Consider the following 110,872-nt stretch of genomic DNA (forward strand, 5'->3'; position numbering starts at 1 on the left):
CGTAGAGCGCGCGGCGGGACAGTCCTGCGGCCTGGGCGATCGTGTCCAGCGAGGCGTGCGGATCGCGGGCGAGCACGGTCTGCGCCGCGGCGATCAGTGCGCTCCGGTTCGCCGTCGCATCGCGTCGGCGCGGAGTGGCGGGGGTGGCGTGCGCGGCGGGTGCGGTTGTCACGGTCTCTGGTCCTCCTCGGGAATGGGTGCGGCGTGAGGCGGGTCACATGAGCTTGGTCGACTCCATGGCCTCGACCAGACCGCGGTTGAAGGAGATGAGCGGTCGGCGCAGCACGAGACCGAGGAGGAGGATCGGCGCGACGAAGGCGGCGAGAAGACCCAGCGACGCCCAGAAGTCGCCCCCGTAGGTCCCGGCGATCGCGGACCGCAGCGCGTCGATGGCGTGCGTCGCGGGGAGGAACGGGCTGATGCTCTGGAACCAGGGCGGCAGGAGCTGCAGCGGGTAGGCGCCGCCGGAGCCGGAGATCTGGATGACCAGCAGCAGCACGGCGAGCGCCTTGCCCGCGTTCCCGAAGGCGACGACGAATGTGTAGATGAGGAGGGTGAACACGAGCGAGATCACCCATCCCGCGACGATCAGCAGCAGCGGGTGCGCGGGCTCGATCCGGACGAACAGGATGAGGCCGATCGTCACGAGCGTGCTCTGCGCGAGCCCGGTCAGCGCGAACACGCCGTAGCGGCCGAGGTACTTCTGCGTGGGGGACAGCTCGGGTTCGCCCGGGAGGGTGTCGCGGCCGACATCCACGCGGATCGCGACCGTCATGAGAAGCGCCCCCACCCACAGGGCGAGCACGATGTACAGCGGCGCCATTCCCGCGCCGAAGCTCACGACGGGGAACACCGCGATCCGGTCGACCCGCACGGGCTCGGCGAGCGAGGTCGCGAGCACGCTCGGGTCGGAGCCGATGATCTCGCTGATCCCCTCGAGATCCCCGGTCTGGGCGGCGCGGACGAGCGCCTGCTGCACGCCGTCGAGCTTGCTCGCCGACTCCCCGAGCGCGGCGCTCAGGCTCTGACTCATCGCCTGCGCGGATCGCAGGGCCCCGACCGCCGAGTCGGAGGCTCCGGAGAGGCCCGCGGATGCCTCGGACAGGTCGCCGCGCACCGCGGCGACGTCGCCGTCGATCACCGCGAGCGTCGCGGCGAGCTGGTCGAGCTGGGGCTTGAGGGTTCCGGTGTAGGAGTCCTGCGCCGCCTGGATCGCCTGCTTCGCCTGCGCGATCAGGTCCGACACCTTCTGGTGGGAGGCCTGGGCCGCATCGTTGCCGGCCGTGATGTCCGTCGCGGCCTGCGTAAGCTGGTCGCGCACGGACTCCTGGCGGTCGATCGCCCGGTCGAGCTGAGCCACGACGTCATCGAGCAGCTGCTGCGCGGCCGGCGGCAGCCCGGGGCGCACCTCGTCGACGAGCGTCGTCCGCAACGCGGTGGCGGCGTCGATCTGGGTCTGCACGCGGCCGGCCAGGTCGGTGAGGACGGCGGCCTGGCTCGACGAGACGTTCCCCGCCTGGTCGTAGAGCGCGTCCACGCTCGCGCCGACGGCGTCGTAGCCGCGCAGGGTGTCACCGAGCGCGTCGGAGATGGCGCGGGTCGAGGACTGGAGCGCATCGGCGAGCTGGCCGGCCGCCGCCGCTCCGCTGCCCGCGGCATCCCCGGCATCGTCGAAGGATGCCCCGGCGCCGGAGACGAGTGCGGCCGCGCTGTCCGCGAGGGGGATGGTGCCGGCCACGAGCGCGGCGAACATGTCGGCTGTCTGCGCTCCGGCGCGCAGCTGCGCGGCGGCCGATCCGACCCGTGCCTCCAGGCGCGTGAGGGCGGCCTGCGTGTCGGGGCCGGTGAGGTAGTCCGAAAGCGAGGAGAGGAGGCTCAGCGCGACGTCGCTGAGCGTCTGGGTGAACACCTCGCTGATCTGCGCCGAGACGCCCTCCGCACCCTGCCCGGTGATCTTCGGCGCGAGCGCGTTCTTCTTCTCGTTCGTGTAGTACGCGAGCTCGGTGCGCTTCGCGCCGTCGGCGTAGAAGGTCAGCATGTCGGCGCTGAAGGAGGGCGGGAGCACGATCGCCGCGTAGTAGCGGCCCGCCTTCGCGCCGTCGATCGCGTCATCCTCGGAGGTGACGACCCAGTCGAGCTGGTCGTTCGCGCGCAGCTGCGAGAGCACCTGCTCGCCGACGTTGATGCGGATCGGGACGAGCTCGCTCTGGTACCCCTCGTCGGCGCTCGCGACGGCGACGGTGAGGTTCTTCGTGCTTGCGAACGGGTCCCAGCTGGCCAGCACGTTGAACCACGTGAACAGCGAGGGGATGACGACGAGGCCGAACATCACGATGATCGCCATGACGCCTCTGACCGCGTGCCGCAGATCGCGCCGGATGAGGTGCAGGATGCCGCTCATGCGCCCTCACCCCCCTCGCGCTGCTCGGGGGAGCCGGGGGTCTGATCCTCCGGCGCTGCCGTCTCGGTGCCGCCCGGCTCCGTCGGCACCTGCGGGTCGGCGGTCTCGGCGGCCTCGGCGGCGGCGGAGTCGGGCTCCGACGCCGCGTCCTCCGCGGTCATCGCGTGGGGGAGGGTCGCGGCATCCCCGAACAGCGTCGTGAACGGATCGTCGACGGGCACCTGCTCGACCAGGACGACCGTCGGCGCCGCCGCCGTCACCGCCACGGGCTCCGTCGCGGGCGTCTCGGGCGCGGGTGCCCACCGGGCGCCCCACGCGGAGTCGGCTCCCGCCATCGCCCGGCGCAGATCGTCCTCGCCCATGGCGGAGAGCTCCCCGGCGACCGCGAAGCTGTGCTTCACGTACTCGAGGACGACGAGGAACGCGATGACGAGCAGGATCCAGAGCATCCAGAGGAAGAGGAGGGTCGCGCTCTGCTCGCGCACGAGCCACGCGATGACGCCGAGGACCACCATGCCGCCGAGCCCGACGAGCAGGGTGACGCGGAGGATGTCGGGGTAGCGGTGTGCGAACGGCCGCGCGCGGCGGTCGAGCTCGCTCTGGAAGCGGCCGCGGTCGGAGAGGGCGTGGATCACGTCGGTCAGGCGGTAGCCGCGCCCGGTCACCTGCACGTCCTCGCCGATGAGGAGGTCGGTCGCGGCGATCTCGCGGTTGAACAGCCGGTTCAGGTTCGCGAGCCGACGGCGCAGGACGAGCCCGAGGCCCCAGGAGAGCAGCACGAACAGGGCGAGCACGCCCATGAACCGCCACCAGTGCGCGCCGTAGAACCCGGCGATCGTCTCGCGCATCGCGTCGATCCCGTACGTGAACGGGAGGAAGGGGTAGATGTTGCGGAAGAAGCTCGGCATCAGCTCGATCGGGTAGAGACCGGATGCCCCGGGGATCTGCATGATCACGAGGAGGATGCACAGGCCGCGCCCCACATGCCCGAACGAGACGCACAGCGCGTAGATGATGCTGACGTAGGCCAGAGAGATGAGCACACTCGTCCCGACGAACGCGAACGCGTTCACGGTCTGCACCCCGATGACGAGGTTGCCGACGCTCACGACGACGGCCTGGAGGACGGCGAGGGTGCCGAACAGGAGGAAGCGCCCGACGTAGGCCTGTCGCACCGTGATCGGCGCCACCCCCTCGGTGTCGACCTCGACCTTGAAGATCACCATCAGGACGAACGCCCCGATCCACAGCGAGAGGTTCGTGAACAGCGCCGCCATCGCCGAGCCGTAGGTCGCCACCGGGAAGAGGGTGTGCGTGGCGATGTCGACCGGGGTCGCCACGAACTGAGCGATCTGCTGCGGTTCGAGACCGGTGACCGTGCTCAGGGTGCGCCAGGACGAGGCCGACCCGAGGGCCAGAACGTCGGTGCGCGCGCCGTCGAGCCCGGTCTGGATGCCGGCGAGGTTGCCGTCCAGGCTGTCGAGGGCGCTCGAGGTCGCGACGAACTGTCCGTCCAGCCCGTCCAGGAGCGCGGCGGCCTGCGTGAGCTGGGCGCGTTGCGCGGTGAGCGCGGCCGAGAACCCGCCGGCGCTGGAGGACAGCGCGGACATGGCGCTCGTGAGCGCCGGGATGGACTGGCTGAGAGCGTCCCGCAGTCCGGATGCGGAGGTCTGCGCGCCCTGGACGGCGGTGTTGAGGGCGTCCGCGGCATCCTGCACGGCCTGCACGGTGGACCCCGAGTTCGCGCTCAGCGAGGTGAGGTCGGCGAGGAGCTGCTGGTCCGCCGTGTTCTGCGCCTGCAGCGCGCTCACCACCTCCTGGAGCTGGGCGGCGACGGCGGGGTCGAGCTGACCGCCGTCGATGAGCTGCTGGAGCTGGGCGATCGCGGCGGCGTTCGCGTCGACGACGGCGGTCACGTCCGTGAGGGCGGTGTCGATCCGCGTGCCCGCCTGCCCGAGCGCCTGGGTCACGTGGGAGATCGACACGTTCGCCTGGGCGGAGGCGTCGGCGAGGAGGGTCGTCCCCTGCACGTAGGCGGAGGTCGCGGCGTCGGTGAAGTTCAGGACGTCCTTCTGGGCCTGCGCGAGGATCGTCTGCGCCTGCCCGATCGCGGTCTGGACATCGCCGAGCGTCGTGTCCACGTCGCCGAGCGTCGCCTTCGCGTTGCTGAGCGATGCGCGCGAGTTCTCGAGATCCGAGCGCATCTGGACGATCCCCGCCCGTGCGGCGCCGACGGTCGCGCCGGCCGAATCGAACGCGTTGAGGCTGTCGTTCTTCGCGTTCAGGAGCTTCAGCACGGCCGAGTCGCCGGCATCCTTCAGCGCCGTGGTCGCGGCATCGGCGACCTGTTCGATGAAGGCGCTGCTGATCTTGCCGTCGATCCCTGCGGCGCCCACGTCGGTGATCTTCGGCGCGATCGCGCTCGACTTCTCGTTGACGTAGTACTGCAGGGCCGGCTGGGTGAAGGTGCCCGTGGTGATGCTGAGGAGGTCGGCGCTGAAATCCGCCGGGATGACGATGGTGGCGTAGACATCGCCGCTGCGCACCGCCTGCTGAGCGGCGTCCTCGTCCATGAACTGCCAGCCGAGCTGGTGGTCCGCCTTCAGCTGGTCGACGACCTGGGCGCCGATGTCGACCGGGCCGGTCAGGTCGGACCGCGCCCCCTCGTCGAGGTCGACCACCGCGACGCGGATGTTCGCGGTCTCGCTGTACGGGTCCCAGAACGCGGTGATGTTGAACCACGCGTAGAGGGCGGGGGTGAGGAGGACGCCGAGGACGATGACCCACGTTCGGGGCGCGCGGAAGATCCGCGTGACATCACGCCGGAAGACGCGCAGGCTCTTTCGCACAGCATCATGGTACACCCAAAGTGCACACCGGTGTGCACTTTATGACCGCTCCGATGGGTGGTCAGTCGGCGCCGAAGTCGAACGAGGCCGACTCGCCGGCCTCGTCGAATGCCTCCGCGAGGGCCTCGCCGTCAGCATCCCGCGGGGTCGCGCGCCCGGTGATCTCGCCGGACTCGCCCGCCGTGACCCGTCCGACGAGTTCGCCCGTCGCGCCGCCGATGAGACCCATCCCGGCGTACTGCTCGAGCCGCGCACGCGAATCGGCGATGTCGAGGTTGCGCATCGTGAGCTGGCCGATGCGGTCGATGGGGCCGAAGGCGGCGTCCCCGACGCGCTCCATCGAGAGCTTCTCGGGGGCGTAGGAGAGGTTCGGAGCGGTCGTGTCGAGGATCGTCCAGTCGTCACCGCGGCGCAGGCGCACGGTCACGGTTCCCGTGATGGTCGAGCCGACCCACTTCTGGATCGACTCGCGCAGCATGAGCGACTGCGGCTCGAGCCAGCGGCCCTCGTACATGAGGCGACCGAGCCGACGGCCCTGCTCGTGGTAGGTCGCGAGGGTGTCCTCGTTCAGGATGCCGTTGACGAGGCGTTCGTAGGTGATGAACAGCAGCGCCATGCCGGGCGCCTCGTAGATGCCGCGCGACTTCGCCTCGATGATGCGGTTCTCGATCTGGTCGCTCATGCCAAGGCCGTGGCGGCCGCCGATGCGGTTCGCCTCGAAGACGAGCTCGACCGGGTCGTCGAACCGGACGCCGTTCAGGGCGACGGGGCGCCCACCCTCGAACTCGACGGTGACGTCCTCGGTCGCGATCTCGACGGTCGGGTCCCAGTACTTCACGCCCATGATGGGGTCGACGGTCTCGAGCGAGACGTCGAGGTGCTCGAGGGTCTTCGCCTCGTGCGTCGCGCCCCAGATGTTCGCGTCGGTCGAGTACGCCTTCTCGGCGGAGTCGCGGTAGGGGAAGCCGTGCTCGACGAGCCACTCGCTCATCTCCTGGCGGCCGCCGAGTTCGGTGACGAAGTCGGCATCCAGCCATGGCTTGTAGATGCGCAGCGCGGGGTTCGCGAGCAGCCCGTAGCGGTAGAAGCGCTCGATGTCGTTGCCCTTGTAGGTCGACCCGTCGCCCCAGATGTCGACGCCGTCCTCCTTCATCGCGCGAACGAGCAGCGTCCCCGTGACGGCGCGACCGAGGGGGGTCGTGTTGAAGTAGGTCTTGCCGCCCGAGCGGATGTGGAAGGCGCCGCACTGGAGGGCGACGAAGCCCTCTTCGACGAGCGCGGTCTTGCAGTCGACGATCCGGGCGATCTCAGCCCCGTACTCGAGCGCGCGGTCCGGGATCGCGGCGATGTCGGTCTCGTCGGGCTGACCGAGGTCGCCCGTGTACGTGCAGGGGACGGCGCCCTTGTCGCGCATCCAGGCGACCGCCACGGAGGTGTCGAGACCCCCGGAGAAGGCGATGCCGACGCGCTGACCGATCGGGAGGGACTGCAGGACCTTGGACATGGTCACCAAGTGTATCGAGCCCGGGCCGGGGCGCCCGTTGCGGGCGGGCAGGGGCTTCTCACAGATATATCGAGACGCCGAAATACTGATACATGGAGGCCGACGAGCCATTGTGCACCGCACGCGCCCCGTCGCGTCCGGTCCAGGGCGAACGGGATCTTGGGCGACGATGGCGAGTCGCGCGTCGACATCCAGAAGTACATCGCCGAACCTGCCGAACGCACCCTCTCGTTGGACCCGGGTGAGGAATTCACCTACACGATCACGGTGGCCTGCTCGGGCCAGCTGGGCTTCTGTCTGGACGCGCGGGGGCAGGACGCCGTACCGGCTCCCCGCACGATCTAAGCGACCGTCCACACCGGCACGGTGCGCTGCACGTGCGGCGCACCCGGTGACATCGCTCAGAGCGTGCGTCGCTGCTCAGAGCTCGTGCTGGCGGCGAAAGGCGGCCTCGGCGCGATCCGCGTCGCGCGCGAGGAGCGCGGCTCGCATCTCGCGGTACCCGTCGTCTCGCTGCTCTTGCGTTCTCCGTGTGGGTCGGCGACTGCGAAGGTTCCGCAACACCATGACGCCCGTCTCCCGCATCACACCGTTGAAGACCACGTTGCCCGAGAGCGAGGTGGTGTACCGGACGAACTCTCGGGCGGTGTCGAAGATCGCGCCCTCGTCTCCAGCCGCGTTCGCGGCGATGACGGCGTCGATGCGCTCGACCGCCCCGGCGAGCTGCAGGTCGTCCATCCTGGCGATCGACATCCGGAGCGCGATGCCCGCCTGGTAGCCGGAGTACTCGAGCGTGTCGATGATCCGCTGGTCGTCGACTTCGGTCACCCGGGTGTACCGGCTCGCGACGACCTCGACCATGCCGAGCTGGGTGAGCCGCCGAAGCGCCTCGCGCACGGGTGTCCGCGATACCCCGAGACCTCGCGCCAGCTCCCCATCCCGCAGCACCTCGCCCGGGGCGAGCTCCTCCGTGATGATCGCAACACTGAGCCGCTCGAACACGTCGTCTGCCAGCGTGCGAGTCGTTGCCGAGACGGGGGGGCCATCAAGTAGGGGCACAGAATCCTCCGACCTGAATCTACCGGACTGCTCAAAGGAAATGTGCCGGGGGTGGCGGATGAGGAGCGCAGGCGGTAGCGGGCGCTCGGCGAGGCGGCGACAGAGCATCCGCTGCAAAGTATCGATATATTGACCGCGTGAGTGTTCGTTGGGCTCCTGACCCCCTCAGGCTGCTCGAGGGTGATCAGGCGTCGGGCCGGCATCGCGACGCCATCGTGGCTCGAATCGTCGATGCGGGCATCCGGGCAGTCTTCGCCGAGCGCGACGTGCTGTCCGCCGGCACGGTCGCGCGATGGCTGGCGGTGGATGTCCCGAAAGCGACGTCTTCGCTCGGAGTGCTCACGGACGCCGGCGTCCTCGAGGCGGTGGGCACGGATGAGTACCGAATCGCGAACGGGCGCGCCGAGCTCGCCGCTCTGGTCGAGTACGTGGGGCACGAGGTCTGCATGGCGGCCACCGTTTCGACCAACCTGATGTCGGACGCAGAACTGCGCGGGGCGTCCGCGTTCGCGCAGCAGATCGTCGTCGGCATCGAGGAGGAGCGACCGGACTCGGCCCGGATTGCGAACGCCGCTCTCACCCGCCACCTCGTCGCGTGCTCACGCCAGCGGGTCATTCGGCTCGCGTTCTCGCGCGGCGAACTGTGCAGCGACCTGCCCGATGTGTCGAAGGATGCCCTCGAGACGTATCGCGCGCTGCGCGATGCCCTGCTGCAGGGCGACGCCGAGTACGTCGGATCTCTGCTGAGACACGTGCGCTCGCTGAGCTAGCGATCGGTCGACGATCGGCTGCCGCGTCGCCGGTTCCACGCGACGACCATCGTCGCAATGGCACAGAGTGTCACGGCGATGCCGAGGCAGTACCCGACGACACCGCCCCAGCCGCCCGGCACCAGGTGAGGGTTCAGGAACGGGTACGGGTACCACCACCCCTCTCCGGTCACAGGGTTGGTGGTGCGTTCGCCGCGGAGGAGGGTGTAGCCGATCCACACGAGGGGGAAGATCGCAACGATGCCGACCGTCGACCACGCCGGCCGACGGCGGCGCACGGCCAGAATCAGATCAGCGAGCAGGAACAGTGGGCCGATCAAGTGCAGCACCTCGTTCGACCAGGGCACCGTCGTGCCCTGCGGCAGGGGGACGTTACGCAGCAGCAGGTTGTAGACGATGCCCGTGACGAGCATGTACGTCGTCGCGCAGACGAGCAGCGTTCCGACCGGCCGAGATTCGATGGGCGACCGGTTGCGCGCGGACTCGATGGCGCACCACGTCAGAGCGACGACGGCCGAGACGTTCGAGAGGATCGTGAAGAAGCTGAAGTAGTTCACGACGGTCGTCGGCAGGTCTCGGCCGCCATCGACGGCACCGGATGTCGTCACCGCGAGTTGGGCGATGATCGCCGCCGTGATGAGGGCTGCAATAGTCGCGCGAGCCAGTGTCCAGAGGATCGCGAGCGGCGAGGTGTTCACGCGAAGACCCTACCGGGCGTCGCATGCGAACCGATATGCCGATATATTCGCACGTGAGTTGCGAGAGGATGCTGAGATGACGACTCCGCACGAGGGCGCCGATCCGGCCGTGAGCACCGCGCCGGGACGGAAGCTGCGCCGACCCCGCGGCGGTCTGAGCATCCAGTCCAAGCTACTCATCATGCTGCTCGCCGTGAGTTTGGTCTCCTCGGTGATCGTGGGGATCATCGGCTACGTCAATGGACGCGAATCGCTGCGCGAAGCGGCGACCGATCAGCTCACCACGATCCGCGAGCTGCGCACCGATGCGATCCGGACATTCATCACGCGCGCGGAGCAGGGGGTGGTTCTGGACTCTCGGAATCTCAGCGCTCAGCAGGCATCCGCCGCCTTCAACGCGGGCTGGGATGAACTGCAGCAGCAGCCGGTCAGTGCCGAGAACGACGCCACGCTCGAGTCGTACTACCGGGACGTGTTCATCCCGCAGTACGAGCAGCGCAGTCAGAAGGAGCAGTCCGACTCCGCCCTCATCCCGACATCGAACGCGGGCAGGTATCTGCAGTCGCAGTACACGGCTCGCTTCGACGACTTCGATGCGGCGCTCGCCTTCACCGATGCGGGTGACGGCAGCGCGTGGTCGGCCGCACACGCCACATATCACGACTACTTCCAGCGGCTCATCGAACAAGTGGGGTACGAGGATCTTCTCGTCCTGAACACGACGGGAGATGTCGTCTACTCGGCGTACAAAGGCATCGATCTGGGGATCAGTGTCGAAGAGGGCGCGTACGCGCAGTCGTCGTTGGCCGACGCCTACCGTGCGGCCATGGCCAGCAACGACGTGAACGCGGTCGAGATCAGAGACCTGGAGAACTGGGCGCCGTCGCTGGGAAAGCACGCTCTCTGGGTGGTCTCGCCGATCGGCTCGGACGCCGGGGTGACCGGGGTGCTGGCGGCTCAGATCTCGCTCGATCAGGTCAACGCGGTGATGACAGGGAACCGTCAGTGGGCGGAGCAGGGTCTGGGCAAGACCGGTGAGGTGTACCTCGCCGGACGCGACCACCTCATGCGCAGCCTGGCGCGAGGAATCGTGGAGGACCGCGACTCCTACGCCGATCAGGTCATCGCGAACGGCACTCCACCCGACCGCGCAGCGCGCATGGCTTTCGTCGGAGGAACCGTCGGCCTACAGCCCGTCAACACCTTCGCGGTCGATCAGGCCTTGCTCGGGAAGAAGGGCACCGGTATCGCTCACGAGTACATCGGCAGCGAGAGCCTCGTCGCCTACGCCCCCGTGGACATCGATGGATTGGATTGGGTGATCGTCGCCCGCAAGGAGTCGTCGGAAGCATTCGCACCCGTCACCGACTTCACGCGTAACCTCCTCCTGTCGATGCTGGGCATCATGCTCGCCGTCAGCGTGCTCTCGCTCCTGCTCGCGCAGGTCTTCACGCGGCCCATCCGCCGACTCGTCGATGCGGTGCGGCGCGTCGGGGCGGGCGACCTCGCCGTTCAGGTGCCGACGGACTCTCGCGATGAGTTCGGCGACCTGGGACGCGCCTTCAACGACATGGCGTCGGGACTGCGCGTCAGACAGGACCTCATCAACGAGCAGCAGGCGGAGAATCGCCGTCTCATGCTCACCCTGATGCCCGAGTCGGTCGCGGATCGGTACAAGGCGGGCGAGCAGACGATCGCCGAACAGCACGAGAACGTCTCCGTCGTATATGCGGAGCTCGTCGGCTTCGATGACTATGCCGCGAGCCTGGACGATGGGCAGGAGGTCACCCAGCTCAACACGCTCATGCGGGGCTTCGACGAGGCCGCCGTCAAGGCGGGCATCGAGAAGGTACGCACCCTCCGTGGGGGCTACCTCGCCTCGTCTGGCCTCGGGGTCCCAAGGGTTGACAACGTCCGCCGCGCGGTCGACTTCGCCCTGCTCATGCGCGATGTCATCGAACGCTTCAACGCGCAGAACAACGCGTCGATCGGACTGCGTGCGGGCGTCGACACCGGCTCGGTCACGAGCGGCCTCGTTGCGCGGACCAACCTCGCGTACGACCTGTGGGGCGACGCTGTGAGCCTGGCGTATCGCGCGCGCAAGGTCACCCCCGAGCCCGGTGTCTACGTGAGCGACGCGGTGCGCGACCGACTGCAGGACACGGTGGCGTTCGCCAAGGCGGGCACCGTGGAGAGTCGTGGAAGGACCCAGACCGTGTGGCGGGTGGAGGCATGAGCCTCGACGGCGGCTGGATCTGGGGAGCGGTGGCTCTCGCCGTCGGGGTGCCCATCCTGCTCGTCGTCCTCACGGAGATCCTCTCCGCCCTGCAGCGCCGTGGGAGTCCTGCGGCCGGGCCGGTGCGCCTCCTGCGCAACTGGATCGTGCCCGTCGGCGCACTGTTCGGTCTTCTCGCCTTCGCCCTCCGTTCCGACGCCGAGCACGTATGGACTCGGGTCGTTGCGACGGTGCTCGGCTTCCTCGTCATCCTCCTGATCCTGTCGGCGTTCAACGTCGCGTTGTTCGGGTCCGCGAAGGAAGGGTCGTGGCAGCAGCGGATCCCGACCATCTTCATCGAGATCGTGCGCCTGCTGCTGGTCGTGGTGGGCCTCGCCCTTCTGTTCTCGTGGGTGTGGAACGCGGATGTCGGCGGCCTGATCGCGGCGCTGGGCGTCACCTCCATCGTGATCGGCCTTGCGCTGCAGAACGCGGTGGGCGGTGTCATCTCGGGGCTGCTGCTGCTGTTCGAGCAGCCCTTCAAGATCGGTGACTGGCTCGACGTGGGCAGCTGCGAGGGGCGCGTCATCGAGGTGAACTGGCGAGCCGTGCACATCGACACGGGCTCGGGCATCCAGATCGTGCCGAACTCGACCCTCTCCGGAGCATCGTTCACGAACAAGTCCCAACCCGAGGGCGCTTACTGGGTGAGCGCGGACGCGAAGTTCACCACCGACGACCCGCCCCAGGAGGTCATGGCACTCCTGGTCGATATCGCGCGCGGACTGCCCGATCGCGTTCGCACGCTCGAGGCCTCGGCGAGCTATCGAGGCGCGGGAGCCTACTCCGTGTCGATCCCCGTGACCGCGCCGGCGGTCGCGGGCGACGCGCTCTCGACTTACCTGTCGTGGCTGTGGTACGCCGCGCGCCGGCGCGGCTTCGCTCTCGACGGTGACGCGACCGATCCCATCGCCGAGCCGCAGCGCCTCGACGAGGCGATCACAGCGCTCGCTCCGTCGCTGCACCTGCGACCCGAGGACGCCGAACAGCTGAGGAGCGCATCGCGACTTGAGCGCTATGGGCGGGGAGAGGTGATCATCCCCGCGGGGGTCGTGCCCGACGAGCTGGGATTCGTCGTCTCCGGCGCGGCGGTGCTGAGAGTGACCGTCGATGACGCCGTGGTCGACGTCGGCTCGGTCGCGCCTGGGGAGGTCGTCGGGCAGACAGCCCTCACGCGCGAGCGCACCCAGGCCGCGGCTGTGGCCGCCGACGTCGTGACCCTGTTGGTCGTCCCGCTCACGACGCTCGACGGCCTGGTGCGCCGCCGCCCGCGCCTGGCGGCGGAGATCGGCGACTCGCTCGACCTCAAGCGCAAGGCGTCGGCCGAGGCGCTGGCCGCCGCAGGCATCGATTCCGCGCGGCTGTTCGAGCGCTGACGCACCGCCGAGACTGGTCTGGCGGGGCCTCCGCTGCGACCAACTTCGACTCCCGGTCCACGGTGGCGACGAGCGACGCGGGCCTCACCCGTCGAGAGGGAGGGGCCCTGTTTTCTGTGAGGCGGGTGTGATTGTCAGCTACACGCTTACCGTCACGTGCAACTCGATCACGACCGGGTGCAACGGAGCGACCCTGTCCGACGTCGTGCCCGATCAGCTGATCGTGGACTCCGCGGCGGTGGGAGCGGGACTCACCGGCGCCGTCACGGTGGACGGTCAGAGCGTCAGCGTCGACGTCACCATGCCGACCGCCAGCGGCGGCACGGGCCTGCCGGGCGGGACGACCGGCGTCGTCACCATCGAGGTGACCGCGCGCGACCCGCTGCCGTACGCGCTGAACGGAACGACGCTCACGAACGTCGCGACGACCGATGCCGACACGCAGACCTCCGGCCTCCTCTCGGACGATGCCGACGTCACGATCGTCGTTCCGCTCGACCTCGCTGTCCAGACCTCCAAGTCCATGGATCCCGCCAGTGCCGTCGCACAGCCCGGCCTGCCCGTCACGGCGAACCTCGCCGCGAAGAACACATCCAATGCGAACGTCGACACGATCACCCTCACCGATCCCGCGGACCCGACGGCGGGCCCGACCCGTCCGCCGGAGGGTTCAGCGATGCGATGCAGTTCGCCGGGTTCTCCGGCCCCGTCGCCTACCCGGATGCCGCGACCGGGGCGACCATCACCTACTACAACGCCGACGGCACCACGGAGGGTCCGACTTCGTTCGCGGACGGCGCCACATCCCCGGCCACGTGACGGCGTGGCGGCCCCGATAGAATCGGTGCGGTTCGCCCTCTGCGGCGCAGACCGTCCGACAACGGGGGAGAGACCCATGCCAGGAATCGTGATCGTCGGCGTCCAGTGGGGCGACGAGGGCAAGGGCAAGGCGACCGACCTGCTCGGCGAGCGCACCGACTGGGTGGTGAAGTTCAACGGGGGCAACAACGCCGGCCACACGGTCGTGATCGGCGATGAGAAGTACGCCCTGCACCTCCTGCCCTCCGGCATCCTCTCGCCGGGCGTCAACGCCGTCATCGGCAACGGCGTCGTCGTCGACCTGGAGGTGCTCTTCGGCGAGCTCGAAGCGCTTCGCGCGCGGGGCCTCGACACCTCGCGGCTGAAGATCAGCGCCAACGCGCACGTCATCACGCAGTACCACCGCACGCTCGACAAGGTCACCGAGCGCTTCCTCGGCAAGCGCATGATCGGCACGACCGGGCGCGGCATCGGGCCGAGCTACGCCGACAAGATCAACCGCGTCGGCATCCGCATTCAGGACCTCTTCGACGAGAACATCCTGCGCCAGAAGGTGGAGGGTGCCCTCGACCAGAAGAACCAGCTGCTGGTGAAGGTCTTCAACCGCCGCGCCATCGCCGTCGACGAGATCGTGGAGGACCTCCTCTCCTACGTCGAGCGCCTGCGGCCGATGGTGTGCGACACCGGGCTGCTGCTGAACGACGCGCTCGCCGCGGGCGACGTCGTCGTCTTCGAAGGTGGGCAGGCGACGATGCTGGATGTCGACCACGGCACCTACCCGTTCGTGACCTCGTCCTCCGCGACGGCGGGCGGCGCATCGACGGGCTCGGGAGTCGGGCCGAACCGCCTGGACCGGATCGTCGGCATCGTCAAGGCCTACACGACGCGCGTCGGCTCGGGGCCCTTCCCCACCGAGCTGTTCGACGAGCAGGGCGAGTGGCTGCGCAAGCGCGGCTTCGAGTTCGGCACGACCACGGGGCGGCCCCGCCGGGTCGGCTGGTACGACGCGCCCATCACCCGGTACGCGACCCGCGTCAACGGCATCACCGACCTGGTGCTGACCAAGCTCGACATCCTCACCGGGCTCGAGCAGATCCCCGTCTGCGTCGCGTACGACGTCGACGGCGAGCGCTTCGACGAGGTCCCCGTCAACCAGAGCGACTTCCACCATGCGACGCCGGTCCTGGAGTACTTCCCCGGCTGGCAGCAGGACATCTCGGGCGCCCGCTCCTTCGAGGACCTTCCCCTCGAGGCGCAGGATTACGTCCTCGCGCTCGAGGCGATGAGCGGCACGCGCATCTCGGTCATCGGCGTCGGCGCGGCGCGCGATGCCGTGATCGTCCGACACGACCTCGTCGACTGATGAGGCTCGAGGACCGCGAGCAATGAGGTTCTGGGTCGGCGGGTACACGGCGGACGCCGGGGGCGCGGCCTCGGGGATCGGGGTGGTGCACGCCGGGTCGCCGGATTCCCCCCTCGCCGGTGGCGACCTCGCGTTCACCGGCGTGGCGACGCCCGCGGCGTCCCCGTCGTGGATCGTCGCACACCCCACCCTCGACATCCTCTACGCCGCGCAGGAGAGCGCCGGCGCGGTGGGAGCGTTCGCGCGCACCGGGCCGGAGTCCTTCGCGCCGCTCGGCACCGCCGTGACGGCGGGTGACGCTCCCTGCCATCTCGCCGTCGCACCGGACGGCGGCTCGCTCGTCGCGTCGTGCTACGGCGATGGCCGGGTCGTGAGCTTCCCGCTGGATGCCACCGGCCGGGTCGGCGCCGCGCGGATCGCGTCCGCGGCGCAGGACCCGTACGCCGATGCGGCGATGCAGGGCCGCCTGGCAGAGCTGTCCGCGCTCCAGGGGATGACGGGTTTCTCCGGTCTCGGCGATCTTCCGATCCTGGGCTCGGAGGCCGAGGCGGAAGCGGCGTTCGCCGCCGAGGAGGAGGGCGGGCACATCGCCCGGAGCTCGCGCGCCCACCAGGCGCGCTTCCTTCCCGGGGGCGTCATCGCCACGACCGACCTGGGACTGGATCTCGTGCGGTTCTGGACGCTCCAGAACGGCGAACTGCGCGAGACGCAGAGCCTCGCGCTGCCGCGCGGCAGCGGACCGCGCCACACCGTGTGGCATCCGAGCGGCCACCTGTACGTCGTCACGGAGCTCTCACTCGAGCTGTTCGTGGTGGCTGCCGATCCTTCCGCCCCTGCGTCCGAGCGCTGGAGCGTCGTCGGCGGCGCGCCGCTCGCGCCCGCCGCGCGCAGCGGTGAGGACTTCGCTGCCGAGATCGCCCTCGCCCGCGACGCGCAGCACGTCGTCGTCGGCATCCGCGGGAGCAACACCCTCGCGAGTCTGCGGGTGCGCGACGGCGGCCGTGGGGTGACGCCGGTCGCACTGGCCGAGTCCGGTGTCGATTGGCCGCGACACCACGTCATCGAACGCGACACGGTCCTCGTCGCCGGGCAGCTGTCGAACGAGATCGCGTCGCTGTCCCTCGACGAACGGACGGGTGCCGTCGGACGCGTGCGCCGCCGGGTCGAGGCGCCGTCGCCGACGCGGCTGCTCGCCGATCACGGCTGAATCGGCCCGCGATCAGGCCGGATCCCGAGGCGGATCCCGGGCTCGCGCGGCGGCGGATCGGTCGTGAGGAAACCGTGACAACTTCCTCTTCCCTTATCGCCATGCATACGTATACCCTACGGATATGTCTACCACCAAGAAACGAGCTCTTGCTCTCGTCGCCGCCACCGTCGTCGGCGTGCTCGCATTCGCCGGCTGCAGCGCGGGCAGCCGCACCGGCAATGCGAACGCCACCAAGGTGACCTGCGACTACACCGCTCCCGAATCGGCGACCACGGTCAACGTGCTCGCCTACAACTCCTCCGCCATCGACCCGTACACCAACACGATGGTGTCCAGCTGCACCAAGGGCAACGTGACGGTCAAGCACGACCCGATCGACTTCGGCGGCCAGGTCACCAAGACGCAGGCGACGCTCGGTGGCGACACCGGCACGTACGACATCGTCGAGACCTACGGGTTCGTCATCCCGGGCCTCGCGACCGACAAGAAGCTGACGCCGCTCGACGACCTGTACAAGGAGTACTCCGAGAAGTACGGGCTCGACCAGATCAGCGAGTCGATGCGCGCGGGCATGTCCTACGACGGAAAGCTCTACGCGCTGCCGATGCAGGCGCAGATGTTCGTCATGGCCTACCGGGCCGACGTCTTCAAGGACCTCGGCATCACACCGCCGAAGACCTTCGACGAGATGATCGACGCGGCCAAGAAGATCCAGGCGGCTGGGACGATCAAGTACCCGATCGCCCTCCCGTGGCTCGCGACGAGCGACGTGGCGACCAGCTACGAGGGCATGCTCAACTCCCTCGGCGCGGACTTCGCCACGGCGGACGGCAAGGTCACGCTCGACACCGCCGAGTCGAAGAAGGCCCTCGAGACGATGCTCTCGCTGATGCCCTACATGGACCCGCAGGTCACGACCTTCGACCAGCCCAAGGTGCAGCAGCAGATGTACAACGGCACCGCCGCGATGTCGATCATGTTCTCGGGCCGCATGTACGACCTGACGCTCGACAGCAACAGCAAGCTCGCCTCCGACTTCGCGTTCGCCGCGCCGCCGAAGGTGTCCAGCGATGCCGCCTACCTCTACGACCGTCTCTCCATCGACGGCTGGTCGATCCCCTTCAACACGAAGCTCGACCACGACATGCTCTTCCAGATGATGGCATCCGCCGTCAGCGAGGACGCGTCCAAGGCCTCGGTCCCCGCTGCCTACCCGGCGCGCGAGGGCATGGTCACGGCGGACAACTCTCCCTACGGCGAGGCCGCCAACGACTCCATCGCCGGCGCCATGCCGCCCGTGGTGAGCCCCGCCCTGGCGACGATCGCGACGGAGATCCGTCCGATCCTCGTCAAGATCCTCACCGGTGACGTCTCCGTCGAGGACGGGATGGCGCAGATGCAGGCCGCGGCCGAGAAGGCCGTCGGCTGATCCACCCCCCGGGTCTCATCGAGCTGATTCGATGACGGTGGCCTGGGCTTGCTCCCAGGCCACCGTCGTTCGAGAGGAGAACTGTTGTGAAGGCACGTGAATTCTGGGTGCTGTTCCTCCCCAGTCTGGTGGTGATGGCGGGTCTGCTCGTCGTCCCGCTCATCCGCACCATCCAGTGGAGCTTCGAGGACGTCCACTACGGGACGCCGGGCAGCTTCGTCGGGCTGGACAACTTCGCCGCGGCGCTCACCGACGCGCGTTTCGGCAGCGCCGTGCTGTTCACCGTGACGGTGACGATCATCACGACGATCATCCTGCTGGTGCTCGGCTACCTCGTGGCCACCGGCATGAACCGCCTCACGGTGTCGCGGCCGCTCGTCCTCGGCATCATGCTCGTGTCCTACGTCCTCCCGAACCTCGTCGGCGCCGTCGCCTACTCGTGGCTGTTCGACGACAACTTCGGCGGCGTCGTCAACCATCTGATCGGCTTCTTCGGCGGCTCGGAAGTGCTCTGGTTCACCGACAAGGTGCCCAATGCCATCCTCGTGATCTCGAACACGGTCTGGCACATGCTGCCGTTCGCGATGCTGATCATCCTCGCCGGGCTCCAGGGCGTTCCGGTGGAACTGCGCGAGGCGGCGACGATCGACGGCGCCAATGCGTTCCAGACCCACCTCAGCGTCATCATCCCCACGATCCGCGGCGTCCTCGGCTTCGTGACCCTCATCACGATCATGGACGTGCTGCGCATGTTCGACAATCTGATCCCGCTCTCACCGCAGGCCGCCGCGATCGGCAACGAGTCGATCATGCTCTACGTCTATTCGGTGGCGTTCGCGGACGGCGCGGAGAAGCTGGGCCTCGGCAGCGCGATCAACGTGCTCACCATTCTCATCATCCTCGTCATGCTCATTCCGTTCATCCGGGGGATCTTCAAGGAAGCGAGGCTCGCGCGATGACCTTCACCGCGGACGAACTGTCCACCCGTGCCATCACGACGCGGGACATCTCCGGAAAGCGCCGTCGCTCGCCTCGCAGCGGACGCCCGCCCGTCGTCACCGGCATCCTGCTGGGCCTCCTGTGCGTCGTGGTGCTGAGTCCCTTCGTGTGGATGGCGCTCACCGTCACCAAGCCGACCGACGTCGCCTTCTCCAACCCGCCCGTGCTGTGGGGGTATGAGCCGACCCTCAAGGCGTTCGTCGACCTCTGGGAGACGACGTACTTCTCCGACTACCTCATCAACACGATCGTGGTCGCCGTCATCTCGACCATCGTCGCCCTCGTCATCGGCATCCCCGCCGCCTACGCGCTGTCGCGCTTCCCCAGCTACGTCTCCGCACTGCTGCTCGTGCTCGCCCTCATCTTCCGCGCGCTGCCGCGCTTCGCGGTCGTGCTGCCCATGTACGACGTGAGTCGCGCGCTGGGCATCTACGACACGACGTTCGCTTTGGCGATCGCCCTCGTCGCGATCAACCAGCCGTTCACGATCTGGCTGCTGCGCAACTTCTTCGCCGAGATCCCGCGCGAGCTCGATGAGGCCGCGATGATCGACGGATGCACGCGGATCAGCATGCTGCGGCGGATCATGATCCCGCTCATGGGCCCCGGCATCCTCACCGCGGGGATCTTCGTGTTCCTCTTCGCGTTCCAGGAGTACCTCACGGCGCTCGTCCTCACGGACACCTCCTCCAAGACGGTGCCGGTGTTCATCGCCACGCAGCTCGGGCAGACGCTCCCGATGCTGCAGCAGGCGGGGGCCGCATCGATGCTGCTGACCATCCCGGTCGTCGTGATCGCCTTCATCGCGCAGAAGTACCTCGTCGCCGGACTGAGCGACGGCGCCGTCAAGGGCTGACGTGGCGCCGCTGGTCCTGCTGGCCGGGATGAACTGCACGGCGGACCTGTGGACGGGGTGCGGGCTGGACGACGCCCGCACCCCGATCCTGACCTCCGCGTCGATGGATGCCCAGGTCGCGCGCCTGCTCGACGAGCTGCCGGAGCGGTTCGTGCTCGGCGGGCTTTCGCTGGGGGCGATCGTCGGGATGGCGCTGGCCGTGCGGGCACCCGAGCGCCTCGCCGGACTGATCCTCATCTCGACCAACGCGAAAGCGCCGACGGCCGCTCAGCAGGAGGGGTGGCAGGAGTGGCGTGCGCGGCTCGACGAGGGGGCGACCCCGCTCGAGCTGCAGGCGGGCATCGCCGCGGCCCTGCTGTCGCCGCCGGCATTCGAGGATGCCGGCCTCCGCGAGCGCGCGCTCGCGATGGGAGCGGACACGCCGCCGGCGGTCCTGCGCGCGCAGCTCGCGATGCAGTCGACTCGCGCCGACCTGCGACCCGGACTCCGCGGGCTCACCGTCCCGACGCTGATCGTCTCGGGGCAGGACGACGGCATCTGCCCGCCCGTCTTCCACCGCGAGATCGCCGCGGCGATCGCCGGGTCGGAGCTGGCGACCATCCCGGGCGGCCACCTGCTGCCGATGGAGCAGCCGGCCGCGTTCGGCCAGCTCGTGCGCACCTGGCGGCGGGGACTCTGAACCACCGCCGCCGGACGTTCCTCCGTCAGGCGCGGGGCGCGACGAGCCCGCGCAGGTGCCCCATGAGGGAGTGCGCCAGGTTGTAGACGACCAGGTGGGCGCCGTCGGCGAAGGCGGAGGCTGCGGCATCCGCCGTGCCGACGATGTCCATCCGCAGCTTTCCTTCGTCGGCCAGAGCGGCGGCCACCCGGGCCCTCCCCTCCGCGACGGACGGATCGCCGGGCGCCGAGCTCGCGGCGAGATCGGCGGGACCGACCATGATTCCGTCGAGGCCCGGCGCCGCGGCGATCCCGGCGGCGTTCGCGACGCCGGTGGGGGATTCGATCATCCCCAGCACGAGCGTGTTCTCCAGGTACCAGTCACGGTGGGCGGCGGGATCGGTGAGCCCGAAGCGGCCGGCCCGACTATAGGTGGCGAAACCGCGGGTGCCCCGCGGCGGGTAGTGGCTCGCGGCGACGAGCGCGGCGGCGTCGGCCGCGGTGTCCAGGTGTGGCGCGAGGATGCCCTGGGCGCCCTGATCGAGCACGCGCAGGATCATTCCGGGGTCGTTCTCTCCGACGCGCACGATCACGGGCACGTCGTGGAGGGCGGCGACGGCGATGTGCTGACGCAGGGCGCCGACGTCCGCGGGTCCGTGCTCGCAGTCGACGAGGACGAAGTCGAAACCGGCGACGGCCGACATCTCGACGAGCTCCTCGCTCGGCATCCGCAGCAGCACGCCGATCAGGCGCTCCCCGTGGAGCGCCCGCCGGCGCAGCGACGGGCCCGTCACGCGATCATCCCCGCGGACAGGTCGATGTCGGCTCCGCAGAGACCGGGCATCGCCAGCATCGCGATGACGGCGCGGGCCACCTCGTCCTCGGTCACCATGCGCCCGAGCGCGGCGCGGGAGACGAAGTCGCGCTGCGCGTCGCCGACCGTTCCGCCGGAACGCTCCGCCTCCAGCCGGAAGTTGCGCTCCATCCGCGGCCCGTCCACGGGACCGGGGGAGAGCGTGTTGACGCTGACCCCCGCCGGGCCGACCTCGAAGGCGAGCGTCGAGGTGAGTCCGATGACCGCCATCTTCGACGCGCAGTACGGGGTGCGGTGGGCCAGCGGACGCTTGCCGGAGACGGATGCCACGTTGATCACGTCGCCCGCGCCGCGGGCGACCATGGCCGGGAGGAACGCCCGGCAGATGAGGAACGTCCCGCGGACGTTGACCGCGAACACCTCGTCCCAGTCGTCGACGTCGATGTCGGTCAGCGCCGCGACCGGTCCGGGGATCCCGGCGTTGTTGACCACGATCGACACCTCGGTGCCGGCCAGCGCATCGCGAAGGGCGTCGACGGATGCCGGATCTGCGACATCGCACACGAGCCCCCGCGCGCGCTCGCCGAGACGGGATGCGACCGCGTCGAGCTTCGCCGCGTCGCGCCCGACCACGACGACGTCGGCACCGGCCCCGTGCAGCGCGGTCGCGATGGCGGCCCCCAGGCCGCTGCCGCCGCCGGTGACGACGGCGGTGCGGCCCGTCAGGTCGCTCATCGTGCGCCGGCTCCCGCCGACAGCGCCTCATCGATCCAGCCGAACGACCGGGCGCCGTGACGCCAGGCGCGGGCATCGCCCGAGCGGGCGTGTCCCTCGAAGAGCTCCACGCGCGCGGCCCGACCGCACACCTCGCCGAGCTGAGCGGAGGATGCCGGCTCCACGATCTCCTGGTAGGTCACCGTGCGCAGGTACTTCCCGACCCAGAGGCCGCCGGTGTACCGCGCGGCGCCGAGCGTCGGCAGCACGTGATTGGTCCCGATGACCTTGTCGCCGTAGGACACGCACGTGTTCTCGCCGAGGAAGAGCGCGCCGTAGTCGTGCATCTTCTCCAGGGCCTCGCGCGGGTTCTCGGTGAAGACCTGCACGTGCTCGAACGCGAAGCTGTCGGCGAGCGCGTAGGCCTCGTCGAGGTCGTCGACGACGATGACCTGTCCCCAGTCGCGCCACGCCGGCTCGGCGTAGTCCTTCGTGGACATCCCCGGCAGGAGCGCCTCGATGTGGGCGATGACCTGCTCGCCGAGATCGCGCGACGTCGTGATGAGCACGGCGGGCGACTCGGGCCCGTGCTCGGCCTGCGACAGCAGATCCACGGCGGTGAAGAACGGGTCGGCATTCTCGTCCGCCACGATGAGGATCTCGGTGGGCCCGGCGAACAGATCGATGCCTACCTCGCCGAACAGCTGCCGCTTGGCTTCGGCGACGTACGCGTTCCCGGGGCCGGCGATCATGTTCACCGGGGCGATCGTCTCCGTGCCGACCGCCATCGCGGTGACGGCCTGGATCCCGCCCAGGATGTAGATCTCGTCCGCACCGGCGAGTTTCATCGCCGCGACGGTCGCCGCGGGGATCTCCCCGCGGATCGGGGGTGTGCAGGCGACGACGCGCGGCACGCCCGCCACCTTCGCGGTGATGATCGTCATGTGCGCCGAGGCGGTCAGCGGGTATTTTCCGCCCGGGATGTACGCGCCGGCCGCCTGCACCGGAACGTGCTTCTGACCGAGGAAGACTCCCGGGAGGGTCTCGACCTCGATGTCGGTGAGGGAGTCGCGCTGCGCCTGGGCGAACCGTCGCACCTGGGACTGGACGAAGACGATGTCCTCGATGACCTGCGGGTCCAGGCCCGCCATGATCTGTTCGATCTCCTCGTCGCTGAGGCGGAAGGAGTCCGGGGTCCACCTGTCGAACTTCTCCGCGTAGCGGCGGACGGCCTCATCGCCGTTCGCGCGGATGTCGGCGATGACGGAGCGGACGCTGTCGGCGACGTCGGCCTGGGCCGTGTCGGTGAACGACTTCGTCGGGGCGGACTTCAGATGCAGGGCCATGGGCCGTCCTTTCATGCATACGTATGCTGACAGTATGACTCCGTATGCAAAACGCGTCAAGAGTCGAATAGACTCGGGTCTACCGACGCGCGGAAGGTGGTGCAGGGGTGGCTGTCACGAGCCATGATGTCGCTCGCCTGGCCGGCGTGTCCCAGCCCACCGTCTCGCGTGCCCTCCGCGACGACCCGCGGGTATCGGCCGAGACCAAGCGGCGCGTGCGCGACGCCGCGAATCTGCTGGGCTACGTGCCGAGTGACGCCGGCCGCGCGCTCTCGTCGGGTCGCACCCGTCGTATCGGGCTGCTGCTGACCGACCTCAGCAACCACTTCTACTCGCACATCATCTCGCCGATCCACCGAGAGCTGGAGTCGCAGGGCTATCAGCTGATGCTCCACGCGGAGGACGCCGACACCGAGCTCGTCGCAGAGCGCCTCATCGGCAACGGGCTGGACGGCGTCATCCTGGCGACGACCACCGTGGACTCGGTCGTGCCGCTGCGGCTGCGCGACCGTCGGCTCCCGTTCATCTACTTCAACCGCACGGCATCCGTCGTGGATGCCGACGCCACCGTCGTCTCTGCGACCCGCGGCTTCGAGGAGGCCGTCCGCCGCGCGGCGGATCTCGGCCACCGTCGGATCGGCGCCGTCCTCGGACCCGAGAATACGAGCACGGCCGCCAGTCGCGAGGTCGCACTGCGGGCAGCGCTCGCCGGACACGGACTCGCTCTGGTGCCCGAACTCGTGCGCCGCGGCCCCTTCGACACGGCCGCGGGCGATGCGGCCACGACCTCGCTGCTGTCGCTGGCGGAGCCGCCGACGGCCATCTTCTGCGGAAACGACGTCATCGCCTACGGCACGCTGAACGCGGCACGGCGCCTCGGTGTCGAGGTTCCCGGCGACCTCTCCGTGATCGGATTCGACGGCCTCCCCGCCGCCGGGTGGGAGATCATCGACCTCTCGACGATCGCCTACGACCTCGCGGAGATGGCGGCGGAGGCGGCCCGGCTGATCGTCCACCGTGTCGAGAATCAGGATGCGCCGCTGGTGCGCACCGAGTTCGACACCCGCTTCGTCCAGCGGCACACGCTCGCCGCGCCGCGCTGACGCGGCGCGGTCGACGCGCGAACCGTCCTCTGCGGCGTCCCGCGGAGGTTTGCGATCGCCCCTTGTGCACCTCCTGTGCATACGCATACACTGCCGGTAATCGATCCAGTCCGGCGATGTCGGACGAAGAACTGTAAGGAGCAACACCGTGTCTCTCGATCCGGTCGCCTACCAGCCGTACGCAGACCCCGACGACTTCATCCGCGAGGTGACCGACCTGATCTGGGTCGACCGCTCGATCAGCTTCATCCGAGAGAACTACGAGCCGGACTCGATCGTGCACGGCGCTCTGGGGACCTCGATCGACCGCGACGAGGTCATCGAGGGCACGCTCATGCGCATCTCGTCGACGCCGGACCGCGTCGGCCAGGCGGAGGACGTCATCTGGGAGGCGCGCGGCGACGACGCGTTCCTCAGCTCGCACCTCGTGCTGTCGGGGCACCTCCTCACCGGCGCGCACAGCCGCACCATCGCGAACTGCCTGTACCGGCGCGGCCGCATGGTGGAGGAGTGGGTCGTCCGCGACACGCTCGCGGGGGCCCTGGAAAGCGGCATCGATCCCGATGAGGCCGCTCAGGCGTACACCTTCCGCGGGTACTCGGGATCGTGGACGCAGCCGGCGCCCGCCGACCCGATCGTGGAGGGCGACTCGGGCCCGCGGCCCGACGAGCACCGCGCCGAGGTGGAGAAGGTGATCGACATGATCACGACGGTGTGGAACGAGCGCGACCTGCAGAAGGTCGAGACGTACTTCGAGCGTGACCTCGTGCTGCACACGGTGGGCAACCAGGTCATCATCCGCCCCGAGGGCTACCGTCGGGCGCTGCTGCGCTTCCTCGAGTCGTTCCCGGGCGGGCAGTTCGAGATCCGCGACATCCAGACCAACTACGACGTGCGCTACGCCGGACTCCGCGTCGCGGTGGTTTGGAAGTTCGTCGGCACCTACAACGGAAAGCCCAACTACGGACCGATCACGGGCAAGCCCGTCGACGTGCTGGGCATCTCCCAGTTCACGTTCCACCAGGGCGCGCTCGTCAAGGAGGTCCGCCTCTGGGACGACATCGCCCTGCGGGCCCAGATCGCCGGCATGCGCGATGACCAGCCGGTCGGCCCCGCGAACATCTACTGATCCATTGACGGACACACGAGAAGGAACCAGAACAATGAGTGACACGATCGTCGACCAGACGGAGATCGAGCGGCGCACGATCCGCAAGAGCGACTGGGTGGCCTGCAACTCGGCCTTCATCGACTGCCGCACCCCCGGTTCGGACAAGAAGGAGAACTACGCGTTCATCGGCGGGGGCGTCTCCCAGAACGCGGAGCAGTTCATCAACCTCACCGAGGAGCACGGCTTCAACACCGGCGCGGCCGGCATGCCCAACGGCATCTCGAACAACCTGCACCTCCACTTCACTGCCGAGACCTTCATCAACCTGGGCGGCGAGTTCCGCCTGCGCTGGGGAGTGGACGGGAAGCAGGGCGAGTACGTCAGCACCGACGGCGACATCGTCACCGTCCCGACCTGGATCTTCCGCGGGTTCACCAACGAGGGCCCGGACGAAGGCATCCTCTACACCGTCCTGGGTCGCGACAACACGGGCGGGATCATCTGGGGCCCCTCGGTCCTGCGCGAGGCGGAGGGCTACGGCCTCCACCTCACGGCCGACAATCGCCTGATCGACACCGTCGCCGGCGACGTCGTGCCGGACGACGTCGCGCTGATCACGCCGATGAAGCAGCACTACATCGACGAGCTCACCACCTACACGGTCGAGGACATGCGCAAGCGCGTCATCCAACCCGGCGACCGCGTCTACAGCGATCACGCCCTGCTGTGCAACGCCCTCCCCGGCGGTGGAGCCCAGCTCAGCCTCGCGATCGGCTACGGCATGAGCGAGGACCGTCGTCAGGTGCCCAACGTGCACGAGCCGCACTCGTTCAACCTCGCGTGGGTGCGCGCCGCCGAAGACGAGGGCATCCTCCGCCACCGTCACGACAAGCCGCAGGAGCTCCTCATCAAGTCCGGCCGCTGGGAGCTCACGCTCAACGGCGACCCGTCCTCGACGATCGAGCTCGGCCCCTCGGATGCCTTCTCGGTGCCCGCCGGCGCCTGGCGCGCCATCCGCTGCGTCGAGGCCGGAGCCTCCGGCACGGGCGAGCTGCTCGTCATCAACGCCGGTGACGATCGGGTCTACCTCGAGTGGGCTCCCGAGGTCGTCGACGCGGCGCGTGACGCCGACTGGATGATCGACCCGAACGGCTACCTCGCGCCCGTGGGCGTCATGGTGACCGCGACCGAAGACGACTGAGCGGGAGCATCCGCTCCTCTCGCGAAGGCAGGGCACAACGTCATGAGATCGCTGCGCGCCGCGGCCGCGTCGCCCGCCGTCCGGCTGGGTGACGTCGACGGCAACCTCGACCGCATCCGGGATGCCGTGCGAAATGCCGCCGCTCGGGGAGCACGCCTGATCGTGCTCCCCGAGCTGGCGACGTCCGGCTACGTCTTCGCCGACGTCGACGAGGCGATGCGCGCCTCCCTCATGCGGGACGACCCGCGGTGGGAGGACGTGTCATCCGTCCTGCCCGACGGGGCCGTCGCCGTCGTGGGGTATGCCGAGCGCGACGGCGATCGCCTTTTCAACACCGCCGCCGTGCTGACGCGCGAGCGCCGACTCGGCGACTACCGCAAGGCCCACCTGTGGGGTGGTGAGCGCGCGATCTTCGGTGTCGGCGATGCCGCGGGCGCCGTCTTCGACACCCCCGTCGGGCGGGTCGGCGTGGCGATCTGCTACGACAGCGAGTTCCCCGAGGTGCCGCGACGACTCGCACTGGCCGGCGCCGAGGTGCTCGCCCTTCCGGTGAACTGGCCGCAGATCCGGCGGCCGGACGGAGAGCATCCGCCCGAGACCATCCAGACGATGGCCGCCGCACGATCTTCGCGCCTGGCCACCGTCATCGCGGACCGTCAGGGCGCCGAGCGCGGGGTCGCCTGGACGGGCGGGACCGCGATCATCGACGAGGACGGCTGGATCATGGCCGTCCCCGACGCCGACGGCCTCGCGTGGGCGGAGCTGAGTCTGCGCCCGCCCGGCGACAAGTCCCTGCCGCCGCACAACGACCTGTTCGCCGACCGCCGTCCGGACCTGTACGGCGCGATCTGACCGCCCCGCTCAGTCCGCCCTGCTGCGGCCCGCGTGATCGCCGACCTTCGCGAGCAGCGTCTCGCGGGCAAGGCCCGCGATGCGACGGGTCGCGGGCGAGAGGTACGCGCCCTCGCGGTGCACGAGGGCGATCGTGTCGTAGATCGGCTCGGCGAACGGGAACACGTCGATCCCGGGCGGGAAGGACGGCGACTCGGCGATCGTGCGTGAGACGATCGTGTCACCCGCTCCCGTCGCGACCAGACTCAGCGCCGTCTCGACGTGTTCGACCTCGATCACCGGATCGATCGAGAGTCCCTGCAGCTGCGCGCGCTCGAGCAGCTGCCGCCGCGTCGGATCCTTCCACCCGGCGTGCGCGTCGTAGAGGACGAGTGTCGCCGCCGCGACATCCTCGATCGACACCGGGCCGTCCGCGGCCAGGCGCCGGGTGGACGCGTACAGCACCTCGTCGCGGAAGAGCGGGGTGATCGTCAGACCGGACTCCTCGATCGGCAGCACGAGCAGCCCCGCCTCGACCTCGCCGCGGGCGATCGCCTCCGCGACGACGGCGGAGTTGAGGCCCACGAGCCGTACCTTGACCCGCGGATGCCGGCGGTGGAACCGCTGCACGAGGTCGGCGAGGTCGTAGTACGCCGCATTGCGGAGCACGCCGAACGTGCACGTCCCGCCGTCGAGCGCGTTGAGCGCGCGGACCGTCTCGATGCCGCTCTCCACCGCGCCCACCGCCTGCTCGGCGTGCGGCCGCAGAGCCTGCGCCGCAGCCGTCGGCACCAGCCGCCGCGCGCCGCGGGTGAACAGTCGGGCGCCGAGTTCGCGTTCCAGCCGGGCGACGAGTTCCGACACGGAGGCCTGCGTCGTGTCCAGGTGGACGGCGGCCGCGGTGAAGGACCCCGTCTCGAGCGCGGCGAGGAACGCCTCGAGTTGGACGATCGTCATGAAGCAATGGTAAACCCGATGGATTGCATCGGTAACAATCGGGTTGTGCCAGGTTCAGCACGCCTTTAGCGTGACAGCATGCGATACACGCCCGCCCTGCTCCAGTCCTTCGACGGTTCCTACCGATTCCTCAAGACGCCGCTGATCGACGCGCCCGCCGCACAGCGCGACCCCGCGGTCATCGAGACCGTCACCCGCATGCTCGCCGACATCCAGGCCCGCGGCATGGACGCCGTCCTCGACTATGCGCGCAGTCTCGACAACTACCAGGGCACCGACATCGAGCTCACGGCCGGGCAGATCGCGACGAGCGGCGACCGGCTCCCCGCCGACCTGCGCGCGGCGATCGAACTCGGCTCCGAGCGGACGAAGGCGTTCGCCGCCGCCCAGCGGGCCCACCTCGAGGACTTCGAGGTGGAACTCGTGCCCGGCCTCGTCACAGGCGCCCGGTACATCCCCGTATCGCGCGTCGGCGCGTACCTCCCCGCCGGACGCTTCCCGCTGACGGCGAGTGCCTTCATGACGGTCGGGGTCGCCAAGGCCGCGGGCGTGCCGACCGTGATCGCCTGCACGCCCCCGCAGCCCGACGGCGGCGCGAACGACGCGGTCGTCTACGCGGCGCACCTGTCCGGTGTCGACCGCGTCTTCGTGCTGGGCGGGGTCCAGGCGCTCGCCGCCATGGCCTACGGGCTGCTGGGCGATCTGCCCGTGGACATGCTCGTCGGCGCCGGCAACGCCTTCGTCGCCGAGGCCAAGCGCCAGCTCTTCGGCACGGTCGCGATCGACCTCCTCGCCGGGCCGTCGGAGGTGGCCGTGCTCTCCGACGAGACCGCAGACCCCGAGATCGTCGCCGCCGATCTGCTCGGGCAGGCCGAGCACGGGCCGAACTCGCCCGCCGCGCTCGTCACGACCTCGGAGGAGCACGGACGCGCGGTCATCGAGGCGATCGAGCGTCAGCTCGGCGAGCTGGCCACCGAGCCGATCGCGGGGCCGGCCTGGCGCGACTACGGATCGGTCACCGTCGCGAAGGATCGGGAGACCGCGGCGGCGCTCATGGACGACCTCGCCCCCGAGCACCTCGAGGTGATCACCGCGGATGACGCCTGGTACCACGACCGGCTCCGCAACTACGGGTCGATCTTCCTCGGCGCGTGGAGCACCGTCGCCTACTCCGACAAGGGCATGGCGGGCACCAACCACGTGCTGCCCACCGCGGGGGGCGCCAAGCACAGCGCGGGCCTCTCCGTCTCGCGCTTCCTCAAGCCCCTCACCTATCAGCGCATCGCCCGCGCGACCACGCCGGAGCTCGCGGACGCCGTGCAGGTGATCTCGGACTCGGAGGGGATGGCCGCGCACAGCGCCACCGCCACGCGGCGACGGGACATCTTCCGCGAGGACTGAGGGGTTCGGCCGCGCGCCCGCGCGATAGCGGAAAGGGTCCTCGACGGCGAATTTGCGCCGACCGCGAGCGCGTGAAAACGTGGTGAAGGCCTCAGGTGAGGCCCTTCCGACCCAGTCCGCGGCTGCCGGTGACGCTGAGCGTCAGACCGGCGGGCGTACGGTCGGTGGCCTGTGCGACGGACCCGATGTCCTGACGCCGTGACACCCCGATGCGCGAGGGGGTGCGCGTGGCCGCCACCCGGGCGTGACCGAAGCTGCCGTGGTACGGGCAGTCGAGGTGAACTGTGTCCGATTCCATTACCGCGGAGCCCGTGCGCCCCGCGCTCGAGGCGAAGAATCTGTACAAGGTCTTCGGCCGGAACCCGAAGGATGCCGTGGCGCGGCTGCGCTCCGGCGCGTCCCGCGCCGAGGTGTCCGACGCGGGCACGGCCGCCGTCATCGATGCGAGCTTCACCGTCGCCCCGGGTGAGATCTTCGTGATCATGGGACTGTCCGGCTCGGGCAAGTCGACGATCATCCGCATGCTGAACGGACTGCTCGCCCCGACGGCGGGGGACGTGCTGATCGGAGGCCGGAACGTCACGACGGCGTCGCCCGGCGAGCTGCGCACCATCCGGCGCGAGTCGGTGTCGATGGTGTTCCAGCACTTCGCCCTGCTGCCTCACCTGACCGTGCTCGACAATGCGGCGTACGCGCTCGAGATCCAGGGTGTCGGGAAGACCGAGCGCCGCGAGCGCGCCCGTGAGATCCTCGAGCGGGTCGGCCTCGGCGACCGCGCGCACGCGATGCCCGACGAGCTCTCCGGCGGCATGCGTCAGCGCGTCGGGATCGCCCGGGCCCTCACGGCCGGCAGCGACATCCTCCTGATGGACGAGGCGTTCTCGGCGCTCGACCCCCTCATCCGCCGTGAGATGCAGGAGCAGCTCGTCGAGCTGCAGCGCGAGCTCGGCCGGACCATCGTGTTCATCACCCACGATCTCAACGAGGCGATGTTCCTCGGCGACCGGATCGCGGTCATGCGCGATGGGCGCATCGTGCAGAACGGCACCCCTGAGGAGATCCTCACCGATCCGGCCAACGACTACGTCGCCCAGTTCGTGCAGGATGTCGACCGGGCGCGCGTGCTCACCGCATCCGCCGTCATGGAGCCTCCGCACGCGACGACGCCGCTCAGCGCCGGCGTCCGCGGCGCTCTGCGCACCATGCGATCCCAGCAGACCGGAGCGCTGTTCGCGGTCGAGAACCGGCGCCTGGTCGGCGTCGTCACCGATCGCGCCGTAATCCGCGCCGTCAAGTCGGGGGAGACCGACCTCCGCAACATCGTGGACTCCCGGCCGGGCGCCGTTCCGACGGTCGGGCCGGACGATCTGCTGACCGACATCGTCGAGACGGCCGTCGAGGCCACGGTCCCGCTCGCCGTGATCGACGAGAACCGCCGTCTCCTCGGCGTCATCCCCCGCGTCACGCTGCTCGCGGCCCTCGGGAATGTCCCCGCCACCACTCGCGAGATGCCGATCATCCAGACCCCTATCGACCTCGTCGCGGAGTTCACGCCGCTCGTCGACCAGGCCGCCGGGGTGCCGGAGCCCGCCGCGCCGGTCGCGGCCGCGACGGAAGGGAGCGTGCGCTCGTGAACGGATTCCGGATTCCTCTCGGCGAGTGGGCCGAAGCGGTCGTCGACTTCCTCGGGTCCGCCCTCGGCGGCCTGTTCGATCTCATCTCCACGGTTCTGAAGAGCGTCTACGGCGGTCTCGAGTGGGTCCTGAGCGCGCCGCCCTTCTGGATCATCATCGTCGTGTTCGCGGCCGTCGCCTTCGCCGTGCGCGGGTGGAGACTCGCCCTCGGCACGGCCCTCGGCCTTCTCGTCATCGTCGGGGTCGGTCAGTGGGGCAACGCGATGGACACGCTCGCCCTCGTCCTCGTCGCCGCGGCGGCCGCCGTCGTCATCGCGATCCCGATCGGGATCTGGGCGGCCCGCAACGACCACGTCTCGCGCATCGTGCGCCCCGTCCTCGATTTCCTCCAGACGATGCCCGCGTTCGTCTATCTGATCCCCGCGATCATCTTCTTCGGAGTCGGGGCCGTCCCCGGAATGATCGCCACCATCATGTTCGCCGTGGCGCCCGGCGTGCGCCTGACCGAGCTGGGCATCCGCGGCGTGGACGCGGAGATCGTCGAGGCCGGACAGGCCTTCGGCGCGACCCCCGGCCGCATCCTGCGCCAGATCCAGATCCCGTTGGCGCTGCCCAGCATCATGGCCGGCATCAACCAGGTCATCATGCTCAGCCTGTCGATGGTCGTCATCGCCGGGATGGTCGGCGCCGGCGGTCTCGGCGGCGAGATCGTGAAGGCCATCGGCCGCATCAACGTCGGCCTCGGATTCGAGGCGGGTGTCTCGGTCGTGATCATCGCGATGATCCTCGACCGCATCACCTCCGCGCTCGGCCGCGGCGATCGCCCCCGCAGCATCCGTCGCACCGCCCGCGCCGATCAGGCGGACGCGACCCCCACAGACCAGGCGAGCCCATCACTCGCCGGAGACGCGGAGACTCCGCGTCTGACAAACAACGACCAGTCCGCGAACAGCACGCGGATGGAGAGGACGTCACGATGACCAAGAGAAACAGCTTCCTCGGCGCGCTCGCCCTGGCGGGCGCCGCCAGTCTCGCGCTCGCCGGCTGCTCCGGAGACGGGAACGCGAGCTCCGACGGGCCCGCCGACCGGCCGATCGAGATCGCCGTGTTCAACGGCTGGGACGAGGGCATCGCCGCGTCCCACCTGTGGCAGGAGATCCTGGAGGAGAAGGGGTACGACGTCAACCTCACGTACGCCGACGTCGCCCCCGTCTACCAGGGTCTCGCCGGCGGTGACTTCGACCTCGTCCTGGACACCTGGCTGCCGACCACCCACGCGGACTACATGGATCGCTACGGCGACGACGTGGAGGACCTCGGCGCCTGGAACGACGAGGCGAAGCTGACCATCGCGGTCAACGAGGACGCCCCGATCGACTCCCTCGACGAGCTCGCCGCGGCCGCGGGGACGTTCGGCGATCGCATCATCGGGATCGAGCCCGGCTCCGGGCTCATGCGCATCACCGGTGACGACGTCGTGCCCGGATACGGGCTCGACAAGCTGCAGCTCGTCGAGTCGTCCACCCCGGCCATGCTGGCCGAGCTGAAGAAGGCGACCGATGCCGGTGAGAACATCGCCGTCACGCTGTGGCGCCCGCACTGGGCCTACAACGCCTTCCCGGTCAAGGACCTCGCGGACCCGAAGGGACTCCTCGGCGATGCCGAGAGCATCCACTCCGTCGCGGCGACGTCCTTCCAGACCGACTTCCCCGAGGTGCACGCCTGGATCTCGGGCTTCCAGATGCCGAGCGAGACTCTGTACTCGCTCGAGGACGCGATGTTCAACCAGGCCTCCGGCGACGACTACGGTCCCGTCGTGAAGAAGTGGATCGCGGAGAACCAGGAGTGGGTCGACGCGCTGACCGCGTGATCTCCCACCCCGAGCCGGATGCCGCGGCTGAGCCTTCGCGAAGGCTCAGACCGCGGCATCCTGCCGGGGGATGAACACCTTCTGGATGATCAGGAGGATCGAGGCGGTGACCGGGATCGCGACGAGCGCGCCGAGCAGGCCCATCAGGGTGCCGCCGACGAGCGCGCCGATGACCACGAGCGACCCCGGGACGGAGATCGCCTTGTTCATGACCTTGGGGGTCAGGACGTAGGCCTCGAGCTGCATGTACACGAGGTAGGCGATCGCGAAGATGAGCGCTCCCACCGGCGACGAGATCAGCGCGACGAGGGATCCGATGCCCCAGAACACCACGCTGCCGACGAGCGGGATGAGCGTGATCGAGAAGGCGACGACCGCCATCAGCGCCGGGAACGGCAGGTTCAGGAACAGGTACAGCAGGAACGCCACGAGCGCGTTGAAGAAGGCGAGCACGACCATGCCGCCGAGGTATCCGCCCACGGAGGACGTGATCTGCTCCGTCAGCTCGGCCGTGATGGCGCGCGCCCGTGCGGGCCACAGCCGGTAGAACGCCTTCTTGATCTGCGGGAGCGACGCCAGGAAGTACAGGCTCAGCACGATGATGATGATGACGCCCGAGATCGACGAGCCGATCGTCACGCCGATCGAGAGCACTCCGCCGCCGATGGCGGCGAGGTTCGCCGGGTCGGTGAGGAAGCGCTGCACCTCGGCGAGCAGATCCGGGACCTGATCGCCGAACTGCGCCGACAGCCATGCGAACAGGTCCGAGCGCTGGAATGCGGTCACCATTCCCGGCAGGTCGCGGATGAACTGGGCGATCTGCGTGACCACCGTCGGCACGATGAGCCAGATGATCGCGATGAGCACCAGCGCGAAGACGAAGTACACGACGGTGATGGCCCACGCGCGCGCCATCCCGCGGTCCTGCAGACGATGGACGAGCGGGTCCAGACCGAGGGCGGCGAACATCGCGAACGCGACGTAGATCCAGACGGTGACAAGGCTCGAGGCCGCCGCTCCCAGCGCGAACGCGACGAGGCCGCCGAGGGTGAGGAAGAAGCCCACCACGAACGGGTGGTTGAGATTCGCGAGCACGCGCCGGCCGGCGTCCTCGGGTTCGGGCAGGGATGCCGGGGCGCCCGTGGCGGGGGAGGGCTTCGGGGCCGCGGCCCGCGTGGAGCGACGTGAGGTCATGGGACACACTTTAGGGCGCGGTAGGGTCGATGCCATGACCGACGCCGCCGATCCGACCGTGACGCTGCGCCGCCTGCGCGGCTCGATCGACAACATCGACGCCGCCCTCATCCACCTCCTCGCGGAGCGGTTCAAGGCGACTCAGCAGGTGGGGGTGTTGAAGGCGGAGCACGGGATGCCTCCTTCCGACCCGGCCCGTGAGGAGCAGCAGATCGCGCGCCTGCGCCGCCTGGCATCCGACGCCGACCTCGACCCCGAGTTCGCCGAGAAGTGGTTCAACTTCGTGGTGGCCGAGGTCATCCGCCACCACACCGCGGCGGCCGAGGGCGCCTGACCCCCGCCGGCGCGCCCGCCGGCCGCGCATGCCGAGTGTCCAAAACACGCGGACCCCGCACCTTGCGCCTCGGCGTGTTCTGGACGCTCGGCAGACGGCAGACGGCAGACGGCAGACGGCAGACGGCAGACGGCAGGCGGCAGGCGCCAGGCGGCAGACGGGCGCGGGCGGGGGATGCGGGGCGTCAGGGGGTGGCGCGGCGCAGCGTCGCGAAGGCGATGCCGCCCACGGCGACCGTCGCGACCAGCATGCCGACGATGAGTGCGGGCACGCTCAGCCCGGCCATCCACTCGCCGACCCGGGTCCAGGCGTCAGCGCGCCCGATGAGCCAGATCGCGGCGACGAGGAGCAGCCCGGTTCCCACGAGGACCACGGTCAGACCGAGGGCGCCGGCCCGTTTGTAGATCGTCGAGCCCAGGAAGCCGATGACGAACAGCAGCAGCGCGCAGACCGCGTAGAAGGCGCCGGCGGCGAGGGCGCCCGCGCGCCACACCCACTCGAGGTAGAAGAAGTATCCGTTGATGCCCCACCCGCCCGTCGCCTGCTCGAGCGCGCCGCCGACGACGAACACGGCGCCGAGGATCAGGGCCGTGCCGACGGCGGCGAGCATCGTGCCGAGGAAGAACTCGCGTCGCGTGATGCTCAGCGCCTGCGAGAACGGGAACGTGTAGCTCAGCGACATGATGCCGACCGCGAAGAAGTACCAGATGGGCGCCTGGGTGCCTCCGCCGATCTTCACGCCGTCGTAGGGGATGAGCGCGAAGATCATGAGCGAGAGGGCGAAGGAGCCGCCGAGGATGATGAGCGGCAGCCAGACGAAGGTGTACCTGTTCACGAACTGCAGCCGCGTGACGGTCAGTGTCCGGTTCATCGCAGTGCTCCTTCCTCGCGGGCGTCCTCGGACGCGTTCTGGGTGGTGCGGACGATCAGCTGCTGCAGCGAGACGGGGCCGACCTCGACGCCGTCCCGGGCGAGCGCGACCCGCTCGTCGGCGCTGATCGGGCCGAGGACCGTGACCGCGGCGACCCGGCCGAGGCTCTCGCGGTGGAGGATCTCGCGCCCGACCGTGAAGGGCTCCACGGCGCTCGCGTCGCCGGTCAGGATCGACGCCCGACCCCGGACCGCGTCGGTCTCCTCGTCCATGACGATGCGTCCGCTGTCGACGACGATGACGCGCTCCAGCAGGTTCGCGACCTCGTCGATCAGGTGACTGGAGAGGATGACGGTGCGCGGGTGCTCTACGTAGTCCTCGAGGAGCCGGTCGTAGAAGATCTGGCGCGCCACGGCATCCAGCCCGAGGTACGGCTCGTCGAAGAAGGTGATCTCGGCGCGGGACGCGAGACCGATGATCACCCCCACTGCCGACAGCTGGCCCCGCGAGAGCTTCTTGATCCGCCGCTTCATCGGGAGGCGGAATTCGGCGACGAGCCGATCGGCGAGTCCCTGATCCCACCGGGGGAAGAACATCGCCGCCATCCGCAGCGCGTGGGTGGCGTTCGCGTCGTCGGGGTAGCGCTGGCTCTCCCGCACGAAGCAGATGCGGCTGAGGACCCGCGCGTTCTCGTAGGGATGCTCGCCGAACACGCGGACCTCACCGCTGGTCGCGAAGTTCTGCGCCGTGAGGATCGACATGATGGTCGTCTTGCCCGCGCCGTTGCGTCCGAGCAGGCCGTAGATGGTGTTCTCCTCGATGGAGAAGCTGATGTCGTCCAGCGCGAGGGCGTCGCGATAGCGCTTGGTGAGGTGCTGCACCTCGATCACGGAGGTCATCGTGCGTTCCCTTCGGTGTGGTCTGCCGCCGCGCGCTCGTGCACAAGGCGGGCGAGGTCGTCGGGGCCGAGTCCCAGGGTGCGGGCCTCGGCGATCAGGGGCTGGATGTAGCGATCGGCGAAGGCGGAGCGGCGTTCGGCCAAGAGCGCGTCCCGTGCTCCGGGGGCGACGAACATGCCGATGCCGCGCCGCTTGACGAGCACACCCTTGTCCGTGAGCATGTTCACTCCCTTCGCCGCCGTAGCGGGGTTGATGCGGTGGAAGGCGGCGAGCTCGTTCGTCGAGGGCGCGCGAGAATCCTCCGGCAGCGAGCCGTCGAGGATCGCGTCCTCGACACTCTCCGAGATCTGCAGGAAGAGCGGCTTCCCCTCGTCGATCACCCGATCTCCCGTCGTGTCTGTTGGTTAGTTACTTGACTAAGTAACCACAGAACCGGCGGTGGTGTCAACCGTGGCCGCCGCCCGCCGAGCCCGGGGCGTCGGCGTCATCGCCGAGTGTCCAGAACACGCGGATGGTGGGCGGCCCGTGTTCGCGTGTCTTGGACACTCGGCGGGCAGGCGCGCGGGGGAGGGCGACGGACCCGGGGGGTGCCGCGCGGACGGACCGGGTGGGGTCAGTCGGCGGTGGGGCGGGATGCCCCGGCATCCAGCGGCAACGCGACCTTCTCCTCGAGGACGACGATCGCCTCGTCGGAGACCACGATGAGGCCGTCGAGCTCCTCGCGCACGCGTTTGTAGGCGACCTGGCGTTCGGCGGGCGTGGCCGCGCTGTCGACGGCGACGGCGAGAAGGCGCTGCGCGGTCTGGAGGCGCTTGCGCTCGGTGTCGGTGAAGTCCGAGTCCTTCAGCCGCCGGGCTTCGCGCTCAGCGACGTCGAACGCGACTTCGTAGTCGGTGACGGCACCGGAGTAGGCGGCGAGCTCCTGATCGGTGAGCTGCGCCTTGGGGGATGCGGGGCGGAGCCGGTCGGCAGTCTTCTTGGCCCGCAGGAACGCAGCGGTGAGCGGCTGACGGCCGTCGCTGATGGTGGGGTAGGCGATGAGCTTCGCGACGTCGAGCTCGTAGTCGAGCCAACGGGCGGTCACCGCGTCGTGCTCGGAGAAGAGCTTCTCCAACTGCGGCTGGATCGGCGATGGCTTGGTGATCGGCTTCGGCTCGGTCGCGTGCGCGACCTGCTTGGGCGGCGTCGCGGCCTTCAGCGCCGCCTTCGCCTGCAGGATCTCCAGTCGCCGCTTATGGCGGGAGCGGGCCCCCAACTCCCATCGGCGCGCGAATCCACCCGCGATCGCCATGAGGGGGAACGCGGCCCACCAATAGTGCTGCGCGAAGGCCCAGAACTCGTCCACGCGGTCAGCCTACGCGCGGTCGCCGCGCTCATCGCGCGCGCGGCCATCGGTGGAGCGGGTCGGGCCGTCGGCGGACGGAGGATACGGAGGGGGCGACGGCTCCGGTGAAGGTCGGTGCGATGGCCGCGGCGCCGTCGCACGCGCGAGGGCCTCCGCGCCGCGGGCGAGGACGGTCTGGGTGAGGTTCTGGGCGAACTCCTGTGCGGCGATCATCCAGTCGGCGGGCTGCGGTGAGTCCGGTCCAGGGCCGGGCGGGGCGGATCCGTCTGCGCGGGCGCGACGCCAGGCCTCCGCCTCGGCGACGTCGAAGCCATGGTGCACGCGCGCGACGGCGTCACGGTAAGCGCCGAACTGCGCGGGCGTGATCCGTGCGCTCGGGGAGGACGGGCGCAGGGCTCGAGCGGTGCGATGCGCGGCGAGGAACGCGGCCGTCTGCGGAACACGCGCGTCGCTCATCGCGGGGAAGGAGAGCTGGCGCGCGGCATCCGTCTCGTACTCCATCCATCGAGCGGTGACGGCGTCGTCCGCCGCCATCAGGCGAGCCAGCGGGAGGTGCGCGGGATCTGTGGAGCGCACAGCCAGTGCGGCGCGGTCGGCCGACAGGTTGGCGCGGCGCGCGCGCAGCGTCGCGGCGGCGGCGCGCGTCTCGCGTTGCGCTGAGTCGAGCGCGCGTCGCGCGGCGCCCACCTCCTCGGGCCCGGCGTAGCCGGCCGTGCGCGCCGCCTGGGCCCTGGCGAGTTCCGCCCGCGCGATCCGGACGCCGTGGCGTGCGGCAAGCGCATCCTGATGCGCCGCCCGCAGCGCCTCGCGCGAGGCGTCGTAGGCGAGTCGGCGCGCTTTGGAGCTCTGCCCGCTGCGCAGGCCGAGCAGACCGAGGGCGCCCGCGCCGATCATCGTCGGCCCGATCCACCAGAACTCGGCGAACACCGCGAGGAACGGTTCCACCTCTTCATGCTATCCAGCATGGCTGAAAGCCTCGCGGGAGTCTGCCGCCCCCTCGGGTCCTCCCCGGGTCCGCGATCCCTGCCCGCGATCCCTGCCCGCGATCCCGCCCCGCGATCCCCGCCCGCGAGTGTCCAAGACACGCGGATGCGAGAGGGGCCGCGCCCGCGTGTTCTGGACACTCGGCAGAGGAGGCGGCGGCAGAGGTGGCGGCGCGGGAGGCCGGTGGCGGGGCGAGCGCGGGCCGACGCGTCAGCCGAAGATCAGCGCGAGGACGGTCGCGCCGCCGCCGACGAGGATGAGCGAGCCGATCACGACCCACGCGACGATCCGCGTGCGCCGCGTGCGCGCCTCGTTCATTCCGGTGTACTCGTCCTGATCGGTCATGGCGTTCAGCCTACGGCTCCGGCGGCCGGCTCAGGCGACCGGCTCGGCGATCACGGGGCCGAAAGCCGCCGGGAGCGTGCCGTGCGAGACGGTGCGCAGCTCGGGGACGGTCAGGGTGAAGACGTCCTGGATCTCGAGCGCCGGCTCGTCGCCGTCCGCCGCCGGATCCGTCACGCCGATGCGGAGCACGGGGTACCCGCGGCCCTCGCACAGGCCGCGGAACTTCACGTCCTCCTCGCGCGGCACCGACACGATGACGCGTCCGGTCGACTCGCTGAACAGCGCGGTCGCGGCATCCACGCCGTCGCGCTCCATGATCTCGCGCAGCCACACGCGGGCGCCGACGCCGAAGCGCATGACGGCCTCGGCGAGGGCCTGCGCGAGTCCGCCTGCGGACAGGTCGTGCGCCGACGAGACGAGCTCCTGCTGGGATGCCGCCTGGATGAGCTCCGCGAGGCGACGCTCGGCCGCCAGGTCGACCGCCGGCGGGCGTCCGCCGAGGTGGCCGTGGACGGTGCCCGCCCACTGCGAGCCGCTGAGCTCCGTCGCGGTGACGCCGAGGAGGTAGATGTTCTCGCCGGCATCCTGCCACCCGCTCGGGATGCGGCGGGCGACGTCGTCGATGATCCCGAGCACGCCGACGACCGGGGTCGGGAAGATCGGGGTGTCGCCGGTCTGGTTGTAGAAGCTCACGTTGCCGCCCGTGACCGGGACGCCGAGCTCGAGGCACGCGTCGGCGAGGCCGTCGACGGCGCGGCCGAACTGCCACATGACCTCGGGGTTCTCCGGGCTGCCGAAGTTCAGGCAGTCGGTCACCGCGGTCGGGATCGCGCCGGTGACGGCGACGTTGCGGTACGCCTCGGCGAGGGCGAGCTGCGCGCCCGCGTAGGGGTCGAGCTGGCAGTAGCGGCCGTTGCAGTCGGTCGCGATCGCGAAGCCGAGACCCGACTCCTCGTCGACGCGGATCATGCCGGCGTCATCGGGGAACGAGAGCGCGGTGTTGCCCATCACGTAGTAGTCGTACTGGTTGGTCACCCAGCTCGTGTCGGCGAGGTTCGGGCTGCCGAGCAGCTGCAGGAACTGCTCCTTGAGCGTCTCGGGGTCGGCGCTCCGGGGCAGGGCGGCGGCCGAGTCGAGCTGCAGGGCGTCGATCCAGGCGGGGTAGGCGACGGGGCGCTCGTAGACCGGGCCGTCGACCGCGACGGTCGAGGGGTCGACGTCGACGATCTGCTCGCCGTGCCAGAAGATCTGCAGGCGGCCGTCGCCGGTCACCTCGCCGAGGACCGACGTCTCGACATCCCACTTGGAGGTCACCGCGAGGAAGGCATCCAGCTTCTCGGGGGCGACGATCGCCATCATCCGCTCCTGCGATTCGCTCATGAGGATCTCCTCGGGAGTGAGCGTGGGGTCGCGCAGCAGGACCTTCTCGAGGTCGACGCGCATGCCGGAGCCGCCGTTGGCGGCCAGCTCGCTCGTCGCGCACGAGATGCCGGCGGCGCCGAGATCCTGGATGGCCTCGACGAGCTCATCCTTGTAGAGCTCGAGGCAGCACTCGATGAGCACCTTCTCGGCGAACGGGTCGCCGACCTGAACGGCGGGGCGCTTGGTGGGGCCGCCGTCGGCGAAGGTGTCGGATGCCAGGATCGACGCGCCGCCGATGCCGTCGCCGCCCGTGCGTGCGCCGAAGAGGACGACCTGGTTGCCGGCTCCGGTGGCGTTCGCGAGCTTGATGTCCTCGTGGCGCATGACGCCGACCGCGAGCGCGTTGACGAGCGGGTTGCCCTGGTAGACCGCGTCGAACACGGTCTCGCCACCGATGTTCGGCAGGCCCAGGCAGTTGGCGTAGGCGCTGATGCCCGAGACGACGCCGTGGACGACGCGCGCCGTGTCGGGGTGGTCGATCGCGCCGAAGCGCAGCTGGTCCATCACGGCGACCGGGCGCGCACCCATCGAGATGATGTCGCGGACGATGCCGCCGACACCTGTCGCGGCGCCCTGGAAGGGCTCGATGTAGCTCGGGTGGTTGTGCGACTCGACCTTGAAGGTGACCGCCCAGCCCTCGCCGACGTCGACGACGCCCGCGTTCTGCCCCATGCCGACCATGAGGCGGGACTTCATCTCCTCGGAGACCTTGTCGCCGAACCGGCGCAGGTAGATCTTCGACGACTTGTACGAGCAGTGCTCGCTCCACATGACGGAGTACATCGCCAGCTCGCCCGACGTGGGGCGGCGACCGAGGATGACCTTGATCTGCTCGTACTCGTCGGGCTTGAGGCCGAGCGCCGCGTACGGCTGCTCCTTTTCGGGCGTCGCGAGAGCGTTCTCGACGGTGTCGGCGACCTTGTTTTCGGATGCAGCTGGGGTGCTCACGCGGCGGGACTCCAAGACTCGGGATGCCGGCGGGGGATGCCCCAAGTCTAGAGGCCCGTCTCGAGCCCCGCGTCGGCGTGCGTCGCGGGGCGGGTGATCACGCGTCGTCGACGCCGAGCACTCCGATTCCGGTCGCCTCGTGGCTGGGCTCGTCCCCGTCGGGAGACGGCGCCGCGGCTTCGTCCGAGGCAGGAGCTTCAGGCTCCTCGCCCGGCTCCTTCTCCGTGCTCGGCTCGGCGAGCTGATCGGCCGACGGCTCGTCGGCGCCGGGCTGATCGACGCCGGGCTGGTTCGTCGAGTGCGGGTCGGCGGCGGTGCCGGCGGCTCCCGCGGCGGCCTCGGTCGTCGCGTCGGCGGGGGCGGTGGAGTTCGGGTCGGACATGGTCTCTCCTTCGGTCGTGATGCGAGTCTGCGCCTCGGCCGGCCGCGCCGCAGGGGCCTTGACAGGCGGCTCGCCCGGGGTGCGATGAGGGCCCGGGCGGGGTGTGGTGGATGTCCGGGGCCGGACGTAGAGTCGGCCCATGACCGGACTCACCCCGTATCTGCACTTCGCCGGCGATGCGCGCGAGGCCCTGGGCTTCTACCGCGACGTGTTCGGGGGCGTGCTCGTGCTGAACTCCTTCGGCGACTTCGGACGGACCGATGGTCCGGCGGATGCCGTCGCGCACGGCATGCTCCAGGGCTCCGTCGAGCTGTTCGCCTCCGATGTCGCCGGCGGCGAGGAGCCGCTGGTGCTCCGCGGCATCCTGTTCTCCCTGCTCGGCACGGCGGAGCCGGCGGAGCTCGAGCGATGGTTCGCGGCGCTCGGGGAGGGCGGCGAGGTCCTCGATCCGCTCGCCCTCAAGCCGTGGGGAGACCACGACGGTCAGGTGCGCGACCGGTTCGGGGTCACGTGGCTGATCGGGTACCAGGGGTGACGGGCCCGCTCCCCGCGCTGCGCGCGCGCGCGGCGGAGCTCGATGCCCTGCTCGCGCGACTCGAGGCCGACGAGGGGAGCGTGCGCGCCGACCGCGCCGACGCGACGGCCGACGACGAGCACGACCCCGAGGGCTCGACCCTCTCCGGGGAATGGCAGCGGATCGAGGCCATCCGTCGCGCGGCCGCGAGCGAGCGCGCAGAGGTGGATGCCGCGCTCGCGCGGGTGGACGCCGGAACCTATGGGATCTGCGTCGTCTGCGGCGAGTCGATCGCCCCGGCACGCCTGGAAGCCCGTCCCTTCGCGACGACCTGCATCGTCTGCGCCGCGTGAGCGCCGCGCCGCGGCATCCCCCGGGCGCTCAGACGACGACGCTGTTCGCGGTCGGGATGCGCTCGTCGGCGCCGCGGACGACGAACGCCACGCCGATCAGGGCGAGGACGATCGCAGCGATCTCGACGATTCCCGCGAAGGCGTAGAACGGGCCGGGCGTTCCGTGGCCGACGGCGAACGTGGAGAAGTCCCAGAATCCGTGCAGCAGCATGGCCCAGATGAGGCTTCCCGTCACCCGGCGGAGGACGTAGAAGATGGTCCCCGCGCCGAACGCCAGCACCACCTGCTGCAGCGTGGGGGCGAGGGGCTGGCCGGTGAGGGCGTTGACGAGGTGCATGAGCCCGAACAGCGCTGACGTGAGGAACCAGACCCAGACCTCGGAGAGGCGACTGCGCAGCGCGACCAGCAGCAGTCCGCGCGTGGTGAGCTCCTCGGTGAAGCCGACGAGGAGGAGGACGATGGACGCCGCGAAGAACGCGCCGTCGTACGAGCCCCAATCGGTGGACGTGAGGTTGAGGAGCAGGGCGACCACCATGATCGCGGGCGCGACGATCGGCCAGGTGTGGGCGGCGCGGCGTCGGTCGGACAGCGCGGGACGCCACCAGCCGAGCAGCGTCGTCGTGATCGCGAGGAGGATCGCGCCGACGATCAGGGAGAGGCCGGCGCCGAGGAAGAGGTTGGCGCCGCTCTTGCCGAAGTCGGTGTACGGGATGCCCGTGATCTGCTGAACGACGAAGACCACGGCGACGTACGCGAAGAACACGACGAGACCGATCCATACGCGCGGTCGAACGCGATAGCGGTCCACGGGAGCCGTCGTCACTGCTGGTCCCCTTCGATGTCGCCGATCAGATCTTTCAGTCCGAGTCCGCCGACGTTCTGTGCCTCGACCTCGAGGACCTTTCCGGTCGTCGTATCGGTGAGGCCGATGATCAGCACAGTGCCATGGCGCTTCTTCGACACGGAGAGATTGCTGCGGTCGATGTGCGCCACGGGCTCGAGGTTCTTCCACCCGCCGACGAGGCCGGTGCTCTTGCGGCCCAGCACGTGGAGTCGGGCCGGCGTGAGGGCGAGAACGAGAGAGGGAAAGCTGCCCCGCGACGCGGCGGCCAGGGCGCCCTCACGCGCATGCTCTTCTCTGGACATCGTTCTCCTCGCGGCAGATGGTCGACCCGGTCATCGCGGACTGTGTCGATCACGGTAGCCAGAGCGGGAGTGTCCTTCGAGTGGTCTTGACAACGGCGCCGAGGAGTGTCAGTCGGCGGCGTCGGCCTTCTCGAACTGGTCCTTGAGCTCGTCGACGTCGATCGCACCGGTGGTGACCTGCTTCTTGCCGTTGTAGACGTCGCGGTCGAGCTCGTTGCTGGCGTTCGCGACGAGCATCGCCACGAAGGTGTCGCCGTTGACGTTGAGGAAGGTGCGGAAGATCCCGGCGAACCAGTCGACGGCGATGAGCAGTCCGACCGCCTGGAACGGCAGGCCGAGCGAGGTGGCGAGGAACATCGCGACCACGGGGAATCCGCCCGGGACGGTGATCGTGCCCATGTTGAGGAGGATCGCGAGCGCCATGCCGAGCAGGATGGTGCCGAAGTCGAGGGAGACGTTCCCGGACTGCGCGAGGAACATGACGACGATCATGTAGTTCAGCACGGCGCCGTAGGACCCCATCGTGAGACCGACCGAGAGGGTGAAGTTTGCCACGGGCTGGCTCACGCCGATCTTCTCGATCGCGGTCCGGAGCACCGTGGGGTAGGTGACGGCGGAGCTCGTGGTCGTGATCGCGATCATCGTCTGGTCGCTGAGCTTGGCGGGCAGACGTGCGGGGTTGAGGCCGGTGCGCAGCGCCACCACCAGGACGAACAGCGCCAGGATGATGAGAACTCCGAGCAGGGTCGAGCCCAGGTACTTCAGACCGCTGGTGACGACCGCGAACCCGACGGTGCCGGAGAGGTTCGCGAGCAGGCAGAACACACCGATCGGCGCGATGAGCATCACGAAGCGGATCATCGTCAGCACGACCTGCTGGATCTGGTCGAAGAAGTCGAGCACGAGCGCGTTGCCGGTCTTGGCGATGTACGCGTTCAGGGCCACGCCGAACAGCAGCGAGAAGATGATGATGGGGACCATCGTCGCGTTCGACATCGCCGAGAAGATGTTGGTGGAGACGAAGTTCAGCACGGTCTCCTGCCAGCCGGTGGCGGCAGCCGCCGACTCCTCCAGGGCGGGGTCGACGCCGCCGGAGAAGTCGATGCCGGCGCCGGGCTGGATGATCGTGCCGATCCCCCAGGCGAGGAGCGCGGCGACGATCGAGAACCCGATCATCCACTTGAAGGTCCGGAAGGCCATCTTGCCCATCCCGGACCCCGTCATCCCTCCCGTCGCGACGATCACCGACGACATCACGAGCGGCACGATCGCCATCTGGATGAGACGGATGAAGAGGTCTCCGATGAACTTCAGGTTCGCGGCCCATTCGCCGACGATCAAGCCGAAGGCGATGCCGAGGATCGCAGCGACGCCGATCTGCAGTGCCGGGTTCTTCAGGGCTTTCATGGTGTTCCTTCGCTCGGAGGCCCCCGGCGCGGCTACGCGGTGGCTGGCCCCAAAAGTAGGACGAATGAATCGGACCAATCCAGGAATTGGTAGGACCGTAATCCACTGTTTACACACGACCTTCCTGCGAAACAGCGTTGTCACACGCACGTTGCGAACGCGCCGCAGAAGGCCTCGCGCCGCGGCATGGAAGACTTGACGCCGATGGCGATGCTCGCCATCCCCGAGTCCCGAGAAGCAGGTGACGGCGCCCGTGCCCGACAGCACCGACATGACCCTGGGTCCGTTGCAGCGCACCCACGCTCTGATCGCCGACGACATCGTCGGCTACCTGGAGCGGCTGATCGTCACGGGGACGATCGCGCCGGGTGTCGCCCTGCCCCCCGAGCGCACCCTCGCGCGCGACCTCGGCGTCTCCCGCAACGCGCTGCGCGAGGCCCTCACCCGACTCGACAGTCTGGGGCTCGTCGATCGCCGGCAGGGCAGCGCCAACCGCGTCGCCCCGTCGATCCCGTTGAGCGCGGCGCTCGCCGCGCGACTCCAGGATGCCGGCGAGGAGTTCGCTCATTCGGCGGAATTCCGGGCCGAGATCGAGCCCCGCATCGCACGGCTGGCCGCCTCGCGCATCGACGATCCGCAGCTCGCAGCGCTCGGCGACGTGCTGAGCAGGTCCGCTCGCGAGACGGATCCCGACCTCTCCGCCAGCCTCGACATCGACTTCCACACCGCGATCGCCCGCGCGACCGGCAATCCCCTGCTGGCAACCCTCGGCGAGCTCACGGCCAGCTGGACGGTCGAGGCCCGGGTGTATTCGCACCTCGCCGACGAGCATCGTCGGCTCTCCCATGCGGGGCACGCCCGCATCCTGGCGGCCCTCGGCGCCCACGACGCCGAGGCCGCAGACTACGCGATGCGCATCCACCTCTCCGAGATCCGGGAAGTGATCGAACGCGTGCGGGCCGCCGATCCGGCAGGCGGCGAGCTCGCACCCGTCGGAGAGAGCGCGGGGGATCAGACGCGGGCCCCGCGATGAACTGGTAGGACCAGTTCGCGCGGGTTCCCGCTACAGTTCTCCTCAGGCGGTCCTCGATTCCGCCGATCGCGACGGGGGAAGGACCGAGATGCGGCGCTACCTGACGGGCTCCAGCGAGGGCGGGTCGTCCGCGACGGTCGCTCTGCTTCTGCTCATGGTCCTGACATTCGTGACCGGTGTCGTCGACGCCGTGGGGTTCCTGGCCCTCGACCGCGTGTTCGTGGGCAACATGACGGGCAACATCGTGGTCCTCGGCATGGCGGTCGCCGGCGCGGATGACCTGCCGATCCTCGGACCGGTCATCGCCCTGGGGACCTTCACGCTCGGCGCCTTCGTGGCGGGGGTCTTCCTCCGGCGGCGCAGGAAGGAGTGGGGCGGGGCCGTGACCCTGCTGCTCCTCGCCGGGACGGTCGTCCTGGCCGGGCTCGGCGTGGCATTCCTCGTGCCCGCATGGGCGGCCTCGTCGGAGCTCGAGCTGATCGCCTCCTCGTTGACCGCCGCCGCGATGGGCGTGCAAGCGGCCGTGGCCCGCAGTCTCGCCGTCACCGACATGACGACCGTCGTCGTCACCTCGACGCTCACCTCGCTCGCCAGCGAGTCCCTCACCGACGGCGGCATCAAGGGATTCTGGAACCGGCGGTTCGCGGCGATCGCGGCGATCTTCCTCGGCGCGCTCGTCGGAGCACTGCTCCTCGCCTTCGGCGCGGCGGCGCCGCTCCTGCTGGCGGCCGCGCTCACGGCGTCGGTCGTCGCCGTCGGGCACCGGTACGTGTTCACCCCCGCCACAGCGAGCATCGCCTGACGGCACCGACCGAGGCCAGGGCGCGGCCGCCTTCGGCTGACGGCGAGGGCGCGGCCCTCGTGCGACCCTCTTCACCGGGGCTCGCCCCCCCATAGGAAAGGCATAGCGGCGTCAGGGGCCCCGGATGTGATGGGCGATCAGGATGAGGCATCCGATCATCACATCCCGCTGAAGGAGGGCATCATGCCTCGAATCCCTGAACCCCAACAGACCCCGGCCGGTCCCGCCTACGAGGGGCGCCTGCTCGACCGTCCCGACGATGAGGTCGTCGACCAGGGCGCCGGTTTCGACATCCGGACCCTCGTCACCCGACGCTCCGTCCTCGGGCTCGTCGGCCTCGGCGCCGGCAGCCTCGCGCTCGCCGCGTGCAGCGCCGCCGCGAGCACCGCCGCATCGCCGAGCGCGACGAGCACCGCGACCGGAACGCCCACCGCGACGCCGACGCCCACGCCGACCCCGACCGCGACCGCCACCATCGCGGCGGCGGCAGGCGAGATCCCGGAGGAGACCAACGGTCCCTACCCCGCCGACGGCACGGCCGACGTCAACATCCTGAGCGACTCCGGCATCGTCCGCAGCGACATCACCACGAGTCTCGGCAGCGCCACCCGCGTCGCGGGTGTGCCGCTGACGATGACCTTCAAGATCACCGATGTCGCCGGAGGGAACGTGCCCTTCACGGGTGCCGCGCTGTACGCATGGCACTGCGACGCGCAGGGGCTCTACTCGATGTACTCCTCGGGCGTGGAGGATGAGACCTACCTCCGCGGCATCCAGATCGCGGATGCCGACGGCCTCCTCACCTTCCAGACGATCGTGCCGGGGTGCTACCGCGGTCGGTGGACGCACATCCATTTCGAGGTGTACCCGGACGCCGCGTCGGCGACCGACGTCGCCAACGTGATCGCGACCTCGCAGCTCGCGTTCCCGCCGGACATGCTCGCGAACGTCTACGCGCTCGAGGCGTACTCGGGTTCATCCGAGAACCTCGCCGGCGTCGGAACGCAGATCACCGATGACAGCCTGTTCGCCGACGGCGACTCGAGTCTGCAGGTCCCGACGATCACCGGGGATGCCGCGACCGGGTACGTCGCGACCCTCGCCGTCGCGATCGACACCACCACGCAGCCCATGGCCGGTGGCGGGGGCGGCGGCATGGGCGGCGGAGGCGGGCGCCCCTAAGCGGCCCCCGGAACAGACAAGGAACACGATCATGCTGCAGAACCTCACCGGATGGCACGCGCTGCTCATCCTCGCCGTCATCGTCTTGATCTTCGGTGCCGCGAAGCTCCCCGCCCTCGCGCGAAGCTTCGGGCAGTCCGTGCGGATCTTGAAGGACGAGTCCCGTGCCGCCGCGTCGGACACCGGGGAGCCGGAGACCTCGTCGCGCGCCGACGATGCGCGGCCGCTCGCCGCCCCCTCGGCCGCTCCCGCCGCTCCCGCTGCGCCCGCTGCTGCCGAGCGCGTGACATCATGACGACCGCCGCCGCGCGGGGGACCATGCCCCTCGCGGACCACCTGCGAGAGGCGCGCACGCGCGCGTTCCGCGCGGCGGCCGCCCTCATCGTCGGTCTGATCGTCGGGTATCTGCTCTCCGATCTGATCCTCGAGGTGCTCCGCGCACCCATCGAGGCGCTCGCCGCCTCCCGCGACGCGAGCCTCAACTACGACAGCATCACCGGTGCGTTCGATCTGAAGCTGCGGATCGCGCTGCTGACGGGGATCGTGGTGTCGAGCCCGGTCTGGCTCTTCGAGATCCTCCGCTATCTGTCGCCCGGCCTCACCCGCCGGGAGCGACGCCTCACACTCGGCTACACGTTCGCCGCGGTGGGGCTGTTCGCGGTCGGAGCCGCTTTCGGGTTCGCGCTGTTCCCGCACATGGTCGCGCTGCTGACAGGCTTCGCGTCCGCGCAGGACAGCACGATCCTCGCGGCATCCACCTACGTCGACTTCGTGCTCAAGACGGTCGTCGCCACCGGGCTGGCGTTCATGCTCCCCGTGCTCGTGGTGCTGCTGAACGCACTCCGGGTGATCTCAGCGGCGACGCTGCGGCGCTCGTGGCGCCTCATCACCGTGGCGATCGTGCTCTTCAGCGCCATGGTCACCCCGGCGGCCGACGTGCTGTCGATGTTCCTCGTCGCACTGCCGATGGCGGCCCTGTTCGGCGCCGCGATGCTCATCACCCATCTGCACGACCGACGGCTCGCACGTCGCCTGGCGGTCGCTGCCGAGCCCGCGGCATCGCTGCCCGCCTGATCGACCCGAGAGGACGCCGTCATGTTCGGACTCACCTTCGAGAAGCTCGTGCTCGTCGCCATCATCGCGGGCATCGTGCTCGGCCCCCACCGCCTGGCCGCCTCGACCCGCCGCCTGGCCGACACGGCGCGCTCGCTCCGGGCGTTCGTCGATGCGACGAGGCGCCGGACGGAGCAGGAGCTGGGGGTGCCGCTGACGCGCGCGGAATGGGACGAGATCGACCTGCGGCAGTACGACCCGCGCCGCATCGTGGGCGACGCGCTGCGCGACGCGGTCGCCGACCGTCCGCCCGGATCGCTCGACGTCGACAGCGAGACGCCCGGCGAGGCCGTGCCGGAGCCGAGCACCGACGAGTGGGAGGGTCTTGACCGCGTGCGCCCCGGGCAGAAGTACCTCGTGCTCGGCGACGCCGCGCATCCGCGGCGTCTCCTGCTGGCCGGCCTCCCGACGAATGACCCCCGCCGCGTCGCCGCCGAGACGCCGCCACCGACGGAGGATGCCTCCGAACTCCACGCCGCGCCGGCGTAGACCCGGGCGGCGCGCCTCGTCAGGAGACGCGGCTCGGCGCGGGGAGGACGAGGTCGAGCTGGAAGCCGGCCGCGGTGTGCGCGGCGCGCACGACCCCGCCGTGCGCCTCGACGATTCCGCGCACGATCGCGAGCCCGAGACCCGCGTGCGCGGAGGCGGACTCATCCGGGCTGCCGCCGCGCGCGGCATCCGCACGCCACCCCACGTCGAACATGCGCCCGAAGTCCTCGGCGGTCACCCCCGGACCCTGGTCGATGACGCTGAGCACCAGCCGACCGTCGTCGAGCATGTCGGCGCGGATGAGCACCTCGCTGTCTCGCGGGGCGTGGCGGATGCTGTTGGCCAGGAGGTTGCCGATGGCCCGGGTGAGCTCGCGCGGGTCGGCCCACACCGTGTGGCCGGCGACGCCGTCAGGGGCGAGCGTCACGCCCCGTGCGGCGGCGATCAGCTGCACGTCGGCGACGGAATCGCTGACGAGGTCGAGCAGATCCACCGACTCCGGATGCAGCTCGAATGTGCCCGTCTGGAGCTTGGAGAGCTGGAAGAGGTCATCGACCATCTGGGTGACGGTGTCGACCTTCGTGCGGATGAGGCGCACGTACTCCTCCGGGTCGGGCGCGGTGCCCTCCTCCAGCGACTCGGCCATCGCCCGCATCCCGGCCAGGGGCGTGCGCAGATCGTGCGAGATCCACGCGAAGAACTGCTGTCGCGCACGGTCGAGCTCGGAGACCTGCGCGCGCGCTTCCGCCAGCCGGCGCGAGGTCTCGGCGAGCTCGGTCGTCACGGCGTCCACCTCCGGCCCCCCGGTCGAGGATGCCTCGGCGAGCACGTCCCCGTTGCCCACGCGACGCGTGACCTGCACGATCCGCGCGACGCTGGAGCGCACCGTCGCGCGGATGAGGAACCACGCCGCCAGGGTGCTCAGCAGGGCCGAGATCCCGATCACCGCGGTGAGCACGGCGAGGTCGTGCGCGGACAGGTACATCTCCCAGCCGATCGCGAGTGTGGACGCCGCGATGGAGGCGACCGCGCCGACCAGCACCAGTGTCATCCGCGCGGCCGCACTGCGTCGGCGCAGAAGACGCAGCGCGAGCACCGTCACACCGGTCACCGCCCCGGTGACGGCCACGGTGGTCACGGCGATCAGCAGCATCGCCTCGGGCGTCAGGCTCAGCATGCGCCGCCGTCCGCGACCCGCAGGCGGTAGCCGGCCCCCCACTCCGTGCGCAGATAGCAGGGGATGCGCGGGTCGGGCTCGATCTTCTCGCGCAGCCGGCGCACGTGCACGGTCACGGTGGAGGCATCCCCGAACCCCCATCGCCATACCTCGCGCAGGATCTCCTCGCGGCTGACCACCTCGTCGGGCCGACGCACCAGGTAGAGGAAGAGCTCGTACTCCCGCGTGGTGAGCGTCACCTCGCGACCGTCCACCCAGACCCGGCGATGGGCGGGATCGACGCGGAACCGCCCGGCGACGAACTCGCCCAGAGGCCCGGGTGACGCGGCGCGACGCAGGAGTGCGTTCACCCGCAATTGCAGCTCGCGCAGCGAGAAGGGCTTCGACAGGTAGTCGTCGGCGCCGCGCTCGAGGCCGTCGATGCGGTGGTCGACCCCGTCGAGCGCGGTGAGCATGATGATCGGCACATCCGAGAACGCGCGCACGGCCCGGCAGAGCTCGTCGCCGCCCAGCACCGGCATCATCCGGTCGACGATGAGCAGGTCGGGCAGCTGCTGCTGGATCTGGGTGAGCGCGTCCTGACCGTCGGGGTGCTGCGTCACGCGGCATCCCGCGGCGCGCAGATGATCGGCGATCACGGTGCGCACGGTCGCGTCATCCTCGACGACCATGACCCGTGCTCCCTGCTGCATGGATCTGAGCCTAAGCCGCGGTGCGGAAGGGAGCGCCGCGGGGATCTTACGGCTCTGTAAGAACCGATTACGCGGCTGACCCTTTCGACAGCGGCGGGCGCGGGGGTGGCTTCACTGGCAGAGGTGCCGCACCACGTGGCATCCGACCCAGATCACGACGAACGGAACCCTCATGCGCACCAAGACCCTCCTGGCCTCCACTTCTGCCGCACTCCTGCTCACCGCGGCTCTCGCCGGCTGCAGCTCTCCGGCCGGCTCGGGCTCGGGCGCCGACGCGTCCATGTCGCCCATGCCGACCATGAGCGCGTCCGAAGCGGCCATGATGTCCGTGACCGGAACATTCGCGGGCGAGAACGGCAAGAACGTCGCCGGCACGGTCACGATCTTGGGCGACACCATCACCCTGAGCGACTTCTCGTCGGATGAAGGCCCCGACCTGCACCTCTACCTGGCGAAGGGGACGAGCGAGGCCGACGTCACCGCCGGCACCGAGATCGCGGGCGTGAAGTGGGATGCCGCGTCGCAGACCTTCACCCTGCCCGCCGGCGTGGATGCCGCCGACTACACCTACCTCGTCGTGCACTGCGACAAGGCCCTCGCGGTCTTCGGCGCAGCGCCGCTGTCGTCGTGACACCGGGGCAGACCGCGCGCGCGGCGGGGGTGGTTCTGGCCACCCTCGCCCGCGTGGGGCTCGGCGCGCTCTGGATCACCGAGGCGGTCCTGAAATGGCAGGCCGGCTTCGGCCGCGCCGACATCCTGCTCGTCGTCTCCTCGACCGGCCGGAACCCGCGTGTCCCGGATTTCTACGCCTTCTTCACGCAGAACGCGCTCGGCGCGTTCCCCGAGCTGTTCGGCGTGGTCGTGCCGCTCATCGAGTTCGGCCTCGGCGTGCTGCTGGTGCTCGGCGTGTTCACCCTGCCGGTGGCGCTGGCCTCGGCGGCGGAGCTCATCAATTACTGGTTCGCCGACCAGCTGATCACCCAGTATCCGATCATGATGGGCCTGTCGGTCGTGGTGGCGACCTTCTCGCGCGCAGCGTCGCGGGTCTCGCTGACCGAATTCGTGCTGCGGCGTGCGCGCCGAGAGCCGTCCGCCGCCGTCCGCCGATGGCTGTGACCGGTGCCGGGACGCGGCGGCGCCGCTCTGCCGCCCGACGCCGCCGCGTCGTAAGGTTCGTGCATGATCGACCTCTCCCACCCCCGAGACCTCGTGATGATCGGCGCGATCTTCGGCGCCGCGGCGTTCGTCTGGGCGGGGTGGGCGCAGGAGCAGCCGCCGGGCATGCCGTGGCGCGTCGTCCTCGGCATCCTTTCGGTCGCCAGCGCGGTGCTCGTCGCGCTCTGCGTGCCGCTCGTCGTGCGCCACTGGGGCGCCGGCTCGGCCTTCGATACGAAGGGCGCGCCGTTTCTCACCTACATCATCGTGTTCTGGGTCGAGGTCGCCCTCATGATCGGCCTGTCGATCTGGGCGAACGCCGCCGGCAGGGCCGATCTGATCGCGCCGCTGATCCTCGCGATCGTCGGCATCCACTTCCTCCCGCTGGCCTGGGTGTTCGGCCAGCCGATCCTCGCGGTCGTGGGCGTCGTCCTGAGCGCCGCGGCGGTGGTCGCGGCGCTCGTCGACGCGTCGCCGGTCGCCCGCAGCTTCTGGTGCGGCATCGTCGCGGCACCCGTGCTGCTGGCCGCCGGAGCGTGGGGCGCGATCGCGGGACGCGGGGCGCTGCAGCAGGGGTGAGATGCGTTGACGGAAAACCCCACCGTCCTGTTCGTCTGCGTCCACGACGCGGGCCGGGGCGCAGCTCACCCGAATGCGAGGTAGGTCCCGGGTTTGCCCGGCTCGTCCAACGCGAACTCCACCGAAAATCCCGCGCTCTCGAGCAGTCGAACCTGCCGCGCGTACTGTTCGTTCGCGACGAACACGGTCCGCTCGAGCGCCCAGACCTCATCCATCCACACTCGGACCGCCGCCAGAAGCCGGACGTCCATGTCCGACGAGATCCGCGACTCTCGTACCCAGAAGTACACGACGGCCTCGACATCCGCCCATCGCACATCCGCGCTGACGGGAGAGACGGTGGCTCCCCTCAGGAAGGTCGCGCTCGTGGGAACGATGTAGACGCACCCCAGACATTCGAGGCCCGTCGGGTCGAGCACCGTGTACGTGAAGGCGCGTCGGTCCGCGTGGCGCTGCTCGAGGTCCGCGAGGTCTGCGCGGTTCGCCTCGACCGTGAAATCCTCGGCAGGCCACGACGACTGCTCCCAGACACGCAGGTCGACCCGCGTCTCCATCACCGCGGCATGATCGCGGGCCGCATCGGCAGCCGCGATCGGCCGCAGGAAGAACTCGTCGGTCTTCAGGTCGGCTGGGACGATGCGCCGCGGATCGACGAGCGACAGGGATGCACGTTCAGCTGCAGAGGGTCCGGGGTGCGTCTGGCTTGCCCGATGCGCCAGCGACGGCGCTGACCGGGGTCTTCCGTCCTTGCGTCGCGACATACGTCGATTTTCGCCCTGACGACGGCTCCTGTCCCGTAGCCCGTCAGCGCGGCTCGTCAGCGCCCGGCCGTGCCGACTCCGGCGCCGAATGCTGCCACGCCCACTGGACGAGAGGGTTGAGGATGCGGATGAGGTCGCTTCCCGACGGTGCCAGACGGTAGGTCACCTGGACCGGAGTCGTCGGGATGACCTCGCGCACGATGAGGCGGCGTGCTTCGAGTTCACGGAGTCGCACGCTCAGGAGGCGCGGGGAGATCCCCTCCACGGTGTCGACGATCTGGGAGAAGCGGGTCGCGCCTCGGGCGAGGGAGAGCAGGATGGCCGCCGTCCATTTCTTCCCGGCGAACTCCGCCGCCTCCTGGAAGACGCGACACGTCTCATCGTCGATCGAGTCGACCTGTTCGCGGTGCGCGTGCGCGGAGTGGGGGGCCTCGGATGTCGTCATGGTTACCAATAGTAACTCAGTAATGTGCCATTGGCGTCGCGCTGCCGCACGGCGAAGACTAGGAGCATGATTTCTGAAGAGGCGATGCCGTACGACGGCGTCCGATCGATCGCGGTCCTCGGCGTGGGTCGGGTCGGGTCGGCAGTGGCACGGACGGCGGTGAGTGCCGGGTACGAGGTGCGGGTCGCCGGATCCGGCGCCGCCGAGGACATCGCGCTGCTGGCGGAGATCGTGATCCCGGGCGCGCGGGCGATGACCGCAGCGGATGCCGTGAGAGACGCCGACCTCGTCGTCGTCGCCGTTCCGTTGGGCAAGTTCCGGACCGTCGACGCGGCATCCCTCGACGGGAAGATCGTGATCGACGCGATGAACTACTGGCCGCCCGTGGACGGCGTCATCGCCGACTTCGCGGACAGCGGTGTCTCGAGCACCGAGGTGGTCCGCGGTCATCTGGCGGGTGCCCGGCTCGTGCGGACGCTCAACCACATCGGCTACCACGACCTCGAAGACCACGCGGCGCCGGCGGGGACGCCGGGCCGGCGCGCTCTCGCCGTCGCGAGCGATGACGACGACGCCGCCGCGGTGGTGCTCCCCGTGATCGACCGCTTCGGCTTCGACGCCGTGCGCTCCGGTCCGCTCGCCACGGGACGAGCCTTCGAACCGGGAACCCGCATCTTCTCCGGGGCGTTCTCGACGGACCAGCTCCGCCATGAGCTCGCCCTCCACCTCGACTCCACCCTCGAACGACAGAACTGAGAGATACACCATGGAACTCGGCGCATACAGCTTCGGCGACACCCAGCAGAACCCCGACGGATCCCTGAGGCCCACGGCGGAGGCCATCAAGAACCTCCTCGACGCGATCGTCACGGCCGACGAGGCAGGACTGGACTACTTCGCAGTGGGAGAGCATCACACGCTCGAGATGCCGGCGTCATCGCCGGGGGCGATGATCGCCGCCGCGGCGGGGGCGACGAAGCAGATCCGGCTCGGCTCCGGGGTGAGCGTGATCAGCACCGACGATCCGGTGCGGGTGTTCCAGCAGTTCGCCACGGCCGACGCCGTCTCCGGGGGGCGCGTGGAGATCACCGCGGGCCGGGGGTCGTCGGTGGAGTCCTACCCGCTGTTCGGGTACGACCTCCGCGACTACGAACGACTCTTCGAGGAGAAGCTCGACCTCCTCATGCGGGTCAACGCCGATGAGCGCGTCACCTGGTCGGGAACGACGCGGCCGGGCCTGGATGATCTGACGGTGGTGCCGCGGCCCGTGAACGGGTCGCTGCCGCTGTGGGTGGGCACGGGCGGCAGCGCACCCTCGAGCGTCCGCGCGGGCCGATTGGGCCTGCCGGTCAGCTACGGGATCATCGGGGGAGCGCCGCACCGCTTCGCTCCGCTGGCCGACCTCTACCGTCGCACCGCGCAGCAGGCAGGGCACACGGGGGAGAACATCAAAGTGTCCGTCGCGGCGCTGGGTCTGGTCGCGCCGACCAAGGCGGAGGCCCTGGAGAGGTTCCACGAGGGGTGGCGGCGCATGAACGTGAAGATGGGTGAACTGCGGGGATGGCCGGCGCCGGACGACGACGCCTTCTTCGCCCAGGCGCACGCGCCGGGGGCGTATTACATCGGCGACCCCGACGACGTCGCCGAGCGGATCGTCCACCTGCACGGCTACATGGGACACATGCGGCACTTCCTGCAGATGGACATCGGCGGGCTCCCTCAGGAGCACTTCCTCGAGTCGCTGACGCTGCTGGCCACCGAGGTGGGGCCGCGCGTGGCGCGCCTGCTCGCACGGAAGGGTTGACGGCGGGCGCGAGGCTGCGGGGGCACGTCCCGGCCGCGGTGGGTGTCCTCGTGGATCTCCCGGCCGAGCCGTCCCGCCCGCGCTCCGGACCGGCCGTCACCGCCGCGAATGCCATCCCTCGCGGTGGAGCCGCTCGATGCCGTCGAGCAGCAGATCGAGGGCGAAGTCGAACTCCGCATCCTCGTCGCAGGTGGTGCCGGCGCCGGGGGCGGTCGTCGCCATCCGGATGATCGCGGGGTATTCCGCTGCGTAGCCGGCGACGGCGGCGGCACGCGCGTCGGAGTCGTCTGGCAGGCTCGGCGTCGGCAGCACGTCGCGCGTGAACCCCCACATGCGCGTGCTGAGCGCGTGCATCGCGTGGTGGACGAGGTCGGCCGACAGGCCTCCGGCGAACATGGCATCTATCAGGGCATCCATGTGTGCGAGCACGCGCGGCGTCGCTCGCTCGCGAGTCTCGATCGCCTCGCGAGCCCAGCCATGGCGGCGGATCGCGGCGCGTGTGGCGAGGATCCGATCGCGGACGTCGCGGCGCCAGTCACCGTTCGGCGCGGTGGGCGGGGTATCGGCGAGGACACGGTCGAGCATCTCGTCGATCAGCTGCGACCGATCGGCGACGTGGTTGTACAGCGCCATGGGCGTGACGCCGAGGCTCTCGGCCACCGCGCGCATGCTCGCCGCGTCGAACCCCCGCATGTCGGCGAGGTCGATGGCCGCCGCGACGACGCGGTCTCGATCGAGGCGCGGCCGAGGAGTTGACATGTATACACCGTACACCTAGGCTCGGCGGCGCGTCGGTGTACGGCGTATACCGAAAGGACTCGACATGGACTCCCTCTCGCGGACCCGTGCGCGCAGCGCCGGCATCCTGTATCTCGTCACCCACGTGACATCCATCGGCGCGGTCGCCGCGTACGCGGCCGGGGCGATCGCGCTCGGCGTCACGCTGGAGTTCGTGCTCGCGGCCGCCTGCGCCGCGACGGGCGTGATTCTGTGGACCCTCCTCGCCGAGTCTGGTTCGGCCCGGGCTGCGGCGTTCCTGAGCCTGCGGGCCATCGAGGCTTCCGTGATCCTCGCCGGCGCGCTGCCGCTCGTGGGTGCGATCCTCGATTCCCCCGCACCGACGGGCGCCGCCACGTCGGTGCACACGGCCGCCTTCCTGGTAGGGCAGGGGCTGGTGATCGCGGTCAACACGGTCATCCTCGGATCACTGCTGTGGACATCGCATGCCGTCCCGCGAGCGCTGGCCGGACTCGCGGTGGCGGGCGGAACGGTCGTGTTCCTCAGTGATCTCGGGCAGCTCTGGGCGGTGATCCCGCTCAACGGCCCCGTCGCGGCGGTCGCCGCGCTGCCGATCTTCGGGTTCGAGATCTGGTTCGCGATCCGTCTGATCGTGGTCGGCGTGCGGCATCGCGCTACTGTAGCGGCCGACGAGGACGCGATCCCGACAGGAAGTGTCGGGAACGCCGGGAGATGACACTGGATGTCACGTCTGGCGGGAGCTCCGGGTGCGATCGGGGCGTCTTTGTCGTGACACTTTCCCGCGGCCGTCCGAGCGACGTCGGGCCCAGGTCAGCTGGTGCCCATATGTCTTCATCAAGTCGAGACCAGGCTCGGATGGTCGACTTGTGGTGTGGAGTTTGAGCAGTGCCGGGTGGCCGACATCGAGGCCTTAACGGGGTTCTTGAGTGAGGTCGACCTCACGCTGAGCGGTCTGGACGCGCCGAGCGTGCGACTGTGGATCGAGCGTGACGAGAGCGGCGCGATCGTGGGCAGCACCGGGTACGAGATCAGCGGTGATGGTCGCCACGCGTTGATACGGAGCGTGGCGGTCAGTCCGATGCAGCGCTCACGTGCCCGAGGCAGTGCTCTTGCGCGATACGCGCTTGAGCGGGCGGTTGAGGAGGGCGCGATGAGGGCGTGGCTGTTCAGTCGCCGGTCGGGTTCGTTCTGGCAGACCTTGGGGTTCGAGTCCGCTGATCGTGACGAGCTTGCTGAGGCGCTGGCTGACACGCATCAGGTGCGACTGTTCCAGCAGACCGGGCAGCTGGGTTGCGAAGTAGCCTGGTCGCGTTCGCTCGCCGCGTCCTGACCGGCAGAGGCCGCGGCCGCCGACGGTGCCGGCTGGAAGCGGAACATCGCGTAGAGGACGCCCCGCGCGATCACCGAGTGTCCCGACCCTCCATCGGGGCAGTATCGACCGTTTCACGCGGACGCGACCGCCGCGAGTCGGCGCTGCATGCCCGATGCGACCAAGAAGTCCCGCACCATCCGCCACAAGCTCAAGCGCGCCGCTCGCACCATCCGAGCCCTCACCGAGGTGCTCAACCCTGCAGCACGGACAACACGATGCAGAGCTTCTTCTCCGCCGGGATCGTCGGGGGACGACTCATGATTCAGACCTTTCGAAAGGGGCGTTGCCTCAGCAACCAACTACCCCTGCCACATAGTCTGACGCGCGACAGGCGCCCGAAGCCATCGTGGATGATCGCGCGAAACGCCCCGTCGTACCCCTCCACGACTTAGTCATCGCCAGGCGCGCTCATCGTCGGGTAGTCGGTGTACCCCCTTTCGCCGGTGTAGAAGGTTGCCGGGTCAGGCAGGGCTTCGGGCGCGTCGGCGGTCCACCGTGCCGGGAGGTCTGGGTTGGCGATCGCGGGTCGGCCGATTGCGACCAGGTCCGCCGCGCCGGTGTCGATGAGGCGCAGAGCCTCGTCTCGGCTTGTTACTGCGCCGAAGCCTGTGTTCGCGATAAGTGGGGCGCTGAATTCGTGTCGGATATGTTGCACGAGCTCACCGGGGATGTCGGGGTGGATGATGCTGACGTAGGCCAGGCTCAGGGGGCGGAGGGCGTGCCCGAGCGCTGTGTAGGTCGCGATGAGGTCGCGGGGGTCGTTCTCGTCAGCGCCTTGGATGTTCGCCCCTGGTGAGAGGCGAAGTCCTACCCGGCCGGCTCCGACGGTGCCGGCGATGGCTTCAACGAGTTCGATGATAAATCGTGCCCGCCCTGCCGGGCTGCCTCCGTATGTGTCGGTGCGCTGGTTGGTGGCGGGCGAGAGGAACTGCTGGAGCAGGTAGCCGTTGGCGCTGTGGAGTTCGATACCGTCGAAACCGGCCGCGATCGCACGCTGGGCCGCCGTCACGTGAGCGTGGATGATCTGTTCGAGGTCGGCCTTCGTCGCTGCGCGTGGCACAGGGTTGCGTGCGGCCGCGTGAGCGTGTTCGGCGTCGGCCTCGAAACCGATCGCGGAGGGTGCGACGACGTCTTCGACACCTGTGATGTCGGGGTGGGTGAGTCGGCCGGCGTGCATCAACTGCATCGCGATCCGGCCGCCGGCCTGGTGCATCGTGTCGGTGACGTGTGCCCAGCCGGGCGCGTGCGAGGCAAGGATGCCAGGTTGATTCGGATAAGCACGCCCTTCGACGCTGGGGTAGGTGCCTTCGGTCACGATCAATCCGAAGGAGGCTCGCTGTGCGTAGTAGGTGGCCATCCGTGCGTTGGGCTGTCCATCGGCATCCGCGCGGCGTCGAGTCATCGGCGACATCGCGAGACGGTTGTCGACCTGGATGTCACCGAGCCGTGTCGGCGTCCAGAGTTTGCTCGTTCCGTGCGTTCCTTTGGGGCCGGAAGGGCGGGCTGCGGGGTCGGTGGGAGACGCCATCAGAGGGTGGCCTTTCGCTTCGTGGGGATGACGGTGACCGCGATCACGGCGGAGATCGCGTAGAGGGCGGTCGCCACGAGGAAGGTGAGTCGCAGTCCTTCGGCGGAGACGCCGTTCGTGGATGTCACGCTCAAGAGGTAGATGCCGTTGAGGAGGGCGACGCCGACGGCGCCTCCGATCTGCTGGCTGACGCTGAACATCGCGCTGGCCACGCCGACGTCGTCGGCTCCCACGTCGGTGACGACGCTGCTGTTGAGCGGGGTGAATACCAGGCCGATTCCGGCTCCCATGATCGTGGTGACGATCAGGATTCCGGCGACGGCGTCGGGCAGGGTGATCACGGTTGCCAGCCCTGCCATCGCGAGGGTGGCGATGCCGATGCCGGCGACGAGGACCGTCTTGGGGCTGAGGCGTCGCAGAAGCCGTGGGACGAGGAGGGACGCTGCCACGAGTGCGGCGCTGAACGGCAGAATCACGAGCCCGGTCACGAGCGGGCTGTAGCTGAGGTGGTCTTGGAGGTAGTACGGCAGGAGGAGGAACATTCCGAACATGCCGGCGGCCATGAACGCTCCCATGAGGTAGGCGCCGCCTCGGGTGCGGTTCGCGACGATCCGGCCCGGCAGGAGCGGGTTGGCTGCTCGGTGCTGACGCCACACGAACAGGCCGATGAGAAGCGCCGATACCGTCAGGAGCGCATACGGGGCCGGCGAGGACCAGCCGTTGGGTTCGGAATCGACGCTGAACGCTGCCACCAACGCCGCGGACCCGAATGTGGCGAGTACGGCGCCGGGAATGTCATGACGTCCGCCGCCTCGAGGTCGGGAGCGGATGATCGTCGGCAGGCCGAGAGCGAGGGCGATCAGGGCGATCGGGACGTTGATGAACAGTGACCATCGCCATCCGAGTGTCTCGGTCAATGCTCCGCCTAGGAGCAGGCCGATCGCACCGCCACTGCCCTGGGTCGCGGCGAAGATCGCGAACGCGCGGGCGCGCTCTCGCGGTTCGGTGAAGGTGACGGCGACCAAGGACAGGGCCGCCGGGGCGAGGGCCGCGGCGAAGACGCCCTGCAAAACGCGCGCGGCGATCAGCATCTCCGGCCCTGTCGCCAGCCCACCAATGAGCGAGGCCACCGCGAATCCGCTCAAAGAGACCATCAGCACCCGCTTGCGTCCGACATAATCCGCGATCCGGCCGCCCAGCAGGAGGAACCCGCCGAAGGTGACCGCGTAGGCGGTCACCGCCCAGCTTCTGGCGGCGTCGCTCAGTCCCAGGGCCTGCTGCATCCGTGGCAGGGCGATGTTGATCACCGAGGCGTCCAGCACCACCATGAGTGCCGCGATCGTGATCGCTGCCAGAGCAAGCCAGCGTCGAGTCGACGAACTCGAGGACGAGGGCGACTCCGCCGAGTTGACAGTGGCGGGAGGTAGGGAGGTCATGCAGGAGCCTTTCCAAGCGTGCACTGGACGGTTCCTCAACCTTCCGTGGCCAATGGCGCTACTTGCAACTACACTTGCGGAATATGCAAATGAAACGCAACGAGACCGCCCCTGCGCATACGATCGTGGACACGATGCTCGACGCCGTCGGGCCTCGACTGCGGGAGCTGCGCAACCGGCGAGGCTTGAAGCTGTCGGATGTCGCGGATGCGACGGGCCTGTCGACCAGCACGCTGTCACGGCTGGAGTCCGGTCTTCGTCGTCCGACGCTCGACGTGCTGATCCCTTTGGCGCGGATCTATCGCGTGGCACTGGACGAGTTGGTCGGTGCTCCGCCCACCGGAGACCCTCGCATCCATCCCAAGCCGATCCGGCGGAACGGGTGGATATACCTTCCGCTGACTCGAGATGGTGCGCCGGTGCAAGCGTTCAAAGTGGTCCTCCCCGCCAAACGCGTCGGCCGGGACGTCAAGCTCGCTTCGCACGGCGGCTACGAATGGTTCTACGTGCTCAATGGCTCGGTCGACCTGACGCTCGGCGGCGAGGTGACCACGCTGACGGAAGGCGAGGCGGCGGAGTTCGACACGCGCCAGCCGCACAGCATCACCAACGCCACAGACGCACCGGCCGACATCCTCAGCCTGTTCAGCCCGCAGGGTGAGCAGATCCACATTCGCGATTCCTAAGCGGAATAGTTGCGATGGTCGCAAGTCTGCTTGCGGTTCTGTTCCCGCGCCTGCAACCTTGCAGGCATGAGTGCACAGATGTGGGATGTCGTCGTCGTCGGTGGCGGGCCTGCAGGTCTCAGCGGGGCCTTGATGCTCGGCAGGGCACGAAGAAGGGTGCTCGTGATCGATGCCGGCGAGCCGCGCAACCGGTTCACGGATGCGATGCACGCGGTGCTGGGGCGTGACGGCACCTCGCCTGCGCAGCTGCTGGCTGATGGGCGCGCGGAGGTGGAGTCCTATGGGGGCGTCATCCGGCACGCCACCGTCAGCACCGTCGAGCACATTACGGATGGTTTTTCCCTCACGCTCGATGAGTCCGGCGCGGACCCTGATGCCGAGGGGACGGTTCTTGCCCGTCGGCTACTGGTCGCCACGGGGTCCAGCGACGACCTCCCGGATATCCCCGGCCTGGGTGACCTGTGGGGCCGCGGGGTCGCCACGTGCCCGTACTGCGATGCATACGAAGTCAAGGACGCACGCATCGGCATCCTCGCCACCGGCCCTGCCAGCGTCATGCAGGCCCAGCTGCTTCGCCAGTGGTCGGAATCGATCATCTACGTCACCCACACCAGCGCAGCACCCGTCGGAGAGGAAGCAGCGGGCTTCGCCGCCCGCGGCATCCAAGTCGCTGTCGGGCCGGTCGAGTGCGTACTTGCCGAGGACAGCCGTCTTGTCGGCGTCCAGCTGGACGGCGGGCGGCGCATCGAGCTGGACGCGATCTTCACCATCCCCACTCTCGCACCGGCCGATCGCACCCTCCGCTCTCTCGGCGCCGCCATCGTCGAGAACCCGGTGGGCGCCTTCGTCCAGGTCGACGCGACAGGGCGAACCAGCATCGACGGCGTCTGGGCGGCAGGGAACGTCGTCAACCCCGCCGCCAACGTGCCCATCTCCATCGGGGCCGGGGCACTGGCCGGCGGCGCCATCAACCACGACCTCGTGCTCGACGACATCGCACGGGTCCTCGCCAGGAGTGCACAGTGAACGCCACGCCATCGAACGAAGCGTTCTGGGAGAACCACTACGCACGAGGAACATCGTCACCGGCCAGCACGCCGCCTCGACCGAACGATGCCCTCGTCCACCTCCTCGACACGCTGGACATCCGCCCAGGCCGAGCACTCGAACTCGGCGCCGGCTCAGGCGGGGACGCAATCTGGCTCGCCGGACAAGGATGGCAGGTCACCGCCGCCGACATCTCCGCCACCGCCGTCGCGCGATTGAGCGAGCTCGCGAACGCTCTCGGGCTCTCCGGAAACCTCCATGCGGTCCGTCATGACCTGGCTCGCAGTATGCCGCCGGCGCCGTTCGACCTCATCTACGCGTGCTACCTCCACACGCCCGTCGACATCGGCCGTCCCGGCATCCTCCGTCGCGCTGGTGGCCTCATGAGCCTCGGCGGCACCCTCATCGTCGTGGACCACGCCTCGACCGCTCCCTGGTCATGGGCGCACCCCGACACCCGATACCCCGCGCCGGAACAGACCTACGCCACATTCGGCCTCGGCGACGATTGGGAGCCCCTGCTGCTGACCGCCCGCGAACGGATCGCGACCGGTCCCGATGGCGAAACAGCACGCGTCACGGACAACCTCATAGTCGCCCGTTGCATCGACGACGCGCATCGGGGGCCGAGCTCCACTCCCCTCTAGCCTCGGATATAGGGCGAGCCGCACGATGGGCGCACCATCTGTGAGGCGCCGCCTCAGTCACCAGCCCACTGGTCCGTTCACGTCGAAGAACGTGCCGGAGATGCTGTCGGGTGCCAGGTTGGCTGCGTACGCGACAGTGGCCTTGGCAAAGCTGTATCGTCCGGCGTCGCGCTCGTTGATGTAGCCCTGCAACGTGCCGTCCTTGACGGCACCGACAGCGTCGCCCGGATACATGCTTTCCAGAGTTCGGCGTACCAACAGCGCGCAGTGGCGTCGAGTGCTGGTGGGCATGTCCCTGCGATCGTCGAGCGCGCGGTCGATGACGGCAACGAGCCGCGGGTCGGCCCTCGCCTCCCACCGGGCGCGCAACGCTGCGTGCCTGGTGCTGATGCTCCCGTTGAGGGGGCGCAGCGGTCGGAGCCGCGTCGGCGTTTCGCTGCATTCAGTGCAAGGTCAGCGATGCCAAGTGCAACGAACGGACCCCAAGTGCAACGAGAACGCGGTTCCGACAGGAAGTGTCGGTATCGCTACTCGATGACACTAGGTGTCGCGCCGGAAGGACACTTCTGAGGGTTGCGCGGCATCCTTGTCGTGACACTTTCCTGAGACAGGCCGCCTGGCGGACCTTGGGAGGCGCCAGCGCACACGGCGAGGAACAGGGCGATTGATGGCCCCTGCCGCAGGAGGAATCTGGACTGATCATTTTTCGAGTGGCATGTGTTTGCTACTTGTATTCTCGGAGCATCTTCTCCGGTGAATGGATCGTCGTGCCTTCTGCTGTCAAACCTCCGGCCGAGCGTGAACGCTGGTCATCCACTCGATTCGTCCTTTTTGCCTTCACGTTCAACGCGTTGTGTTTGTTGGTGCTCCTGGCGAATCTGCTCACCGGCAATGTCTGGTGGAAGGTCGCGGTGCCGATCGCTGTCGTTTGCCTTCTTTTCGGAGGGCTGGCGGGGTTCCTAGCCAGGAGATTGCGGCTCAAAGAGCGATAGGGGCGAGCTCAGTCGAAGGCACGTCGACCAACGGAGATTCTCAATAGGTCATCCCGGGCTGTATAGTCATCATGTGCTGACTCTTGCTTCTCGTCTTGATGTGATGAACCGGCTGGGTCGGGCGATGGCCGATCCGACGCGTTCACGGATCCTGCTGTCCTTACTGGACGGGCCTGGGTATCCGGCTGAGCTTTCTCGGGACTTGGAGTTGACTCGCACCAACGTTTCCAATCACTTGACCTGCCTTCGAGGGTGTGGCCTGGTGGTGGCAACACCCGAGGGGCGCCGCACGCGATACGAGATCTCCGATCCTCATCTGACCCGAGGGATGCGCGATCTACTCGAGGCTGTGGTTGCTGTCGATCAGGGTGTCCCCTGCGTTGACGACGCGTGCGAGTGCTGCGCATAACCGGCGGGGCATCGGTCTTCGAGCGGACGGAGTGGGCGGGATGAGCGAGGAGTGCTGCGGTCCGGACGAGCCCCTTAAGGTCGGCACGGTACGGCGAATCGAGTTGTCTGCACCTCGGGTAGCCTCGGATTCTTACTGCTCGCCGGGCGAGCCCGCCGCACTGGCCGTTGACGCAACGCCCTTGCACGTCGAGGACGGGGACGCGTGCTGTGGTCCGAGTGTCTCGTCGACGGTGACCGGTACCGCGGGACAGGAGCCGGAGGTGCGGCCGCCGTGGTGGCGGGATCCTGCACTGCTCCCCTCAGTCCTTTCCGGTGTTTTCCTTCTTGCCGGGTACGTTTTCGAGTGGTCCGGGCTCTCCGTTCCCGCGCTGGTGCTGCAGTGGGTGGCGCTCCTGGCGGGTGCCTACACGTTCGTTCCTGGCGCAGTCCGCCGGCTGCTGCGCGGTCGCCTCGGTGTCGGGCTGTTAATGATGATCGCCGCGATAGGAGCGGTGCTACTCGGTCACGTCGGTGAGGCCGCGACGCTCGCGTTCCTGTTCTCCCTCGCCGAGGCCCTCGAGGACCGCGCTATGGATCGTGCGAGAGAAGGTCTGCGCGCGCTTCTGTCGCTGATCCCCGACACGGTACGAGTGTCACGGTTGAACGGCGATGTCACGATACCTGCTGCGGATGTTCGGGAGCTCGACATCCTCGTGGTCGGCGCGGGCGAACGCGTCGCCACCGACGGTGTGGTCGTGGAGGGACGGTCGAGTCTGGACACGTCCGCGGTAACGGGCGAATCCATCCCCGTCGACGTCGCCCCGGGAGAACTAGTGGCAGCCGGTTCCGTGAACGGGGCAGCGACCTTGCGGATCGAGGCGAGCGCCGACGGCCGTGACAATTCCTTGACGCAGATCGTCGCGCTCGTGGAGCAGGCACACGCACGAAAAGGCAACCGGGCGCGGCTTGCTGACCGGATCGCGAGGCCTCTCGTTCCTGCGGTGCTGATTGCGGCCGCCGCAATCGTGTTGTTCGGTTTCTTGATCGGGGACCCCGGGACGTGGACGGAACGTGCTCTCGTCGTTCTGGTCGCCGCGTCCCCCTGCGCTCTGGCGATCGCTGTCCCGGTGACGGTGATCAGCGCCATCGGTGCCGCGTCCAAATTCGGTGTCATCATCAAGTCGGGCGAGGCGTTCGAGCAACTCGGCACTATCCGCGCCATCGCTTTGGACAAGACCGGCACCCTCACCCGAAACCAGCCCGTCGTCGTCGAGGTACACCCGGCGCCGGGCGTCACCCGCGAGGAATTGCTGGCCTGGGCGGCGGCAGTCGAAGCGACCAGCACGCACCCCCTCGCCATGGCCATCACGGCGGCCGCGCCCAGTGCTCCGGCCGCGGTGGATGTGCTGGAGGACGCGGGGCATGGAATTACGGGCCGAGTCGGTGGTCGCACCGTGCGTGTCGGCAACGCACGTTGGTTGGACGTCAGCGAGCAGAGCGACATCGCGGAGCACATGGCCGGGCAGGGAATGACGGTTGTGGTCGTGGAGGTTGACGGGAGGTTCGCCGGCCTGGTCGGAGTGCGCGACGAGTTGCGCCCGGAATCGGCGGAGACCGTTCGGATGCTGCACGCGCAGGGCATTGACACGGTCATGCTCACTGGCGACAACGCCCGCACCGCCCGCGCGATCGCCCGCGAGGCCGGAATCACCGACGTGCAAGCCGAACAGCTGCCGAGAGACAAGGCCGACGCGATCACCGCCCTGGTCGCCACACGGCCCACGGCAATGGTCGGCGATGGCATCAACGACGCCCCCGCTTTGGCCACGGCCACGGTCGGAATCGCGATGGGCGTGAAAGGGTCCGCGGCGGCGATCGAATCCGCCGACGTCGCCTTCACCGGCCACGACCTCCGACTCATCCCCGCCGCGCTTGCTCATGCCAGACGCGGCCGACGGATCATGACCGCCAACATCGCCCTCGCCTTGGCGATCATCGTCGTCCTGTTCCCTCTCGCCTTGTTCGGGATGCTGGGCCTGGCCGGGGTGGTCTTGGTTCACGAGATCGCCGAATTGATCGTCATCGCCAACGGTGTCCGCGCTGCCCGCCGCCCCGCCCTCGCCCGCACCCATGTCCACTCCCGTCACACCTCAGCCCGCGCTGACGGTGGCCTGAATCTGGGCACCGCAACCCGCTGATCCGTGGACGGTAGACTGCGAAGGATGATTTCGGCCGCTCGAACACAGGATGCTGTGATTCTGAGCGAGCGTCTGCTGATAACGAGGATCATTACGAGCGTGGCTCTCGCGCTGCTGCTGATCGTCGGCGCGTGGATGGCGACTCACACCGAGCCTGAGGCAGCCGCACCGACCGCGTCGTCCGTCACGGAGCATGTGGACGCGCACATCGCGCCCCTTGCTGCTGGTACTCCGGTGATCGATCAGGGAACGACGAGTCCCGCACTGCTGGGCGTCGCGGTGTGTGTGCTTGGGGTGTTGTGTGGGCTGCTGCTGGTCGTGGTGACCCGGTGGGTGCATCGCACCTGGCGGCCACAGCCAGAACGAGGACTGCTGCCGCTGCTGAGAGCGCTGTTGCCCGCGCCAGCACCGCCCCGCGCTGCGGCGTTCACCCTGACACAGTTGAGCATTTCCCGAACCTGACACCTGGCACGCCACCCGTCTGTGGTGGTGACCTTCTCCGGCGCCTGCCGGGGAGATTTCTCTTATGCCCACGTGTCGTGACCGTTCGGAGTGCCTCCATGAAAACCCCTGTGAAAGTGACGTTGATCACTGTCGCTGTTGTCGTCGCCTTGATCCTGGCGGCGGTCATCTATGTCCTTGTCAATCAACGCTCGACGCCTTCCCCGGGAGGGGAGGGGGAGCCCGCATCGGTGGTGCGACCGAACTCGCATGTCTTGGAGGACGGGGGTGAGGGTGCGGTCACGGTGGTGGAGTTCCTCGACTTCGAGTGTGAGGCGTGTGGGGCGTTCTACCCGATCGTTGAAGACATTCGGGAAAAGTTCGCGGGGCAGATCACCTATGTCGTCCGCTACTTCCCGCTACCCGGTCACACCAACTCCACCAACGCGGCCCTGGCTGCGGAGGCCGCTGCCGGGCAGGACCGGTTCGAGGACATGTATCACCGGCTGTTCGAGACGCAGGCCGAGTGGGGCGAGTCGCAGGAATCCCGTGCTGATTTGTTCCGCGGATTCGCGGAAGAGCTCGGGCTGGACATGGCTGCCTACGACGCGGCGATTGCGGACCCGGAAACGCTGGCACGGGTGGAGATGGACCTCAACGAGGGTCAGGCGCTGGGTGTTTCCAGCACCCCGACGTTCTTCCTCGACGGCGAACCGCTCGAGCTGCAGCAGTGGAACGACCTCGAGGACGCCATCACACAAGCGCTGAGCACGGCCCCGTGATGCCTGCCAGTCTTGCGCGCCGCCGGGCGATCATCGTTGGCGCCGGCCAATCAGGCCTTGCTGTCGCCGCGGCGCTGAGCGCGGAAGGGCTGCGGCCGCAACAGGATTTCGTCGTGATCGATGCGGCAGCTCCGGGTCAGCGTAGCTGGTCGTCAAGGTGGCACTCGATGGTGCTGCTCAGTGACGCCCGACACAGCGCTCTCCCGACTCGGCGGCATCCTGGGGATCAACGGCTGCACCCCCGGGTGGATGAGATGGTCGACTACCTCAAGGTGGTCGAGGCCGGGATCGGCGTCGAAACAGCCTGGAATATCCACGTCACCGGGGTCGAGCGACGTGGCGACGGAACCACCCTGCACCTGTCCACCACCGTGGGTGAGGTGCAGACCCGCAACATCGTCTGCGCCACGGGCGCTGCTGCCCACCCCCGACTTCCCGAATGGGCCACCGCATTGAGCGTCCCCGGTGTCGCGATCCATACCAGCAGCTACCAATACCCCCGCCAGATTCCCACCCGGGATGTGCTGATCGTCGGCGGCGGCAACAGCGGTTTGCAGATCGCACGGGAACTTGCCGCTTCCCACACAGTGACCGTGGCGGTGCGTACCCGCCGCGCGCACCGGCCGTTAGCGAGCTACCCGTTGGCCGCCGGCGGGCGTCGGCCGTTGTTCGGCGGGGATTTTCGTCCCGAGCCGGTGTTCGGTGACAGCTACGAACGGCTGCAACAGGTCGGGGTGCGAGTCGTCCCCGGGGTAACCGACGCGCGGGGCGGTGCGGTGACCTTCGCGGACGGGACGACGGCATCACCGGGCTCGGTGATCTTCGCGACCGGCTACCTCCCCGGAGACGACTGGCTCCCCGATGAGGCACGCATCCGTGGGCCGCGGCGCACAACGACCCCCGTACCGGGCCTGTTCGTCGCGGGATTCCCGCAATACAGCCGCAGCGGTGTCGACACCATCGCCGGGGTCTCCGCGGACGCGACAGCGATCGCACACCATATCATCAACCGGCCGTAAGAGAGGGACCAACATGGGCGCTGGACACAGCCACGACACGGGCGAGGCCACCCCCCGGAACAGATTGCTGATCGCGTTCTCGATCACCGCATCGGTGTTCGTGATCGAAGTCATCGGCGCAGTCATCACCGGCAGCCTCGCGCTGCTCGTGGACGCCGCGCACATGCTGACCGACGTGATCGGCCTCGCGATGGCGGTCACCGCCGCGCATCTGATGAACCGGCCCCCGTCTGACCGGTACACGTTCGGGCTGCGGCGTGCGGAAGTGCTCGCCGCTCTCGCCCAGGCCGCCCTCCTCCTCGGTGTGGGGATCTTCGCGCTGGTTGAGGGCATACGGCGACTATTTGAGCCGCCCGAGATCGCGTCCGGCAGCCTGTTGTTCTTCGGGATCGTCGGCCTGGTCGCGAACATCGCGTCCCTGCTGGTGCTGATGAGCGGTCGCACACGCAACCTGAACATGCGCGCCGCGTTCCTCGAGGTGTTCAATGACGCACTTGGCTCCGTCGGCGTCATCGTCAGCGCCATCCTGATCGCCACCCTCGGCTGGTACCAGGCAGACGCGGTCGCCGGCATCCTGATCGCTCTCCTGATCATCCCGCGCACCTTCATCCTGCTCCGCGCATCCGGCAGCGTCCTGCTCGAATCCACCCCTCCCGGCCTTGACCTGGCGGAGGTACGCCGACACATCCTCGAGCTCCCGCAGGTGGTCGCGGTGCACGACCTGCACGCCTCCCAAGTCTCCACGGACCTCCCCACTCTGACCGCGCACGTCGTCGTCGACGACACCCTCACCCCGGAACAGTCCGCCCGGCTCCTGCAAGAACTCCAGGAATGTGTCGCCGACCACTTCCCGGTGAGCATCGAGCACGCCACGTTCCAGATCGAACCGCAATCCCACCCCGGAGAACACACCACCCATGCGTAATCCCCGCCGCTCACTCATCACCACCCTGGCCACCCTCCTCCTCGGAGCGGGACTAACCCTGGCTGTGGCGGCCCCCGCCCAAGCACACGACGAACTGGTCTCCTCCTATCCCCAAGCGGACTCCACCATCACCTCATCGCCCGCGGAAATCACTCTCTCCTTCAGCGGTGAACTCATCGCGGGAATGCAATCCGCCGCCGTCGAGGTGATCGCCTCAGATGGGCAAAACATTGCCACCGATGCACCGGCAGAGGATGGCACCTCCATCACGCAGCACCTCACCCCGGACCCGCCGGCAGGCATGTTCACGGTCCGGTGGAAGGTCGTCTCCAGTGACGGCCACCCGATCAGCGGCGAATACACCTACACCGTCGCACCCACCGCCGCCGTCCCGAGCAGCCCCGCCGCCACACCAAGCACGGCTCCGCAAACTCCCCAACCGTCACCGACCGCGACCGAAACATCCGCTGACAACGGATACGGAGGCGAGACCTCCGGCGGCGGCGACGCCTTCCCGATCGTCGCCGTGGTCGGGGGAGTGATCATCCTCGGGGGCGCCCTTGTCATCGTGTTGATGGTCGGCAGGGAACGGCGACGCCGCGACCGAGCCGACGCCGCGCGAGCCGCCCGGGACACGACCGCCGGGAAGGACTCGACGGATGAGTCCTGACCAGGCACGCAGGTTCGCTCTCGCCTGCATCGCGGCAGCAGGAGTGGTGCTGATTGATCAGGCCAGCAAGGCGGCCGCGTTTTCCACGCTGACTGAGGATGAGCGGATCCCGCTGCTGGGCGATCTGCTCGGCCTGCAGCTGGCTTTCAACCCTGGAGCCCTCCTCTCCCTCGGGTCCGGGGCGACATGGCTGCTCACCCTGCTGGGGGTCGCCGCGACCGCCGTGCTCATCGTCGCCGCCACTCGCGCCCGCACCACCGGCTGGGCGGTCGGGATCGGGCTGATCCTGGGCGGCGCGATCGGCAACCTGATCGACCGGCTTTTCGCCCCGCCCGCGTTCGGCCGCGGCCATGTCACCGACTTCCTCGCATACGGCAACTGGTTCATCGGCAACCTCGCCGACGTCGCTCTCGGCGCCGGCGTGATAATCCTGGGCGGAAGTCTGTGGATCCGTCACCGCCGCACCCACACAACGGCAACGGACGATCCCACGGCCCCGGCAACCTCCGTGGAGGCGGGTCGATGATGGCGAAGCAACGAACCCCCCCGACCTACCAGCGCAACGCGTTCGCGCCGAGCCTGCTCGCTGCGGCCGCCCTGTTCGTTGCCCCCGCGCTCATCGGCAACGACTGGTTTTTGGCGGTGCTGTTCCTGACCGCCATCCTGGGCGTGATCGTGGCGTGGTTCGCCGTGCAGGCGCGGCAGTGGTGGTGGGTGCCCGTGTTCGCGGTGATCGTGGTGATCTGGAATCCGGTATTCCCGTTCCCATTCGCAGGGCCTGTCTGGACGGCCGCGCAACCGGTCGCAGCCGTGGTGTTCCTCGTCGCCGGTGCGCTGATCAAAGTGCGCCGCCCATGACCACCCGCAGAGTCCGGACCCGGACTGCTGTCGCCCTGCTCCTCGCGGCGACGTTGCTCACCGGATGCGCAGCAGATGACTCCCTCGCGCAGCAGTACCGCGACGGCACCGATAAGGGCTACATCTCCGGCGATTTCCAGGTCGTGGAGATCCCGCAAGCTGAGCGGGGTGATCCTGTCGTGTTCGAGGGTGTCACCGAGCCCGGTGACAGGGTGACCAGCGACGACTACCGGGGCGGGGTGCTGGTGGTGAACTTCTGGTACGCCGCGTGCGGGCCGTGCATCGTGGAAGCGCCGCTCCTGGAAGAGGTGTGGCAGGACTATCAGGACCAGGGTGTCGCGTTCCTCGGGGTGAACACCTACGACCAGCCCGCCACCGCGCTCTCCTTCGCCCGCGACAACAACATCACCTACCCGAGCGTGATCGATGTGAACGACGGGCGGGTCAAACTGGCGTTCGCGCAGCTCACCCCCATCCAAGCCACCCCCACCACCCTCGTCATCGACCGTGACGGGAGAGTCGCCGCCCGGATCATCGGACAGCTGGCCGCCGCGTCGATCCTCTCCACCCTCGTCGCCGACACCCTCGTAGAGGATGCCCCGTGAACCCGGGGGCGGCGATCGTCGACGGAGCCCTGTGGGTGGCTGTCCCGGTGGCGGTGCTTGCCGGGCTGGTGTCGTTCCTCTCCCCGTGCGTGCTGCCACTCGTGCCCGGCTACCTCGGTTACCTCGGCAGCACCACCACCGACACCCGAACAGTCGGAACCGGGTCAGGGGTCGCGGTGCGGACGGAGCGTGCACGGCTGTTGCTGGGGGTGGCCCTGTTCATCGCCGGCTTCACGGTGGTATTCGTGGCGGTCACCATCCTTGGGGGCGCTTTCGGGTTTCTGCTGTTGCAGTACGCGAACATCCTCACCCGGGTGTTTGGGGTTGTCATCATCGTTCTCGGTCTGGTTTTCCTCGGCCTGTTCGGGCTCGCCCAACGCACCCTCCGCCCCCGTATCCGAGGTCGCGCGGGGTTGATCGGCGCGCCGTTGCTCGGCTTCGCGCTCGGTGTCGGCTGGACGCCGTGCATCGGCCCGACCCTCGCGGCGATCATCTCCATGTCGTGGAACCTGGGCGACCCGGCTCGCGCCGGCCTCCTCGGCCTGGCCTACTCTCTCGGCCTGGGGATCCCGTTCCTGATCCTCGCTGCCGGCTGGGGATGGGCATCCCGGTCCGTGACATTCCTGCGCCGCCACATCCGCGCTCTGAACATCATCGGCGGAGTGATGCTCATCCTCCTCGGGCTGCTGATGGTCACCGGACTGTGGACGGCGCTGATGTCGTCACTGCAACAGGTGGTGATCAATGTCCCCCTCCCGCTCTGAGACCGACGAGGCGAACGAGGCCGTCGACCCGCTCCGACCCCGCGACCACGCCGACAGCGACGACGGTGACAATGCCGCGGACGTGACCTCCCCGGCGCTCGGCATCGTGGGCTGGGGGAGGTGGGCATGGCGGCAGCTGACCAGTATGCGTACCGCCCTGGTGCTGCTGCTGTTCCTTGCGATCGCCGCCGTACCGGGGTCGCTGTTCCCACAGCGCACCGCCGACCCCAACGGCGTCATCCAATGGGAACGCGATAACCCGGACGTGTTCCCCGTCGCGGACGCGATCGGGTTGTTCGACGTGTACCAATCGCCTTGGTTCTCCGCGATCTACCTGCTGCTGTTCACCTCCCTCATCGGCTGCGTCATTCCCCGCGCAAAGCACCACTACAAAGCCCTCCGGTCACAGCCGCCCCGCACCCCCGCCCGCCTCTCTCGCCTCCCCGACTACCGGGAGGTCACCGTATCCGCAGGGGCGGCGGCCCAGAACGCGGCGGAAGAGGCCGTTGAGCTCGCGGAGCGGCAACTGCGCCGCGCTGGCTACCGGGTGCACAGGTACGACGGCCGCGGATGGGCATCCGTCTCGGCGGAGCGCGGCTACCTGCGAGAAACCGGGAACCTTGTCTTCCACATCGCTCTGATCGGGGTGCTGGTCTCCGTCGGCATCGGCGGCGGGTTCGCTTACACCGGGCAGCGGGTCGTGGTGGAGGGCACCACGTTCGTCAACGCCCTCAGCGACTACTCCTCCTTCAACCCGGGCCGATTCGTCGACGGAACCGGCCTCGCCCCGTACTCGATGACCCTCGACGAGTTCGAGGTCACCTATCAGCTGCCCGGTACCCCCGGCGCGGGGCAAGCAGGGGACTTCTCCGCCAATGTGACTATCCGCCAACCCGGGCAGGACGACCGCAGCGAGAGCGTCATCGTCAACTATCCGATCACCGTCGAAGGTGACCGGATCTACCTGCTCGGAAACGGGTACGCGCCCACCCTCACTATCCGGAACCCGGAGGGGGAAGTTGTGTACAGCGAATCGCAGCCGTTCCTGCCGCAGGACTCATTCATGACCTCCTTGGGGGTCATCAAGATCCCGGACGGGATGCCGGAGCAGCTCGGTCTGGTTGGATTTTTCTACCCCACTCAGGGTGTGCTGCCGTCCGGCGCGTACACGTCGGTGTACCCGGATGCGATTAACCCGGTGCTCACTCTCAACGTGTTCAGCGGTGACCTCGGGATCGATGACGGCACCCCCCGGTCCGTCTACACCCTCGATGTCGACGGGCTCACCCAGCACACCGGCGCCGACACCGGCGCGGAGTCGCTCGAGCTCACCCCCGGCGCGAGCGCTGACCTTCCCAACGGGTGGGGGACGATCACCTGGGAGGACGACACAGCGGTGGTCGGTGAACCGGTGAAACGGTTCGCGTCGCTGCAGATCCAAAACGACCCCTCCGGTACCTGGGTGCTCGCCTTCGCCACCCTGGCCACATTGGGACTGATTGCCGGGATGTTCGTCCCCCGCCGCCGCGTGTGGATCAAAGCCCACACCACCCCGGGGGGCGTCCGGGTCGAGTACGCCGGCCTCGCGCGCGGCGAGGACCCAACCCTGAACAAAGCCGTCCGCGACATCGCGGACACTCATTCCGCCGCGCTGACCGGCACGACAAGCCACATCCCTCCCGAAGGAGAAAACCGATGAAATGTCCCATTGACGATGCCCTGCTCGTGGTGACCGAGCGTTCCGGTGTCGAGATTGACTACTGCCCGCAATGCCGCGGCGTCTGGCTGGACCGCGGCGAACTGGACAAGATCATCGACCGCACCTCCGACTCCCGCTCGCCCGGATACCCCGCACCACCATCACGCGACTCCCACCACGGCCGTGGTGACTCCTCCCGAGGCAGAGACGATTCCAGGGACGTCCGAGGAGGGAAGCGCCGCCGGGAGGGTTTCCTCGGCGACCTCTTCGACTTCTGATCACTCAACCGAGATGAGACCGTGAACGACTGGATCCCCGGGGCACCGCCGACACTGCTCGGCTTCCTCAGCCCTGGGCCGTTACCGCTGCCGCTGCTGCCAGTAGTGGCCGGCGTGCTCGCCGTCGCCTACCTGGCCGGCGCGGTGCGGCTGTGGTCGCTGGGGCGTCGGTGGCCGGTGTGGCGCACGGTCAGCTTCCTGCTTGGCTGCGTCGCCCTCGCCGCGGTCACAGGGCTCGGAGTCGAGGGGTACGGGTACGCGCTGTTCTCGGTGTTCATGTTCCAGCAGCTCACCCTAATGATGACAATCCCGCCGCTGCTGGTTCTCGGCTCTCCCGGCACCCTGCTGCTGCGCGCCACCCCCCACCACGGCACCGGCCTCATGATCCTCCGCGCGGCACATGCGGGGCTGCGCAGCCGGACCGCCCGGTGGCTGCTCAGCCCGTGGCTGGCGGTCCCTTTGTACCTGGCCGCGTTCTACGGCCTCTACCTGGCGGATTTCGCCGACCCGATCCTGTCCACCGTCACGGGCCACACTCTCCTCGAGGTCGGGTTCCTGGTTGCCGGGATGCTGTTCACGATCCCGATTCTGTCCTCAGACCCGCTCCCGGTGCGGATGAGCCACGGTGGACGCGCTCTGGATGCGTTCGCCGAAGCCGCCCTGCACGCGTTCTTCGGCGTGTTCCTGATGATGGCCACCAGCATCCTCGTGCAAGGGTTCGCCGGTCCGACGAGCGCGCTGGGAATGGACCCGATCGAGGACCAACGCCTCGCCGGTGGCCTGGCCTGGTCCTACGGCGAAGCTCCCACCCTGCTGATGCTCATCTACGTGATGCACCGCTGGTTCCGCGAGGACACCGCCCAGGCCGTTGCCGCCGACCGCCGCGCCGACGCTCACGGTGACCCCGAACTCGACGCGTACAACGACTACCTGACCCGACTGCACCAGAAAGACACCTGACCGATGCCCACGACCCTGCCCCCTCCTGCCCCGGCTGCTGCGCCGGAGCGCGGGACGCCACAGCGTGCGCCGTCATGGTCGATGCCGCTCTGGGCAGCGGTAGCGGCGGCCGCCGCTGCCGGGTTCTTCCTGGATGTGGCGTCCGCGCCGGTTGGGTGGTGGCCACTGACTTTCGTGAGCGTCACGGTCGCCCTGCTGAGCCTGATCCGGCGGAGTCTCGGCGGGGCGCTGCTGGTCGGCACCGTGTTCGGGGCAGTGTTCTACACCACCCACTTGGTATGGGTGGGGGAGTTCCTCGGCCCGGTGCCGTGGCTTGCCCTCGCCGGGCTGGAAACGATCTTGTTCGGCGTAGGCGCGGTGCCGATCGCCCTCGCCTACCGGTGGACTGCCCACTACCGGCCACGCGGCGCCGTGCAGCTGTTCGCGGTGCCGCTGCTGGTCGGGGGGCTGTGGGCGGCCCGCGAGGTGGTGATGGGAACATGGCCATACTCCGGTTTCCCGTGGGCACGGATCGGGATGACCCAGGTCGGCGGGCCGTTCGTCGAGGCCGCATCGTGGACAGGCGTGACCGGCTTGTCGTTCCTGATCGTGACGGTATGCGCCGCCGTGGTGCAGTGGCTGCGTGCGGGTGGGATCCGATTCCTCCGCGGCCTGCTCCCCGTCGTCGCCGTCGTGGTTCTCCTGGTCATCACCCCGCAGTTCCCCACCATTGCGGCCGGGACATTCCGGGTCGGGTGGGTGCAGGGCAACGGCCCGACCGGGTACTTCGACGAAAAGGCGCCCGGCGACGTCCTCGCCGCGCAGACCACCGCGACGCGCCCCCTGTACGGGCAGCCGATGGATCTGCTGGCCTGGCCGGAAGGCGGCGTCGACGCCGACCCGCTCAGCGACCCCGCCGCCGCTGCGGCGCTGGACCGTGTCGTGAAGGCAGCGGGAGCACCGTTGTTGATGAACGCCGCCACTACCCGCGGCGACAGGATCTTCAACACGTCTCTGCTGTGGACCGCAGATCCCGCGGACCGGCAGTGGCATGACAAGGTCAACCCGGTCCCGTTCGGGGAATACGTGCCCGACCGGTGGTTCTACGAACTGATCGTCCCTGACCTGGTCGGTCTCATCCAACGCGAATACACCCCCGGCACCAACCCCCCGCTCGTGCAGGTTGGAGACGTCGGTGTCGGGCTGGCGATCTGCTTCGACGTGATCTACGACACCGTCATCTGGGACGGCGCCCAGCAGGGTGCGGAGCTGTTCGTGTTTCAGACCAACAACGCCGACTTCCGTGGCACCGACGAGAACCTCCAGCAACTCGCGTTCGCCCGCATGCGCGCCATCGAAACGAGTCGCGCGGTCGTTAACGTCTCGACGGTGGGCACCAGTCAGGTGATCGCCCCAGACGGCACCACCCTCGACAGTGTCGGCGTCGACACCGCTGGCGCCGCGGTCAGCACCGTCCCGCTGCGCACGGGGCTCACCCCGTCAATCGTGCTCGGCCCCTGGCTCACCGGTTTCATCGTCCTCGCCTCCGGTGTTGCTCTCGCGGCGGCCGGCATCTCCCACCGTGCCCGCACGCGCGCGGGCGCCACGAATCATCCGACCGGCCGAAGGAGTCTTCAATGAACGCGGCACGGACGGAACATACCGGATACCAACACGACCACGCGCGCCGAACGCTACAGGTGATCCCGACCAAGGCCGCGCGGGAAGATCCGCGGAGGGCAGAGGAATGCGGGTGCGCACCTACTCCCGCCGAGAGCCGAGCGCTGCGGGCAGGTGTCAGCCGACGCACCCTGCTGGGCGCGGGGACCGCTGGCCTGGTCGCTGCGATCGTGGCTGGCCCGCTGCTGCCCTCAGCGTTCGCGGCCACCTATCCGTCCTGGGACGACGTGCAGGCAGCCAAAGCGAACGAAGCGACAAAGGCTGCCGAGGTGCAGCGGATCCAGGGTTTCATCCAAAGCCTCACCGGCGAGGTGGCGCGCACCCGCACCGCCGCTGAGCAGGCCGCGGGTGCGTTCTACACCGCCCAGCAGGCGCACTTCGAGGCGGCCGTCCGAGCGGACACGCTGCAATCCCAGGCCGACGCGGAAGCAGCCAACGCCACCGACGCGGCGAACAAAGCCGGCCGTGTTGCCGCACAGCTGTATCGAGACGGCGGCGACCAGACCTCTCTCGAGCTGTTCTTCTCGGGCTCCGCCGCCACCGCGGACGACCTGCTCACCCGCCTGGGCGTGATGGACAAACTGCTGGAACGCAACCAGACGGTGTATGCCACCGCGATCACCGCGCGCGACGCTGCGCAAAGTCTGACCGATCAGGCGATCGTGGCCAGAGATGAGCGCGACCGGCTGCAGACGGTAGCGGAGCAGAAGATGTCCGAATCGCAGCAGGCCGCCGATGCCGCGCAGGCAGCCCTCGACGCCCAGACACTCAACCTTGGTCAGCTGCAAGCCCAACTCGCCGCTCTCCAAGACACCACGACGAAGACCATCGCCGATTATCAGGCCGGGGTCGAAGCTGCCCGCATCGCCGAGGAGCAACGCCGAGCAGCAGAACGAGCAGAGGCTGAACGTCTCGCCGCCGCAGGCAACGGAGGGGGAGTGGTCAGTTCCGGGTGGGCACGGCCCACATCCGGGCGCCGCACATCGGACTTCGGGCCACGCAGCTCGCAATGCGGCAACGGATACTGCTCGACCAGTTACCACTACGGCGCCGACCTGAGCGGTGGCTGCAGCGCCGGGATCTACTCCGCCGCGGCCGGCACCGTCGTCTACGCCGGATACAACGGCGGCTACGGCAACTACATCAAAATCGACCACGGCGGCGGGATCGGCACCGGATACGCCCACATCCGCAACGGCGGGTTCAACGTGGGATACGGCCAGCGCGTGAACGCCGGCGACCTCATCGGCAGCGAAGGCAACACCGGAAACGCGTTCGGCTGCAACCTGCACTTCGAGGCCTACGTCAACGGGTCACCCGTCAACCCCATCAACTTCCTCGTCGCCCGCGGCGTCTCCATCTGACCCGAAACGAAGGAGGACATCATGAATGACCAGCCCACCTCACCCGCCGGCGATCACCCCCAGACGCCCCCCACCAGGCGCAGCCTGCGCCACACCGCACCCCTGCCACACGCCGGTATCCTGACGCCACCACCCCTACGCCGCACGACCGCAGGTAAGTCCGCTCCCCGCGGGTCCAATGCGCTCCGCCCGATGCGGTCCCTTGCTGTCCTGACGATGGTCACCGGCCTGGTCGCCACCGTCGCGCTACCCGCATACGCTGCCTGGCAGCCGGCAGACGCAGAGATCTCCACGCTGCAGCAGGTTGCCTCGGACGACGCACAATCCCTCGTCGTGGCCTCCGACTCAGCGGCAGAACAGCTCTCCCGAGAAAGCTACGCCGCAACCACCCAGGCGGAGATCGACCAGAAGAAGGCGGCAGAAGCAGCCGCGGCCCGCGCCCGCGACGCGGCCCGCGTCGCCTCGGTGCCGTTCGACTACAGCATGGTGACCCCCGGCAGCGGGACCGTGCGCTGGCCGGTCGGCGGTCCCTTCACCGTGACCGACAGGTTCGGCGCCCGAGGCGGCGCGCACATGGGCACCGACATGGTCGCCGCCGGTGGTACTCCCGTTTACGCATCCCTCGACGGCGTCGTGCGGATCTCGCAAGACAGCTACAACGCCTACGGCGTCACCGTCGTGCTGGAATCCGTCCTGAACGGGCAGCAGATCAGCACGGTGTACCCGCACATGCAGACCGGAAGCCGACAGGTCACCGCCGGCCAGTCGGTCTCCGCCGGCCAGCTGGTCGGTCTCGTCGGCAGCACCGGCCGCTCCACCGCGAACCACCTGCACTTCGAGGTCTACCTCGACGGAACCGCCGTCGATTCGCTGGCCTGGCTGGAAGCGAACGCAGGCTGACCCGTGCCCCCATACCCGTCGCGTCGCCACGCTTCGCCCACACCTTGACCGCAACGATGAACAGGATGACCCTGCCATGACCGGAACCGACGCGCTCTCCCTCGACGGCATCTCACTGCTGTTGGTGTGGACGGCGATCGCCACCTACCTGCTCGCCTTCATCGCGTACACCGTCGACCTCGCCCAGCGTTCCGTCCCCGCCAACATCCCGCAGCGGGAGCCGCTCCTGGTCAGCGGGTCCACAGTCGACAGTTCGCAGAAGGAGACCGCTCAAGCTGGCCCGGTCGACGCGGTTCACCCACCGCCCGCGCAGCAGCAACGACTGCTGTGGGCGCGGATCGGGACATCGCTGACGGTGCTTGCGTTCCTGTTTCACGTCGCTGGCACCATCCTGCGCGGAATCGCCGCCGAACGGGTGCCGTGGGCGAACATGTACGAGTTCGCGCTGACCGGCACCGCCCTGATCGTCGCGGTGTACCTGCTGGTGCTCCGCCGCTCCGACCTCCGGTTCCTGGGCGCCTTCCTCATCGGCATGGTGGTGCTGCTCCTTGGCGGGGCGACGATCACGTTCTACGTCGACGTCGTCCCCCTGATGGACCCACTCAAGAGCGTGTGGCTGGTCATCCACGTCTTCGTCGCCTCGCTCGCCACCGCCCTGTTCGCAATCGCATGCGGCCTCTCCATCACCCAGCTCATGCAAGCGCGCCGTGAACGCCGCGCCCAAGCATCGGAAACCGCCCGCCCCTCCGGCCCCGGGTTTCTGCGCACTCTGCCCCCCGCCGACGCGCTCGAATCACTCGCCTACCGGTTCGCGATCGTGGGATTCATGTTCTGGACATTCACTCTCATCGCCGGCTCGATCTGGGCGAACGACTCCTGGGGTCGTTACTGGGGCTTTGACACCAAGGAAGTGTGGACATTCGTGATCTGGGTGCTCTACGCCGGCTACATCCACGCCCGCGCGACCAGGGGCTGGCGTGGCAACCGCTCCGCGTGGCTGTCCATCATCGGGTTCGTCGCAGTGCTGTTCAACTTCACGATCGTCAACATGTTCTTCAAAGGACTCCACGCCTACTCCGGGCTCAGCTGAGTCTTCTTCCGTGAGTCCGCTCGACCCCAAACCGAAAGCACGCACATGACTTCGAATCGCTCGAATCCGGCCAACAAACCTCAGCACGGTCAGATGACCGTCAAGCAACAGCGCGAGCACAAGCGCCAGGAGAAATTGGTCGAGTATCAGAAGCAGCTCGCCAAACGCCGTCGGAGCAAACTCGTCTGGTGGGTCGTTGGTTCGACGGCGGCTGTGGTGATCGTTGGCCTCGTTGTCGCGTCAGTAGTGCTCGCGCCGTCCCCGCCAAGACAGTACGAGGCCGGTAGTGAGGGGGCCACCATCGAAGGTGTCGAGACCTTCGAGAATACGGCTGAGCACGTCGAGGGTGTTGTGGGATACGAGCAAAGCCCCCCGGCGGGCGGGCCGCACAATGCTGTCTGGCTGAACTGCGGCTTCTATGACCAACCGGTGCCGAATGAGAACGCGGTCCACTCCATGGAGCACAGTGCCGTGTGGGTGACATACAACCCCGACGAAGTCGCGGGCGATGAACTCGCAGCGCTCAAGAGCCAATTGCCCTCGACCTATGTCGTGCTTTCCCCCTATGAGGGTCTGGATGCGCCGATAGTGATGTCCAACTGGAACCAGCAGCTCAAGATCGACTCGGCCGACGACGAGCGAATAGGTGAGTTCTTCGAAGAGTACTGGCGCAGCCAGAACGCCCCCGAACCGAACGCCGCTTGCACTGGCGCGTACGACGCCCCCGGCAAGCAATGAACCGCAGTAAGAACATGCACGCGGCCCGACCTCGAGGATGGCGTCGGTGGTGGAAAGTCATCCTTGTACTGCTCGCGATCGGCGCGCTGGCGTTCGCCGCAGGACGCTTCTCGACCTTCGGGTCGCAGGACGCCGGTACTCCTGGTGCGGACTCTCCCGAAGCCGGCTTCTCACGTGATATGCAGGTGCATCACGCACAGGCCATCCAGATGGCCATGGAGATCTACCAAAAGACTGCCGACGACGAACTGAGGATCCTCGCCTACGACATCGCCACCGGGCAGGCGGGCCAGCGCGGCGAGATGTTCGACTGGCTCGTGCAGTGGGGCCTGTCGCAGTCCGGTGGTCCGATGATGAAGTGGATGGATGCCTCTCCGGTCGGGAGCGGCCACACCATGATGTCAGACGGTGCGGCCATGACGGAGGAAGAGGCACGCATTGAAATGGGAATGGCTTCAGCTGACGAGATCACCGCTCTCCAGGGCGCGACAGGGCAGCAGGCAGATTGTCTCTTCCTCGAGCTGCTCATTCGCCACCACGAAGGCGCCATCCCTATGGCCGAGGCGCTCATCGAACTCGGCTCAGATCCGCGTGCCCTGACCGTTGCGGAGAACATCAAGAACGGACAGACCGCCGAGATCAGCGCGATGCAGTCCATGCAGGCGCGAATCGGCTGCGGATAACACACGATGGCGCCCAGCGGCGGCTGGTGTAGCGACCGCTCCGCCTGGTTGCGCATCATCCGAACCGAAAGAATCCCCATGACCCTCACGCCCAAAGAGCCGCGCAGGAGAGCGCCCCCGCAGTCCTGTGCGCGCGAGGGAAAACTGATGCCGCGCCCCGAAGATGTGAGGTACCGAGGATTGCGGGCCGTCGGGCCGGCGATCCTTGTCGCGGTCGCACTCATCGTCATGGTCTGGGCGCTGGGGTTCGGTGGCGGTGCCGCGGAGCTCTCATTGGATGACGCCGGCCCGATCGTACGCTGGGGACTTCCGGCCGCAAAGCTGTTCGTGAACCTCGCTGCCGCTGGCATGGTCGGTGCCCTCGTGACCGCGCTGTTTACGTTGCGAACTGGTGAGCGTGAGTTCGATGTCGCCCTCGATGTCGCCTCGATCTCCGCTGCCGTGTTCACCGTTGCCGCCGGCGCAACGGGGTTTCTCACGTTTCTCAGCGTGTTCAACCCCGCGCTCGACGCAGGACCGCAGTTCGGTGCCCAGCTCGGTCGGTTCCTCGTCGAGCTCGAGGTTGGACGCACGTGGCTGATCACGACGGTTGCCGGCGCCGCACTTACTGTGCTGACGTTCGCTGTACGGTCCTGGCTCGGCACGCTTCTGGTCGCACTGCTGGCGGTGGCATCTCTCGTCCCGATGGGGACACAGGGACACTCCGGCGATGACGCTTTTCACCATGAGGCGATGATGGCGGTCATTCTGCACATCATCGGCGCCGCGGTCTGGCTCGGCGGGCTGCTCCTGCTCGTCGCGGTCCGGCCCGTCCTGGATCGGCGCCGCATCCCGGATGTCGTCGCCCGGTACTCGAGCCTCGCCCTGGCCGCGTTCGTGCTCGTCTCCGTGTCCGGCACGGTCCGTGCGGCTATCGGATTGCAAGAGTGGTCTGCGTTGTTCTCTCCCTACGGCGCGATCCTTGGCGTCAAGGTCATCGCACTTATCGGGCTGGGGCTCTTCGGGGTGTGGTATCGCGCTCGCCTGGTCGGCAGGATGCGGGACTCCGACGCGGCATCCCGCGCCTTCTGGATACTGGTCGCGTTCGAGCTGGGATTGATGGGCGTGGCCAGCGGTGCCGCAGCGGCGTTGGCACGCACCCCGCCTCCGAACCCGGTCCCGCTTCCCGAGATTCCCTCACCGGCAGAACGCCTCACCGGTGCACCATTGCCCCCGGAGCTCACGATCGAACGGTGGGTCACCGCATGGAACGTAGACCTGTTGTGGGCGGTGGTCGCTGGCTTCGCGGTCTTCTTCTACCTCGCTGGGGTGTGGCGGTTACGCCGCCGAGGTGACGCATGGCCGGTCTACCGCACGATCATGTGGGTCGCGGGAATGGTGCTGCTGGTGTGGGTCACCGGTGGGGTCATCAACGTCTACCAGGACTACCTGTTCAGCATGCACATGGTCGGGCACATGCTCCTCACCATGGCGATACCGGTACTTCTGGTCGCCGGAGCCCCCGTAACCCTCGCCGCCCGAGCGATCCGCAAGCGCGACGACGGCACCCGCGGGGGCCGGGAGTGGATCCTGTGGGCCGTGCACTCCCCAGTCGCGCGCGTGCTGACCAACCCATTTGTCGCGGCAGGCCTCTTCATCGGGTCGTTGTGGATCTTCTACTACACCGACCTGTTCCGGTGGTCGCTGTATGACCACCTCGGCCACCAGTGGATGATCGCGCACTTCCTCATCACCGGCTACCTCTTCGTACAGTCGCTGATCGGCATCGACCCAGTGCAGTGGCGGCTGCCGTACCCCGGCCGGCTACTGATGCTCATCGGCATCATGGCGATGCACGCCTTCTTCGGTATCGCCATCATGATGCAATCGGGGCTGATGGTCGCCGAGTGGTTTGGAGCGATGGGCCGCACGTGGGGAGCCACCCCGTTGGAAGACCAGTACATAGGCGGCGGCATCGCCTGGTCGATCGGCGAGATCCCGACGCTAATCCTCGCGATCACCGTCGCAGTGCAGTGGAGCCGTAGCGACGTACGCGAGACGAAGCGCCTCGACCGGCACGCTGACCGCACCGGTGAAGCTGAACTGGACGAGTACAACGCACACCTGCACGAGCTCGCCAAACGCGATACCCGCGGCCGCAACTGAACGCCCCATCGGCAGGTTGTATCGAGACCGGCCAGGTAGGCCACCTTATGACCCGATAGCTGATCTCCGTGTCCCCGAACCTGTGGCGTTCAACGCCCCACGGAGGCGGTTGCCCGCCTCAACCCAGCTGGGGCAATCGTCGATATGAAGCACCTCGATGTTCACGCCCGCATGATCCTCCAAGGTGTCCGAAATCGCGCAGGGTTCTTGCGATAGGGCGCGTCGTGCTCCCTTGACCTGCGGGCATCCTCGCCTTCAAGCGTGGGCTGCTCCCGGAGATAAAGATACGGTAGGGGGGTATAGTATTGACGCTATGAACGGCTACGCGGGGAACAAGGACGACCTGCTCAAGCGCCTCAGTCGCGCGGAGGGTCAGGTCCGCGGAATTGCACGGATGGTCGAGGAGGACAAGTACTGCATCGACATCCTCACCCAGGTGTCGGCGGCGACAAGCGCGCTTGAGACGGTCGCATTGTCGCTGCTGGCCGATCATCTGTCCCATTGCGTTGCGGAGGCGACCGCCGAGGGCGGCGCCGTCGCGGCGGAGAAGATCCGAGAAGCGAACGACGCGATCGCTCGCCTCGTCCGCTCCTGACCCCACCCCCGGAAACGAAAGGCCACACATCATGACCATGAACGAGCGCACCGACCTGGGTCTGACCGACTCCGCCGCCGGATGCAGCTGCTGCGCCACGGCATCCGTCCCCGACACGCAGCCCGCCGCATCCACGGTCGCGGAAGAGGTGCTGGTCGATGGGATGACGTGCTCGCACTGCGTGATGAGCGTCACCGAGGAGATCTCCGCGATCGACGGTGTCGACAGCGTGTCGGTCGATCTGAAGGCCGGCGGAACCTCGCGGGTCACGATCCACAGCGCCGCGCCGATCGATGCCACACGCGTGCGGGCCGCGGTGGAGGAGGCGGGGTACGCCCTCGCCGGCACACCCGTATGAGCACCGTCGATGTGGACCTCGATATCTCGGGCATGACGTGCGCCTCCTGCGCTACCAGGATCGAACGCAAACTCAACAAGATTCCGGGTGTGGAGGCGACGGTCAATTACGCGACCGAGAAGGCTCGCGTGCACGCCGACGGGGTGGAGACGGCGCAGCTGATCGCGGCGGTCGAATCCGCCGGCTACTCCGCAGCCCTTCCCGCCCCGGTCATCGATGAGTCCACGTCGGCCGCAGCACCCACCGAAGACGTCGAGCTGGTGTCCCTGCGCCGCCGGCTGCTGATCAGCACCGTGCTGGCGGTGCCGGTCGCGCTTATGTCGATGATCCCGGTGCTGCAGTTCACGAACTGGCAGTGGCTCGCGCTGACCCTGACCGCGCCGGTCGCGGTGTGGGGTGCGTGGCCGTTCCACCGCGCGGCGTTCGTTAACGCCCGCCATGGGGCAGCGACGATGGACACCCTGATCAGCCTCGGCGTCATCGCTTCGTTCGGCTGGTCGCTGTACGCGCTGTTCTTCGGCATGGCGGGGATGTCCGGCATGCACATGACCTTCACCCTGTTCGGCAGCCCGGAAGCGGGAAGCGGAGAGATCTACCTCGAGGTCACCGCCCTTGTCACGGTGTTCATCCTTGCTGGCCGGTACGCCGAGGCTCGCGCGAAGAAGTCCTCATCCAAGGCTCTGCGCGCCCTGCTCGAGCTCGGCGCCAAAGACGCCACGCGCCTCGTTGGCGGAGTGGAGCAACGGGTCCCCATCGCGCAGCTTGCCGTACGGGACCGTGTGCTGGTGCGCCCCGGCGAGAAGATCCCCTCAGACGGTCTCGTCGTGGACGGGGCCTCGGCGATCGATGCCAGCATGCTGACCGGCGAGTCCGTTCCGGTCGAGGTCACCGTCGGATCCCGGGTCGTAGGCGCCACCGTGAACGTCGGCGGGCGTCTCATCCTCGAGATCACAAGGGTCGGGGCAGACACCGAACTGGCGCGGATGCAGCGGCTGATGGATGAAGCCCAAACCGGCAAAGCACGCGTGCAGCGCCTGGCCGACCGGGTCTCCGCCGTGTTCGTTCCGATCGTGATCCTCCTCGCGATCGTCGCGTTCGTCGGATGGCTGCTGGTCGGTGGCTCCCTCGAGGTCGCGTTCACCGCTGCGGTGGCGACGCTGATCATCGCCTGCCCGTGCGCACTGGGCCTGGCTACGCCCACGGCGCTGCTAGTCGGCACCGGACGCGGGTCACAGCTGGGCATCCTCATCAGAGGGCCGCAGGTGCTCGAGCAGACCCGTCAGGTCGACACAATCGTGCTGGACAAGACCGGCACCATCACCCAGGGCGCGATGACCGTCACCACCGTCTCGGCGGCGCCGGGCGTCACCGACCAGGAACTGCTGCGGATCGCGGCCGGCGCGGAGTGGGGGTCCGAACACCCCGTGGCGCGGGCCATCGTGAGCGCTCATCACGGTGCGCCACCGGTGGCGGAAACGTTCGCGTCTCACGCCGGGTTCGGCGTCCAGGCGGTTCTGGAAGGCTCGCTGGTCGTGGCTGGACGCCCGGAGTGGGTGGAGGACCAGTGGTCCGTTCATCTGCCGATCCGTTTCCGCGGTGAGGCTGAGGTGCTGGAGGCTGCTGGGGGCACGGTGATCGCGGTCGCCCGCGACGGGGAGTTCCTCGGTATCGTCGCGGTCTCTGACACCATCAAGCCCACCAGCGCGGACGCGATCGCCCGATTCCGTGCCCTGGGCTTGCGTCCTGTGCTGCTCACCGGCGACAACGCCGGCGCCGCCGAACACATCGCGGGTCTGGTCGGGATCGACGAGGTTCGGGCTGGAGTCACCCCCGCCGGGAAGCTCGACGCTATCCGGCAGCTGCAATCCTCGGGGCGGGTCGTGGCGATGGTCGGTGACGGTGTGAACGATGCCGCGGCCCTCGCCGCGGCCGATCTCGGCATCGCGATGGGGGGCGGGACGGACGCCGCCATCGCCGCCAGCGACGTGACCATCGCCTCCGGCGATCTCCTGGTTGTCGCGGATGCGATCCGACTGTCGCGTCGCACCCTGGGCACCATCAAGGGCAACCTGTTCTGGGCGTTCGCGTACAACATCGCCGCGATCCCGATCGCGATGCTCGGCCTGCTCAACCCCCTGGTTGCCGCCGCAGCGATGGCCCTGTCGTCGGTGTTTGTGGTGACCAACAGCCTCCGCCTACGACGGTTCCGACCACCGCCGGCGGAGTCCGTGCCCGCCGCACCCGCGACGCGAGTACCGCAGCCCGCTTGAGACCTGATGGCCGGGCGGTTCCATGCTGGCCAACAGGGACAATTACCCTGAAGGGAAGGAGGTGAGATCTCGATGATCGCTCTCGCGCAGCATCTGCGCCGCAGCCCATACGGGCTGGGCCGTTCTGTGCTGCTACTCATCGCCCTCACCGCCGCGCTCATCATCGGGCTGCTCGCGATGCATGCGATGAGCAGTGTCACCTCTCACACGACCCCGGCGGTCACAGCCGTGTCCATGCACGAAATGGACACTGCGCACGGTGATGCCATACAACCCGTCGAGGAAGGTTGCGCAGACTGCGGCGGGCATGAAGCCATGCTCGCGATGGCGTGCGTGCTAGCCCTCCTTGTGGTGTCGGTTCTGTTCTTGTTGCCCCGAACAGGTCTCACCTGGGTCGCCCCCCTCCGCCGGGCCGGACCCCTCATGGTCGCCGGCCGGGGAGCGCTGTCTCGACCACCCTCTCTTCTCGTTCTCTGCGTCAGTCGTACGTGATGGCAGCTCGCTGACCCGTCAGGGCAGCGGAGCTTTCGCGCGCGATCACACCGATCGTGCGCGCCACACAGACGACTGAGGAGAACCACATGAAGAACCGTGCCGCGGCGACCGCCGCGATCACCCTGACCGCGCTGCTTGCCCTCGCCGGCTGCGCCGGCACCACCACTGGCGGACCGGGCAACATGCCCGGAATGGGCTCATCGGCATCCCCCGCTGCCGACGTGAACAACGCCGATATGCAGTTCACGATGATGATGATCCCGCACCACGAACAAGCCGTTGAGATGGCCGACATGATCCTCGGCAAGGACGGCATCGACGAGCGCGTTATCACCATGGCGGAGCAGATCAAGGCCGCGCAAGGTCCGGAGATCGAGCTGATGGAGTCCTGGCTTGCTGACTGGGGCACCCCGATGGGTGACATGGACGCAATGGATCACGGGGGGATGATGTCGGACACCGACATGCAAGCCCTCGAGGACGCCACAGGTGCACAGGCATCCCGTGTCTTCCTGGAGCAGATGATCGTCCACCATGAGGGCGCGATCGACATGGCGCAGACCGAGGTCGACAACGGTCAGAACGCCGATGTCATCGCCCTGGCAGAGGCCATCATCGCCTCACAGACCACCGAGATGACGACGATGGAGGACATTCTCGCGACCCTCTGACCGTCAGGGGCCGGCCGCACCCGACGGCCGGTCCCTCACATAGGGAGACCGCCACTATGAAGACACATTCACGCACCCTCGCCGCTATCGGCCTCGCCACGACGCTCACCCTGACCACCGCCGCGTGCACCGCTGCATCCGAGAGTGAGACCTCGCTCGATCTCATCCCGCACGTCCACGACGTCGCTTTCGACCCGCGGGGGGCGCTGCTGGTCGGCGCACACACCGGCGCGTACCGGGTCGATCTCAGCACCGACGAGGTGTCCCTGATCGGAGAGACCGCCTTTGATGCCATGGGGCTCACCATCCAGGCGGACACGATTCTCGCCTCCGGCCACCCCGCCCCGGACAACCAGGACGACACCTTCACCGCGCCGAACATCGGCCTTGTCCGGCATACCCAGACGGGCTGGGAGCAAGTGGCCCTCGCGGGGGTCACCGACTTCCACATGCTCGCCGCCAGCCCCGCCGACCCCGACTTCCTTCTCGGGCTGCCCTCGGACCGGGCGGTCCTGGCTGCCAGTAGTGACTCCGGGCAGACCTGGACTGACCTCGGTCCACTGACCGCACGGGACATCAGCATAGACACGATGAAAGCCGATGTGGTCACCGCCACCACACCGGAGGGTCTGATGGTCAGCCGCGACGGCGGCATCACCTTCACCACGGTCGCCAACGCACCTGCGCTCCTGGTCATCACCGCCGACCCCACGGTGGAGGAGGGCATCATCGGGGTCGATTCGGACGGCACGATCTGGACCGGCGGCACGACGGAAGGGGCCGTCTGGAAAACTGCCGGGCGCGCTACCGGAGTCGCCTCGGCGATCGCCGCCAGCTCCGACGGCGCTGTCGCGATCGCTGACGAAGGCGGGGTCCGCGTCACCACTGACGCCGGAAACACCTGGCGGCTTCTCATCAGGACGAACGCTTCAGAATGAACCACTACCGCACTGAGAGGAGAAGACCATGAGCAACGCGAGGCGAACCGTGGTGTTGGAGGTCGAGGGGTTGTCCTGGGCGTCCCCGAAGGCCACGGTCGAGGCCACCCTGCTCCGGCAGGCGGGTGTCACCGATGTCGAGGCGAACCCGGTCTCCCAGACCGCGAACGTGACCTACAACCCCGAGCTGACCTCACAGGCTCAGCTCCGGCAATGGATCATCGAGTGCGGCTACCACTGCGCCGGCCAGTCCGTCCCCGAGCACATCTGCGATCCCGCCGACGACCCCACCCAAGCGGCGCAGACCGACCACAGCCCGCACCCGACCGAACCACACGTGCCGGTGCCCGGCGATTCACCGCCCCTGGGCGCGGCGAGCCCGGCTCACGATCATTCAGCGATTACCAGCCCCGCCACTGTGCGGGGCGAGAAGGCCGCGGACCGGGGCCTACACCAAACCCCGGATCACGGCGGCCACGAGATGGCAGACCGCAGCATGCAAGATGTGATGGGGCACGGCGGAAGCCACGCGGGCATGTCCATGGCGTCGATGATCCGCGACATGCGCAATCGGTTCATCGTGGCCGCCGTGCTGTCGGTGCCGATCATCTTGTGGTCCCCGATCGGGCGGGAAGTGTTCGGGTTCACCGTTCCTGCACCGTTCGGGCTGCGCGATGACGTGTTCTCGCTGGTCCTCTCCCTGCCCGTGATTTTCTACTCCGCTTGGATCTTCTTCGACGGCGCCTGGCGTGCCCTCCGTGCCCGAACCCTGGACATGATGGTGCTGGTCGCTGTCGGTGTCGGTACCGGCTGGCTATACAGCGTGGCGGTCACCCTCACCGGCGGCGGTGAAGTGTTCTACGAAGCGGCTACCGTGCTTGCCGCCTTCGTTCTGCTCGGCCATTGGGTGGAGATGCGCGCCCGCGGCGGCGCCAACGACGCGATCCGAACCCTGCTTGAGCTCGCTCCTCCCCGGGCAGTCGTGCTCCGCGACCGCGAAGAGGTCGAGGTCGCCACCGCCGACGTCGTCCCCGGCGATCTCATGCTGGTGCGCCCCGGCGCGAAGATCCCGACCGACGGCACCGTCGAAGAGGGCGACTCTGAGATCGACGAATCCATGGTGACCGGAGAGAGCCTGCCGGTCCTCAAGACTCCCGGCTCTGAGGTGATCGGCGCCACCGTCAACACCACAGGGACCCTGCGGGTGCGGGCCACCAAGGTCGGAGCCGACACCGCCCTCGCGCAGATCGTCGCGCTCGTCCAAGAAGCGCAGAACTCCAAAGCCCCCGGGCAGCGTCTCGCCGACCGGGCGGCGTTCTGGCTGGTCCTGGTCGCCCTGATCGGCGGCACAGTCACCTTCCTGGCCTGGTGGCTCACCGGCTCCCCGGTACCCACCGCGATCCTGTTCGCCATCACTGTGGTGGTGATCACCTGCCCCGACGCGCTCGGACTGGCCACGCCCACCGCGATCATGGTAGGAACCGGACTCGGCGCCAAACGCGGCGTGCTGTTCAAGAACGCCAGCGCCCTGGAATCCGCCGCGCACATCGACACGGTCGTCCTCGACAAGACCGGCACACTGACTAGGGGCGAACCCGAGGTCACCGACTACCTGCCGATCGGTATGAACGACATCGAACTGCTCTCCCTCGCCGCCGCCGCGGAACGCGAATCCGAGCATCCGCTCGCCAAAGCGGTCGTCGCATACGCCGACGCCCGCAACATCCCTCGCCGCACCGCCACTGCATTCCGGAATGTGACCGGGCTCGGCGCCGTCGCGACCGTCGACGGGCGCCGCGTGGTGATGGGCAACACCCGTCTGATGGCCGACGAGGGCATCGACATCAGCACCATCGAGGTCGCCCTGCACGAACTGGCCTCCACGGGCCGCACCGCGATCGCATTCGCCGTGGATGGCGAGGCAGCGGGGGTGATCGCCCTGGCCGACGCGCCGCGAGAGACCGCCGCCGCAGCGATCACCGCCCTGCACGAGGCCGGCATCGAAGTCGTCATGCTCACCGGCGACAACGAACCCACCGCCAAACGCATCGGCTCACTGCTGGGCATCGACACCGTCATCGCCGAAGTCCTCCCGGAAGACAAATCCGCGCAGATCGCCGAACTGCAACGGGCGGGCAAGAAGGTCGCAATGGTCGGCGACGGCGTCAACGACGCCCCCGCCCTCGCCCAAGCCGACCTGGGTATCGCCATCGGTGCAGGAACCGATGTGGCCATCGAGACCGCCGACGTCGTCCTGATGCGCTCCGATCCCCTTGACGTCGCGATCGCGCTCCGGATCGGGAAAGGCACCGTCCGCAAAATGCGACAGAACCTCGGCTGGGCCATCGGCTACAACGCCGTCGCCCTCCCGATCGCCGCCGGCGTGTTCGTCTCCTCACTGGGGATCATGCTCAGCCCCGAGATCGCCGCCATCTCGATGTCCGGATCCAGCGTCATCGTCGCCGGCAACGCGCTCCTCCTGAAGAGACTGCGCCTGCCCTCCCCTCCCGCTTCGACTCCGGCATCCTGACAGTCACCTCCAACCCAATCCGAACCCGAGGAGAATCTCATGACACATCACACCGACGACGCGACAGATCACGCGGAGTTCGTCACAGACCCGGTCTGCGGAATGCTGATCGACCCGACTACCTCCGCCACTAGCCGCGAGCACGACGGCACCACGTTCTATTTCTGCTCAGTCGGGTGCGCAAACACCTTCGACGCGGATCCTCACCGCTACGGCCACCCACACCCGTGAGGAATCACGGGACCGGTGCGCGGGCGACTGTGGCTCGCACGACCCGCGAACCGGCCCCCTCTCACACGGCCCTACCAGCCGCCACCCGGTAGTCCTTACCAAATCATTACATCGCCGCCCGAATCGGCGCTGTGCAGTCAAGGCTGCGTGCCCGTCTCCTCACCCTTACTGGAGCCGCCCCTACCTCGAGGCCCTACGCGACTGGGAGACAGCCTGCGGCAACTCGCGACCACCCCGGCTGCGGCTCGTAAGCGCGCGCAGAACAGCCCCGGCCTGCCACGGAGAGACGGACGGCGACTCGACGTCTCATTGCATTTAGTGCAACGACAAGATCGACCAGTGCAACCAAACGGCGCCAAGTGCAACGAGAGCCCGTTCCCGACAACGACTGTCGGGAACGAGGTGGGATGACACTGGATGTCACCTCAGGCGCGCGTGCGTTGCGCTATCGGAGCGTCCTTGCCGTGACACTTTCCGACCCGACCGCCCGCAGTGGAGACCGGGCTGACCTATCCGGCCGCGCCCACCTAGTCGCGGCGCACGACGGCCGTGCCGAGCAGCAGCTAGCCGCGGAAGGCATCGAGGCGGCAGAGCACACGAACGTGGGCTGGTGCGTCCGGGTTGACTCGCTCTGCGATCGCCGTGATCGACCAGCCGTCCTTGACTCGAGCGTGGACATCTGCGCAGAGCCAGTCCGGGACGTACCCAAACTTCTGACCATCGAAGGTGTTAACGAGGACCGCCTTCGGATTCACCTCGTTGCCTTCTTCTAGCTCGAGGCGGAGCGTCGCGCCATTCTGGAGGGTCGCGACGGCGCCATCCGAATCGACGAAATGCCGAACGCCTGAAACGAAGAACCGGCTCGTGAGCCGATCAGCGTTGGCGAGCGGCAGCTCGACGATGTGGAAGGTGTCGGTTGCCCTACCGCCGCCAGTGCGAGCCAAGACCTCGAATGGGACATCGTCCGAGCTGAGATCCTCAATGCCGAGCCAACTCAGATAGCGACCGTAGTGCGGCCGGTCGACGGAGAGAATGCGATTCGCGAAGAACGCCGGGACCTCATCGGAGACGTAGGCAGTGTCGCGATCAGGGTATTCGAGCAGTGGGACGAATGCAGGGTCGTCCCACGCACCCGGGAGGTATTGGAAAGCGAATCGACCGGAGGGGAGTGCGTCGAGTTGGCCCACCTTGACGAAGAGCCTCGACACCGGGTTCTGCCAGACCAGGATGAGGGTCTTGCGGCTCGCCGTGAGATCGAGTTGGTCTCGGTCAAGTGCCTGAGTAGCCATCGAGCAACCTCCTTCGATTCGTCGCCAACAGCCGAACTACGAATGTATGGGTGACCTCAGACATTATCGCGCGAGGGACCTGTGAGACGACGGAATGAACTGCATCTTGCGAGATCGCGTCGAGTCGTTCGACCCAGAAGCGGCGAGCCGTAGGCGAGGCGAGGCCAAGCGCGCTCCAGGCGAGTTCCGTGAGTTTGGGCTTTCCCGCGAAGTGGTGGCTGGTCCCGCGTTCCACCCAGCGCATCAAGTGGAGTTCGTCGTCCAACATTCGTACACGTCGCTCGTCCCGTTCCTGGAAGCCGAGCGCGTTTCCATGGTCGAACGAAGGCGCCAGGCGACGCTCATCCCCACGGAGGATGACCGCCCAGTTCTCGTGATGACGGTCGCGTCCAGCGACCCAGGCATCCATGAGGAGATAGCCAGCCCAGACGTCGAAGGCTGTGAAACCTCCTGGCCACTCCGTGTCGGCCGGTGGCCCAACCTCCTCGAGGGCATCCCGGACCGCGGCCAAGGTATAGCCCTGGTTCTCGCCCTGGACTGATTGATCGTAATCGGCGAACCGTGCTGACAGCACGCTGTTGCCATGATCGAGATACTCGAGACGGTCCCGAAGCACCGACCTGGACACGATCGCTCGCCGGCCTTCCAAAAGTGCTGGGCGCACTGTCGCGCTGGGGACACCGAGCTGTTCCGCGAATTGGTGGACGGTCCACTCGGCCCAATCCTCCCCGCTGACAGTCCCATCGAGCTCGTCGAGGCGCGCCAGCTTGAGCAGCCACTGTCGCTCACCGAACATCGGCAAGTCGACCCACCACTTCTCCTTCGATCCCATCGGTTCGTCGGCTTCGGCCGCACCGCGGACGAAATGAAGAGGCTCCCAGGCGGTCGGCACGGGGATGACCCTACCGGCGACTCCCGACGGCCGAATCGCCGAATCGCCCTTAACTCAGCGACTCTGCAAGATCGACCTTGGCACGCAACTTCGCGATCGGTCCGCCCCAGGTGCTCGTTAGGAAGGCCCATTGGCCGGCCACGACGCTCGGCGCAACGCCCAGTGTCTCGGCCAGTGAAACTATCTGCGCGGGGGTCGTCGCTGCCTGTAGAAGCTTCTTGTACGCGGGCGGTATCAGGTGCGTCTCGGCAAACTTGTTGGCTGCAACCTCTTGCGCATCGGCGTTGTCGTCGGCCTTGAATCCGTCGTCCACGAACGTGCTTCGCTTGGGGTGGAGCAGGACGTGGGCGATCTCATGAAGGATCGTGAACCACAGGCCGTCGAGCGATTTGTACCGGCTCGTGACAGCGATCATCGGGGTTCCACTTATCCACCGCGACACACCACTGATCCGCGTGTTTGGTATCTCTGGGACAAATACGAGGACTACTCCGGCATCAAGCAACAGTGCCTGAGCTTCTAGGAAAGCCGTGTCGATTTCCTTCACGGTGAGCTTCGGGATGGCGTGTGCAGCTGAGCGGAGCTTCTCACTATCGAACTCCGGTGCGTTCTCGACCAGAGCGGATGAGTGAAGCTCGGACAGACGGATCCACAGGGCAGTGAGGTCCGCATCGATCGTGTGAAGTTGACTGCGCTTGTAGGAGGCTTGCGGCTCCAGCCATGTCTTGTCGTATGCGGCTGGGGACGCGACGCCGAAGAACTGGAGTAGCTTTTCCGCGACCTGCGGCCCCTTGTCTGCAGCGTCGATTACATTTCGCTCGATCAGAATCTGCCGAGGGAAGTCTGAGGCCCACCCCACGAAGCCAGCAAGCGCGTCTCGTCTCTCGGCGCGCGCCTGATGGGTTTGGTACGCAGTCTCTAGGCGCAGCCACGTTTCGGCTGGTGTCCCAAGTACCTGCTCCAGCGTGACTGCAACATCTGGAGAGAGGGGCGCGGTGCCCTTGATGACGAGGTTGATGTGTTTTGTGCTCAGCCCCGTGCGCGCTGCGAGTTGCGCCTGGCTGATCGAGTGTTCGTCGAGCTCACGCTGCAGTATGCGGCCGGGTCGCGGCGCAAAGTCGAACTGGGCGTCTCTTGCCTTGTAAGTAGTCATAGTCCCGGTCAGCTCGCGCGCCGAAGAACTGATCGACCGCGAACATGCAAGTCCTGGATGAGGAGTGCTTCTGCTGCGGAGTAGTCGAGCGCCGACGCTCCACCAGCGATGATGCGTGGAACTCCGGCTTGGTTCAGTGGCCGTGCGTGCATGTCAACCTCCTGGATTGAAAGAGCTAGCGTTCCTGCTCGAATCTCCATTTGGACACTCCGGAACTGGGCGAGATCGCCGAGACGTGGTGCTTGCGCTATGAGGCTGAGGAGGTCCTCGGCTGCTTCGACTTGGCCGCGCGCGGCGACGCGCAGGCGTGCGGCGGATGTGCAGCAGCTCTCCAGCTGAGGATCAGACCATGCGAGCAGCAAGCTTTACCTCTTTGGTAAACGGAAATCGTGTACAATGGGATTTACCCGACAGGTACATGCTACTCGCTCTCACTCGGAGCGCGGGAGCAACACGGTGTTCGCTCACCATAGGAAGGAGGGTCATTATGACCCCCAACACTCCCGTCAAGCTCACGATCGTCATCGATGGCAAGGCTCACGTCACCTTCGACGAGGATCAGACCGCTGCGGCGCTGCTGCGCCTGGCAGGCCGCGAACCGAAGGTCTTCGATCTGTTCCTCGTTACTAAGAACGGCGTCGAGGAGAAGGTCAAGGACGGCCAGATCATCAATCTCAAGGACGGCGAGCGGTTCCGCTCGCGCCAGCACGCCCGCTTCACCATCGACGGCGAGCCGTTCCGCACGTACGACGAGGATCAGACCGCGGCCGACCTGCTGCGCCTCGCAGGTGTCGAACCGGCCGGCTATGACCTCGCCCGCGTCGGCGCTCCGGCATCGTTCCCCGACGACGAGATCGTGATCATCGTCGACGGTGACGAGTTCGTCACCGCGAAGCACGTCGGCGGTGTCGCGTGACCGACACACAGGACCTGCCCGAGGCGGCCCAGCAGTTCATCGATGACATGACCGCTGCGGGCGCCCCGGCCAGGGCCGACGGTCCCCGAATTCTCTACGACATCACGCCAGTGAACGGCGCCCTCGCCGGCCAGGTCGTCGCCACCGGCGTCAGCCTCAACGAGGTCCAGAGCTGGCCGGCGGTGCCACCGCACTGGATCCACCTGCCCGAGACCGTGCGCTTCGAGCAGACCAACATCGACAGCTCCGACTGCGCGCCCGGATTCGTGCGGCACTCCCGCGACTACAACTACACCGACACCTCGATCGCCCCGGCCCGCGCGTGGCTGAGTCATGTCCGCGGCTTCGTCTCCATCGCCATCGCAGAGGAGGCCTGACATGCGGTACTCGGTAGCCATGACAGGCGAGGTCGAAGCAGCAATGCGCGATCACCTCATCCGTGACGACGGGCAGGAAGACGTCCTCGTCGCCACCTATGTGCTCTCCTCCGGCCTCGAGCGGACAACCGCTCTCATCCGGTCCATCATCCTTCCTCGCGAAGGCGAGCGTCATGTGCACGGCAACGCCTCGTTCACGAGTCGCTACGTGCTCCGCGCAGCGAGCGAAGCACGCGCTGCCGGCCACGGACTGGTACTCCTGCATTCCCACCCGGGCGCTGAAGGCTGGCAGCACCTGTCCGGGATGGACTGGGAGACTGAATCCGAGTACGAGCGCGTGGCGCGTACCGCCACGAAGATGCCCCTCCTCGGTATGACCCTTGGTGGTCACGACACCGCTTGGTCGGCACGCTTCTGGTTCGATCGCACCGCGCCGACCTGGGCCGAGTCGGTCCGGTCAGTCTCCTCCACCCTCGGGGTTACCTGGAACGATGAGCTCCGCGCTGTGCCGGGCGTCACGTCCTCGCAGGAGCGCACCGTCTCCTCCTGGGGTGAACGCGCCCAAGGCTCGATCTCGCGGCTCCGAGTCCTCGTCGTCGGAAGCGGCAGCGTCGGTCTAGATGTCGCGCAGCGCCTAGCGGCGACCGGTCTGGTCACAGTGGGCGTGATGGACTACGACGGGGTCGAGGCTCGCAACCTTGACCGCATGATCGGCGCCACCCGGCTCGACGCTGCCCTCGGACGATCCAAGGTCGACGTCGCATCACAGCTGATGAAGTCCGCCGCCACGGCCCACAAGATCGATATCCGCCGCCACGAGGTCAGCATCACCGACCCCGAAGGGGTGAGCATCGCCCTGGACTACGACGTGATCTTCTCTTGCGTCGACCGTCCCTGGCCGCGCGCGGTGCTAAACGGACTCGCGTACGCCGACCTCATCCCCGTCATCGACGGAGGGATCGCGCTCGACACCTTCAAGGACGGTCGCATGCGCAACGGGATCTGGCGCGCCCACACCCTCGTGCCCGGCCGGCCCTGCATGGGCTGCATCGGCCAGCTCGTTGCAGGTGACGTCTCCCTTGACAAGCTCGGACTCCTTGATGACCCGGAGTACATCAAGGGTGCAAACCGCGAGACTCCGTCGCGCCAGAACGTTGCGGCGCTCTCGGCCAGCGTTAGCAGCGCGCTCTTGGCACAATTCGTCAGCCTCACAGCCCACCCGGGTCGCCGAGGCGTTCCCGCCCCGCTTCGATACATCTTGTCCAGCCACACCCTCGAACACAGCACCGCAACGTCCGGCCCCTACTGTCCCTACGAGAACGCCACGACGTTGGGTGATCGGCGTACGCCCATCGCGGAGCGCCGCGATGACTGGCGGATCACCGTTGCCGCCCGCGCCACGACGAAGCACTCCCTTCGCCTCCGCGTCGCCGCTTGGGTCGAGCGTCTTGCGCGGCGCACCATCGATCGCATCGTTGATTAGTTCTCTGACGTAGTGCTCTCGTCATCGCGGGCTGTCAGGTTGCCCCTACGCACATGCTTCGCGGCGAGTCTCGGCACGCTGAGCCGAGGACTGGGTCGCGGGGATCTGCGGCGTCCCTACATAGCGGATGAGCACCTCTTTCTCAGGTGTCACGGAAGTCGTGCATGCAGACGTGCATTCTCGTGGGGGTTGCCCTGGCATTCGGGCACCGAGTGTTCAAATCTCGACGAAGAACTCCGGGTTCACCCAGATCTCTTCGACGATGCGGGCCGACACGCCGAGCTCGTAGCGCAGAAGGAGCTCGCACAGTCGATCCCCGTCGATGAGGTCGACCGGTGTGGCGCCGTCGCGTGATGCCTCTGCCTTCGCAGCAGCGGTGAACGCGCCTGTCGTGATTAGCAAGCCCTTCTCGCCTCGCCCTTGCAATGCGCCGCGGAAGTCTCTCACGTCGCCAGCGCCCACGCTGCCCTTGTAGCGCTTGCATTGGAAGTAGACCGGGAACGAGAGTAGGCCAAGCCGGTAGATGCCGATCCCGTCGATGCCCTGGTCGCCGGAGCGACCCGTCACGGTGACGGACTCGAAGTCCGCCTCGCGGAGCAGACGCTGTGCAAGCCGCTCGAACTGGGTCGGACTGAACGCGTCGGACGTGAGCACGCTGATAACGCGTTCCTTCCAGGACGCCGAGGGGGCGGCTTCAAGCGACTCGTCCGGCTCGTCGTCATTGCCGACGAGCGGCGCCCCTGTGGGCAGTGGTTCCCCGCGTGCGGCTCGTTCGAGCGCGGCCTCTTTGATCTTCTCGGCCTTCATCCGGAACAGCTCGGCCACGCGCTGCGAGTCTGTGACGGTGGGGTTGGTGAGGAACTGGTCGCCCGCCTCCGTGATCGCCCAGACGCCCCGCGCTGAGTTGGTGAGGAGCCCGAAGTACTTTAGGTAGGTCCTTGCCCAAGCGACGCGATAGCCGATCTTCGTCTCGGGGCCTTCGTTGTGCAGGACATCCTGCTGCGCCTCCGTGAACTGCTCGAGCTTGATGACCATGCTGACGATCTCAGAGATCGACCCGGACCCGCCCAGATGGGCAACGGCCTTGAGCGTCGGCAGGAGGAGATCCGAGAACTTGGGCAGCGGGACGGTCATCTCATCACTATGGCAGCCACGCAGGATCGACACAGATCACTACTTCGGCGGCTGTCTCGACATCCGCTGGATGCGGCTCGGTCAGACGAGATAGTTGCCCCGTGGCACCCGCCCGATCACGAGGTTGAAACCACCGGAGGTCCTCTTCTCGAGTGTCACGTGCTGGCCGATGTAGTTCGTGCCTTTGAGTACCTTTCCAAGGTCCGGACCCCAATGGATCACCGTCGGAACATTGCCCTGGCCAGACACGCGGTCCGGGTCATGGCTGACTCGCAGTTCGACTGCCCCGATGTCATGTCCATCAACCCAGACGCTGAACTCCGCAATGGCCTCCTGCTCGGTGTCGTGATTTTCCCTCGGCGTCCATGGCAGCTCTCCGAAGAACTCCTCGCGGAAATACGTCAGGTGGTTGATCGGCGCTGCTTCCCGACTGAGCCGGAGGTTTCCAGTTGGATTCGTCGTCGCCCCCTTCGGCTGTTGGGCTGCCGTGTGGTCCATCTCCTTCGACCACCGCCGTTGAACATCGGCGCTAGGTAATGGCGCGTCGGAGCCGGATACGGGCTGCTGCACATCTCGCGTCACGCTCACCCCGCTTGAACTGCCCGCAGTTCCCGGAAGAACCAGATCAATGATCAACGGCTTAGTCTTCGTGGCCGCGAACTTCGGGTTGAGCTTCGGAAGCGTGCGGAGCTTGGCCTGAACGGCCGTGAAAAGGCCGCTCACCGTGGCTGCTACTGCGCTGTCGGTGTCCTCGGGGGTATCGGACCTAGCCTTTTGCACGCGCCTGGCGCGGCGCTCCGAGCCGAGCATGATGTCCTTACTGTTCTCGATGTCGTCAATGAGCGCGGCCGTCAGCGGGACGCAGGATCCTTGCTCGCCGGTGAGCGCGTCAAACCACTCCGAGACGGCATCAGTGACCTCCTTGCCCTCGCCTGTGTCCCAATCGACCCATAGAGACGCCTCGTGGTTCCAGCCGAGCCCGCCGGCGGTCAGGTTGCTCGACCCGACTATGAGCGATCGGGGACCCGCTGAGGAGGCGAGATACACCTTCGGGTGGAACGTGCGCCCAGGGTCGTGGAAGACGAACGCCTCGTCGGCGACATCAAGCGCGATCTCGAGGCCCTCCCGTGTGGCACCTCCCTCGCTCACACCGAGGATTATGGTCACCTTTCCGCCTTGCGCACGGAATGCGGACAGGGAATCCCAGATCCGACCGAGGCCGGATCTCTTCGCCCAGGCGACCGCGATTCGCAGTTCGTCGAATCCGGCGGTCGTAGCGAACTCGATGAAGTCGAGGAGGTTCTGTTGTGTGGCGAACGGCTGGCCGACGAACCGGATTCTCATGTGACTCAGATTCGCACACAGGCTCCTCGACAGCAGTAACGTCCCTCGATAGACTATGCTTCAGTAACTGAAGCGGGAGTAGCGTGCGCACGCGAGAAGAAGTTAGTGACGAAAAGCTGCGGGGCGGCTTCTACTCTCCGGACGTCCTCGTTGACCTCTGCCTCGCGCGATCCAGGGCGCTACTCGGCGGACGAACTGGGCTGCGCGTTCTCGAGCCTTCCGCTGGCGATGGCGCGTTCCTGCGCGGCCTGGGCCGCGCGGGATTGGCCAAGGATCTCGCCCATGTCGAAGCAGTGGAGGTTCTGGAAGAAGAGGCGATGAAGGCCTCGCGCACGTTGGGCGATCTTAACCTGCCCGGACGTGCCGTGCACGCGAACGTACTGCGCTGGGCCGAGGATCACGGCGCCGATTTCGACCTCGTCCTCGCGAACCCGCCGTACGTGCGATTCCAGTTCATCTCCGACGAGGACAAGCAGCGTGCGCGGTCGATCAGCGCGGAGCTCGGCACCGCGGGTACCGCCGTGTCGAACCTCTGGATTCCAGTCTTCTTGCTCGCCCTCGCGAGGCTGCGCGAGGGCGGCGCATTCTCGGTGATCCTCCCTACCGAGTTCCTGACGGGTATCTCGGCGAACGCCGTGCGCAACTGGCTCCTCGGAAACACCACCGACCTCACGATCGACCTGTTCAAGCCCGGTACGTTTCCGGCCGTGCTGCAGGAAGTCCTCATCCTGAGCGGTCGGGCGTCGAGGCGTCCGGCAGGCGAGGTCGCGACGATCGACTTCCACGATCACAATGGGGGGACCCACTCTTGGTCCCATCGGGTCGCCCCCGCGGCTGGCACCTGGACCAACTACCTGCTGAGCCCAGACCAGAACGACGCGATCGACGCGACGCGATCAATCGGCGCCGTCCAACCGCTCCGCCAGGTCGCGCGGTTCAGTGTTTCGACCGTGACTGGCGCTAACGGCTACTTCTGCGTCGACGCAGCAGAGATCGACGAGTTCGACTTGCGGCAGTGGGCGATTCCGCTTCTCCCGAGGTCTCGCTTTGCTAAGGGCCTCGCGTTCGAGGTGGACGAGCAACGCGCACTCTCGGACGCTGGCCAACCCGCATGGCTGCTGAGCTTCGCGGCCGATAAGCCGTCACCGGCGGCACACGCCGGGGCACGTCGGTACCTTGAGCTCGGTACCGCACAAGCGATTGACAGGCGGTTCAAGTGCCGCGTCCGGGAGCCCTGGTATCGCGTTCCTGTGGTCCCACCCGGCGACCTACTGCTCTCGAAGCGCTCGAACCGATACCCTCGCGTGATCGCCAACCACGCGGGCGTGGTAACGACCGACACCATCTACAAGGGTCAGATTCTCGCGGGGGCGCCTGTGACTGCTGATGAATTCACGGCGACGTTCCACAACTCACTGACGATGCTCTCGGCTGAGGTCGAAGGTCGAAGCTTCGGCGGAGGTGTACTTGAGCTCGTGCCCAGCGAGGTGAGCTCGCTTCGGGTTCCCGTCATTCCGGGCGCTGGAGCCGAGCTCGCACGCCTCGATGGGATTGCGCGCACCTCTTCGGATCCGGAGTCACTCATAGAAGCCACAGACCAGACCCTCGCGCGGCTGCTTCCCGCGCTTGACGCGCCAACGCTCGCCTCGCTCAGTGAGGCGCGTCATGCTCTGATGGATCGGCGGCTGCAGCGGACACGACTGCGGTTCTACGACGACGACCGAGTTGCTTAAGAAGCGGAGAATGATCCGCGCCGCACCATAGCGGACTCTTCACCGCGAGCCGCCGGCTACTTCCACGGCCGCAGCCTCCAATACGGCCTCCGGGCCATTCACTATCAGAACGTCGCAGGGGCGCGCTCCGTCGAGGTGCGCATTGGCGCTCTTCAACCACACGTCAATCACGGGGTCGGTCCAGATTGCGGTGAGTCGTTCTCGAACGACGGCGATGTCACTCGCAGTGCCTTGCTCGATCAAGTCCCGCCCCAGTCGCGCGGCGTCCGGGCCGAACAGCGGGTCCTCGGATCGGACATTCATGGCCCGAATGTATCGAACAATGTGCCCGCAGAGAATCGAGATGTGCACGTTCGACATCGGCGACGTGAACGATCATCGAGCGGTGAGGTCCGGCATCTGAGCGGGCAAGATATCTTCAAGCGGCACCCGCAGCACCTGCGCGATTGCCAGGAGGGTCATCAGTCTGGGGTTAGACGTTCGCTCGGGGCTCGAACGTCCGCGTTCGAGTTGCTGGTACGTGTAGCGGCTGAGGTTTGCCTCATACGCCACACGATCCTGGCTGTATCCGCGCGCTATCCGAAGACGATGAATATTTGCGCCGATCTCGGCGACATACGCATCCCACCCAGATGGAAAGGCCAGAGGACTACGCACTATCTCAGGCTGACGGCGAGGCCTGCCCGGGAAGGCTCGATCTATCTGGCATTCTGCTCGCATGGCGACTCAACTCGTCGAGGTCGAGTCCTTTCGGATGACAGTCCGCGACCCCTTCCTCGATGTACTCATCAGCCTCGTCGCCGAGCCGAACGGAGTTCCGACAGCACTCCACGCCTACGAGACGACCTGCGCCTGGTGGGACGAGCACGCGGATGGCCCCACCGCGGACGAACTCTTGGACTCGATGTTCGAGCCGGCAGATTGGCTCACTGTGGTCGAAGACCGAAGCCGGCCACGCTCCGCCCAAGAAGCACAACTGCAGTTGCTGCGCGACTGGCTTCTGCTCTACTGGTGCAGAATCGGCGCGATCAGTTTCATTGCCGGCGTGGACCGAGTAATCCGTCCGGGAAGCCCGCTGCTCATGTCTGCTGAAACCCGGCAGTGAAGATCGGCGCTCCGATTGTGCAACGATCCGTTGCACAATCGTGCGGTGGTCTGATCCGCTGCAGGTTGGTCTCCCGATCCGAGCAGGTGCATTGAGGAGGGCGCGAGGTGCGCAAAGAGTATCCGGCGTTCAACTTCGACCAAGTCGACTACGTCACGTCCGACACGCACTTCGGTCACGCGCGGATCAGCGAACTCGCTTCCCGACCGTTCGCATCCGTCTCGGAGATGAATGCCGAGCTCATTCAGCGATGGAACCGGAGCGTCGCTCCCACCGATGTCGTTCTCCACCTGGGCGACGTCGCGCTCGGAACCATCATCGACTCGCTGCCACTCACCGCGCAGCTCAATGGGCGTAGGTTCCTCGTGCCAGGCAATCACGACCGCGTGTCACCCGCGACTCAGTCCCGGGCCGCGATCGAGCGGTTCACGCCGCTGTACGAACAAGCGGGCTGGACCGTTCTGCCCGAGGTCATTGAAGGCACCCGGCGGGGCATCCGACTTCTCGCGTCTCACTACCCGTATTCCGGCGACACCCAGGTGCAAGACCGGCACACGTCCCGTCGACCAATCGACCACGGCATTCCTTTACTGCACGGCCACACCCACGATCGATGGAACGGGCCTGTCGGACATCAGTTCCACGTCGGCATCGACGCCTTCGAATACGCGCCTATCCCGTTCTCGATGATCGACGCCTGGCTTGAAGATCTCCGCCGCGAGGACGACGAGATCGTCGGGGAAAGAACTGCGACAGGGGACGAAACACCGCCGTCAGAAGTCGCGGAGCGATTCGGGATCGATCTCCCGCCCCTTGAAACGCCCGGTCCGGACCACCGGCGAGGGGGGCACACCTTGATGGACGGAGACGAGGTGACAAGCGGGCCCGCAACGGCCATGGACCTCGTCCGGCGGGCGCGGGACGGCGAAATCTCGGGGGACGAACTCGTCGCCGTCTTGTCGACGTGGCAGTTCGAACCGCAGCACCGAACTCGAGGCCTCACGGATGACTGGGAATCCCGGCCGAACAGCTTTGACGCGGTGCAGTACGCGTTCAACCTCGATCTACTCGATGAGGATGCGTATCGCCGCATCGCCGATCGTGCCAGGCGGTCGGAGGCGGCGGGTCGCGAGTAGACAGCTACCGGCAGCGTGGATCACCGTCCGAGCAAACCAAGCTGGTCGTGTCTCGATTCGTTTAGCCATCCAGCACTTCGACGACTCTGTCGCAGCGAGGGCATCCGAGCCCGTTCACGCGGCTGACCACCCTCGCTTCCCAGACATGATCGCTTGAGCACCGCCAAGTGATCATTGCGGTAGATGCTGGCTTCACCCGTTCGGGTCGGGACTTGTTGCTGATGTCCCACTCCACAGCGAGGTCAGGTCTCAAAGTCGCCAGGTCGGTCTCTCCCGGAACGGCGCGATGACCGTAGCAGTGGGGGCAGCCACTGGCCTGGCGACCGGTTCGGCTTGCGATCACCGCCTCCCATTGATGCCCGTGCTTGCAGTTCCACAGCGCGCGCTGCTTCGAACCCGCAGGCACCTCGGTCGGCTCGCGCGCGTTCGAGGCGTCCCATTCGCGAACCAAGTCGGGCCGAACCGTGGCAAGGTCTGTCTTGCCGACGATGGCGTATCTCCCGAAGCAGAACGGGCATCCTGTGCCGAGAACGTGTCGCCGGTAGATGGCGGCAGTCCACGTGTGGCTCTCCGCGCAAACCCACATGACCTTCTTGCCAGAGCCCGGTACCACCGCGTCTGGGCGCAGCGTGTTGCTGGAATGCCACTGCGCGGCGAGATCTGGACGGACAGAAGCCAGGTCTGTGAGTCCAACAATGGGTCGCTTTCCGGCGCAGAACGGGCAGCCCTGGCCCTTGGATCGATTGCTCACCATGGCATCCCACTCGTGGCCGCACGAACCCGTCCACCACACCTTTGCTATCGAGAAGGCGCCAATCGAACCCGGAGCGAGTTCGCCGTTGCGCTCAAGGTTCCATTCCGCCATGAGGTCGGGACGAAGTGTCGCGAGATCTGTCTGGCCAGGAATCACTCGGTTTCCGGCGCAGAACGGACAACCGGATCCGTTTCTCGCCCGGTTGTTGATCGTCGCAGCCCATCGATGACCTTGCCCGCAGTTCCAATTGACACGTCGGTTGGATCGCGCACCAACGTGATCGGGGTCGCCAGCGTTCGCGCCCGGGCTGCGGTCCCACTCCTTCGCCAGCGCAGGGAACTGAGTGCCGAGGTCGGTCTGGCCCTTCCAGGCGGCTTGGCCCGCGCAATAAGGGCAGCCGGCTATCGCGCGGACGTACGGCGTCGATTCCCACGTGTGCCCTGCGTCGCACACCCACCACGCCTTATAGGACGTCCCCCTCCCGCCCCACGGGTCGCGGGCGGGGTCATTTGTGCTCCAGTCCCACTCGGCGACGGCGTGCGGTCGGCGCTGTATCCAGAGAGGGTACGGGGCTGCGACGTCGATGATCTCCGGAGCATCTACGACATCCATCGGGACGTTCAGTGGGTCAATGCGAGTTGGGCGAACTTCCCGACGTCGGGGACGCAGCCAGAGCACGATCCGTTCGACGAGCACATCGATCGGCGCCGCATCAAAATGAAACTTTGAGGCGATGGCTTGGCGAATCTCATCGGACGGCAGGCCGACCCACCGATCGACGATCGCTGAGTCGGAAAGCACCTGCAAGACCGCGATCGTCTCGGGGTAAAGTGCCGCTCGACCGCGGATTTCGTGGTCATCGATGCATCGTGACAATTGCGCCGTCCAGCCCTGCGGCTGGGTCAGCCAAGCGTTGTCGCGCACCATCTCCCACACTCGGGCGTGAAGCCGGGCGTCAATGCCTCCCGAGGCCACCAAGCGTCGGAATCGCCGCTCCGCCTTCGCTTGATGGTCGCTGTGCGCGACCACCAGCTGCGTGTCGGGTGTCGTACCTGGGCCCATCCAGACCATCTGACCTGGATGCCGAAGGCACCAGTTCTCGCGATCGTGCGGGATCTGCTCCACAAGATCGCCAGCAGAGCAAAGGCGGCAGAGGAAGCGTTGGGGATAGATCCACGATGCGTCGGGCTGTGTGATTCCTCGCAGACGAAGATAGTGACCCTCAGGGCGTCCCGCGGCGGCCTCGATAGTGGCCGCCGCAGCGGCCTCGTCCATCCACACCCGATAGATATACGGCTGCGTCGGGGAAGTGAGTCCCCGCTCTACGTCGCCAAACGGGACCCCGGCCGCTTTGCACTGTCGTTTGGCATATGAACGGGGAGATTCGAATCGATGCCACTTGGGGCGAATCGGCCACGCTCGGATGTCGGTCATGCTGCCTCGACCAGGTCTTTCAGCTTTACCCTGTGCCGAAGCGGTGTTGTGTGCTGCAGCCCGTCCAGGACCGCAAAGAGTTGATCGCGAGACACCTGTTCGTCGAGGCGGTTCGGATCATCGAGAATCGACGCGACCAGTCGCTCGATCGTCATGGCGAGCAGCGCGAGCCGTCCGTGCGTCGCGGAATGGAGAGCCTGCGCGTTGAGTGTGAGCGTGCCCGGCACGTGGTCACAAAGAGGCAGATTACGGTCAAAGATCGCCACCCAGCGCGTCCAGAGCGCCATCCCCTCCTTGGTCGAGACGTCGACCTTACGCAGCTCGACCATGTCGCATCGCATCGTGACCTGCATGCCGTGGCCGGATCCGAATGCCTTGCCGCTGCCCAGGCTGATCCCGACGAGCGCCACAGTCGCCGACGATTCGTTTTGCAGAGCCTTGATAACGCTCGACGGCTCAGTGCCTCTCAGATGGTGAGCCTCGTCGATCACAAGTAGCTTCGTCCGATGGACGCTGAGGAGTTTCAGGGCCTCCACGCGGAGCGCGTCAGTGTTACTTGACCTCGCCACGACCGCTGTGGGCGCAAGGAATCGGACGATCTGTGTCAGTAGCGTCTTGCCGGTGGCGTTCTCGGTCATCTCCACCCAGACAACCGGTACGTGCCCGTCGTCGGCGTAATCCGGAAAGTGCTTCGCGTGATCGTTCTCTACAGACCGAGCGAGGAGCATGGCGAGCTCGGTCTTGCCGTAGAAGAGTGGGGCCGAGATCATCAGACCTCTACGCGAGTTCGTGCGGCGGGGGTTGGTTCTGATGAGCCTCGCCAAAATTCCGGTGCTGCGATCCTGCTCCGGTGTGGGCACTCTTAGTGTTAGCCGAACAAAGTCGTCACGCGCTTGGTCGTAGAGCGCACGTTGGTCCGCGGGTAGCGCGCAGTAGTCCGCGAAGGAGAGGGCGGGCGGCATGGGGGGCAATGCACGGAGCGCCTCACGCAGGCCGGGGAGCGTCGTCTTGCTGGAGTGCTCCAGTGTGAGCGAGGGGATGATCACTAGCTCAGATCCTTCGTGGTCACGATGTCATACCGAGAGGAGGTCCAGTCAATATCGCTGACGTTGACCGGAGCGGCCCAATCTCGTAGATCGAAGGGGACGGGTTCGGTTACCGGGGCTGCGACGTCGTCAGAGCCACGCGCGGATACCCTGAGCTGGCGGTTTCGTGCTTGCTTGTCGCTTCGAGCTCTTCGCTCGATCTCGTCGAGGAACTCGGCTGTCTTTGGCGTCTCGCCTGGGGCTCCAGTGCCGAAGCGTTCGACGAGCCGGACCTCAGTCTCGGCGGCCATCCACGCCGCGCGGTCGTCGATCGCCTTGTCCCAGCACTCGATCCACTCGTCGGTTTCAGGATGCTGAACCCAGACCGCGTTGTCGTTGCAGGGATCGAATCGGATGTCGAACTTCCGTGCCTGCCGCGATCCGGCGGGAGCACCGGAGAGTGAGCGATTCCGGAGGTCAGCCAAGAGTGGTGAGTCGTACTTGCGGTTGCGGAATTCGATCCCTTCGTTGCTGATGATCCGGCCCTCGGAGGGGAGCAGAGCGAGGAAGTCCTCTGCTCGGAACGGAAGTTGAACCCCAGGACCGACCTCGAACAAGGCTGCGTACATCTGGTTGGGTGTCCACTCGCGGCCCGGGAACAGCGGAGAGCGCAGTCCCCCGTGCTGTTTGTTCAAGAAGACCGTGGTGATCCACGCGTCAAAAGCGAGCCGCACCGAATCCAACGTGAGCGTCGGGTTATCGCGTTTCCCTCGATTGGGCACCGAGTTGCCGGTGGAACCGGCAAGCCACTGTGCGAAGTCCGTCGATGTCGTGCCGAAATTGCGCTCGACGTGTGGCTTGGTCGCCGGGGCGTTCGGTGGCGCGAGCACGATTGTGATTCCGAAGGCGCGACAGGCCGCTTCGAATGTCGCTGATCGGAAGTCGGCGCCGCCGTCGACGGTGATCGCATGTGGAAAGATCCAGGGCACGGCGAGCGACTCGTCATCGAGGTACGGGTTGATCCTCTTCATCAGCTTCGCGGGCAGGGTCGCAGAGCCTGACAGGGTGGCTGCAGACGAGCCGGGCATGGCCCTGCGTCCGACGATTGCTCTTGCCAATAGCAGCGCGTGGTCGAATCCGTTCGGCCGATTGGCATGGATTGCCCACGCCAACGGGACTCTGCTTGCCACGCAGAAGAGCGCCGTGACGGTGGGGCGGAAGGTGTTGCCCTTCTCGTCCCACACTTGGACGTCCAACGTCGTCGAGTCGATCTCGCATACCTGTCCGAGTCGATGAGAGTTCCCCGAGAAGTACTCCCGATCCGGACTGTTCGATGTGTTGCGGCGGGTTGTCGCCTTCGCGAAGCTGTACCGGCCCGCATCACGCTCATTGATGTACCCCTGGAGGGTCGTGGGTTTCACGTTGCAGATCGCATCGCCCGGGTACATCGCCTCGAGCGTGCGTCGCACGAGGGCGGCGCAGTGACGGCGACTGCTCGTGTGCAGGTTGATTCGACTGTCGAGCTCGCGGTCGATGACCGCGATGAGGCGAGGATCCGCCTTGCTGATCACCAACCGCTTCTGACCCTTCGGATGCAACCGAGCATCCACCCCGGCGACGCCCTCCGACTCGTAGACCTTCCAATAGTTGAACAGCGCTTTGCGGCTGCGCGCGAGAGAGGTGCCAGCCAACTCAGCGACCTTCGCAGTGATCCGCTGCTCCTGCGTCGTTCGGGTGAGGTCGTACCCCGG

The 110,872-nt window shown here is 67.8% G+C and carries 115 protein-coding genes (2 of these 115 only partly in view); 73 read left to right on the top strand and 42 right to left on the bottom strand.

Annotated features, from left to right (window positions below; translation table 11 throughout):
- The 4 genes from J0P97_RS06840 to argG all read right to left on the bottom strand — a co-directional run.
- A protein-coding gene (locus tag J0P97_RS06840) for a TetR/AcrR family transcriptional regulator (RefSeq protein ID WP_215487029.1) crosses the window boundary here: on the bottom strand, positions 1-172 show its start. It extends 506 nt beyond the left edge of the window; the window shows 172 of its 678 coding nt (coding positions 1-172); it begins with the start codon at positions 170-172; the stop codon falls past the left edge of the window.
- Positions 173-214: 42 nt separating this feature from the next.
- Positions 215-2,401, bottom strand: coding sequence for a YhgE/Pip domain-containing protein (locus J0P97_RS06845; RefSeq protein ID WP_215487030.1), 2,187 nt, complete (start codon positions 2,399-2,401; stop codon positions 215-217).
- Complete coding sequence (locus J0P97_RS06850) at positions 2,398-5,250, bottom strand: YhgE/Pip domain-containing protein (RefSeq protein WP_215487031.1); 2,853 nt, start codon at positions 5,248-5,250, stop codon at positions 2,398-2,400. The genes J0P97_RS06845 and J0P97_RS06850 overlap by 4 nt, the downstream gene beginning before the upstream one ends.
- A gap of 61 nt (positions 5,251-5,311) precedes the next feature.
- A complete protein-coding gene (argG, locus tag J0P97_RS06855) occupies positions 5,312-6,754 on the bottom strand; it encodes an argininosuccinate synthase (protein ID WP_215487032.1) in 1,443 nt (480 codons plus the stop codon).
- A 159-nt stretch (positions 6,755-6,913) separates the two neighbouring features.
- Between argG and J0P97_RS06860 the strand changes: the two genes are divergently transcribed.
- Entirely contained in the window at positions 6,914-7,099 is a 186-nt protein-coding gene (locus J0P97_RS06860; RefSeq protein WP_215487033.1) for a hypothetical protein, read from the top strand.
- A gap of 75 nt (positions 7,100-7,174) precedes the next feature.
- Here J0P97_RS06860 and J0P97_RS06865 read toward each other — a convergent pair whose 3' ends face one another.
- Positions 7,175-7,813, bottom strand: coding sequence for a GntR family transcriptional regulator (locus tag J0P97_RS06865; RefSeq protein ID WP_215487034.1), 639 nt, complete (start codon positions 7,811-7,813; stop codon positions 7,175-7,177).
- A 137-nt stretch (positions 7,814-7,950) separates the two neighbouring features.
- Between J0P97_RS06865 and J0P97_RS06870 the strand changes: the two genes are divergently transcribed.
- Positions 7,951-8,583 (top strand): hypothetical protein, encoded by a 633-nt coding sequence (locus tag J0P97_RS06870; protein WP_215487035.1) that lies wholly within the window; start codon positions 7,951-7,953, stop codon positions 8,581-8,583.
- Here J0P97_RS06870 and J0P97_RS06875 read toward each other — a convergent pair.
- Positions 8,580-9,281 (bottom strand): Pr6Pr family membrane protein, encoded by a 702-nt coding sequence (locus tag J0P97_RS06875; protein WP_308163479.1) that lies wholly within the window; start codon positions 9,279-9,281, stop codon positions 8,580-8,582. The two genes, J0P97_RS06870 and J0P97_RS06875, sit on opposite strands and share 4 nt — an antisense overlap.
- Before the next feature lie 76 nt (positions 9,282-9,357).
- On the opposite strand from J0P97_RS06875, the gene J0P97_RS06880 reads away from it, so the two are divergent.
- Positions 9,358-11,517 carry an adenylate/guanylate cyclase domain-containing protein gene (locus tag J0P97_RS06880; protein WP_215487036.1) on the top strand — a complete coding sequence of 720 codons (2,160 nt, stop codon included), beginning with the start codon at positions 9,358-9,360 and terminating at the stop codon, positions 11,515-11,517.
- Positions 11,514-12,932 carry a mechanosensitive ion channel domain-containing protein gene (locus J0P97_RS06885; RefSeq protein WP_215487037.1) on the top strand — a complete coding sequence of 473 codons (1,419 nt, stop codon included), beginning with the start codon at positions 11,514-11,516 and terminating at the stop codon, positions 12,930-12,932. The genes J0P97_RS06880 and J0P97_RS06885 overlap by 4 nt, the downstream gene beginning before the upstream one ends.
- Positions 12,933-13,208: 276 nt before the next feature.
- Here the strand turns inward: J0P97_RS06885 and J0P97_RS06890 are convergent, their stop codons facing one another.
- Positions 13,209-13,544, bottom strand: coding sequence for a hypothetical protein (locus J0P97_RS06890; RefSeq protein WP_215487038.1), 336 nt, complete (start codon positions 13,542-13,544; stop codon positions 13,209-13,211).
- A 69-nt stretch (positions 13,545-13,613) separates the two neighbouring features.
- On the opposite strand from J0P97_RS06890, the gene J0P97_RS06895 reads away from it, so the two are divergent.
- The 7 genes from J0P97_RS06895 (at position 13,614) to J0P97_RS06925 (ending at position 20,287) form a co-directional block, all read left to right on the top strand.
- The gene (locus J0P97_RS06895) at positions 13,614-13,751 is read left to right on the top strand and encodes a hypothetical protein (protein ID WP_215487039.1); all 138 of its coding nucleotides are present in this window, start codon (positions 13,614-13,616) and stop codon (positions 13,749-13,751) included.
- A 76-nt stretch (positions 13,752-13,827) separates the two neighbouring features.
- Positions 13,828-15,114, top strand: a complete 1,287-nt coding sequence (locus J0P97_RS06900; RefSeq protein ID WP_215487040.1) for an adenylosuccinate synthase — start codon at positions 13,828-13,830, stop codon at positions 15,112-15,114.
- 22 nt (positions 15,115-15,136) lie between these two features.
- Complete coding sequence (locus tag J0P97_RS06905; RefSeq protein WP_215487041.1) at positions 15,137-16,321, top strand: lactonase family protein; 1,185 nt, start codon at positions 15,137-15,139, stop codon at positions 16,319-16,321.
- 328 nt (positions 16,322-16,649) lie between these two features.
- The gene (locus J0P97_RS06910; RefSeq protein ID WP_372449679.1) at positions 16,650-17,753 is read left to right on the top strand and encodes an ABC transporter substrate-binding protein; all 1,104 of its coding nucleotides are present in this window, start codon (positions 16,650-16,652) and stop codon (positions 17,751-17,753) included.
- Between the two features lie 86 nt (positions 17,754-17,839).
- Positions 17,840-18,712: a carbohydrate ABC transporter permease gene (locus tag J0P97_RS06915; protein ID WP_215487043.1), complete on the top strand. Its 873-nt coding sequence runs from the start codon at positions 17,840-17,842 to the stop codon at positions 18,710-18,712.
- The gene (locus J0P97_RS06920) at positions 18,709-19,608 is read left to right on the top strand and encodes a carbohydrate ABC transporter permease (protein ID WP_215487044.1); all 900 of its coding nucleotides are present in this window, start codon (positions 18,709-18,711) and stop codon (positions 19,606-19,608) included. Before J0P97_RS06915 ends, J0P97_RS06920 begins: the two co-directional genes overlap by 4 nt.
- A gap of 1 nt (position 19,609) precedes the next feature.
- Positions 19,610-20,287: an alpha/beta fold hydrolase gene (locus J0P97_RS06925; protein ID WP_215487045.1), complete on the top strand. Its 678-nt coding sequence runs from the start codon at positions 19,610-19,612 to the stop codon at positions 20,285-20,287.
- Between the two features lie 25 nt (positions 20,288-20,312).
- Here the strand turns inward: J0P97_RS06925 and J0P97_RS06930 are convergent, their stop codons facing one another.
- The 3 genes from J0P97_RS06930 to hisD (J0P97_RS06940) are packed head-to-tail and all read right to left on the bottom strand — an operon-like array spanning position 20,313 to position 23,139.
- On the bottom strand, positions 20,313-21,059 hold the full coding sequence (locus J0P97_RS06930) for an HpcH/HpaI aldolase family protein (protein WP_215487046.1): 747 nt from the start codon (positions 21,057-21,059) through the stop codon (positions 20,313-20,315).
- Entirely contained in the window at positions 21,056-21,814 is a 759-nt protein-coding gene (locus J0P97_RS06935) for an SDR family NAD(P)-dependent oxidoreductase (protein WP_215487047.1), read from the bottom strand. The genes J0P97_RS06930 and J0P97_RS06935 overlap by 4 nt, the downstream gene beginning before the upstream one ends.
- Positions 21,811-23,139 (bottom strand): histidinol dehydrogenase, encoded by a 1,329-nt coding sequence (gene hisD / locus J0P97_RS06940; protein WP_215487048.1) that lies wholly within the window; start codon positions 23,137-23,139, stop codon positions 21,811-21,813. The genes J0P97_RS06935 and hisD (J0P97_RS06940) overlap by 4 nt, the downstream gene beginning before the upstream one ends.
- 107 nt (positions 23,140-23,246) lie before the next feature.
- On the opposite strand from hisD (J0P97_RS06940), the gene J0P97_RS06945 reads away from it, so the two are divergent.
- The 4 genes from J0P97_RS06945 (at position 23,247) to J0P97_RS06960 (ending at position 27,406) form a co-directional block, all read left to right on the top strand.
- Entirely contained in the window at positions 23,247-24,242 is a 996-nt protein-coding gene (locus J0P97_RS06945; protein WP_308163481.1) for a LacI family DNA-binding transcriptional regulator, read from the top strand.
- A gap of 148 nt (positions 24,243-24,390) precedes the next feature.
- Entirely contained in the window at positions 24,391-25,371 is a 981-nt protein-coding gene (locus tag J0P97_RS15890) for a nuclear transport factor 2 family protein (RefSeq protein WP_215487050.1), read from the top strand.
- Positions 25,372-25,405: 34 nt separating this feature from the next.
- Complete coding sequence (locus tag J0P97_RS06955; RefSeq protein WP_215487051.1) at positions 25,406-26,554, top strand: cupin domain-containing protein; 1,149 nt, start codon at positions 25,406-25,408, stop codon at positions 26,552-26,554.
- 42 nt (positions 26,555-26,596) lie between these two features.
- Positions 26,597-27,406, top strand: a complete 810-nt coding sequence (locus J0P97_RS06960; protein WP_215487052.1) for a nitrilase-related carbon-nitrogen hydrolase — start codon at positions 26,597-26,599, stop codon at positions 27,404-27,406.
- A gap of 9 nt (positions 27,407-27,415) precedes the next feature.
- Here J0P97_RS06960 and J0P97_RS06965 read toward each other — a convergent pair whose 3' ends face one another.
- Positions 27,416-28,342, bottom strand: a complete 927-nt coding sequence (locus J0P97_RS06965; protein ID WP_215487053.1) for a LysR family transcriptional regulator — start codon at positions 28,340-28,342, stop codon at positions 27,416-27,418.
- A 78-nt stretch (positions 28,343-28,420) separates the two neighbouring features.
- Between J0P97_RS06965 and hisD (J0P97_RS06970) the strand changes: the two genes are divergently transcribed.
- On the top strand, positions 28,421-29,743 hold the full coding sequence (hisD, locus tag J0P97_RS06970; RefSeq protein ID WP_215487054.1) for a histidinol dehydrogenase: 1,323 nt from the start codon (positions 28,421-28,423) through the stop codon (positions 29,741-29,743).
- A 91-nt stretch (positions 29,744-29,834) separates the two neighbouring features.
- On the opposite strand, the gene J0P97_RS06975 is transcribed toward hisD (J0P97_RS06970), so the two are convergent.
- Entirely contained in the window at positions 29,835-30,041 is a 207-nt protein-coding gene (locus J0P97_RS06975) for a hypothetical protein (protein WP_215487055.1), read from the bottom strand.
- Here J0P97_RS06975 and J0P97_RS06980 point away from each other — a divergent pair.
- Genes J0P97_RS06980 through J0P97_RS06990 form a run of 3 tightly spaced genes read left to right on the top strand, consistent with a single transcriptional unit; the run spans position 30,028 to position 33,247 of the window.
- Positions 30,028-31,377 carry a quaternary amine ABC transporter ATP-binding protein gene (locus tag J0P97_RS06980; protein ID WP_215487056.1) on the top strand — a complete coding sequence of 450 codons (1,350 nt, stop codon included), beginning with the start codon at positions 30,028-30,030 and terminating at the stop codon, positions 31,375-31,377. The two genes, J0P97_RS06975 and J0P97_RS06980, sit on opposite strands and share 14 nt — an antisense overlap.
- Positions 31,374-32,357 carry an ABC transporter permease gene (locus J0P97_RS06985; RefSeq protein WP_215487057.1) on the top strand — a complete coding sequence of 328 codons (984 nt, stop codon included), beginning with the start codon at positions 31,374-31,376 and terminating at the stop codon, positions 32,355-32,357. The genes J0P97_RS06980 and J0P97_RS06985 overlap by 4 nt, the downstream gene beginning before the upstream one ends.
- Positions 32,354-33,247 (top strand): glycine betaine ABC transporter substrate-binding protein, encoded by an 894-nt coding sequence (locus J0P97_RS06990; protein WP_215487058.1) that lies wholly within the window; start codon positions 32,354-32,356, stop codon positions 33,245-33,247. Before J0P97_RS06985 ends, J0P97_RS06990 begins: the two co-directional genes overlap by 4 nt.
- Before the next feature lie 45 nt (positions 33,248-33,292).
- Here J0P97_RS06990 and J0P97_RS06995 read toward each other — a convergent pair whose 3' ends face one another.
- Complete coding sequence (locus J0P97_RS06995; RefSeq protein ID WP_246539913.1) at positions 33,293-34,441, bottom strand: AI-2E family transporter; 1,149 nt, start codon at positions 34,439-34,441, stop codon at positions 33,293-33,295.
- Between the two features lie 34 nt (positions 34,442-34,475).
- On the opposite strand from J0P97_RS06995, the gene J0P97_RS07000 reads away from it, so the two are divergent.
- A complete protein-coding gene (locus J0P97_RS07000; protein WP_215487060.1) occupies positions 34,476-34,775 on the top strand; it encodes a chorismate mutase in 300 nt (99 codons plus the stop codon).
- A gap of 184 nt (positions 34,776-34,959) precedes the next feature.
- On the opposite strand, the gene J0P97_RS07005 is transcribed toward J0P97_RS07000, so the two are convergent.
- The 8 genes from J0P97_RS07005 to J0P97_RS07035 all read right to left on the bottom strand — a co-directional run bounded on the left by J0P97_RS07005 (position 34,960) and on the right by J0P97_RS07035 (position 41,971).
- A complete protein-coding gene (locus tag J0P97_RS07005; RefSeq protein WP_215487061.1) occupies positions 34,960-35,646 on the bottom strand; it encodes a hypothetical protein in 687 nt (228 codons plus the stop codon).
- Complete coding sequence (locus J0P97_RS07010) at positions 35,643-36,545, bottom strand: ABC transporter ATP-binding protein (RefSeq protein WP_215487062.1); 903 nt, start codon at positions 36,543-36,545, stop codon at positions 35,643-35,645. The genes J0P97_RS07005 and J0P97_RS07010 overlap by 4 nt, the downstream gene beginning before the upstream one ends.
- A complete protein-coding gene (locus J0P97_RS07015) occupies positions 36,542-36,925 on the bottom strand; it encodes a GntR family transcriptional regulator (RefSeq protein WP_215487063.1) in 384 nt (127 codons plus the stop codon). Before J0P97_RS07015 ends, J0P97_RS07010 begins: the two co-directional genes overlap by 4 nt.
- Positions 36,926-37,158: 233 nt before the next feature.
- A complete protein-coding gene (locus J0P97_RS07020; protein WP_215487064.1) occupies positions 37,159-37,890 on the bottom strand; it encodes a hypothetical protein in 732 nt (243 codons plus the stop codon).
- A gap of 9 nt (positions 37,891-37,899) precedes the next feature.
- Positions 37,900-38,835, bottom strand: a complete 936-nt coding sequence (locus J0P97_RS07025) for a hypothetical protein (RefSeq protein WP_215487065.1) — start codon at positions 38,833-38,835, stop codon at positions 37,900-37,902.
- 249 nt (positions 38,836-39,084) lie between these two features.
- Entirely contained in the window at positions 39,085-39,219 is a 135-nt protein-coding gene (locus tag J0P97_RS15770) for a hypothetical protein (RefSeq protein WP_281423645.1), read from the bottom strand.
- 30 nt (positions 39,220-39,249) lie between these two features.
- Positions 39,250-41,589 (bottom strand): phosphoribosylformylglycinamidine synthase subunit PurL, encoded by a 2,340-nt coding sequence (purL, locus tag J0P97_RS07030; protein WP_215487066.1) that lies wholly within the window; start codon positions 41,587-41,589, stop codon positions 39,250-39,252.
- A gap of 97 nt (positions 41,590-41,686) precedes the next feature.
- Positions 41,687-41,971: a hypothetical protein gene (locus tag J0P97_RS07035; protein ID WP_246539915.1), complete on the bottom strand. Its 285-nt coding sequence runs from the start codon at positions 41,969-41,971 to the stop codon at positions 41,687-41,689.
- A 139-nt stretch (positions 41,972-42,110) separates the two neighbouring features.
- Here J0P97_RS07035 and J0P97_RS07040 point away from each other — a divergent pair, with 139 nt between their 5' ends.
- Positions 42,111-42,506 carry a VOC family protein gene (locus J0P97_RS07040; RefSeq protein ID WP_215487067.1) on the top strand — a complete coding sequence of 132 codons (396 nt, stop codon included), beginning with the start codon at positions 42,111-42,113 and terminating at the stop codon, positions 42,504-42,506.
- Entirely contained in the window at positions 42,503-42,838 is a 336-nt protein-coding gene (locus J0P97_RS07045) for a TraR/DksA family transcriptional regulator (RefSeq protein ID WP_215487068.1), read from the top strand. Before J0P97_RS07040 ends, J0P97_RS07045 begins: the two co-directional genes overlap by 4 nt.
- Before the next feature lie 28 nt (positions 42,839-42,866).
- On the opposite strand, the gene J0P97_RS15895 is transcribed toward J0P97_RS07045, so the two are convergent.
- The 3 genes from J0P97_RS15895 to J0P97_RS07060 form a co-directional block, all read right to left on the bottom strand.
- The gene (locus J0P97_RS15895; RefSeq protein ID WP_308163484.1) at positions 42,867-43,661 is read right to left on the bottom strand and encodes a CPBP family intramembrane glutamic endopeptidase; all 795 of its coding nucleotides are present in this window, start codon (positions 43,659-43,661) and stop codon (positions 42,867-42,869) included.
- Positions 43,658-43,984 (bottom strand): hypothetical protein, encoded by a 327-nt coding sequence (locus tag J0P97_RS07055; RefSeq protein ID WP_215487069.1) that lies wholly within the window; start codon positions 43,982-43,984, stop codon positions 43,658-43,660. The genes J0P97_RS15895 and J0P97_RS07055 overlap by 4 nt, the downstream gene beginning before the upstream one ends.
- A gap of 108 nt (positions 43,985-44,092) precedes the next feature.
- On the bottom strand, positions 44,093-45,391 hold the full coding sequence (locus J0P97_RS07060) for a dicarboxylate/amino acid:cation symporter (protein ID WP_215487070.1): 1,299 nt from the start codon (positions 45,389-45,391) through the stop codon (positions 44,093-44,095).
- Positions 45,392-45,644: 253 nt separating this feature from the next.
- On the opposite strand from J0P97_RS07060, the gene J0P97_RS07065 reads away from it, so the two are divergent.
- The 6 genes from J0P97_RS07065 (at position 45,645) to J0P97_RS07090 (ending at position 50,010) form a co-directional block, all read left to right on the top strand.
- Positions 45,645-46,424 carry a FadR/GntR family transcriptional regulator gene (locus tag J0P97_RS07065; RefSeq protein ID WP_215487071.1) on the top strand — a complete coding sequence of 260 codons (780 nt, stop codon included), beginning with the start codon at positions 45,645-45,647 and terminating at the stop codon, positions 46,422-46,424.
- A gap of 88 nt (positions 46,425-46,512) precedes the next feature.
- Entirely contained in the window at positions 46,513-47,226 is a 714-nt protein-coding gene (locus J0P97_RS07070; RefSeq protein WP_215487072.1) for a YoaK family protein, read from the top strand.
- A gap of 183 nt (positions 47,227-47,409) precedes the next feature.
- On the top strand, positions 47,410-48,408 hold the full coding sequence (locus tag J0P97_RS07075) for an intradiol ring-cleavage dioxygenase (protein WP_215487073.1): 999 nt from the start codon (positions 47,410-47,412) through the stop codon (positions 48,406-48,408).
- Positions 48,409-48,439: 31 nt separating this feature from the next.
- Positions 48,440-48,703 carry a twin-arginine translocase TatA/TatE family subunit gene (locus J0P97_RS07080; RefSeq protein ID WP_215487074.1) on the top strand — a complete coding sequence of 88 codons (264 nt, stop codon included), beginning with the start codon at positions 48,440-48,442 and terminating at the stop codon, positions 48,701-48,703.
- Positions 48,700-49,482, top strand: a complete 783-nt coding sequence (gene tatC / locus J0P97_RS07085; protein ID WP_246539916.1) for a twin-arginine translocase subunit TatC — start codon at positions 48,700-48,702, stop codon at positions 49,480-49,482. The genes J0P97_RS07080 and tatC overlap by 4 nt, the downstream gene beginning before the upstream one ends.
- Before the next feature lie 21 nt (positions 49,483-49,503).
- Positions 49,504-50,010 (top strand): Sec-independent protein translocase subunit TatA/TatB, encoded by a 507-nt coding sequence (locus J0P97_RS07090; RefSeq protein ID WP_215487075.1) that lies wholly within the window; start codon positions 49,504-49,506, stop codon positions 50,008-50,010.
- Positions 50,011-50,029: 19 nt separating this feature from the next.
- On the opposite strand, the gene J0P97_RS07095 is transcribed toward J0P97_RS07090, so the two are convergent.
- Both J0P97_RS07095 and J0P97_RS07100 read right to left on the bottom strand, forming a co-directional pair.
- Entirely contained in the window at positions 50,030-51,187 is a 1,158-nt protein-coding gene (locus J0P97_RS07095; RefSeq protein ID WP_246539917.1) for a sensor histidine kinase, read from the bottom strand.
- The gene (locus tag J0P97_RS07100) at positions 51,181-51,879 is read right to left on the bottom strand and encodes a response regulator transcription factor (protein WP_215487076.1); all 699 of its coding nucleotides are present in this window, start codon (positions 51,877-51,879) and stop codon (positions 51,181-51,183) included. The genes J0P97_RS07095 and J0P97_RS07100 overlap by 7 nt, the downstream gene beginning before the upstream one ends.
- 172 nt (positions 51,880-52,051) lie before the next feature.
- Between J0P97_RS07100 and J0P97_RS07105 the strand changes: the two genes are divergently transcribed.
- The 3 genes from J0P97_RS07105 to J0P97_RS07115 all read left to right on the top strand — a co-directional run bounded on the left by J0P97_RS07105 (position 52,052) and on the right by J0P97_RS07115 (position 53,613).
- Positions 52,052-52,510, top strand: coding sequence for a DM13 domain-containing protein (locus tag J0P97_RS07105; RefSeq protein WP_215487077.1), 459 nt, complete (start codon positions 52,052-52,054; stop codon positions 52,508-52,510).
- Positions 52,507-52,995 carry a DoxX family membrane protein gene (locus tag J0P97_RS07110; RefSeq protein ID WP_308163486.1) on the top strand — a complete coding sequence of 163 codons (489 nt, stop codon included), beginning with the start codon at positions 52,507-52,509 and terminating at the stop codon, positions 52,993-52,995. The genes J0P97_RS07105 and J0P97_RS07110 overlap by 4 nt, the downstream gene beginning before the upstream one ends.
- Positions 52,996-53,058: 63 nt before the next feature.
- Entirely contained in the window at positions 53,059-53,613 is a 555-nt protein-coding gene (locus tag J0P97_RS07115) for a hypothetical protein (protein WP_215487078.1), read from the top strand.
- Between the two features lie 65 nt (positions 53,614-53,678).
- On the opposite strand, the gene J0P97_RS07120 is transcribed toward J0P97_RS07115, so the two are convergent.
- Together J0P97_RS07120 and J0P97_RS07125 are read right to left on the bottom strand one after the other, a co-directional pair.
- Positions 53,679-54,374 carry an N-acetyltransferase gene (locus J0P97_RS07120; RefSeq protein WP_246539918.1) on the bottom strand — a complete coding sequence of 232 codons (696 nt, stop codon included), beginning with the start codon at positions 54,372-54,374 and terminating at the stop codon, positions 53,679-53,681.
- A gap of 43 nt (positions 54,375-54,417) precedes the next feature.
- A complete protein-coding gene (locus J0P97_RS07125; RefSeq protein ID WP_215487079.1) occupies positions 54,418-54,819 on the bottom strand; it encodes a winged helix-turn-helix transcriptional regulator in 402 nt (133 codons plus the stop codon).
- A gap of 66 nt (positions 54,820-54,885) precedes the next feature.
- Here J0P97_RS07125 and J0P97_RS07130 point away from each other — a divergent pair, with 66 nt between their 5' ends.
- Positions 54,886-55,575 (top strand): NADPH-dependent F420 reductase, encoded by a 690-nt coding sequence (locus J0P97_RS07130; RefSeq protein WP_215487080.1) that lies wholly within the window; start codon positions 54,886-54,888, stop codon positions 55,573-55,575.
- A gap of 10 nt (positions 55,576-55,585) precedes the next feature.
- Entirely contained in the window at positions 55,586-56,623 is a 1,038-nt protein-coding gene (locus J0P97_RS07135; protein WP_215487081.1) for an LLM class flavin-dependent oxidoreductase, read from the top strand.
- A 96-nt stretch (positions 56,624-56,719) separates the two neighbouring features.
- On the opposite strand, the gene J0P97_RS07140 is transcribed toward J0P97_RS07135, so the two are convergent.
- The gene (locus J0P97_RS07140; RefSeq protein ID WP_215487082.1) at positions 56,720-57,382 is read right to left on the bottom strand and encodes a TetR/AcrR family transcriptional regulator; all 663 of its coding nucleotides are present in this window, start codon (positions 57,380-57,382) and stop codon (positions 56,720-56,722) included.
- Positions 57,383-57,446: 64 nt separating this feature from the next.
- Here J0P97_RS07140 and J0P97_RS07145 point away from each other — a divergent pair, with 64 nt between their 5' ends.
- Positions 57,447-58,097 carry a DUF4386 domain-containing protein gene (locus tag J0P97_RS07145; protein ID WP_215487083.1) on the top strand — a complete coding sequence of 217 codons (651 nt, stop codon included), beginning with the start codon at positions 57,447-57,449 and terminating at the stop codon, positions 58,095-58,097.
- A gap of 156 nt (positions 58,098-58,253) precedes the next feature.
- Positions 58,254-58,712, top strand: coding sequence for a GNAT family N-acetyltransferase (locus J0P97_RS07150; RefSeq protein ID WP_215487084.1), 459 nt, complete (start codon positions 58,254-58,256; stop codon positions 58,710-58,712).
- Positions 58,713-59,142: 430 nt separating this feature from the next.
- Here J0P97_RS07150 and J0P97_RS07155 read toward each other — a convergent pair whose 3' ends face one another.
- Together J0P97_RS07155 and J0P97_RS07160 are read right to left on the bottom strand one after the other, a co-directional pair.
- Positions 59,143-60,282, bottom strand: a complete 1,140-nt coding sequence (locus tag J0P97_RS07155; protein WP_215487085.1) for an alkene reductase — start codon at positions 60,280-60,282, stop codon at positions 59,143-59,145.
- Entirely contained in the window at positions 60,282-61,718 is a 1,437-nt protein-coding gene (locus tag J0P97_RS07160) for an MFS transporter (protein WP_215487086.1), read from the bottom strand. The genes J0P97_RS07155 and J0P97_RS07160 overlap by 1 nt, the downstream gene beginning before the upstream one ends.
- Positions 61,719-61,807: 89 nt before the next feature.
- On the opposite strand from J0P97_RS07160, the gene J0P97_RS07165 reads away from it, so the two are divergent.
- From J0P97_RS07165 to J0P97_RS07175, 3 genes are all read left to right on the top strand, one after another.
- Positions 61,808-62,404 carry a helix-turn-helix domain-containing protein gene (locus J0P97_RS07165; RefSeq protein WP_215487087.1) on the top strand — a complete coding sequence of 199 codons (597 nt, stop codon included), beginning with the start codon at positions 61,808-61,810 and terminating at the stop codon, positions 62,402-62,404.
- Between the two features lie 78 nt (positions 62,405-62,482).
- Positions 62,483-63,430 carry an NAD(P)/FAD-dependent oxidoreductase gene (locus tag J0P97_RS07170; protein WP_246540008.1) on the top strand — a complete coding sequence of 316 codons (948 nt, stop codon included), beginning with the start codon at positions 62,483-62,485 and terminating at the stop codon, positions 63,428-63,430.
- Positions 63,427-64,098, top strand: coding sequence for an SAM-dependent methyltransferase (locus J0P97_RS07175; RefSeq protein ID WP_215487089.1), 672 nt, complete (start codon positions 63,427-63,429; stop codon positions 64,096-64,098). Before J0P97_RS07170 ends, J0P97_RS07175 begins: the two co-directional genes overlap by 4 nt.
- 57 nt (positions 64,099-64,155) lie before the next feature.
- Here the strand turns inward: J0P97_RS07175 and J0P97_RS07180 are convergent, their stop codons facing one another.
- Positions 64,156-64,389 (bottom strand): hypothetical protein, encoded by a 234-nt coding sequence (locus tag J0P97_RS07180; RefSeq protein WP_215487090.1) that lies wholly within the window; start codon positions 64,387-64,389, stop codon positions 64,156-64,158.
- 774 nt (positions 64,390-65,163) lie between these two features.
- On the opposite strand from J0P97_RS07180, the gene cmtR reads away from it, so the two are divergent.
- The 29 genes from cmtR (at position 65,164) to J0P97_RS07325 (ending at position 93,346) form a co-directional block, all read left to right on the top strand.
- A complete protein-coding gene (gene cmtR / locus J0P97_RS07185; RefSeq protein ID WP_282836805.1) occupies positions 65,164-65,499 on the top strand; it encodes a Cd(II)/Pb(II)-sensing metalloregulatory transcriptional regulator CmtR in 336 nt (111 codons plus the stop codon).
- A gap of 40 nt (positions 65,500-65,539) precedes the next feature.
- Entirely contained in the window at positions 65,540-67,678 is a 2,139-nt protein-coding gene (locus tag J0P97_RS07190) for a heavy metal translocating P-type ATPase (protein ID WP_215487091.1), read from the top strand.
- 24 nt (positions 67,679-67,702) lie between these two features.
- Complete coding sequence (locus tag J0P97_RS07195; RefSeq protein ID WP_215487092.1) at positions 67,703-68,140, top strand: hypothetical protein; 438 nt, start codon at positions 67,703-67,705, stop codon at positions 68,138-68,140.
- A 98-nt stretch (positions 68,141-68,238) separates the two neighbouring features.
- Positions 68,239-68,901, top strand: coding sequence for a DsbA family protein (locus J0P97_RS07200; RefSeq protein WP_215487093.1), 663 nt, complete (start codon positions 68,239-68,241; stop codon positions 68,899-68,901).
- Positions 68,901-69,920 carry a flavin-containing monooxygenase gene (locus J0P97_RS07205; RefSeq protein WP_215487160.1) on the top strand — a complete coding sequence of 340 codons (1,020 nt, stop codon included), beginning with the start codon at positions 68,901-68,903 and terminating at the stop codon, positions 69,918-69,920. Before J0P97_RS07200 ends, J0P97_RS07205 begins: the two co-directional genes overlap by 1 nt.
- Positions 69,921-69,933: 13 nt before the next feature.
- Positions 69,934-70,845 (top strand): cation diffusion facilitator family transporter, encoded by a 912-nt coding sequence (locus J0P97_RS07210; protein ID WP_215487094.1) that lies wholly within the window; start codon positions 69,934-69,936, stop codon positions 70,843-70,845.
- Positions 70,838-71,515, top strand: coding sequence for a copper resistance CopC family protein (locus tag J0P97_RS07215; RefSeq protein ID WP_215487095.1), 678 nt, complete (start codon positions 70,838-70,840; stop codon positions 71,513-71,515). The genes J0P97_RS07210 and J0P97_RS07215 overlap by 8 nt, the downstream gene beginning before the upstream one ends.
- On the top strand, positions 71,505-72,041 hold the full coding sequence (locus J0P97_RS07220; RefSeq protein ID WP_215487096.1) for a signal peptidase II: 537 nt from the start codon (positions 71,505-71,507) through the stop codon (positions 72,039-72,041). The genes J0P97_RS07215 and J0P97_RS07220 overlap by 11 nt, the downstream gene beginning before the upstream one ends.
- On the top strand, positions 72,038-72,373 hold the full coding sequence (locus tag J0P97_RS07225; protein ID WP_215487097.1) for a DUF6804 family protein: 336 nt from the start codon (positions 72,038-72,040) through the stop codon (positions 72,371-72,373). The genes J0P97_RS07220 and J0P97_RS07225 overlap by 4 nt, the downstream gene beginning before the upstream one ends.
- On the top strand, positions 72,370-72,978 hold the full coding sequence (locus J0P97_RS07230; RefSeq protein ID WP_215487098.1) for a TlpA family protein disulfide reductase: 609 nt from the start codon (positions 72,370-72,372) through the stop codon (positions 72,976-72,978). The genes J0P97_RS07225 and J0P97_RS07230 overlap by 4 nt, the downstream gene beginning before the upstream one ends.
- The gene (locus J0P97_RS07235) at positions 72,975-73,742 is read left to right on the top strand and encodes a cytochrome c biogenesis CcdA family protein (protein ID WP_282836803.1); all 768 of its coding nucleotides are present in this window, start codon (positions 72,975-72,977) and stop codon (positions 73,740-73,742) included. The genes J0P97_RS07230 and J0P97_RS07235 overlap by 4 nt, the downstream gene beginning before the upstream one ends.
- A complete protein-coding gene (resB, locus tag J0P97_RS07240; protein ID WP_215487099.1) occupies positions 73,723-75,441 on the top strand; it encodes a cytochrome c biogenesis protein ResB in 1,719 nt (572 codons plus the stop codon). Before J0P97_RS07235 ends, resB begins: the two co-directional genes overlap by 20 nt.
- Positions 75,438-75,719: a TFIIB-type zinc ribbon-containing protein gene (locus tag J0P97_RS07245; RefSeq protein ID WP_215487100.1), complete on the top strand. Its 282-nt coding sequence runs from the start codon at positions 75,438-75,440 to the stop codon at positions 75,717-75,719. The genes resB and J0P97_RS07245 overlap by 4 nt, the downstream gene beginning before the upstream one ends.
- Before the next feature lie 21 nt (positions 75,720-75,740).
- Complete coding sequence (locus J0P97_RS07250) at positions 75,741-76,679, top strand: cytochrome c oxidase assembly protein (protein WP_282836801.1); 939 nt, start codon at positions 75,741-75,743, stop codon at positions 76,677-76,679.
- An 81-nt stretch (positions 76,680-76,760) separates the two neighbouring features.
- Positions 76,761-78,299 (top strand): apolipoprotein N-acyltransferase, encoded by a 1,539-nt coding sequence (lnt, locus tag J0P97_RS07255; RefSeq protein ID WP_246540012.1) that lies wholly within the window; start codon positions 76,761-76,763, stop codon positions 78,297-78,299.
- Positions 78,296-79,702 (top strand): M23 family metallopeptidase, encoded by a 1,407-nt coding sequence (locus tag J0P97_RS07260; protein WP_215487102.1) that lies wholly within the window; start codon positions 78,296-78,298, stop codon positions 79,700-79,702. Before lnt ends, J0P97_RS07260 begins: the two co-directional genes overlap by 4 nt.
- A 192-nt stretch (positions 79,703-79,894) precedes the next feature.
- On the top strand, positions 79,895-80,602 hold the full coding sequence (locus J0P97_RS07265; protein ID WP_215487103.1) for a M23 family metallopeptidase: 708 nt from the start codon (positions 79,895-79,897) through the stop codon (positions 80,600-80,602).
- 76 nt (positions 80,603-80,678) lie between these two features.
- The gene (gene ccsB, locus J0P97_RS07270) at positions 80,679-81,692 is read left to right on the top strand and encodes a c-type cytochrome biogenesis protein CcsB (protein WP_215487104.1); all 1,014 of its coding nucleotides are present in this window, start codon (positions 80,679-80,681) and stop codon (positions 81,690-81,692) included.
- Between the two features lie 93 nt (positions 81,693-81,785).
- Positions 81,786-82,430, top strand: a complete 645-nt coding sequence (locus J0P97_RS07275) for a thioredoxin-like domain-containing protein (protein WP_246539919.1) — start codon at positions 81,786-81,788, stop codon at positions 82,428-82,430.
- Positions 82,427-83,113, top strand: a complete 687-nt coding sequence (locus J0P97_RS07280) for a DUF305 domain-containing protein (protein ID WP_246539920.1) — start codon at positions 82,427-82,429, stop codon at positions 83,111-83,113. Before J0P97_RS07275 ends, J0P97_RS07280 begins: the two co-directional genes overlap by 4 nt.
- Before the next feature lie 147 nt (positions 83,114-83,260).
- Positions 83,261-85,258 carry a cytochrome c oxidase assembly protein gene (locus tag J0P97_RS07285; RefSeq protein ID WP_215487106.1) on the top strand — a complete coding sequence of 666 codons (1,998 nt, stop codon included), beginning with the start codon at positions 83,261-83,263 and terminating at the stop codon, positions 85,256-85,258.
- Between the two features lie 313 nt (positions 85,259-85,571).
- On the top strand, positions 85,572-85,853 hold the full coding sequence (locus J0P97_RS07290; protein WP_215487107.1) for a metal-sensitive transcriptional regulator: 282 nt from the start codon (positions 85,572-85,574) through the stop codon (positions 85,851-85,853).
- A 37-nt stretch (positions 85,854-85,890) separates the two neighbouring features.
- A complete protein-coding gene (locus J0P97_RS07295; protein ID WP_215487164.1) occupies positions 85,891-86,211 on the top strand; it encodes a heavy-metal-associated domain-containing protein in 321 nt (106 codons plus the stop codon).
- Positions 86,208-88,481, top strand: a complete 2,274-nt coding sequence (locus J0P97_RS07300; protein ID WP_215487108.1) for a heavy metal translocating P-type ATPase — start codon at positions 86,208-86,210, stop codon at positions 88,479-88,481. The genes J0P97_RS07295 and J0P97_RS07300 overlap by 4 nt, the downstream gene beginning before the upstream one ends.
- 72 nt (positions 88,482-88,553) lie before the next feature.
- Positions 88,554-88,973 (top strand): DUF6153 family protein, encoded by a 420-nt coding sequence (locus J0P97_RS07305; protein WP_215487109.1) that lies wholly within the window; start codon positions 88,554-88,556, stop codon positions 88,971-88,973.
- A gap of 89 nt (positions 88,974-89,062) precedes the next feature.
- On the top strand, positions 89,063-89,647 hold the full coding sequence (locus tag J0P97_RS07310) for a DUF305 domain-containing protein (RefSeq protein ID WP_215487110.1): 585 nt from the start codon (positions 89,063-89,065) through the stop codon (positions 89,645-89,647).
- Positions 89,648-89,703: 56 nt separating this feature from the next.
- Positions 89,704-90,585: a WD40/YVTN/BNR-like repeat-containing protein gene (locus J0P97_RS07315; protein ID WP_215487111.1), complete on the top strand. Its 882-nt coding sequence runs from the start codon at positions 89,704-89,706 to the stop codon at positions 90,583-90,585.
- Between the two features lie 28 nt (positions 90,586-90,613).
- Positions 90,614-93,115 (top strand): heavy metal translocating P-type ATPase, encoded by a 2,502-nt coding sequence (locus J0P97_RS07320; protein ID WP_215487112.1) that lies wholly within the window; start codon positions 90,614-90,616, stop codon positions 93,113-93,115.
- 39 nt (positions 93,116-93,154) lie between these two features.
- Positions 93,155-93,346 carry a YHS domain-containing protein gene (locus tag J0P97_RS07325; RefSeq protein WP_215487113.1) on the top strand — a complete coding sequence of 64 codons (192 nt, stop codon included), beginning with the start codon at positions 93,155-93,157 and terminating at the stop codon, positions 93,344-93,346.
- Between the two features lie 563 nt (positions 93,347-93,909).
- Here the strand turns inward: J0P97_RS07325 and J0P97_RS07330 are convergent.
- The 3 genes from J0P97_RS07330 to J0P97_RS07340 are packed head-to-tail and all read right to left on the bottom strand — an operon-like array spanning position 93,910 to position 96,680.
- Positions 93,910-94,635, bottom strand: a complete 726-nt coding sequence (locus J0P97_RS07330) for an HIRAN domain-containing protein (protein ID WP_215487114.1) — start codon at positions 94,633-94,635, stop codon at positions 93,910-93,912.
- The gene (locus J0P97_RS07335) at positions 94,616-95,527 is read right to left on the bottom strand and encodes a hypothetical protein (protein WP_215487115.1); all 912 of its coding nucleotides are present in this window, start codon (positions 95,525-95,527) and stop codon (positions 94,616-94,618) included. Before J0P97_RS07335 ends, J0P97_RS07330 begins: the two co-directional genes overlap by 20 nt.
- Before the next feature lie 49 nt (positions 95,528-95,576).
- Entirely contained in the window at positions 95,577-96,680 is a 1,104-nt protein-coding gene (locus J0P97_RS07340; RefSeq protein WP_215487116.1) for a HigA family addiction module antitoxin, read from the bottom strand.
- A gap of 487 nt (positions 96,681-97,167) precedes the next feature.
- On the opposite strand from J0P97_RS07340, the gene J0P97_RS07345 reads away from it, so the two are divergent.
- From J0P97_RS07345 to J0P97_RS07355, 3 genes are read left to right on the top strand one after another with little or no spacing between them, the layout of a single operon-like run.
- A complete protein-coding gene (locus J0P97_RS07345; protein ID WP_215487117.1) occupies positions 97,168-97,596 on the top strand; it encodes a hypothetical protein in 429 nt (142 codons plus the stop codon).
- Positions 97,593-97,973 (top strand): hypothetical protein, encoded by a 381-nt coding sequence (locus tag J0P97_RS07350; protein ID WP_215487118.1) that lies wholly within the window; start codon positions 97,593-97,595, stop codon positions 97,971-97,973. The genes J0P97_RS07345 and J0P97_RS07350 overlap by 4 nt, the downstream gene beginning before the upstream one ends.
- A gap of 19 nt (positions 97,974-97,992) precedes the next feature.
- Complete coding sequence (locus J0P97_RS07355) at positions 97,993-99,456, top strand: ThiF family adenylyltransferase (RefSeq protein ID WP_215487119.1); 1,464 nt, start codon at positions 97,993-97,995, stop codon at positions 99,454-99,456.
- A gap of 216 nt (positions 99,457-99,672) precedes the next feature.
- On the opposite strand, the gene J0P97_RS07360 is transcribed toward J0P97_RS07355, so the two are convergent.
- Entirely contained in the window at positions 99,673-100,590 is a 918-nt protein-coding gene (locus J0P97_RS07360) for a restriction endonuclease (RefSeq protein ID WP_215487120.1), read from the bottom strand.
- An 81-nt stretch (positions 100,591-100,671) separates the two neighbouring features.
- Complete coding sequence (locus J0P97_RS07365) at positions 100,672-101,934, bottom strand: phospholipase D-like domain-containing protein (RefSeq protein ID WP_215487121.1); 1,263 nt, start codon at positions 101,932-101,934, stop codon at positions 100,672-100,674.
- 83 nt (positions 101,935-102,017) lie between these two features.
- Here J0P97_RS07365 and J0P97_RS07370 point away from each other — a divergent pair, with 83 nt between their 5' ends.
- Positions 102,018-103,667, top strand: coding sequence for an Eco57I restriction-modification methylase domain-containing protein (locus J0P97_RS07370; RefSeq protein WP_215487122.1), 1,650 nt, complete (start codon positions 102,018-102,020; stop codon positions 103,665-103,667).
- A gap of 39 nt (positions 103,668-103,706) precedes the next feature.
- Here the strand turns inward: J0P97_RS07370 and J0P97_RS07375 are convergent, their stop codons facing one another.
- Positions 103,707-103,970, bottom strand: coding sequence for a hypothetical protein (locus tag J0P97_RS07375; RefSeq protein WP_215487124.1), 264 nt, complete (start codon positions 103,968-103,970; stop codon positions 103,707-103,709).
- A gap of 72 nt (positions 103,971-104,042) precedes the next feature.
- Entirely contained in the window at positions 104,043-104,387 is a 345-nt protein-coding gene (locus J0P97_RS16010; RefSeq protein ID WP_366940410.1) for a helix-turn-helix transcriptional regulator, read from the bottom strand.
- On the opposite strand from J0P97_RS16010, the gene J0P97_RS07385 reads away from it, so the two are divergent.
- Both J0P97_RS07385 and J0P97_RS07390 read left to right on the top strand, forming a co-directional pair.
- Positions 104,386-104,772, top strand: coding sequence for a hypothetical protein (locus J0P97_RS07385; protein ID WP_215487126.1), 387 nt, complete (start codon positions 104,386-104,388; stop codon positions 104,770-104,772). The two genes, J0P97_RS16010 and J0P97_RS07385, sit on opposite strands and share 2 nt — an antisense overlap.
- A gap of 107 nt (positions 104,773-104,879) precedes the next feature.
- Complete coding sequence (locus J0P97_RS07390) at positions 104,880-105,908, top strand: metallophosphoesterase (protein ID WP_215487127.1); 1,029 nt, start codon at positions 104,880-104,882, stop codon at positions 105,906-105,908.
- Between the two features lie 61 nt (positions 105,909-105,969).
- On the opposite strand, the gene J0P97_RS07395 is transcribed toward J0P97_RS07390, so the two are convergent.
- The 3 genes from J0P97_RS07395 to J0P97_RS07405 all read right to left on the bottom strand — a co-directional run.
- The gene (locus J0P97_RS07395; protein ID WP_215487128.1) at positions 105,970-107,937 is read right to left on the bottom strand and encodes a zinc-ribbon domain-containing protein; all 1,968 of its coding nucleotides are present in this window, start codon (positions 107,935-107,937) and stop codon (positions 105,970-105,972) included.
- Between the two features lie 155 nt (positions 107,938-108,092).
- Positions 108,093-109,142 (bottom strand): TniB family NTP-binding protein, encoded by a 1,050-nt coding sequence (locus tag J0P97_RS07400; protein WP_215487129.1) that lies wholly within the window; start codon positions 109,140-109,142, stop codon positions 108,093-108,095.
- Positions 109,142-110,872: the 3' portion of a TnsB C-terminal domain-containing protein gene (locus tag J0P97_RS07405; protein WP_215487130.1), read on the bottom strand. The gene runs 303 nt beyond the window's last position; only the last 1,731 of its 2,034 coding nucleotides appear in the window; its start codon lies beyond the right edge, outside the window; the stop codon is at positions 109,142-109,144. Before J0P97_RS07405 ends, J0P97_RS07400 begins: the two co-directional genes overlap by 1 nt.

It is taken from the genome of Microbacterium flavum, from assembly GCF_018717645.1.
Taxonomy (GTDB): domain Bacteria; phylum Actinomycetota; class Actinomycetes; order Actinomycetales; family Microbacteriaceae; genus Microbacterium; species Microbacterium flavum.

What these genes read in the sequence shown, in the direction of transcription:
- J0P97_RS06920 (WP_215487044.1), top strand. Translation starts at nt 18,709, where the DNA reads ATGACCTTCACCGCGGACGAACTGTCCACCCGTGCCATCACGACGCGG.
- J0P97_RS07355 (WP_215487119.1), top strand. Translation starts at nt 97,993, where the DNA reads ATGACAGGCGAGGTCGAAGCAGCAATGCGCGATCACCTCATCCGTGAC.
- J0P97_RS07210 (WP_215487094.1), top strand. Translation starts at nt 69,934, where the DNA reads ATGGGCGCTGGACACAGCCACGACACGGGCGAGGCCACCCCCCGGAAC.
- J0P97_RS07180 (WP_215487090.1), bottom strand. Translation starts at nt 64,389, where the DNA reads ATGCCCACCAGCACTCGACGCCACTGCGCGCTGTTGGTACGCCGAACT.
- J0P97_RS07060 (WP_215487070.1), bottom strand. Translation starts at nt 45,391, where the DNA reads ATGAAAGCCCTGAAGAACCCGGCACTGCAGATCGGCGTCGCTGCGATC.
- J0P97_RS06900 (WP_215487040.1), top strand. Translation starts at nt 13,828, where the DNA reads ATGCCAGGAATCGTGATCGTCGGCGTCCAGTGGGGCGACGAGGGCAAG.
- J0P97_RS07375 (WP_215487124.1), bottom strand. Translation starts at nt 103,970, where the DNA reads ATGAATGTCCGATCCGAGGACCCGCTGTTCGGCCCGGACGCCGCGCGA.
- J0P97_RS07215 (WP_215487095.1), top strand. Translation starts at nt 70,838, where the DNA reads ATGCGTAATCCCCGCCGCTCACTCATCACCACCCTGGCCACCCTCCTC.
- J0P97_RS07360 (WP_215487120.1), bottom strand. Translation starts at nt 100,590, where the DNA reads ATGACCGTCCCGCTGCCCAAGTTCTCGGATCTCCTCCTGCCGACGCTC.
- J0P97_RS07055 (WP_215487069.1), bottom strand. Translation starts at nt 43,984, where the DNA reads ATGTCCAGAGAAGAGCATGCGCGTGAGGGCGCCCTGGCCGCCGCGTCG.
- J0P97_RS07260 (WP_215487102.1), top strand. Translation starts at nt 78,296, where the DNA reads ATGAACGCGGCACGGACGGAACATACCGGATACCAACACGACCACGCG.
- tatC (WP_246539916.1), top strand. Translation starts at nt 48,700, where the DNA reads ATGACGACCGCCGCCGCGCGGGGGACCATGCCCCTCGCGGACCACCTG.
- J0P97_RS07070 (WP_215487072.1), top strand. Translation starts at nt 46,513, where the DNA reads ATGCGGCGCTACCTGACGGGCTCCAGCGAGGGCGGGTCGTCCGCGACG.
- J0P97_RS07280 (WP_246539920.1), top strand. Translation starts at nt 82,427, where the DNA reads ATGAACCGCAGTAAGAACATGCACGCGGCCCGACCTCGAGGATGGCGT.
- hisD (WP_215487054.1), top strand. Translation starts at nt 28,421, where the DNA reads ATGCGATACACGCCCGCCCTGCTCCAGTCCTTCGACGGTTCCTACCGA.
- J0P97_RS07120 (WP_246539918.1), bottom strand. Translation starts at nt 54,374, where the DNA reads ATGTCGCGACGCAAGGACGGAAGACCCCGGTCAGCGCCGTCGCTGGCG.
- J0P97_RS07145 (WP_215487083.1), top strand. Translation starts at nt 57,447, where the DNA reads ATGGACTCCCTCTCGCGGACCCGTGCGCGCAGCGCCGGCATCCTGTAT.
- J0P97_RS07010 (WP_215487062.1), bottom strand. Translation starts at nt 36,545, where the DNA reads ATGACCTCCGTGATCGAGGTGCAGCACCTCACCAAGCGCTATCGCGAC.
- J0P97_RS07320 (WP_215487112.1), top strand. Translation starts at nt 90,614, where the DNA reads ATGAGCAACGCGAGGCGAACCGTGGTGTTGGAGGTCGAGGGGTTGTCC.
- J0P97_RS07365 (WP_215487121.1), bottom strand. Translation starts at nt 101,934, where the DNA reads ATGAGAATCCGGTTCGTCGGCCAGCCGTTCGCCACACAACAGAACCTC.
- J0P97_RS06880 (WP_215487036.1), top strand. Translation starts at nt 9,358, where the DNA reads ATGACGACTCCGCACGAGGGCGCCGATCCGGCCGTGAGCACCGCGCCG.
- J0P97_RS07285 (WP_215487106.1), top strand. Translation starts at nt 83,261, where the DNA reads ATGCCGCGCCCCGAAGATGTGAGGTACCGAGGATTGCGGGCCGTCGGG.
- J0P97_RS07330 (WP_215487114.1), bottom strand. Translation starts at nt 94,635, where the DNA reads ATGGCTACTCAGGCACTTGACCGAGACCAACTCGATCTCACGGCGAGC.
- hisD (WP_215487048.1), bottom strand. Translation starts at nt 23,139, where the DNA reads ATGGCCCTGCATCTGAAGTCCGCCCCGACGAAGTCGTTCACCGACACG.
- J0P97_RS16010 (WP_366940410.1), bottom strand. Translation starts at nt 104,387, where the DNA reads ATGCGAGCAGAATGCCAGATAGATCGAGCCTTCCCGGGCAGGCCTCGC.
- J0P97_RS07220 (WP_215487096.1), top strand. Translation starts at nt 71,505, where the DNA reads ATGAGTCCTGACCAGGCACGCAGGTTCGCTCTCGCCTGCATCGCGGCA.
- J0P97_RS07000 (WP_215487060.1), top strand. Translation starts at nt 34,476, where the DNA reads ATGACCGACGCCGCCGATCCGACCGTGACGCTGCGCCGCCTGCGCGGC.
- J0P97_RS06905 (WP_215487041.1), top strand. Translation starts at nt 15,137, where the DNA reads ATGAGGTTCTGGGTCGGCGGGTACACGGCGGACGCCGGGGGCGCGGCC.
- J0P97_RS06975 (WP_215487055.1), bottom strand. Translation starts at nt 30,041, where the DNA reads ATGGAATCGGACACAGTTCACCTCGACTGCCCGTACCACGGCAGCTTC.
- J0P97_RS07200 (WP_215487093.1), top strand. Translation starts at nt 68,239, where the DNA reads ATGAAAACCCCTGTGAAAGTGACGTTGATCACTGTCGCTGTTGTCGTC.
- J0P97_RS06955 (WP_215487051.1), top strand. Translation starts at nt 25,406, where the DNA reads ATGAGTGACACGATCGTCGACCAGACGGAGATCGAGCGGCGCACGATC.
- J0P97_RS06910 (WP_372449679.1), top strand. Translation starts at nt 16,650, where the DNA reads ATGGTGTCCAGCTGCACCAAGGGCAACGTGACGGTCAAGCACGACCCG.
- J0P97_RS07170 (WP_246540008.1), top strand. Translation starts at nt 62,483, where the DNA reads ATGTGGGATGTCGTCGTCGTCGGTGGCGGGCCTGCAGGTCTCAGCGGG.
- J0P97_RS07290 (WP_215487107.1), top strand. Translation starts at nt 85,572, where the DNA reads ATGAACGGCTACGCGGGGAACAAGGACGACCTGCTCAAGCGCCTCAGT.
- J0P97_RS07125 (WP_215487079.1), bottom strand. Translation starts at nt 54,819, where the DNA reads ATGACGACATCCGAGGCCCCCCACTCCGCGCACGCGCACCGCGAACAG.
- J0P97_RS07105 (WP_215487077.1), top strand. Translation starts at nt 52,052, where the DNA reads ATGCGCACCAAGACCCTCCTGGCCTCCACTTCTGCCGCACTCCTGCTC.
- resB (WP_215487099.1), top strand. Translation starts at nt 73,723, where the DNA reads ATGTCCCCCTCCCGCTCTGAGACCGACGAGGCGAACGAGGCCGTCGAC.
- J0P97_RS15770 (WP_281423645.1), bottom strand. Translation starts at nt 39,219, where the DNA reads ATGACCGATCAGGACGAGTACACCGGAATGAACGAGGCGCGCACGCGG.
- J0P97_RS07090 (WP_215487075.1), top strand. Translation starts at nt 49,504, where the DNA reads ATGTTCGGACTCACCTTCGAGAAGCTCGTGCTCGTCGCCATCATCGCG.
- J0P97_RS07075 (WP_215487073.1), top strand. Translation starts at nt 47,410, where the DNA reads ATGCCTCGAATCCCTGAACCCCAACAGACCCCGGCCGGTCCCGCCTAC.
- J0P97_RS07205 (WP_215487160.1), top strand. Translation starts at nt 68,901, where the DNA reads ATGCCTGCCAGTCTTGCGCGCCGCCGGGCGATCATCGTTGGCGCCGGC.
- J0P97_RS07340 (WP_215487116.1), bottom strand. Translation starts at nt 96,680, where the DNA reads ATGACTACTTACAAGGCAAGAGACGCCCAGTTCGACTTTGCGCCGCGA.
- J0P97_RS06965 (WP_215487053.1), bottom strand. Translation starts at nt 28,342, where the DNA reads ATGACGATCGTCCAACTCGAGGCGTTCCTCGCCGCGCTCGAGACGGGG.
- J0P97_RS06935 (WP_215487047.1), bottom strand. Translation starts at nt 21,814, where the DNA reads ATGAGCGACCTGACGGGCCGCACCGCCGTCGTCACCGGCGGCGGCAGC.
- J0P97_RS07040 (WP_215487067.1), top strand. Translation starts at nt 42,111, where the DNA reads ATGACCGGACTCACCCCGTATCTGCACTTCGCCGGCGATGCGCGCGAG.
- J0P97_RS07265 (WP_215487103.1), top strand. Translation starts at nt 79,895, where the DNA reads ATGCGGTCCCTTGCTGTCCTGACGATGGTCACCGGCCTGGTCGCCACC.
- J0P97_RS06885 (WP_215487037.1), top strand. Translation starts at nt 11,514, where the DNA reads ATGAGCCTCGACGGCGGCTGGATCTGGGGAGCGGTGGCTCTCGCCGTC.
- J0P97_RS07135 (WP_215487081.1), top strand. Translation starts at nt 55,586, where the DNA reads ATGGAACTCGGCGCATACAGCTTCGGCGACACCCAGCAGAACCCCGAC.
- ccsB (WP_215487104.1), top strand. Translation starts at nt 80,679, where the DNA reads ATGACCGGAACCGACGCGCTCTCCCTCGACGGCATCTCACTGCTGTTG.
- J0P97_RS07130 (WP_215487080.1), top strand. Translation starts at nt 54,886, where the DNA reads ATGATTTCTGAAGAGGCGATGCCGTACGACGGCGTCCGATCGATCGCG.
- J0P97_RS07165 (WP_215487087.1), top strand. Translation starts at nt 61,808, where the DNA reads ATGAAACGCAACGAGACCGCCCCTGCGCATACGATCGTGGACACGATG.
- J0P97_RS07195 (WP_215487092.1), top strand. Translation starts at nt 67,703, where the DNA reads ATGATTTCGGCCGCTCGAACACAGGATGCTGTGATTCTGAGCGAGCGT.
- J0P97_RS07160 (WP_215487086.1), bottom strand. Translation starts at nt 61,718, where the DNA reads ATGACCTCCCTACCTCCCGCCACTGTCAACTCGGCGGAGTCGCCCTCG.
- J0P97_RS06995 (WP_246539913.1), bottom strand. Translation starts at nt 34,441, where the DNA reads ATGACCTCACGTCGCTCCACGCGGGCCGCGGCCCCGAAGCCCTCCCCC.
- J0P97_RS07115 (WP_215487078.1), top strand. Translation starts at nt 53,059, where the DNA reads ATGATCGACCTCTCCCACCCCCGAGACCTCGTGATGATCGGCGCGATC.
- J0P97_RS07345 (WP_215487117.1), top strand. Translation starts at nt 97,168, where the DNA reads ATGACCCCCAACACTCCCGTCAAGCTCACGATCGTCATCGATGGCAAG.
- J0P97_RS07310 (WP_215487110.1), top strand. Translation starts at nt 89,063, where the DNA reads ATGAAGAACCGTGCCGCGGCGACCGCCGCGATCACCCTGACCGCGCTG.
- J0P97_RS07100 (WP_215487076.1), bottom strand. Translation starts at nt 51,879, where the DNA reads ATGCAGCAGGGAGCACGGGTCATGGTCGTCGAGGATGACGCGACCGTG.
- J0P97_RS07245 (WP_215487100.1), top strand. Translation starts at nt 75,438, where the DNA reads ATGAAATGTCCCATTGACGATGCCCTGCTCGTGGTGACCGAGCGTTCC.
- J0P97_RS07095 (WP_246539917.1), bottom strand. Translation starts at nt 51,187, where the DNA reads ATGCTGAGCCTGACGCCCGAGGCGATGCTGCTGATCGCCGTGACCACC.
- J0P97_RS07325 (WP_215487113.1), top strand. Translation starts at nt 93,155, where the DNA reads ATGACACATCACACCGACGACGCGACAGATCACGCGGAGTTCGTCACA.
- J0P97_RS07275 (WP_246539919.1), top strand. Translation starts at nt 81,786, where the DNA reads ATGACCGTCAAGCAACAGCGCGAGCACAAGCGCCAGGAGAAATTGGTC.
- J0P97_RS06895 (WP_215487039.1), top strand. Translation starts at nt 13,614, where the DNA reads ATGCAGTTCGCCGGGTTCTCCGGCCCCGTCGCCTACCCGGATGCCGCG.
- argG (WP_215487032.1), bottom strand. Translation starts at nt 6,754, where the DNA reads ATGTCCAAGGTCCTGCAGTCCCTCCCGATCGGTCAGCGCGTCGGCATC.
- J0P97_RS07035 (WP_246539915.1), bottom strand. Translation starts at nt 41,971, where the DNA reads ATGTCCGACCCGAACTCCACCGCCCCCGCCGACGCGACGACCGAGGCC.
- lnt (WP_246540012.1), top strand. Translation starts at nt 76,761, where the DNA reads ATGCCGCTCTGGGCAGCGGTAGCGGCGGCCGCCGCTGCCGGGTTCTTC.
- J0P97_RS06990 (WP_215487058.1), top strand. Translation starts at nt 32,354, where the DNA reads ATGACCAAGAGAAACAGCTTCCTCGGCGCGCTCGCCCTGGCGGGCGCC.
- J0P97_RS07295 (WP_215487164.1), top strand. Translation starts at nt 85,891, where the DNA reads ATGAACGAGCGCACCGACCTGGGTCTGACCGACTCCGCCGCCGGATGC.
- J0P97_RS07395 (WP_215487128.1), bottom strand. Translation starts at nt 107,937, where the DNA reads ATGGACGAGGCCGCTGCGGCGGCCACTATCGAGGCCGCCGCGGGACGC.
- J0P97_RS07315 (WP_215487111.1), top strand. Translation starts at nt 89,704, where the DNA reads ATGAAGACACATTCACGCACCCTCGCCGCTATCGGCCTCGCCACGACG.
- J0P97_RS06960 (WP_215487052.1), top strand. Translation starts at nt 26,597, where the DNA reads ATGAGATCGCTGCGCGCCGCGGCCGCGTCGCCCGCCGTCCGGCTGGGT.
- J0P97_RS07155 (WP_215487085.1), bottom strand. Translation starts at nt 60,282, where the DNA reads ATGGCGTCTCCCACCGACCCCGCAGCCCGCCCTTCCGGCCCCAAAGGA.
- J0P97_RS06845 (WP_215487030.1), bottom strand. Translation starts at nt 2,401, where the DNA reads ATGAGCGGCATCCTGCACCTCATCCGGCGCGATCTGCGGCACGCGGTC.
- J0P97_RS07225 (WP_215487097.1), top strand. Translation starts at nt 72,038, where the DNA reads ATGATGGCGAAGCAACGAACCCCCCCGACCTACCAGCGCAACGCGTTC.
- J0P97_RS07140 (WP_215487082.1), bottom strand. Translation starts at nt 57,382, where the DNA reads ATGTCAACTCCTCGGCCGCGCCTCGATCGAGACCGCGTCGTCGCGGCG.
- J0P97_RS07190 (WP_215487091.1), top strand. Translation starts at nt 65,540, where the DNA reads ATGAGCGAGGAGTGCTGCGGTCCGGACGAGCCCCTTAAGGTCGGCACG.
- J0P97_RS07230 (WP_215487098.1), top strand. Translation starts at nt 72,370, where the DNA reads ATGACCACCCGCAGAGTCCGGACCCGGACTGCTGTCGCCCTGCTCCTC.
- J0P97_RS07080 (WP_215487074.1), top strand. Translation starts at nt 48,440, where the DNA reads ATGCTGCAGAACCTCACCGGATGGCACGCGCTGCTCATCCTCGCCGTC.
- J0P97_RS07005 (WP_215487061.1), bottom strand. Translation starts at nt 35,646, where the DNA reads ATGAACCGGACACTGACCGTCACGCGGCTGCAGTTCGTGAACAGGTAC.
- J0P97_RS07300 (WP_215487108.1), top strand. Translation starts at nt 86,208, where the DNA reads ATGAGCACCGTCGATGTGGACCTCGATATCTCGGGCATGACGTGCGCC.
- J0P97_RS07385 (WP_215487126.1), top strand. Translation starts at nt 104,386, where the DNA reads ATGGCGACTCAACTCGTCGAGGTCGAGTCCTTTCGGATGACAGTCCGC.
- J0P97_RS07305 (WP_215487109.1), top strand. Translation starts at nt 88,554, where the DNA reads ATGATCGCTCTCGCGCAGCATCTGCGCCGCAGCCCATACGGGCTGGGC.